Origin of the sequence: Acinetobacter legionensis (assembly GCF_048551735.1) — a bacterium.
Lineage (GTDB): Bacteria > Pseudomonadota > Gammaproteobacteria > Pseudomonadales > Moraxellaceae > Acinetobacter.
The window spans coordinates 1-92,208 of record NZ_JBIMBV010000020.1 but is presented as its reverse complement, the minus strand read 5'-3'; the positions used below and the strand labels follow the sequence as shown (position 1 = coordinate 92,208).

Below are 92,208 nucleotides of genomic sequence, written 5' to 3'. Positions count from 1 at the left end.
CAATTGCAGCAGTTAAAGTTGTTTTACCATGGTCGACGTGACCAATTGTACCCACGTTTACGTGTGGCTTATTACGTTCAAACTTAGCCTTAGCCATTTGCCCTTCCTCGTTTATGTCGAACACGAGTTAAACAACTCAGCATCGACAATCGTCTAAAAAACTAGACACCTAATACTTGAAAAGCAGACTAATAAGCCTGCTTTTGAGAAACTGGTGTAGAATAATCTACCAAATTGTATCTGGAGCTCTTATCGAGATTTGAACTCGAGACCTCTCCCTTACCAAGGGAGTGCTCTACCACTGAGCTATAAGAGCATCATCTTCGATGGAGCGGGAGACGAGGGTCGAACTCGCGACATGTAGCTTGGAAGGCTACCGCTCTACCAACTGAGCTACTCCCGCTTAATGTTGGTAATTAACCACTTATCGAAGTAATGGTGGTGAGAGAAGGATTCGAACCTTCGAAACTTTCGTGGCAGAGTTACAGTCTGCTCCCTTTGACCGCTCGGGAATCTCACCTTTACACTTACTTTCAGTGTTGTTCTTCAACATTATAACACAAAACCTTAAGATGGTGCCGGCACACGGATTCGAACTGTGGACCTACTGATTACAAGTCAGTTGCTCTACCAACTGAGCTATGCCGGCGTTTCTTAGTGTTTCGTACGTTTCGTATCGGAACGGTGTGCAGTTTAGCAAAACTCAGAATCCTTGCAAGTGTTTTTTGCAAAAAAAACCTCAAAAACTCATAAAATCAATCCGTTTGACGATAATTCAACCGCTTTGATCACTGCGCGAGCTTTTATTTGGGTTTCATTCCACTCTGATTCAGGATTTGAATCGACAACCAAGCCTGCGCCAGCCTGTACATAGACCTTATTTTCACGAATAACACAAGTTCTGATCGCAATCGACATGTCCATTTCACCATGCCAACCCAAATAACCCACTGCACCACCAAAAATTCCACGTTTTACTGGCTCAACTTCGTCAATAATTTCCATTGCACGAATTTTTGGCGCACCTGAAAGCGTCCCTGCTGGAAAAGTTGCCTTAAAAACATCCAAAGCATCGACATCATCCAGGACTTCACCTTGTACATTGGAAACAATATGCATGACATGTGAATAACGTTCGATCACCATTTGATCAGTCACTTGCACTTTACCGATTTTCGAGACACGCCCCACATCATTACGACCTAAATCAATCAGCATTAAATGTTCCGCAATCTCTTTTTCATCGGAAAGTAAATCTTTTTCAAGTGCCAAATCTTCTTCTTTGGTTTTTCCTCGTGGACGTGTACCTGCAAGCGGACGTACAGTCGCGATCCCATTTTCCAGTCGAGAAAGAATTTCCGGTGAAGATCCGACGATATGGAACGGCTTTTGATCTAAAAGGGTCTGCCCTTGTACCAAAAATAAATACGGTGATGGATTGAGATGTCGTAATGCACGATAAACCTGTAAGGGCTCACCATCAAAATCCGACACCATACGATGCCCAGGGACAACCTGCATTACATCACCAGCACGAATGTATTCTTTAACTTTCTCGATCGACTCAAGGAATTTGTCGTGTCCAGTCAGTGACTCAAAATGTGGAGCGCTATGTTTTTTGGCAACCAAGCTAATTGGCATAGCCAATAATGCCTCAATCTCATCCAGCTGTTGCTGAGCCTTGGCATAAGCCTCTGTATCATTAACATCTGCATGCACAATTAAAAACAAAGTATCTTTTAAGTTATCAAACACAATGACGGTTTTAGATAACATCATCCATAAATCAGGTAGTCCAACTGGATCTGCCTCAGGCACATTCTTTAACCGTGGCTCAATATAGCGTACTGCATCATAACCAAAATAACCCACCAAGCCGCCGGTAAAATTAGGCAGTGCAGGTAAATCTTGTTGTGTGGGTACTTTAAACTGCGCTTGAAAATCGCGGATATATTGAAATGGATCTGCGCATGGCTGGGTATCTATCGAGCCATCTACCGATTTTATCGTGAGCTGTCCTGCATTACAGGAAAATACGATTGACTCACCCAGTCCAATAATTGAATATCTTGCCCAGTTTTCGCCACCTTCAACAGATTCAAAAAGATAAGCTTGTTGATGCTGTTTTAAACGTGCAAATACAGATAATGGCGTATCCGTATCGGCTAAGCGTTGGCGATATACGGGGATAAGGTTATAACCCTCTGATTTTAATTGTTCAAACTGCGCTAAGGTTGTCATCAGGAATTCTCTCTATTTTCGATAATACTAAGTTTGGATGTCTCTGCATTTCACTTAGTGACGCCATCGAAAAGTGCGTTTGCTATTCATTCCTCTTCCCTTTTTTTCGCAACAATTTAAATATACAGGTATTAAGCCAAAAGCTCTGTTAAATCATCCACTACTTGTTGTGGCTGACAGAGTTGAATATCTTCACCATGATTATAACCATAGCTGACCACAATACAATCAACCTCTGCACGGCGTGCAGCCTCCACATCATTACTTGAATCGCCGATCATCAAGGTTTTGTTAGTTGATGACTGATAAGTTTCAACACAATACAATAATGGTTTTGGATGTGGTTTACGCACTTCAAAACGATCACCACCTATTACATCGAGAAAATAGTGATCCATTTGCAAGTCTTCTAGAATTTTTCGTGCGGGTTGTTCTGGTTTATTGGTCACACAAATCAATTTCTTATTGTTTTTAATTCCCCATTCTAAAAATTCTAAAATTCCAGAAAATGGCTTGGTATTGACACAAGGCTCTGCATTGTAAATTTCCAAGAATGTATCCAAAAGCTGTTGATGCAGTACAGGATCCACTTCACCTTTTAAATACTTCAATGTACTTTCACAAAATAATGAAGTGCCTTTACCAATCCAAACCCGAACCTGTTGTTCAGTGATGTGGGGTAAGTTCAAACGCGCTAGACTTAAATTCATGGCACGATATAAATCAAATGCTGAATCAACCAAGGTCCCATCCAAATCAAATAAAATCAGTTCGCGTTGGTCTAGCTTTGCCACATTCATGATTTACACCTAAATCGAGTTTTAAATTTAAAAACGAAAATACAAAAAACAAAGGCATGCGATTGCATGCCTTGAGTGTAGCGCATTTGCAAATTATTTGAACAATAGCCATGCAATAATTGCCAAAATGATCAAAATCACCAGTGTTGCCAAACCTAACTTTGCATTTTTCTGGGTTTCAACATGTTCGTCTGCCACAAATTCAGGTGCTTTGACCTGCTCTACTTTGAGCTGTGTAGCCGCATGAATATCCACACCTTCTGGAATTGGGGCAGGTTTAGGGATTGCTACACCAGAGGGCATACCTTCACGGTTGATTTGAACACTGCTATCTCGTTCTGAAAGCTCAGGCATACCCTGTTCATTCATCTGATCTGCCACTGTACGTTCTACGGGGGTAGCTGGTTTGATTTCAGCAGTCGCCACAGCCTCTGCTGGTTGTTGAACTGGCGTTTCTAGTGAAGCTACAACGGGTTGAACTTCATCCTCATGCGCTGCATGTTCAGTTTGCAGAACAACAGGTTTTACCGGTGCAAGTACATTAAATTTAACACTGGCAAATTGAACAATATCACCATCCATCAACAGTTTATCTTGATCGATACGGATATCATTCACAAATGTACCATTAGATGACTTTAGATCTTGAACCCAAAGCGCATCTTCTTTTAATAAAAATGCAGCATGGCGACGTGAAATTTCCGCAGCTTGTAATAACAGGTCTGCATCTTGATGGCGACCAACTAGCATATCACGATCGATCGTGACTTCCTGCCCTTCTAACTCACCTGTAATTGCTTGTAATTTCCAAGTCATGATTATCTTCCCATTCTAATTCAAGTCTATCTTAGCATGACATTTCTACAGTACTAAATCAGCGCAAAACCAAGCTTTATTTTGTTCATGCCACAACAGAACACACCACAATACTTTAACAAACTATTTTAAATATCAAATAAAGCAAGTGATTAGAAGCACTTGTTACGCGAAGCCCACAATGCTACTGCTTACGGATATCATTTGGTTCTTCTGCAACGGGTGTAGTCACAGCATTACCTTGTACTGCACTTGTCTTGGCTCCTGTAGGCACCTTTTGATACTGACTTGAAGGTTGTGCTGTCGGTTGCGGTTGTACCAGCTTAGGTTGCGAACTTGGTGTCGAGCTAAACGGCAATCGTTGCTGAAAAACATCATCAACATTGGCAGGGAGCTTAGCAAAATTACCATCTTTATCCATCGCCAATTGCAGGCTATACAGCTGATCATAACGTTGTTGAGATATACGGCGTATATCGGCACCCCCACCCACGATGGTTGGATGGATAAACACAAGTAAATTCCGCTTTATGTTCGACTTTGCATCCGATCTAAATAACCGGCCTAAGCCTGGGATATCACCTAACAATGGCACAGACTGACGACCAAGAACAGTATCATCAGAAATCAAGCCACCTAACACCACGGTTTGCCCATGATCTGCGGTTACAGTAGTTTTGATTGAACGCTTGCTGGTCACTAAATCTTGAGCTTGCCCTTTACTTGACTTAACGCCTGAGACTTCTTGTTCAACTTCTAAACGAATCGAACCGCCCTCTCCAATATGCGGAATTACCTTTAACGTCACCCCCACATCCTTACGCTCAATTGAGGTATATGGATTGACGGTGCCACCTGTCCCAGTACTGACTGAGCCAGTAACAAATGGAACATTTTCACCGACGACAATATATGCTTCTTCATTGTCCATGGTAAGAATAGATGGTGTAGACAAGAGGTTGGATTTTGTACGCTCTTTTAAAGCCTGAATCATCGCACCATATAATCTGCGTGAACCGTCTGCACCTTCTTTATAATCCCCAACAATAAGTGAAGTTCCTGCACCGAGTGCACCTAAACTAGAAGCACCACCTGTTAAATAACCTGCAGCCAATTTTGATAAACTCGTACCCAAATTATCAAAATTAATTAAACCCACACCACTACTTAAATCACCCATTGCCCATTGCACACCAAGCTGATCTGCATCATTGCCTTGTATTTCAATAATCGTCGCTTCAATCAAAACTTGTTGACGACGTACATCAAGCTGTTGGATGGCAGCCTCTATTTCGCGCATCAGTTGTGGCTCAGCTTTAACCACCAGCGCATTTTGAGCGCCATCTGCAATAATGCTCACACCATTGGCATTAAAACTGGTGATGTTATTTTGATTATTGTTATTTGAGTTGCTGTTTAAATTAATTGCTGGTGTTGAAATACTACTTCCAGTGCTTGAGCCGGTATTCGATGATGAATTGTTATTATTGTTAAAACTGTTGCTATTACTGTTGTTAGAACTACTATTAGAAGAATTATTTGAACTAGAATTGACTGCCTGACCAGTCACCAAACCTTGCAAAATCTCAGATAAATTCTTTGCACTAGCATATTTTAATTTAAAGACTTTAAGCCCACCTAAACGATCAGCAGACGGGACATCCAACATTTCAATCATGTTGCGGATACGTTTACGTGTACCTGTATCCCCTTTAATCAAAATACGGTTGGTTCGCGCATCAGCGATAATACGAACCCGAGCCCCAGCAAAATCTTTGGATGCACCTGTCGAACTCATTGCATCCAATTGCTTAATGATTTCTTCAGCTTGACTCTGTTGTAAAGGAACAGCTTCAATATCATTTTGCCCAGTACCATCCAAGTTCCGAACAATGGTTTCAAGTTGATAAATATTTGCTGCACGATCTGACACAATTAACGCATTGGTGCCCTGTATTGCTGCCAAATGCGCAAATTGTGGCATTAATGGACGTAATGCTGGGATCAAATCATTGGGGTTGGTATTTTCCAACCAAATCACACGTGTCACAACCTGATCTCCACGTGCATTATTCCGTGGATCATAAGGTACACCAGAATTTTTGACATTACTGTCTGGTACCAAACGAATGGTATTCCCCGATGGAATAGCCACTACACCATTGACATTCAGCACCCCTAAAAATAGGTCATAAACTTCATTTTTATTTAGAGGTTTATTTGAAATAACCGTGACATTGCCACGTACACGGGGATCGACCGCAAAATTTTTGCCCGTAATATCTGCAACTTCATTGATAAAAGCAGTGAGATCAGCATCGCGTAAGTTAATTTTCCACGTCTGTGCATGTGTTGCTGTACTAACTGCACCCAGCATTGGTGCCGCTGCAACTAAAGCCCAAAGTGGTCGATTGTGATTCAAAAAAGCCATAACTTATTATCTTTCCTAATTTTATTTGTAGTCCTAGCCACTTACAAACTTTGCTGAATGGTCATCACCTGATCACCACGCTTAATTTCAATTTTTACTTTGCCATCCCGCTTTGCTTGTTCTAGCAGCTGAACATCACTCTGTCCTTGACCAACTGATTGTCCATTGAGCGAAAGAATGCGATCTCCAGATCTTAATCCCAGTTTATTTCGGAGCGCTGCGGGGGTTTGATCTGTTACTTCATAGCCTTGACCGCCACTTGCGTTAACACCCATGTTCTTTAGGTATTCGTCCCGATTTTCATTCATCCTATCAATCGCTTGCCCCAAAGCATTTTGGCTTGAGTTTTGTGGTTGCGATGGTGCAGGAGTACTTGCTGGCGGGCTAGTATTTTGATCTGTTGATTGCCCTGGCATAGGCTGATACAAACTATCCAGCCCTGTAAAACGCAACTCTTTACTGTTATTTCCACTTTGACTTAAAACAATATGATCCCAATATACTTCGGATAACTGGTAACTAGTACCCTCGATTGTGTCACCGACCGCATAACGATCTGCTGTTTCTTTAACTTTAATTACTGCGGATGAAAACCGTGCTGGATAACTGACGACTACACCTTGTAAGACCATCGGAATACTGTCATCCGCTGTCGTACTAGATCCAACTTCCTCAAATAATGAAAAGCTTGAAATATTTGGAACTTGAACTTGTTGTGAGCCTAGATTCACTTGCTCGGGTTGCATGACTTGTGGTGGCGCAACCACCCACCAAAAAATCGAGGCCAGTTTCCAACACAATGCTAAAATTAAAAGAAATAAAACAACAGGTGCAAGATGCTCTGTTTTTTTCCAAGAAATATTTTCAAACTGTTCTTTTATATTCATCAGAAACCACCTTGAATGAGCGGTTGTCTTGAACTAATTACAAAACTATCCAAACCTGCCTTTCCATCGTAGGAAGGCACATTGAGCAACATCCGTTGTGTTAACTGCACATCTAACATCATGGTTGGATCTAAACTGATATTGGCCATTTTCTGACTACGTTGATCTTGTATATCAAAAATCAGTTTACCCGCCTCATCTTTAACTTGCGCTTTTAAAGATGGGATATTCATTTGATCTTGACGTTGTCCAAAAGTATACCGAAGCTCACCCCCTCCCCAATGCATTTGTCCGTCAACATCACTAAATCCAGTATCTTTTTTAAAACGCAGGCTTGTATCTGAAATTTGAATTGCATTTGCAGGCCACTGCCAATTTGCAATATTCTTTAAAGTTTCTGGTGCAATCTGACCTTGCATCTGATTAATTATTATTTTTTTACCAATACCATAGCCCACTATCCCATTCAGTTGGGTCTGCCCACTGTGTACTTCAATATTTGCACCCACACGTAATAATATCAGATCCCACGGGCGTGTCCTCCACGAAACGGAACCCCGTAAATTACCTTTATGCCAATCTGCTTGTCCTTGCCAAATATTTCCACTCACATTTTGTAAGGTTTGATTGTTCTTATAAAATTTAGAAATCAGCCATGTTGCAGGGACTTGTAAAAGTACAAAAATTAAAAAAGCGACCACTCCAGTAATCCACCACGTGATCTGTTTTGATTTTTTATTCATTCATCTTTACCATCATTCATTTATTCTTCCATGCAAGATGATGCCCTCTTGTTTGTACATTATGCATAATTTTTGCATAACGCCAATTCACTCGTATAAAAAAACCAAGCAGATTTGCTTGGTTCTTTAAGTTTAAGGCCTTTGAATGACACTTAGATGAAGATTAGATCAAGAAATCTTCTAATTTTGCACCTTTTTCAATTTCTGCAACCAACCAGCGTGGCTGTTTACCACGTCCAGTCCAAGTTTCAGAAGTGTCTTTTTTATTGCGATAACGCGGCTCAACCGCTTTACGCGTTGTCTTTTTGCGCTTTTGTGCGCCGTATTCAATAAACTGCTCTAAAGTTAAACCAGCAGATTGCGCAATTTCAATAATTTTATTATAAGCGTCTTCAACGGCTTGATCTTTTTTAGTTTCAATTAAAGCTTCTGCTTCAGCTGTTAGCTTTCTTAACTCTTCTACCGATAAATTACTAATATCAGGCATCATTAACTCTCCACGTAAATTTCTTAATACTTATTTAAAATAACTTCATGGCAATAGTATTTTCATTTATTCCAATAAGCAATACATATATTCCTCAATAAACACATAAAACAACAAAAACATTATTATAATTACATCAAAAGGCTTATTTCTAACAGTAAAATAAACCTGATAAGAAAGAATATGTTTTCTTATGTTTTAAATATAATGATGATAATTGAGACATTTTTATGTGTTTGCAAAATCATTATGCACAGTCGCTTCTAAATCAATTATAACTTTTCGCAACTGTTGAGGAATTAGTGCTTTTTTCATTTCTACTTTATCGACAAAAACAATAACTGCCTCTCCGTCAGCAACAATCTGCTGTTGTTGCTCACTGAATAATACATAATGCATGCGTATTGCACTATTTCTCATTTCTTCTACCCGCGCACCAATATGTAGCACATCGGGATAAAATACTGGTTTTAAATATTTACATTGACTTGAAGCAACAACAGTTAAAACATCTTGGTCAAATACATTCAAACGATCGAAATATTCGATACGTGCACTTTCAATATAGCGATAATACAGCACATTATTTACATGACCAAAAGCATCCATATCCCCCCATGCAACCTTTTGTTCATAAACGATAGGGAATTTTATCAGTGGATTCATTGTAGATTCTCAAATTTTAAATTGAATATAATTGCTGTCTTTTTCAAAAATTGAATTCAATTGTTGAATTAATTCATCATTTCCATTTAAAGTAGATTTGATTCGTAAATAATTCATTAGAATATCATTTGGATATAATAACAAAAGCTGATCAGCTTCGTATTCACGATGCGTCGCAATATATATATGCCATTTAGCAAAGCAAAAAACAGGAATGTTCATATACTTAGATTCAAGATTTATAATCTGTTGCTCTAAATACTCATAATCTGGATTTTGTCTCAACAACTGTTGTTGAAACCATAAATGAAAGACATCTTGGTCAAATTTTTCATTAAGTATTTGAATCACTAACTGCTGTTGTTGCTGAGCAAGTTCAGGTAATCGAGTAATAATTTTCAACCAAAGCACTTTTGTGTCATAAGGCATTTGATCAAGTTGTGACTCTATCTCTAAAAACTTTTGTTGTAATAGTTCAATATCTTCAAAACTTGCTTGGTCATAACAACCTAAAAGCTGTATTAACCATTGCTGTTTAGTTGCAGTTTCTAATTGCCCAAATTGAGTCGAATGTAAATATTGCCAAGGATATTGTATGGCAAACTGTCCCCATAATTTTTGCACACATAATTTATAACTTTCTGAAAGCTGATTTAGCCATGGCGAAAGTTCATGTCGATTTAAAAACTCTAGATGTGTTAAAGCTTGTTGACTGTCTTGTTGCGCTAAATAAATTTCGATACGTAAAATTTCCGCCAACTCAAAAGCGGACGGAGAACTATTTTCTAAAGCTTTCAGGGCTTCACTATAGTGAAGTTGTTTGAATAATAGTCGAGATTGAACAATGGGCTTTAATAAACCAGATTGATCAAAAATAGTTTGTATAACTTGCTCTTGCTCATCCTCACCATCCAACAACCACAATACACCAAACTGTTCAAATGGATGCAATGTAGTAAAATTTAGTACTTGTTCTAATTTTCTCTTTTCTCTACGGATATAACGGTTGAGGAAATACCACACCACATGCATCAAAAAACTGATACCAACACCAACAAATGTCAAGAACCATAAATTGGTTTGTATTTGAATATTGTGCCATAACACATAAACATAACCCGCCCCTGCGGTATAACTCAACACACTTAAAACAGCTAGAATAATGAGACTAATAAAGGCATAGATCAGGAAAATATGTTTCATCGATCTACCCCAAGACAGCCAAGCTATTGAGTTTAGGGATCGGGGGTTGCGAGGTCTGCTTAATTTTTAATATTTTTTGCTTAAGCTTCTGACTAGCAGCGTCAGGTAAAATATCCAATTGTTGAATCATTTGATTCAGCATCTCTTGGTATTCAGCAATTTGCCCTTTCACTAACAACTGCTGAGCAAGCAATAATCTCAATTGAACTTCTTTTAAAATAAATTTACGGTTTGCCAATACTGGAGAATTTGTTTCAACAATATCAATTTGAAACCATTTTTCCCAAAAATATTGCGACTGATCTTGCTCTGGTTTCAATTGATTATTTCTTAGCTCGGATATTAATGCTTGATCAACTTGTTTAAGTAAAGTCTCTAGTTGATCTCGCTGGGCATTTCGTTCAATCACAAAATGTTGAATGCTTTGTATATCTTGCACAATGGTTTGATGTAAGCTTTGTTTTACCGCATCCGCCAACGCATACTGATCTAAGGACTGATTTAATTGAGTAAGATGCTCAAGCGCGTAAACAAACTGTTGTTGTTGCATCGCAAATTGCACCAAGTCTAACTGTTGTTTAACCACCACACTTGGATGAATACCAGAAATTGAAGTATTTACAGAGGTGGTTTTATTTGCTACCTCTTGAGTGGGTTCATCTGTTTGTCGTTTTACCGCCACCAGTTGATCATTCAAACTGGCATTCTTTTGTTCACTTTTATGTAGCGTTTGTTGAATATCATTGAGCTGTTGTGAAACATGATAGAAGTTATAACTCAATTTAATGAGCCATCCTAAAGCGATCAACAATAAGACATAAATAAACTTCTTCATAACTTCCTTTGCAACTGCACTATGGTTTGTAGAATGGTTTCTGGCTCTAAATTTAAAATTTTAGTGCTGTTCAAACACGTCTGGGTTGCATTTTTATCATGTCTTAATAATTGATACAAACGCTCACCCAGAACCAAATAATGACAAGCACTCACGATCTCTTGATGATCACGGGTTAAAACAAGCCAATTGTTCCAACTGGCTTCACTGCTAATACAACTCCAATAGGGTGGTTCAAACTGGTCAACCCTAGCCACAAAATCTAAAAATCGCTGATGTGTTTCTGGAGGACATGCTCGGTCATATAAGACAAAGTTTAAAACATCAATATGACGGTCTTGACATTGTTGCATCATAAACTGCCGACCGCCTTCACCACGCCAAAAAGCTATTTTCTTTAGATCTTTTAAAGTATTGAATAGGGGCAAGCTCAACATTCCTTCAGATGTTTCCACCATAGGGACATGACTTTCTACACCGTAGTCTGAAAGTCGTTGCGCAGTTTTTTTGCCCACAGCAATCCACTGAATATGTTTGATCTGTAAAAGAGATAGGCCCGATTGCTGAAGATATTGCATACCCACTTGAACAGCAGTTGGACTGACTACAACAATAATTTGAGTTGATAAAAGTTGTAAATAAAGTTGTTGTAATATGTTGTTATAGGGACGTGGGGTCAATTCCAATAATGGAAGATCAACCACGTCAAAACCTGATTGGCGCAGACATTCAGTTAATGGCTGAGCACGATCAATCGGGCGAGTATTAATAAACAACATTAAAGCCTAGAAACTAAGCTTGATAAAGTGCTTTGAGTATTTCCCCAGCACCTTGTTCAAGTAGGTTTTGTGCAAGTTGCACACCTAACTGCTCTGCTTGATCTGGTGTGCCACTGACTTGACTACATAACAATGTTTTGCCGTCCGCACTACCAACCCGACCTTGTAAGGACAACAATTGATCGTTTAACGTAGCAAAGCCTGCGATAGGCACTTGGCAACCGCCTTCGAGATAAGCATTAAAAGCTCGTTCAGCACGTACACATGCATTGGTTTCACCATGCATTAAAGGCATGATTAAATCCAAAATTTCTTGATCATCTGAGCGACACTCTAAGCCCAGTGCACCTTGACCCACAGCAGGTAAACTAATCTCTGGTGCAAGTGTGTGACGAATACGATCTGAGAGCGCTAATCGTTTCAAGCCAGCACTGGCAAGGATAATTGCATCATATTGCCCCGCATCCAGCTTGGATAAGCGTGTTCCAACATTGCCACGTAAATCAATCACATTTAAATCAGGACGCTGTTTTAAAAGCTGACATTTACGGCGTAAGCTCGATGTGCCAAGTGTTGCGCCTTGTGGTAAATCTTCAAACTTTTCATAATGATTGGAAACAAAAGCATCAAAAGGATCTTCACGCTCACAAATTACTGCAAGCACTAAACCTTCAGGTAATTGCATGGGTACATCTTTCATTGAATGAACGGCTAAATCTGCACGACCATCCATTAAAGCTGCTTCTAATTCTTTGACAAATAAACCTTTCCCCCCTATTTTGGCTAAAGGTGTATCCAAAATTTTGTCACCTTGGGTTACAAACGTCACCAACTCTACTTTTACATGTGCGTGTAATTGCTCTAAACGATCACGAATATGCTCAGCCTGCCACATTGCAAGTGGGCTCTGGCGCGTTGCTATTTTCAAGGTTTTCATCATTTCAGCTTTGCCAAACTTTTAAACACTCTAAACTTACCCTGCAATCTCAAAAATGCAAGCGAATTATCAAAATGATTTAATGTTCGTATCTAACTATAAATTCTGCATTCGTTCTCGTAGCAAAGGTAAGTGTCGACGGCTGACGGCCAAACGTTCTTCTAATTCACGGCATCGTGCTTGGTACTGTCCAGAGGACACCATCTCCAACCCGTCTAAATAATCTAGTGAAATTAGAGCATTACGATGAATACGAATAAATAGGTTTGCAAACTCTGTTTCTAAATCTTTAAGCGTTTCATCAATAAGTACACTGCCATTTTTGTGACGTACAGTGACATATTTTTGATCTGCTAAAAAATAGTAAATATTTTCAACAGGAATGAGCTCCAAACCCCGATAGGTTTTTGCAGCAATTTGCTGCCTTTGCACTTTTTCGTCCATGAGTTCTTTTTTTTCTAAGTTAGTTAATTGAGCTTGGGTCAGTTTAGTAACACCCTCCAAAACCGTTTCCAATTCGTCCTTGGCAATGGGTTTTAATAAATATCCTTGGGCTTGAGATTGAATGGCTTGCAAAGCATGTTCATCAAATGCCGTACAAAATACAATTGCGGGCATAGGATTAAAGTGTGCTAAATGCTGCGCACAGCTTAAACCATCCATTTCTGGCATCTGAATATCGAGCAACACAACATCTGGCTCAAACTGCTGAACCATTTCTAATGCCTGTTTACCATGTTGCGCTGTTGCAATAACTTGATGCCCAAGTTGCGACACCAATCGTGATAAGCGGTCCACTGCAAGCGGTTCATCATCACAAATCAGGATGTCCATTGCTCCTCCTTACCAAAATACATCATATTTATTTTAATGAATTTCCCAATCATCTATTTTTATACTGATATTGAATTACCATTGTAAATAATCCATTCCCTGCATAATTTCGAAAATAAACAGAATCGCCAAAATGTGCTTTTAAACGCTGTTTTACATTTTCTAAAGCAATTCCATGCCCTTCTCGCACTTTTATTCTATCTTGTAAAAATGGGTTGGTAATGACTATGTTGACTTGATTTTGCAATATTTCAACCAGTATCCCGATCTTGGCATCGATAATCTTTTTCTCTACCCCGTGAAAAATACTATTTTCAATTAAAGGCTGTAAGGTTAATAAGGGAATTTTGACCTGATCTAATAACAAAGGTTGTTGGATATTCCATTCTACATTTAAACGATCACCTAAACGAATCTGCTCTATTGCAATGTATTGTTGAGATAATTGTATTTCTTCTTTTAGGCTGACCAACTTTAACTCTTGAAAACTTGCTCTAAACAATTTAGATAAATCTATCAGCATTTGTTCAGCTTTATCAGGATCAATTGCAATTAAACTCACCACACTATTTAAACTATTGAATAAAAAATGGGGATGAATTCGGGCTTGCATGGCCTGAATACGCGCATTGAGTTCACTATTTTGCTGTAATACAGCTTGTTCGCGTATATACAGGTAACGTAAACAAAATGCGCCCAGCAATACCCCATAACTGACATGCAAAATAAGATTATGTGAAATGTCAGTTATGGAAATATTTTGTAAAGAAAAATGCGTTCCCCAATAATGAATAATATTTAAAACCAGCGTTGTGCACAGCACAATCACCTGTAAAAGTATAAAACTGAATATTGAAATAGATAAATAGGTATACTGCGATAGCCTTTTTTCAAATACATCCTGAAAAGCCGCAAAAGCCAATAATACCCAATTAATATATAAAATATATTCTAAAACATGCCAAAGGTTTAAATTGCCCCATGATTGTGCTTCTGCCAGGGCTAATAAAAAAGCCAACACATTACTAGAGATAAACAATTCGAATAAATACTTACGATGGCCCATTTTGCTAAAAAAATAAGACTGATAAAAACCACGCCCAGATTTTATTGACGAATGATTGCGCTTTACTTCGGCAAGTGAGGCTGAATTTGTTATACTGCGTTTAGTTCTACTGCTTTTTTTCCTACTGAGCCGATATGACCACATCTTCTAATTCCTCTAATCCGTCACAAGCCCAAACTTCAGGCATGTGGGGCGGTCGTTTCTCTGAAGCTACTGATGCTTTTGTTGCTGAATTTACTGCATCGGTTCAATTTGACCAACGTTTTTATAAACAAGATATTGCCGGATCTATCGCACATGCGACTATGTTAGCAAAAGTTGGTGTCCTTACAGAACAAGAACGTGATGACATTATCAATGGTTTAAACACAATTAAAACTGAAATTGAAGCAGGTCAATTTGAATGGCGCATTGATTTAGAAGATGTGCACATGAATATCGAATCTCGTTTAACTCAACGTATCGGGATTGCAGGTAAAAAATTGCATACTGGTCGTAGCCGTAATGACCAAGTTGCCACAGACATCCGTTTATATGTTCGTGACGAAATTGATGCGATTTTAACTTTACTGGAAAAATTACAAAAAGGCATCTTGGGCTTAGCAGCGAAGAATACTGACACTATCATGCCTGGCTTTACCCATTTACAGACTGCACAACCTGTGACTTTTGGTCATCATTTGATGGCGTGGTTTGAAATGTTGGTGCGTGACTCTGAGCGTTTAATTGACTGCCGTAAACGTGTCAACCGTATGCCTTTAGGTTCAGCTGCGCTTGCTGGAACAACGTATCCTATTGATCGTGCTTATACTGCGGAATTGTTAAACTTTGAAGCCGTTGCTGAAAATTCTTTAGATGCGGTATCTGATCGTGACTTTGCGATTGAATTCAATGCTGCTGCATCTTTAATCATGATGCATTTATCACGTATGTCAGAAGAAATGATTCTTTGGACTTCTGCACAATTTAAGTTTGTGAATATTCCTGACCGCTTCTGTACTGGCTCATCTATCATGCCACAAAAGAAAAACCCAGATGTTCCTGAACTGATTCGTGGTAAAACTGGCCGTGTCTATGGCGACTTAATGAGCCTGCTCACCCTCATGAAAGGTCAACCTTTGGCCTATAACAAAGACAACCAAGAAGACAAAGAGCCTTTGTTTGATGCCATTGATACAGTGCGCGGTTCATTGATGGCTTTTGCAGATATGATTCCTGCACTTGTACCGAATATTGAAATCATGCGTGAAGCGGCTTTACGTGGTTTCTCTACTGCAACAGACTTGGCTGATTACCTTGTAAAAAATGGCGTTGCTTTCCGTGATGCACATGAAATCGTAGGTAAAGCCGTGGCGTTAGGTGTGCAAGAATCGAAAGATCTTTCTGAGTTAAGCCTTGAGCAATTACAACAATTCTCAGATTTAATTCAAGCAGATGTGTTTGAAAAAGCATTAACCCTTGAAGCATCTGTCAATGCGCGTAATCATATTGGTGGTACTGCGCCGGCACAGGTTGCTACTGCAATTGAACGCGCTTATATCCGTTTAGAAAAACTTTATGCATAAGGAGTTTTGATATGACTCGACAAGTATTTTGCCGTAAATATCAAAAAGAGTTAGAAGGTTTAGACTTTGCACCCTTTCCAGGTCCAAAGGGTCAAGTGTTATTTGACACAGTTTCTAAACAAGCTTGGCAAGAATGGTTAAAACACCAAACCACGTTAATCAATGAAAAACGTTTAAACGTGTTTGAACCAGATGCAAAAAAGTTTTTAGAAGAACAGCGTGAAAAATTTTTGGATAATGATCAATCACTGGAAATGGCGGAAGGCTTAAAGCCTGAGTAATAACCAAAGCCTCACAAGGCAAAAATCCTAAAGTGATGTGCATCTTATGCCCATCTAAAAAATCCCCGTCAGGGGATTTTTTTATTGCTTCATCGTACAAGATGACGCGATCACATGAGCTTATAAATTTAATCGTATGTAACGTGGGCTCGACCTTATTACACCTTTAACTTATTGAAAAAAATAATCTTGCCGGAGTCTTGCTGAGCTTTCATCCAATTTCTGGATCAGCCTGCGGCTCGCCCTACTTTTGTTTCGATATGAGGAGCTAAGCTCCGCAAGGGTAACCATCGTGCGCAGCTACATCGCTGCTCACCGCAAAACTCGTCGACCACCAGCAACGCATTCAATGAATCGCAGAAACAACTCTTTATCAATGAAGTCCTGCCTCAGACAGTTGCGAATGACGTTTCAGAGTATCATATTTCATCAAGAGTTTTATATTGAACTCAGGTTATGTATTGTTGGTATATCTCCATGCATAAAAAAAGGAGTCTTGGAGACTCCTATAAACTTTAAATACTTCAGTGGGTACATGCTGTGCAATCAATATACAGAGATGTTATTGCGTAATATTGACCAAAGATACCGAAAATACTGACCAATCACGACAAATTATAATTTTTACAGCACACATCCCGTTCGTTTAACTCAATTTTCAAACTGATCAGAAAACACAATGTCGCTCACCAAACAACATCCAAACTAAGCTACAGAATCGTTCAGCTTATCTGTATTTTCTTCAACCAATAGTGGTTTTTTCTCTACCCATTTGGCTGGAAAATATTTTTCTATGCTGGATGATAACCAGTTTGCGATTGGCTGAGGCAATTTCACACCTAAAGGATTCTGTTCTTGCAAATCCGCAGAAGAAATCACCCGTGTCCCCATCAGGTAATCAAACCAAGGCTTGGTGACACACCAGTTCGCATCTTGATTCGAGTTCATGTGGTGATCATAATGCCAAGGAATTTTCTTCATCGCCCACTCAGGCTCTAAATGTGCACGGCGATGGATATAATAATAATTACATGCACTATAAATAGATGCCGCAACCATTCCTTTCGAAATTGGGTAGAAAATCAAACTTGCCGCACCAGCGACGACCGCCAAAGAAACGATTTCATTCTTGGTTCGCCAATTTGAAATCCCTTCTACATAGCCATCATCATGAAAATCCTGTTTACGAACTTCACGATGGTGTTCCCAATGTGATTTCATACTGCGTGGCACTGGACTAAAACGTGGTTTTCCTGGGCGATGTTGACCATGTAAAATATAGTTATGCGCAACCCATTCAAAACCATTTGCGACGACCAATCCAACTAAAAAACCTTTTAACATATTTAATCCCTCTTGCTTATTGTGAATATAAAACATGCTGGGAAATAGGTATTGACATCAAAAAGTGTTTTCATTGACAAATTACGACAAATTAAAATAGTATCGACCAATCCACTTGAATCCACTCAGCGGCGCTTGTTTGTCTTATTTAAACTCGATTAAAATAGTATGATGCTTAAACTACAGCTGACGTAGATCACACAATAACAAGATGTGTAAATGATGCAATTAAAGGACTATGCTGGCTCCGTATATGGGGGGCTTGGACAATTACTCTATACTTTTAGTGAAGCTAAAGGTCTAAAGATTTCATCCAAATTACAACAGGTTCAAAATGTTGAACGCTTTGAATATACCGTTTGGCGTGAGATTTTGGATGACATACAAGCGCAAGTACAAAGCCCAGCGTTGGGTCTAGACATCTCTAAGTATGTACAACCCAAACATATTGGTATCATTGCCTATATTGCACAATCTTGTGACACCCTTGGCGAGGCGCTCACTCGCTACCATGATTTTCATCGATTGATTTATGATGGAAGCCCCCTGAAAGTGGAATATTATGATGAACAGCACATCTCGGTACGCTGGGAAAATCTACCCACCCATTTAACCACTCAAATTACTGATGAAATTGCGATGGCTGTATTGATTCAGTTTTTAAGACAATTTATATCAGATGACATCAGTCTCTATCAGGTTAATTTTATTCATCATCAACCTAAAAATGGAATGGTGTATCAAGCGTTCTTTAAGTGTCCTGTGCTCTTTCAACAAGAAAAGGTCGAACTGATTTTTCCCATTAGCGCACTCGCGATTTCCTTTAAACGCAGTGATCAAACTCTGCAAAAACTACTGATGCAGCAAGCGCAAGCTTTACTTGCAAGCTTGCCCAATGCCACCCAACTAGATGAGCGCTTACAACAAAGTATTTTATTGGGATTACAAAAAAATAATTATCAGATTGAAACCATTGCTAAACAACTGAATATGTCGATACGTCAGTTACAGCGTCATCTACAAAGTCAAAATACCACCTACCAACAACGTGTTCAGGATGTCCGTCAATTATTAGCCTTTCAGTATTTACAAGATCCACATTTAGGTCTACATGAAATCGCCCTGCTTCTCAGCTACTCAGAACAAAGTGCTTTCCAACGTGCTTTTAAACAATGGACAGGCTTAACACCACAACAATGGCGGATTCAGCACCGAGAATTTAAGTAATTGTGTATTAAATTTATAGCTAAAAACAGCATATTCCTCCATTCTCACGATTAGCCTCTTAAAGTTAAGATTTTGTAAAATATAATTTTTTAAAATAAAAATCAGAACATTCACCGATATTGATATGAATATTTTTTATTTGTGATTTTATTTTCATATTTTTAGACTATTATCTTTATAGAGAAAATAAAAGTTGTACCCACTCCAAGGTTATCAACTATTTAAAAATAGCCACATAACCCATTCCGTTCAAAAAAATAATTTAGGAATCAATATGAATAAATATCTCGCAGAATTTATCGGAACCTTTTGGCTGGTGTTTGGAGGATGTGGTAGCGCAATATTTGCCGCTGCTTTTCCAGAACTGGGCATCGGTTTTGCTGGTGTCGCACTGGCATTCGGTTTAACCGTACTCACAGGCGCTTTTGCTTTAGGGCATATCTCAGGCGGGCATTTTAACCCTGCGGTAAGTGTGGGCTTATGGGTAGGTGGTCGTTTTAATGCCAAAGACTTAGCGCCTTATATTATTGCTCAAGTCATCGGTGGTATTTTGGCCGCATTTGTTTTGTATTTAATCGTACAAGGTCAGGCGGGATTCACGGGAACTGGCGGATTCGCCAGCAATGGTTTTGGTGATTTATCCCCTGGAAAATATTCTTTAGTCTCTGCTTTATTGATTGAAATCGTATTAACCGCCTTTTTCTTAATTGTTATTCTCGGTTCAACAGACAAACGTGCACCTGCTGGCTTTGCTCCGATTGCCATCGGTTTAGCACTTACTTTGATTCACTTAATTAGTATCCCTGTCACCAATACTTCAGTTAATCCAGCCCGTAGTACCGCTGTGGCTTTATTTGCTGAAACAGCAGCACTGAGTCAATTATGGTTATTCTGGGTAGCACCAATTGTCGGTGCAATCATTGGGGCACTGATTTATAAGGTTGTGGGTAATGAGCCTCAATCCTAAATAGATTTTCAATGTAAAAAAATCCTGCTTCGGCAGGTTTTTTTACTTATAAGCGAATGACTTAGAAAGCAATTGATTAGAAAATCATTTAAAAATAAGGATAGTCTTTAAAGAAATGGATTTTCTATTTCGCCTTCACTTTGATGCGCGAGCTGTTCTGGTAGATCACTTTGCTTCTCTAAACTTGCCACCACATCATTGAGATAGCTTTGTAAAAGCTTAGCCGCTTTTAAGCCAGCTTGATCTTTGGTGATCTGTAAATTGCCATAAATACTGACACAGTCAATTTGATTTTCTAAGGTTAAATCATGAATTGAATGTGATTCGGTGCCATTCTCAAACGGTTTAAACATTTTTAATTTTCTCAATTTTTTTCGATCTTATTCACAGTATAAATAGATTCTCAAAAGATACTGCACCATCGGCGCGGATTTATTTCAAAATTTGTAAAATATATTGCAACAGCGCTTCAACCAATTGTTTCACCAAGGCATCTTTGGTTTCAGGATCGACTTTCGGCAATTGCATATCCGATGTAGTTGTTGAACTACTTTTGGGTTGGAACTGCTTTTGCAGTGCGCTGATTTTATCCTGACTGACCTCTTCTGCACATTGGCTTTCCGCATCCCAATGTGAGTACTCAATTTCTTTATTGACCTTGACCTGTTTTGCGTTCAAAGGCAATTTATACGTATTGCGCTTTTGTTCTTCAGTCAGTTGTGGAAATAAATTCATTCCCAACTGTTCTTCTAAATAGCATACGCTGACCACTTTAACCTGAAGTGAATCATTATTTGGCGCATAGTACGCACCAATGATCCCGTGTTTAGGCAAGTAAATCGCTTTATAGATCGCGGTCGGAACAATTACGCCCTTTCCAATGGTTTTTAGTTTTTTCCCAGAAAACACTGGGCCAGTGACCACATAAACATCTTTCTTTTGCTTGGTGACAATCGCGCGGGTTGCTTCTTCTAACTCACGCCAAACTTGTTGGTTGTTTTTAGCGGCTTGCGGCACCATATTGGCCAAAGAAAAGCTGTCGAACTGTGATTCTTTATTGGGCATATCGGCATTGGGTGACATATGACCACGATCATATCCTGAACCACGATAATCCGATAATAATGCACGATGTGTAGCGTTTACACGTGGCTCTTCGTGGAAATTATCTTCACGTTTAATCTTTTGACTTAAGCGCTGTGGCGATAAATATTCTGCTGTCCATAACGGCGTTTTTGAAATCCCCGAATACATCACATTAAACCCATTAAAACATAAGGGATAACTGTTTTTCTTTAAACTTTCTTTGATTAGAACAGGTGGTTGCTCTCGATAGAACTGATTTAAACACACAGAGTTATTGGTACTACTTTGGGTAAACGGCAGTAACTGAAAAATTTTCTCTTGGCCAAACGCAATCGCAAAACTTCCAGTAGCAACAACACCCAAAACCATTTTAACTACTGAATTTTTCAACAAAGGCTTCCTAAACAAGGTTAAATAAACAATCCACTCAAAACCGATAAAAATTAAGTTTTTGAATTTAAATAGCTTAACAAGTCAATAAACTGAAAGATATTGTGTCGATCTTCAACCGAGTAAAGCTTCTACGATTTGTGCTTAACTAAACAACATTCCATGTAACAATTTATTGTTACTTTCACAAAAAATGCTAGAAAATCAAATATCTTACAAATGCTTTATCGCACTTGTGATCATGATTATGTCATGTTGCGCAGTGTTGTTCGACAGCCTTGCGACACAATTTGTCGTATAGGATCGTTTTATGCGGATGTCTCATGATTTGCTGGGGAGAATTGAATGATAAAAGCATTCAAACTGAGCATTCTAAAGGGTTTGATACTGTCTCAGTGCAATATCAACCTATTTACTTTTAGAAGACCAAGAACACAAATGATAAAGGTCTTACTTGCTGAGTTAGAGAAGAAGTCGTTGCTAAAAAATAAAGTGAATCAATGTAATACACCAACCCATAAAATCCATGAGCAAAAAAAAAGCCAGAATGACTTCTGGCTTTTGATTGATATGAATTTAGATTTCGATCTGGCTGCCCATTTCCACCACACGGTTTGGCGGGATTTGATAGAAATCACTCACTGGACTGGTATTACGTTGCATCGAAATAAACAGTTTTTCACGCCATGGCGCCATTCCATCACCCACGGTATGAATCAAACGATCACGTGAGATGAAGAAGCTGATATGCATCATGTCAAATTCAACTTCAAGCTGCTTATAAGCCAACTCAAGCGCGTTTGGAATATCAGGTTGATCCTTAAAGCCATAGTAAACAAAAACCCGTTGGAAGCGCTTATCTAACACTTCAACACGGATTCTTTCTTGGTCTGGTACATAAGGAACATCACGGGTAATCACCGTCACCATAATATTGCGTTCATGCAGGACTTTATTGTGCTTGATATTGTGCAACATCGCATGTGGGACAATATTTGGGTTACCAGTTAAGAATACCGCTTGACCGGGTACAAACTGAGTTTCATCACTCAAGCTGACACTTTTAATAAAGAGATCCAACGGCAAGGCATCTTTTTCCAAACGGTTAAAGACAATTTCTCGCCCGGTTTTCCACGTCATCAGAATAGTAAATACGATTGCACCGATCAGGATCGGAACCCATCCACCTGAAATGATTTTTAATGAGGTTGACCCAATAAAAATACTATCAATCACTAAGAATGGGATCGCGAATAATGCCACTTTCCACTTTGGCCAACGCCAAAAGCCATATGCCAGTATTGAAATCAAAATCGTATCGCATAGCATGGTCATGGTGACTGCTACACCATAAGCATTGGCAAGATTGGCACTGTTTTGGAAAATCACAATCAACAAAAGAATCGAGACATAGAGTATCCAGTTGATAAAGGGTAAATAAATCTGACCTTGTTCCACATCAGAAGTGTGATGCACGGTTAATCTTGGCAAATAGCGTAGCTGAATGGCTTGGTTTGCCATTGAAAACACACCAGTAATCACCGCTTGTGAGGCAATCACCGCTGCCGCTGTAGCTAAGGCAATCATGGGGTATAAGCCCCACTCAGGTACAAGCAAATAGAATGGGTTTTCAATCGCACTTGGATTACGCAGTAATAACGCACCTTGCCCTGCATAATTTAATAGCAGACAAGGTAAGACAATGATAAACCAGCCTAAACGAATCGGTAGCCGTCCAAAATGCCCCATATCTGCATAGAGTGCTTCCCCCCCCGTAACCGTCAAAATCACCGCACCCATAGTTAAAAAGGCCACAAAGGGTTGGTGAAAAATAAAGTTCAGCGCCCAATGTGGACTGAGCATGCTTAAGACATAGGGAGTTTGGCTAATACTATGAATACCGATTAAACCGATAGAGGCAAACCAAGTTAAGGTGATTGGACCAAAAAACTTACCCATGGTTCCCGTACCATGTCTTTGTACCAGAAACAGTGCGGTAAGAATGCCGATTGCCAAAGGCATCAACCATTTATTAAACATAGGCGTGGCAATACTCAGCCCTTCAATGGCTGAAAGTACTGAAATTGCTGGGGTAATAATGCCATCACCAAAAAACAGTGATGCACCAATAAAGCCCAAGGCAATTAAATAGATTTTGCGATTATCTGCGATACGATTAGAGCGTAAGTTCAGCGCCAGCAAGGACATGATACCACCCTCACCATTGTTATCTGCTCGCATGATAATGGTGACGTATTTAAAGCTGATGGTGAGCATCATGCACCAGAAAATCAGTGACAAGATCCCAAGCACGGTCGCTTCGGTGATGGCAATGTGTGCAGTCAGAAAACATTGGCGTAGGGCGTACAAGGGACTGGTTCCGATGTCTCCAAATACCACCCCTAATGCTGCGAGTGTGATCGCAGGTAACGCGGCTTTTTTTGCAGTACTTTGCATAGATTCGTCTTCAAAAATTTAGACACTATTTTTGCGCAATCATATCACTGTGAAATTTTTTTTGCTCTAAATCAATTGTTGCTTGGCAGAAATCTTTTTTTTGGTTATTATCCCACGCCTTGGTGAAGTGTCCGAGTGGCTTAAGGAGCACGCCTGGAAAGTGTGTATACGTTTATAGCGTATCGAGGGTTCGAATCCCTCTTTCACCGCCAAATTAAATTCTTATGAACTCTCATAAGGTCTTAAAAAGCTTAAATCTAAAGGATTTAGGCTTTTTTTACATCTCATACAATCTACTTGATCTATTGAAAGCTTGATATAGTTGGGGGTATAACTGGGGGGTATAATCTTTCACCCTTAAAATTATACCCCCAATTCTGCGGAATCATTACCATGCTTACAGATGCTCAAGTCAGAAAAATAAAGCCCTCAGAAAAGAAAACCAAATACGCTGATGAAAAAGGCATGTATCTAGAAGTCACTCCTTCTGGAGGAATGCATTGGCGCATGAAGTTTCGTTTAAATGGAAAAGAGAATATCTTCAGTATTGGTACCTATCCTGAGACGACACTCGCCCAAGCTCGCCGCGCCAGAGATGAAGCTCGATTGAAATTGAAAGATGGGATTAGCCCCAACGAAGCGAAAAAGCAAAAAAATTACAAGCAGATGAAAATACACTTTTTAAAACACTTACTATTGAATGGATGGAAGATCGTAAAGCCGTCATAAAAGAAACCACTTACTTACGAGATATGTCTGTATTTGAAAAAGATATCTTCCCTGCTTTAGGTCACATGCCAATTGATCAAATTAAAGGTAAAGATGTACTTGCCTGTGCTAAAAAAATTGAGGCTCGTGGTGCTCAGGAAATGGCAAAACGTTCAATTCCTTTAGCTGGACGTATTTTCCGTTTTGCAATCCGTAAAGGACTGATTGAGAATGACCCAACTCCACATCTTCAAGAAGCTCTAAAGCCTCGTAAAGTGAAGCATATGGCTCGACTGGTATTTCTGAGTTTCCACCTTTCCTAGAACGCATGGATCATTATCACGGCAACATATTAGTCAAGACAGCATTACAATTCATGACCTTAACCTTTGTGAGGACAGCTGAACTCATAAACATGGAATGGGATGAACTTGATTTTGAAAATAAGTTATGGCGCATTCCAGCTTATAAAATGAAAATGGCTCTTCCCCACATTGTTCCTTTATCTCGACAAGCTATTATACTAATCGAAGGCCTAAAACCACTTACAGGTAACAAACAATTTGTTTTTTATAATCACAGCACTGCTAAACCTCTAAGCAATAATGCTCTCTTAAGTGCAATACGGACTATGGGTTATACAGTTAAAATGACTGGACATGGTTTTCGTAGGCTTGCGTCTACAACATTATATGAGCAAGGCTATATGCATGATGCCATTGAAATACAATTAGCGCACACAGTTGGCAATGTCGTTTCTCAGGCATATAACCATGCTCAACATCTAGAATACAGAACAAAAATGATGCAGGAATGGTCTGATTTTATTGATAGCTTGAGGAATAAAAATGTATCTTTACCTAAAAATAGGAGAGCTTAATTTTCACAGTCATTGGGTATAAAAGTTTTATGTTTTCAAAATATACTTTTGCTTCGAGCTTATCTGGAATTGTATGTTTGATCTGATCAACTTCTACCACAGGATTTAAGTAATTCTTCTAGAATGTCATTCGATGAGCTAACCCACCCATTACATCAACTCAGCCGAGGTATGTTCATCTTACTTCATTACTTAAATCAAACTTTGTACTTGAGCGGTGTCTTGATCACTTTCTCTAGAATCACGGATTGCATCTAAAATCATCTGCAAAATGAATTTTGCAAATGGTAAAGAATCAGTACGATCCTTAGTCGCTTGCAACTCTTCGTAATAGACTTTTTAATTTTGAAAGATCAGGCTTTTAACTGAGATTTTTGAAAAGATTGGATTCCATCTACTTAAAATCAATATTTGCTATAATCTTCCCATTCAACCATTACCGTCTGCAAATGGATGAATAAACTCATAATAGAATATTGAAATTCGAATGAGTGGATGCACATCACTGTAATTCAACCAATCAAGTTGATCAAACGTAAGTATTCAGTGAATCCCTTCTTGAACTCAAGTAGGATTCCATTTATATGGTAGTAATTCTTCAATGTTTTTGATTTTATATGTTGGTAACCTTGTAAGGACATCAGTTAAATAAACATAAGGATAAAACCCATTGAGTTTAGCCGACTGAATTAAGGTCATGATGTTCGTTACCGGTTATCCACTACGAAATAAATGAGCCAACACATGAGCTGTAGCAAAACTAGAATGTCCTGCTTCGCAATAAGGAATGTTGGTTTGTTTAAATTGCAAATTATATTTCATAGAAAAACCCTATAAGTTGTGTCCAACTTATAGGGTTGAGTTCATATTTTATGAGATATTGATATTTAACTATGCTCTAGTCTTATAGCGTCTCCAATTATCTTATTTATGGCTTGCTGCTTAAGTTCAATTTTCATATCAATTTCATTTTGCTCATCGAGCTGTAATTTGATTTTTTGAACGATTTCAGCTTGTTTTCTTTCATCCCAATCTGGCATTGGAAAATTTTGGATTTGACTTGGGAAAATATTGGTATTGTTACCAAGTCCCTTCTTGTGTGTGTAGACTAAATATTGAAAAAAATCGCTACACATATAGTAATATGCACACAAAGGATCAAAACCAGTAAAGCTTATACGTTGTGTGAAGTCTGCAAAAATTCCATTGATATCTTTATCTTCAATTAATGCAACTTTTCCAATTGTTCCTTCACCTGAACGTGCCAAAAGTATATCGCCTTTTTTCACTATTTTATTTAGGTTGCTGTTTGCATAACTATTAGAAACCTTTTTACAGTCTTCAGGTTCAAAAGCCCAAGATTTAATATTTGACATAGCGATATAGAAATATTCTCCATCTTCATCATAATCACTTGGAGAAACGCTTTTACCTAAAACAATAGGTTCAGATATAAAGTTTTTAATTCGCTTATTGGTTTTGCTTTCTAAAAATGATTGCATATAAGCCCCAGCTTTATTATGAAAGCGAATACCCATTCGACAATCAATATTGTTCGCAAATTTCAAAATACTTGATGTATAAGCTTTCTCATTTTTTATGCTTTCAAACTTTTCCCAATTAAATTCCAATGTTTCACCAAAAACTTGATTGATAATTTTTGATGTATCTAATTTTGAAAAAATAAGGTCCTCTATTTCATTTTCAATACTCTCAATTTTACTTAAAATACACTTTTGCTCTTGTATGTCAAAATATGGAATTTTAATTAGAGATAAATGGTCTGCATTTAAACCTGGCTGTCCCTTTTTTCGATATGCCAAGTCTTTGACCTGAAATTGAATAAACTCATCTCTTAGCAAGTAAAAAAGGAATTTTTGTAAATATGTTTCATTGCTACGCACAATATAAACATGTTCATTTACCATTACTTCATCAATAGGAAATTTGACTCTTATAAAACAGCATTTACCTGTTAATGCACCATCTTTACAAATAAGAATATCATCTTGATTAACCTTACCTTTATCAGTAGATCTGTAATAGGCTAAAGGTACAACTGGCATATTTTTTAAATCAACTCTTCCATTTTTGCCAATTTGCTCACCACCAAGACTAATTGCAACTGGTTCATCTTCTAAGTAAACAATTCCTCCTTTAGGCCTACTACCCGACTCAAAAAAAGATAAACAGCCAAGTAGTTTCACTAACTTTCTAGAAGTCTTTGGTGACTCCTTTGAAAAACAAAGACGAATATTAGCGTTATTTGAAAGTTCAGAAAGTTTTACTGTTGATTTAATCACTCCCAAACCACCTCTTTTCTAAAGTTGTCTAAGATAGTAAGTAATTGTGTTGTGCGGAGTACAATATCATCGCTTTTATAACGTGCAAGCACACCATTTTTGAAATAGCTAATAAGCTCTGCATCAGTTCTTTCAACAAACTCTGCTTTCAACTTATCATTTTGATAATATTTCTGAAACACACACAAAATTTGTTTTTTTTCAGCTTTCATCTCTTCAATTCTTATGATTTGCGTCCCAATATCTGCATTGAGTTTTTCAGCTTTCTTTTTCAATGTTTCAGTTTCTTTGTCATCAATTTTTTTATTGACAACTTCCAATTCTGTTTGAAGTTCAAATAATTGCTCTGTTAAAGCCTTTAACTCTCGATCATAACTTCCCAAGATTTCTGCTGTATCTATTGTATTAGGAGCGTACTCAATATCATAAAGATCATTAGGCATTGGATTTTCACCCCGTTTAGTACGCTTATAGCCCACATTTTCTGCTTCTGCCATGAAAATATCATAGTCTAATTCTTTAGCTACTTCACCAAATACCCACCAAGCATTGTAAAACCCAAATACATTCGTTTCTTTTTCGTATTTTGAAAGACTATCAATTTCTTCACTATATTTACTTAATAATTCCTTTGGATTAAGTGTTTCATCTTCAGGTGTAATGTAGTCTTTCAAGAAGCGGTGGATGTTATCTTTAATGTAACTTAAATCTTCTTTATTAATAATTTCAATAGCTTCTTTATCTTCATTTTCTAAAAGCTGATTTAAATCAGTAGACAGCTCTTTAACCCAAGCAAACTTTTTGTTGAGTTTCAAATTTTTGACAAAATAATCATGATAACGTATTACACGAGTTTTAAGTCTTGCCCATTCTTTACCGTATTTATCCCAAAGGTCGTTCCACTCCTCAACCTGTTTCCTTGTTTTTTTCTGGGCAAATAAAATACTCGTTTTAGTAGAAGTATAAGGCTCAAAAGTAATCTGTGGCAAACTAACAATAGCTTTAATATTAAAATACTTGAATAAAAATAGACGAATATATTTATTTTCAGTTGTATCAAAAACACTTTCGGGTAATACAACGCCTAAACGCCCTCCCTCTTTTAAAAGCTGATAATATCGTTCAATAAATAGATTTTCAGAGTTCTTTTTATCACCAAAAATAAAAGAATTTTTGACTTCTCTTTGGGTTTGGGTATCCAAGTCAACACTAAAAGGCGGATTACTTATAGCAACATCAAATTTTGCATTTACTTCTTTATCATTGTAAAGCGTTTCTGGTGTTGCTGTTTCTAAATAGTTAGGAGAGGTTTCTTTTACATAAAAACGGAAAGGCAATAAACCATCTTGTACAAAAATATTGGTTGAACCATCCCCATGCAGAATCATATTCACTTTGGAGGCTGTTCCCAAGTCAAAGTTAATCTCTGAACCATATAAATAATTTCTTGCCCACTTATTTTCTTGATAATCGGGTTTAAATAATTCTTCAAAACGCCATTTTACATCTTTACTAGTTCTTACTTTATCAACTTGTTTATATTTTACTTCTTTAGTTATTAGCTTCATTGCTTCAACCAAATAAGTCCCACTTCCTGCCGATGGATCAATGATATGAGGCAATTCTCTATTGAAGTTTAATCGATCAATAGCCAACTTATCTAGCTGTAAGGCATAAAGTAAGAAATTAACAATTGGGGTAGGTGTAAAAAACTGCCCTTTGTTTTGCTTAAAACCATCTCTTGTTATACTTTCAAAAAAATCACCTAAAATATCTTTTCCATCTAAAGAACTACGTCCCTCCAAAAATGAAAAGTTCTCTAAAGACTGGACAGTATAGATAAGCTTATTTAATGGAAACTTATTTCTATTAATAACATTATCGTCATCAATTTTTTGTTGTTCAGAAACATTAAGCTGTTGTTTTAAAGCTCTTTTATAAAGATGATTTATACGACTATAAACTTTTTCAGAAGCTTCAACATGATTTCCATATTGATAAATCTGAAAGTCATATTCTTGTCCATCTTCTTTCTCATATTCATCTTGGACTTTTGCAAGAATAATATTTACCAATGAATAGAAAATCTCACTATCGTTTGTTCCACCACCACCCCAAAGAACATTATGTAGATTTCTACCTAAACCCTCAATTTGTTCTCGATTGATTTTAGTCCTTAAATCGTTCTTTTCGCTTCCTTTGATTAATGGTTGCTTTTTAGGTTCTCCATAACCAGCCGTTATTTCAGTTCCAATAGAAATAAATCCATCATTTTCCCAATCGGTGTAGTTTTGGTATTTCTCAAAGTCAATGATGATTGCTTTATCCAATATACCATCGTCTTGAAAGTCAACTGTATAATAAACTAAATATTTTACTTTGTTTTTAAAGTCTTTTTCTTCCGCTGATGCCAATGAAAATAGCTGGCCTTCTATTTCTTCTTTGTCTTTCTCAAACTTGTCAGGTGATTTGGTTTCAATGAAAAAAAATGGGTTGCCTGTGTCATCTTTCACAAGAATGTCAATACGTGGCGTGAGTTTACTATGTCCAGCTTTGACAGAATATTCTTTTTCAATTTCAATATATTCAGGTTTATAGTCCAATACATTCACTAAGCGATCAATCAGAAATGCCCTTACGATTTCTTCATCACCTGTCAAAGATTTTAAGACTCTGTTCTGCTTTATTTTTTCGGAATACTGAACAGTCGCTTTATCAATATTGATTCTGGCAACGCTATTTTTTTGTTTACGTAATGACTGTTCAATTAACTCTATCCAAGGCTTCATCGTATATAATATCTAAATTAAATGGTAAATAGGGCTTCTGTAAAATTTCATGTTTTCACAGTCGTATTTTAGCATATACTCCACATGTATCTAAAATGCCATTGTAAATTAAAAATTTTTAATCATTCCTCAACTCCAATTACGAATAAAAAATTAATTTGAAAAATGAGTGAGAGTGTAAACTATCAATTACGTTACCATACCAAATGTATCACTTTAGTTTTTATATTTTAATGGATTCATATTACTTAATGATAATAAAGAATTTTTCAAAAATTTAAAAAATCTTATATTACAATAAAATGAAGCAAAACGTTTATCCTGCTTGCTTCATTAGTTACTGTTCAAATTCAATAAAAAATTAATTTTGATTCACCGCCCTCACACTTTCTTGCAGTCCCTTCTGCACATCCTGCAGAAAACCTGCCCCCTGATTCGGCTTAGGCTTTGTTTTATATCTTGTAGTGGTTATCGACTGTGCTTGTTCATCGCCTCTTTCCTGTTTTTCCTCACTATAAAACTCCTCCACCAAATCCAGCCCCTCCTCTGAATCCACCTCAAATCGTGCATTACCATAACCCTGCCGTGCCATTTGATCTAAAGCCGTTTGATTAAAACCACACAACTTACTTTTCTGGTCAATCTCCTTCGCTGTTTGAATCGCCTCTTGTAAATGAACACCATCACGTAAAGTCAAATCCACGTAATACACAGGGGTTCGGTTGCTGTTCTTGGACATAATTGAGAAAACATGCTGCACATCCGACTGCTCCACCAATAACTGCACCGACCACATAGACCATCGGACGTTGCCCTTTGATCAGGCGTGCACCTGAAATACCCATCGCTGCATAATTGACGATATATTGCATCAGGCTCTGCAAAGGATATTTTAGAAGATAATCCTGATCCTAAGTACTTATGTTCTGAATTCTTCACAACCAAAGTTAAGAAAGCACTTCACGGTAATTTAGATAGAATTCATGGTTACCGTCTTACCGACTATCGAGGTGGAAATGCTCTGCATTCTTGGGAATTGGATTTGAAAGGTGCATGCTCTGCTGATGAAATAGAGTTTATGAATGCCTTACTTCTTAATCGCCGTAGAAGTATTTTTGGAACTCATAAAGATGGAAAATCACTAACCAAAGAGCAAATCCTTACTTTCTATAATGCTAATAAGTTTAGTACCGTAACAGAATTACTGATTGAAAAAGGTTACCTACAAATCACACATGAAGGTTATAAACCTGTATGTGGAAATATGTCATTTGAAGTATTTAAATTTCTTGATCCAAATAGCGTAAGCATTACACTCACCGCATCTGATAGTAATCGACTTGGAATTTACCATAACGGTCAATTACGCCGAGTTACTCCAAGAGAATGTGCTCGTCTTCAAGGCTATCCTGATTCTTATAAACTAATCAACGATCAAGCCGTCTATAAGCAGATGGGAAATGGTGTTTCAGTACCTGTGGTTAAAGCCGTAGCTTTAGATTTTTTCAAATCTAATAGTATTTTTAAATAGTTCTATCAGACTCAATTTTAATGATGGTATAAATGACAGCACATTTACATACATGAAATTTCGTGTATTTAGATGTTAAACCTGATGGACTCTTTCACCGCCATTTTTTATTCTTACAATATCTATCATGTCTTTTAAAACTTAAATGGTTTAGGCTTTTTTTTATAATATCATTCGATCAATCCTAAGGGTATTATTCTCACCATTCTTAGATAAAATACAGTTTAAGATGGCTTTGTTGCACAAACCTATCTCTAAAGGCTTATTCAGCAATATAATTCTTAGATGAATAAGCCTGCCCCTAAAACCTATCATACAACCAATTGGCCTTCCTATAATCGAGCCTTAATTAACCGAGGCAATATTTCCATTTGGTTTAATCCAAAGACTGAGTGGTATGCTCAGCCACAAGGCAAGCAAGGTCGAAATCAAACCTACTCCAATACAGCTATTCAATGCTGCTTAATGATCAAATCTCTATTTCGACTTTCTTTACCTATGGTCACAGGCTTTGTTCAGAGCCTCATTAGACTCAGTGGGTTAGATTGGATAGCTCCGGATTATTCTACCCTCTGTAGAAGACAAAAGCATATTGATATTGCGATTAGCTACCAAAAAAGTAGCGATGGGCTACATCTACTCGTGGATTCCACAGGTTTGAAGTTTTTAGGTGAGGGTGAATGGAAACGTAAGAAACATCAGCCTGAATATCGTCGTCAATGGCGTAAACTGCATATCGGTATAGATGCTAAAATCCTGCAAATAAGGGCTGTTCAGTTAACGACGAACAATGTCAGTGATTCGCAAGTACTTGGGGATTTACTTGATCAAATTCCACCAGATGAGCGAATTGACTCTGTTTATACCGACGGAGCTTATGACACTAAATGCTGCCGACAAATCATTTTAGATCGAGATGCACATGCGGTCATTCCACCAAGGAAGAATGCGAAGCCTTGGAAAGATCAAACGCTGAGGTCTATGCAGAGAAATGAACTGCTGAAAACAGTCGAATGCCTAGGAAGAGGCATTTGGAAAAAGTGGTCTGGTTATCACCGTCGAAGTTTGGTGGAAACCAAGATGCATTGCATCAAATTATTAGGTGATAAATTAACATCAAGGAGTTTCCCTAGTCAGGTGAACGAGATTCATGCACGCATATCAGTCTTAAATAAATTCACAGAATTAGGTCGCCCTCATACCCAAGTTGTCACTTAAATTTGGCTCACTTAGGGTAGTTCTGCCTTTTAAGCCTTTAGGCAACAAAGCCATTTAAACCTACAACAATTCACTCCTATGTTTTTCTGACAAACAACTCTCTTGATAATCCATTATTTTAGAATTTCCTTCTAAAAACAATTTTATTTTTTTATAATCTAAATCCTTATTAATGTTTAATGAATAATAACTACCATCAACAAACCCAACCCAGTTTATACTGTACCCCTCGATTTCTTTTAAAATTTTCTGCACAATTATAGGATCATAATTAAAGAAGACGATTCTTATAGTAGAGTTCTCTGATGTCTCTAATAAATCCTCAAAATATAGTTGTTCATCATCTAACTTTTCTACTAAAAGAATATCACCTAAAGCCAAATTAGGTGCATACAAAGGAATATTTTCAATAACATATTTATCCAAACCAATCTTACGACCAAATACAATCTCTTTAGATAAAATATTATCCACATTATAATAAGGGACTATAATTTTTTCTACATCCATCTAATTAGACTCAATTAATTTAAAAATCCATTAAAAACAAAACCGATAAAATAAACATTTTACTCTAGAATATTTATTCTATTAAAATTGAACACCATTTCAAATAATAATTATCAGCAACTTCATTCAGGAACCGACTTGTAAATTATACAAATCGGTTTCTATTTATCTAACACCTCAACTATAAGTTTTGGACTGTGTTGAAAGCATAGAACTTGTCATACCGATTGGCGTTACGGATATGCTGGTCGGTTTCTATTTGTATAGCGCCCAACTACTCATCGCAAACAGCTTTTGATAAAAACACTCCACTAAACCTCAGCACAATAGAACTGATAATAGATCAATATAAAAACTCTTTGTTTCAAGCTATAACATTGTTTAATGCTTTTCAGCTTATCTGAACTTGAGCGCTAACATGATCGCCAGCTTGAGCGGTAACATGATCGCTCGGAGTAGCGCTGGAAATTCTATAAGATAACCAAACCCTCTATTTAACCATAACACTCTAGCCGAAATAAAAAACAATCCTTTATCTCGTCTCAGTTGGCATCACAACATCCGCAGACTGACATACCTCTTGCCATTTTAGCTTAAAATCATTAATCGCTTTTTGTCGGGTTAAAGGTATCTGATAAATCGGTACACTCTTTGCATCGTCAATCATACCTTTTAACAATACCTGTTCTTTTGCAGACAATGCTTCAGGATTAAAATCAACATCATCCAACGATAAACCGTTTTGACGTAACTGCATTAACATTTCGGAGGTCTGTTCAAGTAACTGACATTCTTTAGGAGCTTCAGCATGTGCGACAGAAACCAATAATAATAAAATACTGAATCGTTTCATTCTCAATTGTTCTAGTTTTTACTTAACTTAGTTATACGATATTTGAGCTATTTTTTGAAGCAAATAGATACATATCCACTCAACTAAAAAGACAATTGACTATTTCAATTCAAACTTTCTTGAATTAGTATCAAGTGAAAAGAACTTCTAGCACGATTCAAAGGAGGTGAAATACAAAATAAAAATCATATAGATGTAACGTTCTCTTAAGATAATCATGATGCGGTACTTATTAGCGATTCAAACAAGTTAAAAGCATAAAACTGCTATTCGGGAGTGACAATGAATAACAGCGCCAATTATGTAAGACAAGTCAAAAATGCTAAACGTGGTGGATACACCCCAACTATTGCCAAAGATGTAAATAAGCATAAAATTCAGAAAGCTATCCAATTGATTGAGCAATGGAGAAAACTCGCAAACGAATTGAAACCCCAAATGCAAATAGATATGGCAATCACCCTAGAAGAATGCGCACAAGATCTGGATCATATTTTAAGGAGAAAATAAGTCTATATTTCAAAACTGATAAAGATTTATTGATTTAACCCCAAATACTCAAGGCTTACTCCTCCGTAAGCCTTTTTAGTTGGAAGCTTAAAGCGATTACTAACCGTTGCTCTAGCTATCTTTGCTTTTTTGTCTACCTGCAAGTTAAAAGCGATAAAATCCTTTGCTCTCTAAAAATCTAAGCATTCATAGCACACGACATTATCAACTTCAAATCAATACTCGATCGCTAAGACTATAAATATTAAAGATTATTCAATTGTTTATTTTTTAGCTTGCAATCTTATAAATATTCTGTAAAATTCTCGCCACGTTGCCGGCATAGCTCAGTTGGTAGAGCAACTGACTTGTAATCAGTAGGTCCACAGTTCGAATCCGTGTGCCGGCACCATTTTTACTTAGCCTCGCTTTTTTAGTGAGGCTTTGTTGTTTTTGGCTTAGGCATTTTCTTATAATTTTTGATCTGCTTGATCTCATCACAAATAATAAAAATTATGTTTTGACCGCGCTGAGCTGTATATATCGAACGATTCCCTCTTCAAATAACCTTTGACAAAGTTTTGCGGTCATTTGTATTTTGAGCTGATCTAACCCTCCTTGCTCTGTTTTCGCTCTTGTCTCAATATATTGACTAAAGCCAGCCAATACTGCTGTGGATATATCTTCAAGCGCGATTTGTTCAAGATCATGCTGTTGCAGTGCATGATTGATTTGTGTCGCGGTCATCAGTGATTTTAAATCAACATCAGCGGCTTTAAGTAACCATCTGTATTTCATTTTTTGTTTTGAATTTAAAACTGTGTCTGAAAGCATCAACGTATGAAAACCCAAACGACCTTTTGAATTTAAAATTGGAACAACTGAATTTAAAAATAAGTTTAAATCGCTGTGGTAAGCCGCATCAATACACAACACCACATCAAAAGGTGGCGTCAATAAAAGCGCATTTAAATTTAAAAAAGATTGGCAGTGAATCGCCCTAATCTGCGGGAGTTGTTTTTGAATTTTATCGACACACTGTTGTTGTAACTCAACCGCTTCTAAATCTTGAATTTGGTAGTGTTCTAACCAGTATTTTAAACTGGCACCTTGACCACAACCTAGGTCTAGTACCCGATCATGTTGTTTAAGCTGTACCGCTTGTGCAAGACGTTCAGCAAGTTGCTGACAGGCTTGAGGGTAAGAGGATGTAGCCTCATCCCAATACCCTAAGTTGGTCCAAGCACATTCAGCGTCATCTCCTAGCATTTTTGCATCGATTGCATATTTATGTTTTGGAAGTTTTTGCTGAATCGCTTGAAGCCATTTCATTTTAAATCATTCACTTATTCAGTTATGAATTCATTAAACTTTATATGAATTCACTGGGTTTTAATAGCCAAGTTGGGGAGCCACCTCAACTTTAGGTTTTAATCCTACAAATGGCAATGGTGCACCAAAAATTTCTGCGATATGCATTGCAGAAGTTACCGCAGATTCAAGAATTGGCAAACCATCACATGACCATGAACCACAATAGAATACTTTGCGGTTGGCGACTTTATGACGCGCTTGCAACTCGATGTTTAAAGCCACTGTTTCAGAATCCACCACAGCACGGGTTAAAGTCACTGTAGAAATAACTTTCTTCGGATCGATGCTGGTCACAGGACGCCAGGTTTGGAACACTGGAGATTTACCCACCAAACTTGGTTCAATCGAGTTCAGCCAAACTGTGAATTGTTGTTTGGTAAATTTGCGATCCATCATATAGCTCAATACAGCCCAATCTTTACGATTTGGTGGCATCACGGATGCATCGGTATGCATAACCAACTCGCCTTGTTCAAACTTAAATTTTTGCAATAAAGCGATATCATCAGCAAATTGTTGTTTATTTAAAAAGTTTTCTAATTTATTGGTCGGTGTTGCTACTACCACACGGTCAAATTGAAATTGCTCACCTTGTGCATTTTCAACCAGAACAACGTTACCCTGTTCCTCAACTTTGGTAATTTCAGAACCACTGTGAATATCGATATCTTCAATCAATTTATCGACAAAAGCAGGCGTTCCACCGTGTAAACGCAATAAAGCATCACCATCAGTTAATTGCTTTAAAAAGATTAAGAGTGGTTTTGCAGGCCATTCACCGATGGTTTTAGGATCACAAGTACAAATGGTATAAAGCACAGGCATCACCGCACCATGCCAAAATACTTCTTCAATGTCATGGTGATTGATAAAATCAGCAAGGGTAATGTCTTGGTTTTTAGATTTAAAAAACTGAGAGATTGCTGTTTTAAGCTGCAACATCCCTTTCACTAAACGCCAACCATACTGTTTAAGCCCTTTACGGTTATTGATAATGGGAAAATTACCAATACGGGTACGTGATGTGGTTAACCAAGTTTCAGTTTTATCTTCAAATAACCAGCTACACGCCATAAAGGTACGCACTGGAAAGGTTTTTATGCCGAGGTGTGTTGCAAGGCTCAGGGTGTTTTTCCATAAATGCTGATTCATCACGCGCAAAGGTGCATCAATTAAACCACCTTCAAACTCAATGCTATGACTATCCATACCACGACCAGGTAATGCTTCGAAGATGGTAATGTTATGACCTGCATCTTTAAGAATTCTTGCGGTGGCCAGGCCAGCCATACCACTACCAATCACTGCAATATCCAAAGTTATTATCCGTGCGTAACCATTTTTTTTATTATGAGCTATAGCCGATTAAATCGCGGTATTAAAAAGTTCCAGTTTTAACTTTTTTTGTTGGAAATTTTTTAGGAAAAATCTCCGCCCACCGTGTTTATTCAATTTTAGTCGTTTTACGCCAGAACTTTCTGCCATACACTGCTTATACTTGATTGATATTTATATATATAAAAAAATACTGTTAAAAACATATAGATAATTTAACTTTTTATTAAAAAAACATTTACAAATACCAATTTATTAATTATTATTTACACCATAAAAATGATAAACAATTCACATTTACAATAAAAACAAATAATTATGACAACAGACAATAAAAGAAACTACAGCATAAAAGGATCTCTATAGTGTGGAATAGAGATCCTTTTTTTTACTTTGAATTTGCTTTTTAAGTAAATCACTTGCACGACGTGTAAAATAGCTGCATTCAAAAAAGCCAAGGTACAGTGGATACAAATTAACCAAATGAAATATATTGTGCTTTACTTCACATTTTTAATTAATTATGATGTACAAATAACAAAATAATTAATCAAAACAAGACATACTCATCTAAAGAAAAAACTACAGCGTAAGAGAGCTTCTGTTCAATAAGAGCAAAGCTCTTTTCTTTTTTTAAATTTCTAATCTTTTGGTTCTAAAAATTTTAAATATAAAAAAAGCGGATTTTAAAATCCGCTTTTTGACTTCTATCGATATTTCATACATGGCTGAGCTTATAGACTTGAGACGTGAAAGGTATCCGTTATACAAATACCGTTCATCAGTACCAACTAAGCTTCCGCTACAATTTCACCAAATTTGCCATTATTGAAATCGTTAAACGCTTGCACGATTTCTTCTTTGCTATTCATTACAAATGGACCATAGCCTTGGATTGGCTCATTCAATGGTTTACCTGTAAGCACCAAAAACTTAGCATCTTGCACCGCTTCAAGTTGAATTGCTGCATCACCATCTTTTTCAAACATGACAATCGAGCTATCGAGCACCTTTTGTGTACCATTGAGCAGCATTTCACCTTCTAGTACAACCACCAAAGTATTGTGGTCAACTGGCACATGAATAATTTGCTCATGACTCGCTTTAAGCTGACCATCCCAAACATTGACAGGGCTAAAGGTTGAAGCAGCACCTTGTTGTTCAGCATATTTCCCAGCAACCACACGTAAGTGGCCTGCATCATCATCAAAATGAATCACAGGAATATCTTGCGCAGAAATTGCTTGATACTTAGGTTGGGTCATTTTATCTGCCGCAGGTAAATTCACCCAAAGCTGAACCATTTCAAAGATTCCCCCTTTTTCAGTGAATTCATGTGAATGGAATTCTTCATGAACCAATCCTGCGCCCGCAGTCATCCATTGCACATCACCTGTTTTAATGGTTCCACCACCACCATGTGAGTCTTTATGGGTAACTTCACCTTGGTAGGCAATCGTTACTGTTTCAAAGCCACGATGTGGATGTGAACCTACACCGTGCTGTTCATGGCTAGGTGCAAATGTATAAGGCGCTGCATAATCCAATAATAAAAAAGGACTAATCGCTTGACCTAAACGATCATAAGAAAACAAATTTTTTACAGGAAAGCCATCACCAACCCAATGCATATTTTGATTGCGGTATACACCAATAATTCTTTTCATCTCAATACTCCTATCTCTAGGCTTTAATATGAATCCATTTTAAGTTTTTTAAAGTGATCAATACAGCAATCTACCAATACGCTGAATCCCAAATATAGGATATTCAACAGCCAAGGCTCAGCGTAGTTTTTAATCAATAATCTTATTTATGAGATTATTAATCTCAGTTTATAGGCTTAATTATCATGATTAAGCCACGTAACATGAAATCCATGCAAAATAATTTGTTTTGTATTTAAGCACAATTTAAATTTTAGTGACTTCAAGGATATAAAAAATGGGAAAACCTTACGTTCGTTTAAACAAAGATGATGCTGCGGTATTGTTAGTCGATCATCAAACTGGATTACTTTCTTTAGTCCGTGACATTGACCCAGATAAGTTTAAAAATAATGTTCTGGCACTGGCTGCTGCAGCTCAATATTTTAACCTTCCAACCATTTTGACCACCAGTTTTGAAGATGGTCCCAATGGTCCACTGGTACCCGAGTTAAAAGCACTTTTTCCAGATGCACCATATATCGCTCGCCCTGGTCAAATCAATGCTTGGGACAATGAAGACTTTGTCAAAGCAGTAAAAGCAACAGGCAAAAAACAACTGATTATCGCAGGTGTTGTCACCGAGGTTTGTGTTGCATTTCCGGCACTTTCTGCCCTAGAAGAAGATTTTGAGGTCTTTGTCATCACCGATGCTTCTGGAACATTTAACCCGCTGACACGTGACTCAGCTTGGGATCGTATGAGCAATGCAGGCGCGCAATTAATGACTTGGTTTGGTGCCTCTTGTGAGCTGCATCGTGATTGGCGTAATGATATTGAAGGTTTAGGTACGCTATTTGGTAACCATATCCCTGACTATCGTAACCTGATCAATAGCTACACTCAAAATACTTCTCAGAAATAAGACAATGATTTAAGCGAGAAATGTAATCTTTTGCATTTCTTGCTTTTATTTGTACAAATTTTAAAATATTTTCCTATTAATGATACTATTTAATCATCAACACACTTGAGATGAAGCTGTGCACTCTTTTGATGACTACTATTATTTCTATCTGGTGGTAAAGCATGGTGGATTTAGTGCTGCCAGTGAAGCCAGTAATATCACCAAGTCTAAACTGAGCCGACGTATTCTGGATTTAGAAGCTAAATTTAATGTGACCTTGATTCAACGCTCAACCCGACATTTTAAAGTCACACCACTCGGACAAGAGTTTTTTGAGGAATGTGCAAAGATTATTGAACAAGCCGATAATGCTCAGAATGTCTTATTAAAACAAGAAATTGAATTACAGGGACTGATTAAAATTAGTTGCCCACCGGTGATGATGGAACATCAAATTCGACCAATTCTAAATCAGTTTTTAAAAAAATATCCTAAAGTTCGGGTTGAATTGGCACTCACCAGTCGACGTATCGATGTGCTGCATGATGATATTGATTTGGCCATTCGTACTAATTTTTCAAGCAATGAAGACTCCAGTATTATCGTTAGAGATGTAATTAAAACCACGCACTGTTTAGTGATTAGTCCTGAACTTTTAGGCGATCGTGAAATCCAACATGTTACAGAACTTTGTGAATTTCCAACCATTGTATTAGGTACAGATAAACAGCACTATCATTGGCATTTACATCATATTCAGCAACGAGAAGAAATCGATATTCCATTACAGCCTCGAGTCAAAAGTAATGACTTAATGGGTGCGTATTATGCAGTACTCGATGGCTTAGGTATTGCCGATCTTCCCTATTTAACGGTAGAACGAGACATTGCTTCAGGGCGTTTAATCCATCTGTTACCAGAGTGGTGTTCCAATATTGGTGTTGTACAGTTGGTTTATGCATCTCGCAAAGGTCAACGCTTAGTCATGGAAAAATTGATTGAAGATTTAGTCGATGGTATTCGTGCCTATGCACCTAAACACGATGGTTATATTTTATAAAGCCAAGCGAACAATAAAAAAACCAGAAGTTTAACTTCTGGTTTTTCAATTCTAACCCTATGCAATGATTAGATTTTACCGATCAAATCAATTGAAGGTGCAAGTGTTGCATCGCCTTCTTTCCATTTTGCAGGACATACTTCACCTGGGTGGGCATGCACATATTGTGCTGCTTTCACTTTACGCAGTAATTCTTGTGCATCACGTCCAATGCCACCGGCATTGATTTCAATAATTTGAATTTTACCTTCAGGATCAATTACGAAAGTGCCACGATCTGCAAGGCCTTCAGCTTCAATCAACACTTCAAAGTTTTTTGCCAAAGCCCAAGTTGGATCACCCACCATTGGATATTGAATCTTTTTGATTTCATCTGAGTTGTCATGCCATGCTTTATGGGTAAAGTGTGTATCGGTAGAAACTGAGTAAATTTCTACACCCATTTTTTGGAATTCAGCATAGTTATCTGCTAGATCGCCTAACTCTGTTGGGCAGACAAAAGTAAAGTCAGCAGGATAGAAAAATACCACAGACCATTTACCCAAGAAGTCTTTTTCAGACACTTCGATAAATTCACCATTTTTATATGCAGTTGCGTTAAATGCTTTAACTTCAGTATTGATCAAACTCATTTGGTCTTTCTCCAATAGATTTCAGGGATTGCTTATCTGTGGAATCACTATACGAAAAATTATTAAATCGGTAAAACTGGAGTTTTTAATAAAAATAATCGGTTTTATAGATTTATTTTTCCAATCTGTTGGCTTGGTTTGATTGAAAATATTATTTCAAACTTTGCTTGACCTTTCGCCTTTTACTCTATAGATTTTCTTTTTGAGTGGACTTTAAAAAATGACGTTCTCAATTCTTTTGGAGCAATTCCAAAACCTTCCTTTTGGTACAGATGCTTTTAAACAACTGAAAATAAACTGCGAATCTCAAATTGCTCATTCTGAGGCTGATTTTGAGAAAACGGCGATTTTTATGATTTATGGTTTTGCCAAAAACTATGTCTTACTTTATGAAGACCAAGCCATTACTGCTGAATTTGCGGCAAAAGCAAAAAACCAATTGCTAGGCTATATGCAGCAACTCGACACAGCAATCCAGACTCAAAATAGTGCAACAATTCTTAATCACTTAGATCAAGTCACAGCGCACTATATGCAAAGCTCACGAATTTTTTAATCACAGTATCCGTAATTCAACAAGCTTGGTTATTCAGCCTTGTTGTTGCTGATATACGCTTTCTAAACTGCACCAAGCCGCATGTGCCAATGCTGCTTGGTAAACTTTTGGCGTGGCTTTCACTTTACCTGACAACCATGCCCGACAATAACTTTCTGTCGATCCAACCATAAATGACAATAATAATTCATGGGGAATGTTCTTGATCACCCCATAATCGGGTTGTTGCTTCATCCAAGCCAATAAGTGTTGATTACGTAAATGATTCTGCTGTTTTAGCTGATCCCGCTGAATACTTTTAGAAATACTAAAATTGGCAGCATATAAAAATCTTGCAAAATCTGGATAATCCATGACCCAATCTATATAGCTTGCTGTCATCACTTGAATACCCTGCTGTAGACTTTGTGCAGACAATAATGCTTGATCACGGCGTTCCGCTTGGTCTTCTATGGCTAAAATATACAGGGCTGCCACTAAACCTTCTTTATTTTTAAAATGGTGGTAAATCGCCCCCACACTGGTTTGTGCACGTTCACGGATCATTTCTATTGTTGTTGTTTCAATCCCATGTTCTAAAAAACAAGCTAATGCTTCCGTTAAAATCACCCGTTTTAATTCTGCACGGCGCCCACTATAACGACGTTCCAACAAACTTTGATTATTCATCTACAGCCTTTGATTTTATTTAAGCATTTTCTATATGACATTTTACGCGATTCAAATCGTCTGTCGAGCCAACAACAGAATTTAATTCTGTATTAGAATAATATTCTGTAAACTAAATAATATTCTGTAAACTAAATAAGGAATACAACAATGAGCCAAACCCTAAAACTGTGGAATAGATTTAAAAATAAGCCTGCTGGCAAATGGACATTTTCAAAATTATTGTGCTTAAAAGCACCTTATTTCAGCAGTATCTCACCTGTTTTTGAACGACTTGAAGCGAACTATGCTGAAATTAAAATCAAAAAACACCGTGCTGTTCTCAATCATATTGGTACAGTCCATGCTATTGCCATGTGTAATATGGCTGAACTTGCTGGCGGAACCATGACTGATGTAACCGTGCCTTCCTCGCATCGTTGGATTCCCAAAGGGATGACGGTTGAATATTTAAAGAAGGCTGAAACTGATTTAATTGCGATTGCCACGCCTGTTGAAAGCAATTTTCAGTGGAATCAAGGTAGTGATTATTTGGTCAATGTGGAGGTTAAAAACATGCACAATGATCTGGTATTTAAAGCTGTGATTACCATGTGGGTTTCAGCAAAAAAGTGATTGTCTAAAACCAAATCATGAGGTTCATAAAAAAACCCTTTGTTTTCACAAAGGGTTTTTGATCAAGCTTGACCGTTTTATCAATTAAAACGGTAAGTCATCATCTAAATCCGCAGGGGCAGCAGTAGGTGCTGATGGTGTAGCTGCAGGTTTAGGCGATTGAAAACCTTGATTTACGTTGTTTCCGCCATTGCCATAGCCACCTTGTGGATTGGCATTGCCGTAACCACCACCTTGATTACCTTGATTCGCATAACCGCCACCACCTTGGTTGTTGTTAAAACCACCTTGCTGGTTGTTATTGAAACGTGGTTGGTTATAACCACCATTGTCAGCAGCAGCGCCTTCACCTTGTTGACGGTTGTTGTCAAGCATCTGCATTTGTTCGCCACGAATTTCAGTGGTATAGCGCTCTTGACCATTTTGATCCGTCCACTGACGGGTACGTAAAGAACCTTCAATATAAACTTTTGAACCTTTACGTAAATACTGCTGTGCAATCTCACCTAAACGGTTGTGCAATACAATACGATGCCATTCCGTTTGTTCTTTTCTTTCACCGGAATTTTTGTCTGTCCAAGATTCACTTGTCGCAATTGAAAATTGAGTGAGAGAACCCCCATTTGGGAAAGTTTTAGTCTCAGGATCACGACCTAAAGTACCAACTAAAATAACTTTATTTACACCACGCATTAGATGTTATCTTCCTATTCGATTCTATGTTTTACTTTATAAGAGTTATGTTTAAATGGCTACCTCTTTCCCAAACAACTGCGTTAAATGTTGTCGCGCAGCATCATCAATTTGCTGTTTATCAACTTTTATATACGCAACTTGCTGGTCAGACATAACCACAACTTCCTCAATACCACGAATTGACAACAACTGAGAAGTCCAATTATCGGTTTGTTTATCCTCAGGCAATCGTAATACGATTGATGTTAAATATCGTGGTTGAGCTAGCCCAAAACTAATGAGCAACCAAAGTATAGCAATAGCTGATAAGACACTCCAACCCATTGTTGTATTATTGAGCAAAATTAATTGCCCACCAAGTGTCCCACCAAAAAAAGCCCCTAAAAATTGAGCACTTGCATTGACGCCCATCGCTGTTGCTTTGGATTGAATCGGCGCTGCTTTAGACAGCCATGATGGGAGTAATGCTTCCATGACATTAAAGGCAATAAAGAACAATCCAAGGCCTAACAACAAGACATATTTGGATTCATAACCAAAAATCAGAATGACTAATCCTGCTATAATTCCCGCAATTGCCGTTAGAAAAATGCTGCGCATTTTACGGTATTTTTCAGCCAGAATAATGCTCGGAAATGCAAAGAACAGACTGATGACCAACAAAGGCAAGTAAACAATGCCATGTTGCGCCAAAGGGATCCCAGCAAAATTGATCAATTGAGAAGGCACATAAACAAACATTGCGGTAAGCAATAAGTGCAACGCAAAAACTGAAACATGCAGACGATTCAGATCGCCCATTTTTAAGACTTGTTTGAGCTGATGCAGATAACCTTGTTTAAAGTTTTTATGATGACGGGTGGTTTTAGGCACCATAAACAACATGAGAATTGCCAATAACCCCATAATTGTTGTTACCCAGAATAGCCCTGAAATCCCCACCAAACTGGTGAGCCAAGGTCCTAAACTAAAAGCCACAACAAAAGACAAACCGATACTCATGCCCATCACAGCCATGGCTTTGGTTCGATTCTCTTCACGGGTGACATCAGCCAGCAAAGCCATAACAACCGCAGATACAGCGCCAGCTCCAGCAATCGCACGGCCAATAATGACCCCATAAATGGTTTCAGACATTGCCGCAACAGCACCACCCAAAGCAAACAGCAGTAAGCCAAAAATAATCAAAGGTTTACGACTAAAACGATCTGCCCATAAGCTAAAAGGAATTTGCAGAAGTGCTTGGCTGAGGCCATAGACACCGACCGCTAAACCGATCAAAGCAGGTGTTGCATACTGATAGGACTGACCAACCACCGCAAACACAGGGATAATCATGAACAACCCCAACATGCGTAAAGCAAAAATACTACTTAATGCAAAGGTCGAGCGGCGTTCTAAAGGATTCATCATATCTACTGGCTTATCAAAACTGGCGAGCTAATTATCAAACACATCATCGCATATTGTGGCAACTTTGTGGAAACATTGAGCATAAAAAAGAGCACTGTTAAAGTGCTCTTGTATTGTAATCTCTTTTCTTAAAAAAGGATTAACTCTGTTGTTCAATTCGCTTGTTATATTGAATTGATGCAATGACTGCCCAAACAATAAATGCAACACCAATCAAACCAGTGACTACTTCAGGTACATGTAAACCTGTACCACTTGCAATCATGATAAATGCCAAAGCGCCAATGGCATAATGCGCACCATGCTCAAGGTAGATATAGGCATCAAGTGTACCTTTATCGACCAAGTAGATTGTCATTGAACGAACAAACATCGCACCAATAGCTAAACCGAGCATAATAATGACAACATCAGAGGTAATCGCAAATGCACCGATTACGCCGTCAAAACTAAACGATGCATCTAAGACTTCTAGGTAAATAAAGCCACCAATACCAGCTTTGATGACACCTGTAGGTGCACCATTGGCATCATGACCCACAGCATTGCCGTCTTCATCTACTTCTGGCTCGCCACCTAGTAGATGACTGAGTACTTGTACACCGATATAAATCACGATGCCCCAAATACCTGCCATTGTGACCACAAGGCGTTTCGCTTCATCTACATTTGCAGCCATAATCAGCAATGCAACTAGAGCAAGGAATACCGACATTGCGGGTACATTGGCTAAGTTGGCTAAACGCTTTTCAATCCATTTAAACCAATGGGTATCTTTACCTTCATCCAAGAAAAAGTTTAAAAATACCAACAACAAGAATGAACCACCAAAAGCGGCGATTTCAGCATGATGTGCCAATAATTTTTCTGAGTATTGAATTGGATCATTTAATGCCATTTTCACAACATCAAACATGCCCATATCCGCTGTGACTGCAACAATCACAACCGGAAATACCAGTCGCATACCAAACACAGCAATCAAAATACCAACGGTTAAAAAGATCATTTTCCAGAAATGATCCCAATTACGCAGTACAGATGCATTTACAACAGCATTGTCAAAAGACAGAGACACTTCCATAACAGCAAGAATTGCCGTAATGGTCAGTGCAGAGAGCATGGCTTGCACGCCTGCATTTGGACCATGGGTAAAGCCCCAATATGCAGAGATTGCCAAACACACGATCGTAAAAAATATTGAGAAACCAAAATGTTTCATCATGGGAATTCGACCTACGGAGAATAGTTTTTGAATCAGAAAACTGAAATAAAAATCGCGTTTTTAATGCGCACATTATGACGACTTTTTCACATTTATCCAAAGTTCTTTGTCATATTTTTATGCAAATACAATCGAATTTTCTGCATTCAAATACCTAAAGCAATTTAGAGTTGCTATAGTCTTGCAAACTGAAATCATTTTATAACTTGAATCACTGCATAGGAAAACGGCATGTCTTTTTCTCAAGACGTTTGGCAACGTAATCTTGCTTTATATAACAAAACTTTAGCGCTTCCATTTAACCAAGAACTTGCGACAGGCTCATTAAACAAGGAAGCTTTTTGTCATTATGTGATTCAGGATGCGCATTATCTGGTGGCATATGGTCGTGCATTGGCTGTCTGTGGTGCAAAAGCATTTGATGCTGACGATATCATCCAATTTACCCAAGGTGCGAAAGAAGCGATTGTGGTTGAACGTAGCCTACACGATGGATTTATGAAAGATTTTGGGATTAGCAAAGCTGACTTTGAGAATACCCCCCTTACCCTTGCCTGCCATCACTACACGACTTTTTTAACTGCGACGGCTTGGTCTGAAAGCTATCCTGTGGTTTTGGCTTCGTTACTGCCTTGCTTCTGGATTTATGCAGAAGTTGGTAAAGATATTGTGAGTAAATCTATTGCCAATAATCCATATCAAGCATGGATCGATACCTATTCGGGTGAAGAGTTTAACCAAGCAGTTAAAAATGTTTTAGCAACGATTGACCGTATTGCAGAACATTGCGATGCAGATACCCTTGAGAAAATGCATAAAGCCTATACCAAAGGTGCTGAATTAGAATGGCTGTTCTGGGATAGCGCTTATCATCAAAGACAATGGTTAGGCTTAGATTAGTAATACAATTTTATTGAAAATTGATGATGTTATATAAAGATGAATAATTCATCTACTTTATGTGTCTTATCTACAACTATCCCTTATAAAACTGAGGGATAGCCTCAATAAAAAGAGTGCCAAAGCACTCTTCACTCGCAACAGAATACACTAAAATGCTATTTTAAGTTAATCTGATAAATTGCTGTACTGCCACTGACTTCATTGCCCACTATCAACATAGGCTTTGCATTTGGTGAATCTTTGGCAGAGACAAACGTCAGCCCTTCAGGACCTAAATCACTTTTCTCAATCAGAATCTGCTTGCCATCCTTGTTTAAGATTGGCTGACCTTTGGCATCTTTATAAACCTGATCCTGTTTAAAAGTACGATTATTAAAATACTGTATAAACACAGGCTTTTCTGGATTGCTAATATCGTATACCATTATCCCACTTTGGCGCTCTAAGCCTATAAAGGCAAAGGTTTTTTTGCCAATCGTACCCAGCGCTAAACCTTCAGGCTCAGGCCCTTTATTGTCACTTCGGTCATCAAAAGCCACCGCTTCATGATCACTATTAAAATAATTTGGAAATAGCTCAGCAACTTTACGCTCAAACTCACTGCCTGAATCCCAAACTAACTTGCCTTGTGCATCCCATATACTGAAAGAACGCGCGCCATAGCTATAAAGTTTGCTATAGGTCAATAATCCATTGGCATCCAATTTTGGTGAGCCATCCGTGTTGGTTTGATAACCCATATTCCAAGCAATGTTTAAACGTCCTAATTGTGTATCATCACGGCACATGCTTGGATCAGTCGCTGTTGCACCACAATAGGCAAAAACCGTTGCATCTAGTTTGGCACCTTTTACACCTGTTGCAAGATTGACTAAGTGTGCGGGATAATCACCTTTGTTATTGAAACCTTTGACATTAAACAGATGTTTCATTCGAATTGCTTCAACAAAACCTTGGCTTTGATCTCCTGCATAGTACGCTTTTGAGTCTTTTAGCCATTCACGTGAATCACCTTCATTGGCGGTGACTAAATAACTCGCCCCATTGGCTTGATAATGGGCAATTGAATCAGGTTGATACATCCCCACCAAACCTGGCCAAGTTTGGATGTTAATTTTTCCATCTTTATCACTGACATCTAGTGCATTGTGAGCAAGCCCATGATCTTTATAACCTAATGGAAAAATATCAGTCACTTTTTTAGCAACGATATCAATTTTGGCAATGGCATTATTTTCTTGTAAGGTCACCCAAGCGGTTTTCCCATCATTGCTGATGGTGATGTATTCAGGCTCTAGATCTTGAGCCACCGTCGCTTTAGGACCAAAAATGCGTACACCCGATTTAATCAAATCGGCTTTTTTATCATTAAACGCTTTAAAATCGGCAAGGCTAGCGGTTGGTCGTTGAATATTGCTAATATCAATAATGCTGATTGAACCTTCAGGATCGATACTATAGTCATCATTCGGTTCCGCCTCATTTGCCACCAAAACAGTTTTACCATCTGGACTAAATGTCAGCATATCAGGTAAAGCACCAACTTCGACTTGACTAATCAATTTCAAATCTTTGGCATTAAAAAAAGCCACAATACCTTTATCTGTTTTTTGTTTGGCTTGAACAGCAAGTGCCACAATGCCATTTCTAATCGCAACTGAATTTACTTCAGAATCAGCTAAAGCTTCACGAGCCGAAAGCTCACCAATATGCACAGGCGTTTCTGGTTTAGACACATCTAACACATCAACCAAACCCTTTTTAGCATTGACCACAAATACCCGTTTTGTTGTTGCATCATATGCGGGAATCTCTGCTGCACTTTCAGCAAAAATACCCGTTTCATAACGCCCCAGTAAGCTTAAATTAATGCTTTCAGGTGTGCTTTCTTCAACCGTTGGCGCTGTTGTTTTATGATCATCATTACATGCCACTAAACCCACAGAAAGCATTGCTAAACACAATGCTGAAACTTTTATGTTCATAAACAGCCCATTTTTTGTTTAATTTGGCTTAATGTATCCATCACGGGTGTAAGTTCCATGACAAGCAGATTACAGTTTTATGGCAATTTCTTGAACATTCAATTGGATATTGCGCCTGATTCAATATAAAGCAACGATTTCATACAGATTTAGTCAGATGATTGTTTTAAAATATTCACAAAATGGGATTATTTAAGTTCTATGACGACTACGCCATCGCACAGTAAACTCCAACCTAAATTCTATTTATTGGTTTTTTTAGTTTCGATCGGCTTTTTCATGCAAGGCTTAGATACCACGATTATCAATACCGCTTTGCCTGCGATGGCAGAAAGCCTGCAAGAAAATCCATTAAAAATGCATGGCATCGTGATTAGCTATGTCTTGGCAGTTGCTGCATGTATTCCTTTAAGTGGTTGGTTGGCAGATCGCTTTGGGGTACGAAATATCTTTTTTGCAGCGATCGTGATTTTTACCGCTGCCTCATTGGGCTGTGCACTGTCCAATGACTTCAATCTGCTTATTGTATTTCGAGTTATTCAAGGTATCGGTGGCGCATTACTGGTTCCAGTCGGGCGACTCGCCATGTTAAAAATCATCCCTCGTGAGCAGTTTCTTTCTGCAATGAGTTTGATGAGCTTAGCAGGCTTACTCGGTCCATTAATGGGCCCGATCTTAGGCGGTTGGTTGGTCGAATATGCGTCTTGGCACTGGATTTTTCTGATTAATTTACCCATCGGTATTTTAGGCACTTTTGTCACCTTTAAAGCCATGCCCAATGTGACTGAAGCATCGGTAAAATCCTTTGATTTCAGTGGCTTTATCCTATTGGCAATCGCAATGGTGGGAATGGCTTTAGGGATTGAAAATATTGCTAGCAATGAAATCTCCAGAAGCCTGAGCTTAAGCTTACTTTTCGCAGGGATAATCTCAGCATTGGTCTATGCCTATCATGCCCATACCCATAAAAATGCATTGTTTCGTAGTCGACTGTTTAAAAATAAAATCTATACCATCGGTGTACTCGGTAATTTCTTTGCGCGCTTTGGTGGAAATGCGGTTCCTTTTATTTTGCCACTGATGCTTCAAGTCGCCTTTAAAATGGAACCTTTTATGACTGGGGTAATGATGACCCCAATTGTACTTGGTTCATTATTTTCTAAACCCATCATTCGCCCGATTCTACAACGTACTGGTTATCGTCCATTTCTACTGGTCAATACCTTATTGATCGGTGCATGTATTGCCAGTTTTGCCTTACATACAGCGGATACCCCGACATGGTTAGGTGTAGTGCATTTCTTTATTTTTGGCGTACTCAACTCATTACAGTTTGTGACCATGAATACCCTTACACTTAAAGATCTCCCGCAACAGGATGCCAGTAGTGGGAATAGCTTTTTATCAATGATTATGATGTTATCAATGAGTATTGGGATTGCTTTGGCAGGTACTTTACTCAATGCATTTACAGGCTATTTTAGTGAAGCGCATATTACACAAGCATTTCACTATACCCTGATTTGCTTAGGTGCGATTAACATCATTACGGCGTTGATATTCTTTCAAATTCCCAAAGATGCGCAAATTTAAGTGTTGCAATTTTTATTCAGCCATCGTTTTTTAGAACCAAAGCACGTTAAACTGATCCATCTGGATATTTAGAAAAACCATGTCAAAATACGCTGCGAAAAAACACAAACAGCAAAAAATCACTCGCAATAGCTCAGTTTTAGCGATCGCACTTTTCTGCTGCGTCATACTCGGCACTTTGTTTTTTGTTCATAATAATGCTGCCTTGGCTGAAGCCTATCCGATTAAAGGTTTCGATGTTTCACATCATCAAGGTGATATTGATTGGAAAAAAATCTCTCCGCAGCACTATCAGTTTGTCTATCTCAAAGCCACTGAAGGTGGCGATTATCAAGATGATAAATTTCAGCAGTATTGGTTAGAAGCACGTGAACGTGGTATGCGCGTGGGGGCTTATCACTTCTTTCGTTTATGTCGTGATGGTGACATTCAAGCACAGAATTTTATTAAAACGGTGCCAAATAAAAGTAATGCCTTGCCCCCTGTGATGGACTTGGAATATGACAGCAGTTGTATAAACACCTATACCAAAGAACAATTAATCAAACACATCAAAAGTATGCATGATCAATTGCAAAAGCATTACGGTAAACAACCGATTTTTTATACCTCTAAAATCTTTTACAACATGGTACTCACAGGTGAGTTTAAAGATACACCGATTTGGATTCGTGAATATAAAGATAAGCCTGATTTAAAAGACCAACGTGCATGGACATTTTGGCAACAGAGCAACCAAGGTAAAATTCAAGGCATCGAAAAAAATGTCGATTTAAATGTGTTTTATGGTGATGCAGAACAGTGGCAGCAATTTTTACAGAAAAATAAGTTGAATTAAGTGCAATCAAAATCTTTCATGACATAAGCTGTCGCATATTCTTTACAAAATTCAAATTCATCAATAGAAACAAATCAAGATCGGTTAGAATAATTACACAGCGTTTCAACACTGTGTAATTCATGAGAAAAATCATCCATATTGACATGGATGCATTCTATGCATCTGTAGAGCTACTCGACCGTCCTGAATTAAAGCACTTGCCTGTAGTGATTTCATCACATCATCCTCGGGCTGTGATTGCTGCTGCATCCTACCCAGCGCGTCAGTTTGGGTTACGTTCTGCCATGTCGATGTCACAGGCAAAAAAACGTTGTCCTCAGGTCTATGTGATTGAACCGAATTTTGAAAAATATCGTGATGTTTCTGTAAAAATTCATGAAATTTTTCAAAAATACACTGCGCTTATCGAACCTTTATCTTTAGATGAAGCTTATTTAGATGTCACTGAAAATTTACAAAATATTCCCAGTGCAACTGAAGTGGCGGAACGAATTCGAGCCGATATTTTTCAACAAACAGGGCTTACGGCTTCAGCAGGTGTGGCACCGAATAAATTTCTTGCCAAAATTGCCTCGGATTGGAATAAACCCAATGGCATTTGCATCATTAAACCGACCCAAGTTCAACATTTTATCCATGATTTACCCCTGAAAAAAATTCCCGGTGTTGGTAAGGTCACTCAGGAAAAACTGAAAAGCTTAAACTTAGAGACTTTGGGTGATTTGCAAAAAATTGAAGAAAATATACTGATCCATCATTTTGGCAAATATGGCAGACAGTTATTTTTATATGCCCAAGGTATTGATGATCGTCCAGTACAAGCCGAACGACAACGTCAGCAAATTTCTAAAGAAACCACATTTGATGATGATCTCAGCCTTGAACAGTGTTCAATCTATTGGGACAATTTAATTGAACGTGTTTGGCTCAGTTTAGAAAAAAAACACATGCAGGCTCGTGGTGTCACCGTGAAGTTAAAACTCAAGAATTTTCAAGTTTTACAGCACAGTAAAAGTTTTAAAACCGCACTTCAATCACAGCAAGAAATGGTTCAAGTCATTCAAATATTATTAAGCGAAATGCAAATTCCTGAGCATTTTCAATTCCGTTTAATCGGAGTCGGTTTGTATCAACTGACAGATCAGCAAGATGAAGCACAATTATCATTATGGTAAACACAAATGAAAAAGACATGTGCCGCATCAGCTTAAATCTTTTACTTTATATCAGAAATAAAATCTTGAATTAATCTAGCCACTTGATGGGCGTGTACATTGGCCAAATCATGTTGACCTTGTTCAATGACATGCAATCTAGAATGCTGGATTTTTTCATGTAAATATTTACCCACACCCACAGGGCTAATGGGATCTGCATCCCCCCACAGCAACAGGACTGGGCACTCTATTTTATATAATAAATCATCTAGATGGGATTGATGCTCGACAAACCAATTGGGTACTGCAAATGTTTGCTGGTAATCCCCCCGCCAATTGGCAACCTGAAAAGGACTTAAATCAATTCCACCAGAGCTTGCAACCAAAACCAAAGCGTTGATCAATTCAGGTTTTTGTAATGCAGCTTGAACTGCAAAAACACCTCCCATAGATTGAGCAATTACAATGCTGGGTTGTTGAATTTGGTGGAGAATATAACTCTGCAAATCGTCAAAACTATGAATATGCGGATGCTCTGGATGCCCAGCAAAACTTGGATAGGCCATCACTGTTTTTTGATGATCGGCTGAAAGCTGCTGTATAACAGGTTGCCAAAACGCTGTACTTCCCGATGCACCTGGTAAAAAAATTAAATGCATTCACCCATCCCCTTGATATACAAAATTTAATCATCACTCTTTAGTTTAGCGCGTTGAAAAGCAGGACGCTGCTGAATTCGTTCAGCATAGGCAGCCAGTCGAGGGGTTTTATTTTTAGTTCGTTGTTGCATGGCAATCACGGGAAAACTCATTTGAATGTCGGCAAAAGAAAACTCACCTGCGGCATAGTCATGTTGACTAAAATAATCTTCCAAAAAGGCTGCATGTTCTTTTAAACGAGGATTGCTAAAGCCACCACGGACACCTTCTGAAATTTTCTTTGCAATAGGACGAATTAAAAAAGGAACATGTTTTGGCATATTGGTCATCACCAATGTCATAACAAGATAAGGCATTAAAGAACCTTCGGCATAATGCATCCAGTAGTTATATTGCATTAAGTCTTTAGGATTCTGAGGCTTAAACTGATTTTTTGTATCATAGGTCGCCTGAAGATAATCTAAAATCACAGCAGACTCTGCAATGGTCAGGTCACCATCGGTCAATACAGGTGACTTTCCAAGCGGATGAACTGCTTTTAACTCAGGGGGTGCAGCAAAAGTAGGTAAGCGTTTATAGTACTTAATCTGATATTCAAGCCCTAGCTCCTCTAAAGCCCAAATAATACGGAGTGAACGAGATTGATCAAGGTGATGTAATGTAATCATTGTATTGCCTCAGTTTTTATTCTTCGACTATAAATTGATCTCAACTTTTCAACAATTCTATTACTGTATTTAAATCATTTTTTTATCAACTTTGTTTATACTCTAGCTTCAATATTGGTTATTCTGAGAATAAAAATGAAGTCACTTACCCCATTAATTTTCTTCTTTATTTGTTCAAATCTATATGCATATCAACCCAAGCTTATGTTACTGGGAGCTCTTGAGAATAAGGGAGAGTCCTTTATTGATGTAAATGCACATCAAAAAATTCGTGATTCGTTTAAGCAAGCTGTTATCTATGAAAAATATGCCCATCCTATAAAAGATGAGCAAGGTGTAACATATCAATCTGTTATTAAACAACTTATTGTGGATTGCACAGGAAAAACTATCGCCATTCGGGGCGCTGATTACTTTATAGGAAAAACCTCAAACAGCACATTAGTGAAAAAATTTGATGACATTACGTTGAGCCATGATGGTGAAACGGGGGCAGCTTTTTATTCCTTTGACGACTTAGAGTTTAAAGCGTTGAATCAAAATAAATTTTATAACAAGATTTATGTAAACACCTGTAAATAATCAATAAAAAATTGCATAATCTTACTGATAGAAAAAAAGATATTTTGTTTTTATACAAAATATCTTTTACATAGCCGTTTTTTAGATAATCGTGGTATTGATTTCCACACTACGCAATAAAGTCTTGGTCACTGGGGTTTTTTGGCAAATGTCTAACACTTTTTGATGCACCGCTTCAGACAACGGAGTCGCAAAAGACAAGCGACGCTCGACCCATTCTTTCCCCTCTTTATTGGCATTAAAATCAGCTTCAACTGTAAACTCACCCAAATCAAGCCCTTTGTGTTGAGCATACATACGCAAAGTAATCATGGTACAAGAAATTAAACCTGAACAAATAAAATCATAAGGCGCTAAGCCCTTGTCTTGCCCACCGAATGATTCTGGTTTGTCGGTAATCAGTTGATGTTTTCCACTCACCACCTCACCTGACCATGGTTCTGGATAGGTTTTTACCTTTGCATTTGCAATAATTGCCATTTTATTTTCCTTTAATCTTTAAATTTTTAGTGAATGCCAGTTTAAATAAAATTTGTAAACGCAACACTTGCGCTAAAGGCTGGTCAAATACACCTTTAACGCAAATTATTTAGTTTGAATCCATATTACAATGCACAATGCAGCACATCACTTCGATGCTCGCATCTTGTCTGGGAATGCTGGTGCTTCTAAACGTGGACCATCATAATCAGGGATCGTTCCAAAACGGGCATCCTGATTTGCCCATTGTTCTGTTGCTGTTTTTAGTTCTTCCTGTGTTCTGCCCACAAGATTCCACCACAGTAAAATAGGCGACTCAAAAGGTTCACCACCTATCAACAGTAAACGCGAGCCTTTTGGTAGTTCAACCTCAATCTGAGAAATTCCAGGTTCAATCACTACCATATTGTCACTATTTAAATCATGACCATTGACGGTTGCTTCACCTTCTAATGCCATAAATCCATATTCAAAATGAGGATTCAGTGGAATACGTGTCTTGGTTGATTCTTTTGCAAAAAAATCGATCCCCACTAATTCTGTATGCACTTTGACAGGAGATTTGATATTCATGAATTCACCGACTAAAACTGTAAATTCAATATGATCCTGCTCGACAACTGGTAATTCTGGATAATGATCAAACTGCGGTGCCATATTGATCTTATCATCAGGCAATGCAATCCAAAGCTGTGCAGCATGCATTCTGGTTTCAGTATCGGGAGCAACTTCTGTATGGGAAATTCCATAACCCGCAGTCATCAGATTCACTTGTTTAGGACGAATCAATTGTTTAGAGCCGATGCTGTCTGTATGCATCATCGTCCCTTCGATCATCCAAGTGAAAGTCTGTAATCCAATATGTGGATGCGGTCCGACATCCAATCCATCTCCCTGAGGAAATACCACTGGGCCAGCGTGATCTAAAAAGCACCATGCGCCAATCATGCGTTTTTGACGGCTTGGTAATGCACGTTTAATGACGGTGCCTTTGCCTATTTCTGCTGAACGAATTGGAAAATCTTGAATAAACTGATTCACGTATTTTTCACAATCGTCAGAGTTAGAAATCTCGGTATAGTTGGTATTGGTCATGTTGTTATCCTAAATTTGTCCATCAGCTCAGGACGTTATTTTAACTTCTACAATTTCATTTTATTTAGCTTATCGGTTTTATATACATTGGCCTATAGCTATCTTAATACGCTGAATACTATCAATAGGACAATAATAGTTTGGTTTTTGTTATGCATTTTCTGATCACAAAATTTGGAAACAATACTTTACCAAATTGAATATTCACGTTGGAATGTTTATAGACTCGTAGTCGCACCATGACATGTTCAAGTCTTGATCGAATTAAGCAGAAGGTGGTGGATTAAGATCCACAAATAATCCTGTGAAACGGCGAACCAGAGGTAAAAAAATTAATACTGTGGGAAAGGCAATCATCCATGAAAATAGCCAGACGCTAAACCATTTTGTAAAAAATCCATCAAACCAACCTACATTCTTCCATAAGTTAATCATGGAAATGGTGGCACTCATTAAAGCTGAAAGTATGAATGGCATAATCCACGCGGCATATTTTGCTGGTAATTTAGGAATTCCAGCAAAAATCATGGCAGGTTTATGTTGATGGTCTCTATTCTCGATCTTGGTTTCTGGTTTTAAATCACGCATTTTTCTTGACGTTCTGCTTTAAGTTTTTCATAAATTGTTTAACTGCTGGTTCAAAGTCTTGAAATAGCACATGATCGCGATGGGTAATTATAACTTCTAAAAAGAGTTTTAGTCCTACAGCAAATGCTTTGGTGGTTTCTTCATCAAAAAAATCAGCAGCTTTTAAGCGCTCTACAATTTGGAAAATATCATCGTGATTACCCACATTAAATTCGATATTTTCATCATAAGTTGATGGATGACCTTGCGCATCTGCAAGATGTTGAACAGTCACATGATATTGATGTTGTTTCATAAGATTTCTCTAACTTGTTAAATATTCGCCGTTGTTTAATGAAGGGTCTGTTGACAATTCGTCTACGTTTGCGACTAGGTGTGTTTTTTAAACGATACTAGGCGCGAGATACGAAATTTAGTCATTCTAAATGATGAGAAACGTCGTTTCGCAAGGTAACGACGTAGCGGCAAAAAACACGCTAGTCCCCTGCTGCGCCTTGCGCTGCAAACAAAGCAGTGCTTTGTTCTTGCTCAGGGTTGTGGCTAAAATTATCTCAGCCTTCGTTATAAAACTCGAAAATAGTCTCACTATTCTCTTCGTTTCATGCTTTACGACGTATACGTCTCATGCTCAATTTTAACCTACAACGCAAGCCATTTATGAAATGGCAACAGACCCTCATGTGGTACTAAATTTAATATCCAAAACATCAATATCAAACGCTTGAAAAACCTGCTCCACTGAGGCGATTAAAGACGCTTTATTGATCTGGGTCAGGTCGGCACATTGGATATTGAGTGACTCCACTTCGGATAAATAAGGTAAAGCATACTTAACTTCATCTCTACCGTGCAGATTTTGAGTAATCAAACCGACTTTCTCTAGATCGCTCACCACTCGATATATAGTGGATAAACTGATCTGCTTATTTTGTACATATAACTGCTGATAAATCTGCTTTGCTGTCAGTTGTGCTTTTTGATCCAACAGTGCTTTGAATACAATCACTCTTGCTTGGGTCACTTTTAAATTTGCCTGACGCAGTTTTTGTTGTATCTCACTACTCATGTCTCACCTAAACCTTCTATTGCCCTGTTATTGCATTGTTATAAACGCCCAATTTCTACTGCGGCTTGATCAATTTTTTCAGCGACTTGTCTAACTTGCTCGGCATCAAAATCTTTACCCTTAAGCTTTAAGCGCAATGATGTTTTTAAGTTTTCCATCGCACGATGAATATCCAAATATTGGTCATTTTCATGAATTTCGCGTCGAGTTTCCAAACGCTCTAATAAGTGTTTGATATGCGCGTGCTGCTCTTTTAAATGTAATTTTCCAGCATCTGTAATGTGATATTGCTTACGATCACCTTCTGTATTTTCAGCATGTAGAAAGCCAATTTCTTCAAGATAGGTCAGAGTTGGATAGATCGTGCCCGAACTTGGAGTATAGCCGCCACCGACTAGATCACTGATGGCTTTAATAATTTCATAACCATGTTTTGGCTGTTGCTGTATCAAATGTAAAACCAAAAGCTTCATTTTACCTGATTCAAACAACCGACCTCGTCGTCCACCATAACCTCGTTCGGTATGCTGTTCACGATGCTCAAAGTCATTTTGTGAATGAATATGTCGCTCTAATTTCATCTTTATTTTTCTCAAATTGATCAATTTATAATTATTAAGATATATCTTAATAAGTCTTAATACAACATTATATTACAGAATAAATTTTAATATTTTGATAAATAAGCAATTAAATTATTTTAAATCGATTTATCTTAAAAATTTAAGATATAAAAAGACAGGTAAAGTCTTTCAATAGCATCTATTGGCTATTTTCATTGTTGTTCCGGATTGCTTAAAGCTTTAGCCAATTTCTCGTTTTTATGCTTTTTGACAGTAAACTTTTAATTTTCAGATCTTTAGTCTTGACATGGCGTTTAATTTACATACAATGCGATTTGTAACAAAAAATTAATATTTTTATAACAAAAGGGTCACACAATGTTTAAGAAAACTTTATTTGCTGCATTACTTGCTACTTCTTTTGGGTCTGCACATGCATACCAAGCTGAAATTGGTGGTTCACTCGGCATTGTTGATCCAGATAAAGGGGATACATCTACTGCTTTTGCTATTGATGGAACATATTATTTTAACCCTGTTCAAGTTAAAAACAACCCATTAAACGAAGCGGCCTTTCTAGATCGCGCAAGCAACGTAAGTGCTGGGATTAGCTATATCGATTATGATGCCTACGATGTAACAGCATATGGTGTTGGTATTGAATATTTTGTTCCAAATACCGATTTTTATGCAAGTGCTGCTATTGGGCGCTCAACAGCTAAGGCCGATCATGTAGATGATTTAGATACGACAACTTACTCTGCTGAAGTCGGTTACTTGCCAATCCCAGGTCTTTTGGTTGCTGTTGGTTTAGCAGGCTATGATAATGATTTTAATGATGATATAGATCCAACTATCCGCGCTAAATATGTCACTCAAGTGGGTCGCTATGATATGAATTTTGAAGGCGATGCAAAATTTGGTGATATCGATGATTACAGCGTAGGTACAGATTTATATCTAGATAAAACCTTCAGTGTCGGATTGGCTTATTCAGGTAGCCGTGCTGATGGTAATGATGAAGACAGCTTTACAATTCGTGCAAAAAAATTCTTTACTCAACAAATCAGCTTAGAAGGTTCTGTTGATTTTGAAGATGATGATAATGTTTACGGTCTTCGCGCTGCTTACCGCTTCTAATTATTGATAAACTTTAAAAAACCGCTCTTGTATAAGCGGTTTTTTATCTCTAAATTTACTGCTCTAAATGCAGCATTCTTAACTGTAAACTCACATTGCCATTAAATTGATTTTTATCCAATTCATAAACAATACGTACCCTATCTTGCATGGGATCAAAATTGAATTTATCACGTACATTAAAGGCAATCGCATCAATCGGTTGGCCATTTTCCAAAGCTAAACGCAATTTCAGATGCACTTCTTTTAACCAACGATAATCGATGACTTTAAAACGCCCTTCAAATACCGGTGCAGGAAACTTTTGCCCCCACGGTCCTAATTGCGCCAAAGTCTCTACAGTTTGCAGTTGAAATGCTTGAGCAGGTAATTCACCATCCGTCCACAACACCGCTTGGAATAGTGCATCATCTGATTGAGCAACCAACTCAGTAAAACGTTGTTTAAATTCTTCAAAATGTTGCTTTTGAATGGTCAAACCCGCTGCTGCTGCATGCCCACCAAAATGACTAATCAAATCAGGATATTGCTCGGCAACCTTTTCAATACTGTCTCGAATATGAATACCATCAATTGAACGTGCGGAACCTTTGATATGAATTCCATCTTTATCTGCCGCAAATACAATACTGGGACGATGAAATTGCTCTTTTAAACGTCCTGCTACAATACCAATCACACCTTGATGCCAATGCTCTTCAAACATAACCAGCGCTGCGGGTAAATGGTCTTGATCAAGCTGTAGATTTTCCAACTCTGCCAAAGCCTCTTGTTTGATCTCCGATTCAACTTGACGGCGTTCTAAGTTTAAATCATTGAGTTGGCGTGCCAAAGTGTGAGCTGATTGAATATCGGTTGCCAAAAGACATTCAATACCTATGTCCATGGTTTCCATACGCCCTGCGGCATTAAGACGCGGGCCTAACACAAAACCTAAATCAGATGCTTTTAACTCAGCAGGATCACGCGCGGCAATATCTAATAAGGCACTGATTCCAGCACGACATTGATTTTGCTGAATTCTTTTAACACCAGCATCCACTAAGATACGATTATTATGATCTAGACTAGCAACATCAGCATAGGTACCTAAAGCAACTAAATCCAAATATTGTGGCATTTTTGCGGCAGATTTACCCAATTTTGCCCGATAGCTACTTAACTTTGCTAATAGGTAAAATGCGACTCCGACACCTGCTAAAGCCTTGCTCGGAAATTCGCAGCCTAACTGATTGGGATTGACAACCGCTTCAGCCTGAGGGGGCTCTTTTGTGGTCAAATGATGATCAGTAATGATCACCTGCATCCCATGTGATTGTGCTTGTGCTACACCGGCATGACTGGAAATTCCATTGTCGACTGTAATTAATAGATCAGGCTGATATCTTTCAAAAGCCAAATCAGCAATTTTAGGGGTTAAGCCATAACCATACTTAAAACGATCTGGAACGAGGTATTCAACATTGGCGGCCATTTCTCGTAAAGCCAAGATCATCAGTGCGGTACTGGTTGCACCATCGGCATCATAATCACCCACAATCACTATTTTTTTGTGTTGGTCTAAGGCCTGATCAATAATTTGAATGGCTTGTTCTAGACCTTTCATTTCTGGTGCAAGTAAATATTTAAGTTTCAAATCTAATTCTTGTTCAGATTGCACACCTCGACGGGCCAAAATTTCAGCAATAAAGGGTAACACGCCCTGAAAATTTTCAGGGCGTGTAATCAAAGGTCGTTGTTTAATTTGTAATTTTTGCATTTATGGCATCAAACGTTGTATTGTCCAAGATCCAGCGACTTTTTCATAAGTGAGGCGATCATGTAAGCGATTTGGGCGACCTTGCCAGAATTCATAATACGTCGGCTCTAAACGATAGCCTCCCCAAAATTCTGGTTTAGCCAATTCATTTTTTTCAGCCACTTGCTCATACAACGCTTGAAAACGCTGTTGTAAACGTTCCCGACTTTCAATCACGCCACTTTGTGGTGTGCTGATATGCGCTGCAATTTGGCTATCACGAGGACGTTTATGATAATAATCAGTAGACTCTTGTTCAGATATTTTCTGAACTTGACCACCCACACGGACTTGTCGCTCAAGCTCAGGCCAATAGAATAGCAATTCTGCATAAGGATTTTCAGCTAAATCTAAGCCTTTTTGACTGTCATAATTGGTATAAAAATCATAACCAGCCTCCGTAGCACCACGTAATAACACGGTACGTACATGTGGTCGCCCTTGTGCATTTGCGGTTGCCAACGACATTGCATAAGGTTCATGTAGTTTTGCTTCTAAAGCCAAATTAAACCAATTGAGAAACTGCTCATGAGGATGAGCATCGACCTGCTCCTCATGTAGTTCACCTTTTTGATAAGTCAGACGAAGCTCACTTAAGTCTTTAATTACATCACGCATGAAGCAAAACCTTCTACAGACGATACAATATTTTAAGCTGCATTTTGACGAACAGCATCTGCTAAATGATTTGCCAAATCAGTTACTTCTTGCAGATTATCACCTTCCACCATAACACGAATGATCGGCTCCGTCCCTGACTTACGAATTAAAATTCGTCCACGTCCTTTAAGTGCAGCTTCTACTTTATCAAACTCTGCAACCAATGCCGGTACTGCAAAGGGGTCAAACATTTGTTCAAGTCGTACATTGACTAATACATTAGGTAAAGTTTTAAAATCTGCTATCAATTCATCTAAAGATTTATTCTGCTCAACCAATACAGTTAAGACTTGGAGGGCTGCAATGATTGCATCACCAGTTGTACTCTTATCTAAAGTCAGAATATGACCAGATGGCTCACCACCAATCACCCAGTTATTTTCTTCTAAATTTTGTAATACATAGCGATCACCAACTTTAGCACGTACAAAAGGAACTTTGGCTTTTTCAAGTGCTAACTCTAATGCCATATTACTCATGACTGTACCCACGATACCTGCTGGTTTTTGCGACGCTTGTGTCGCTAAAATATACAGGATATGGTCGCCATCAACCAAGTTACCAAAACGATCGACCAAAACCACCCGATCAGCATCACCATCAAAAGCAATGCCTAAATCAGCTTGATGCTCAATCACTGCTTTTTGTAAATTTTCAGGATGTGTCGAACCGCAATCCTTATTGATATTTAAACCATCTGGCTCATTAAAAAGTGCAATAACTTTCGCACCTAATTCACGAAATACTGCTGGGCCTACGCTATAGGCTGCACCATTGGCACAATCCACCACAATTTTTAAATGACGCAAGTTGAAATGATAGGGGAATGTCGATTTACAAAATTCGATATAACGACCATTGGCATCTTTAACACGGACACTCTTACCTAGGTTTGCTGTGTCTTCAATAACAATATCATTCTCAAGCTCTCGATTAATCGCATCTTGAATGGTATCTGGAAGCTTTTTCCCTTCATCTGAGAAGAATTTAATGCCGTTATCAAAATAAGGGTTATGCGAAGCAGAAATCACGATACCTAAATTTGCATGCAATGCACGGGTTAAATGAGCAATTGCAGGGGTCGGTAGTGGCCCAAGCAAGTGTACATAAACACCAGCTGCATTGAGGCCCGCCTGTAAGGCTGCTTCAAGAATATAACCAGACAAACGCGTATCTTTACCTAACACCACAATCGGCTTTGATTTAGGGCTAATTTGCTTTAATACTTTTCCTGCTGCAAATCCGAGTTTAAGTGCAAATTCTGGGGTAATTGGGAGTTCACCAAATTTTCCACGAATCCCGTCTGTTCCAAAATAACTCATTTTTTACCCACTTATTATGTGTTGTATAACAATCAATTTTTAACTTTTACTACTTTACACCAAAATAAAAAAGCCGTCATAAACTGACGGCTTTTTCCAATCAAAATATTACAAAAGATTAACCTACACGATAGTTCGGCGCTTCTTTAGTAATCGTTACATCATGCACATGTGACTCTTGCATACCTGCGGCAGTAATTTTCACAAATTTTGCATTTTGGCGTAAGTCTTCAATCGTAGCAGAACCCGTATAGCCCATAGATGAACGTAAACCACCCATCATTTGATGTACGATATTGCCCATTGGACCTTTGTACGGTACGCGACCTTCAATACCTTCAGGTACCAACTTCTCAGCGCCCGCTTTTGAGTCTTGGAAATAACGATCTGCAGAACCCGTCGCACCCGCCATTGCACCCAAAGAACCCATACCACGGTATGCTTTGTAATAGCGACCTTGGAAAAATTCAACTTCACCTGGCGCTTCTTCAGTACCTGCCATGAGTGAACCCACCATAATCGTACTTGCACCAGCACCAATCGCTTTCGCCATATCCCCAGAAAAACGGATACCGCCATCAGCAATTAATGGAATTTGATCTTTCAATGCATTAGCAACACTATCAATTGCAGAGATTTGTGGCATACCAATACCAGCAACAATACGTGTAGTACAGATTGAACCAGGACCAATACCCACTTTAACGGCATCTGCACCAGCATCAAGTAACGCCAAAGCAGCATCACCCGTTGCAATATTACCGCCAATGACTTGAACTTGAGGGAAGTTTGCTTTTACCCAACGGACACGCTCAATTACACCCGCAGAATGACCATGTGCAGTATCTACAACAATTGCATCGACCCCGGCTTCAACCAAAGCTTCAACACGGCTTGGAGTTTCAGCACCCGTACCCACCGCTGCACCAACACGTAAACGACCTAACTCATCTTTACAGCTGTTTGGATAAGATTCCGCTTTACGGAAATCTGTAACAGTAATTAAGCCTTTTAATGCATTGCTTTCATCAACCACCAATACTTTTTCAATACGGTGTTTTTGCAATAATGCTTGAATATTTTCTTTAGATTCATTTTCACGAACAGTCACAAGACGATCTTGTCCTGTCATGATATTGCTTACTGGTTGTTCCAAATTCGTTACAAAACGAGTATCTCGGCCAGTCACAATTCCAACCACTTTGCCATCTTTAACGACAGGTACACCACTGATATTGTTGGCTTGCGTAATTGCCATCAAATCACGAATTGTGGTTTCAGGTGTCACGGTAATCGGATCTTTCACCATTCCCGCTTCGAATTTTTTTACACGGCGAACTTCTGCAGCTTGTGCAGAAATATCCATGTTTTTATGTAAAATACCAATACCACCGTTTTGCGCCATTGCAATCGCCATACGTGACTCAGTCACAGTATCCATTGCTGCTGAAACCATAGGGATGTTCAGTTGAATGCCGCGTGTGAGGCGTGTCTTTAGAGAGACATCTTTTGGGAGGATAGTAGAATAGGCAGGGAGTAATAAGACATCATCGAAGGTTAGCGCTTCTTGAACGATGGTCAACATAACAGTCTCGCTGGTAATTTCCGTGAGCTATTATATACAAATTTCCGTTCAATTTTCATTTTTTATTACGTGGATTTCTTTTATTCTCAGTCTCACTTTATTTTTCAGTATCTTATTGAAATAAAAATAGGCTTTGAATATAAGATTTTAGTGGATTTAACACTGCAGCAAAGTGTCGACTTACAGTCTCTGCTTTTAAAGTAACAGCTAGGCTTTCATCAAAAACCCTACTGAACATATGATTATATTGAGTAGCGCAGTCAAGATAGCTTAAATCCAAAAAGCTTGCCCCATTTGATGATGCTTTTTCAACAGGATGGACTATATATTTGTCCATATTCAAGCGCAGCTGTATGGGAGGAGCTCGACAGTATTTAACAGCGCAACAGCTGACTTTTACACTGGTTGATTATTCAGATTAATCCACTCTTTACCACGTAGAATACTGAATATAAACATTCTTCTATCCTAAATTTTTCCACTTAAGTTTTAACATACCTGATCAAAGTCTTCATCATTGCTGGGGGTAGCAACCTCGATTTCGATCAGCGGAATCAAACCATAGCCTTGTCTTGCTTTTGCACATTGAGAATCACCAGCATGTACCTGTTTGCATGAAGAACTCCGTTGTTCATACATACTACAGCTGACTTGCTGTCCAATCTCACCTTTTAATGCCACACAACGCGGTTGCTTTTGATTGGTGCCCTGCATACAAGAATACACTGCTGTCAAAGGTTCGACATAATCTGCTGGCATGGCTTCTCCTTCTGCCCAATAAAATGAGACTCGGAAAAAGGCGCAACACGCCCCGCAACTTAAGCACGCATCCTGTGCTGATATTTGTGACAACATTTTTTTAAGATTCTCGTTATCAATTTAAAATTTTGGCAAGAAAATCCTAAAAAAAGTCGCACTCAAACTCAATATATTTTTTGAATTTTTTATTGCGGACAGGTAAACACGGACTCATCCATCAAATCGACACCACATTGTAAATTTTCGATCCAGTCTAAAAACTGATGAATCATCTCTTTACCAATAAACGGCTTACCATGTTGTGGCACAATCATTTCAATATCCATTTGACGTACCATTTTCACCCATAAACGGATCACCCGATTGGTACACATATAGCGCTGATGAAAACCATGCATGGTTGGAATGTGCATTGCAAAATCTTCAATTGGTTTCGATGCATCATCAACAATCGATGCCCCCATATCACCTGAGAATAAAATTTTTGAAATTGGATCGTAAAACTGGAAATTTCCAACGGAATGTAGGAAATGCGCAGGAACTACGATAATGCGCGTTTCTCCCAATGGAATAGAGCCTCCTTGGTCAGGCAATTCGATCAGACGCTCTAACCAGCCCCCTTTCATACGATCACTCATAAATGCGGAATTTAAATGAGGTAAAAAGCGTGCCCATAATTTAGATGCGACCACTTTGGCATCGGTATAGACCAACCAACGTGGCATAGAAGTAATGATGTCGGGGTCTTGGTGAGATGCCATGACATAGTCTAGATTTTGTAATCGGGTGTATTTATTAAGCTCCATGGTCAGTGGCACATAGGTCAAATCACCGCCCGGATCTAATACTGCTGCACGTTCATTATTTAAAATAAGAAACTGATTGGCTTGTACACCTTCACCTTTCACCAAACTGGTAAAACTTATACATTTATGAGTGCCATTATCAAACAAAACTTGCGATGTGGTGCGATCTAAAGCCATACCAGAAACCCCAAAACCTTTTTTAAAATAAATCTTTAGTTATCCCATACAACATATAAGGTTTTCTTCAAAGTTACAATAAATCTACAACCTAAGTTTAAAGATTATTTGTGTCATCATTCTCAAAATAGTAAAAAACCCAAAATTAAGTTGGGTTTTCAGCTTTAAAAATAGATGACTTTATTGATGTTCAATCAGCTTGGAGAATTGAGCTTAAAAAAAGTAATGCTGAACTAAAGCCGCGACACCAATAATAAAGAAGATTGCAGCTCCAATTTTATGAATCAACGCAATAGGTAATTTATCCGCCAATTTATTGCCAATAAATACAGCAGGTGCATTGACCAACATAATCCCCAATGTGGTCCCTAGGGTTACCCAACCGATGCTGTCAAAGCGTGCAGCAAGTGCCACTGTGGCGATTTGAGTTTTATCGCCAATTTCCGCAAGGAAGAATAATACAAAGGTTGCACCAAAGACCCCATATTTTTGCCATTTATTAATACTTTCAGATTCATCATCCAATTCATCTGGAATCAGCATCCACCCAGCCATACCAATAAAGCCAAGTGATACAATCCAAAGTAAAACTGTCGGGCTAAGGACCGTGGTAATCCACTGACCAAGCACAGCCGATACACCATGATTGACAATAGTTGCCAATAAAATTGCAATTAAAATCGGAATAGGTTTACGAAAACGTGCAGCAAGAAGTAATGCGAGTAGTTGTGTTTTATCGCCCATTTCGGATAAAGCGACAACCACTAAAGAGATGAGGAAGGCATTTAACATTTCAAAGTCTCTGGCTAGCAATATTTACCGATGACTTATCCCTCCTGCTAGCCAATATGAATAGTTGCCTATTCAACGCGGAGTGATAAATCAAAGGTCTTGCCAACAAAAGATAGCTGAGTAAACACCTTCAGCTAAATTGGTTCTTTGCTATGATGACCATACTCTGTTGAGTAATTATGTTGATCATCACCCATTTATCATCTCGCAGATGACAAACAGCGGCTACTCCCCAATGAAGTACAGCTATTCTACAACGCTTTATCGATCATTTTCAATTTTTAAAAATTAAAAAATTTAAGGCTCAAATAAACTTCAAAAAATATCGTACCGAAGCATTTTTAATGCCCGCATAGAATAAATTCAATTTCGTTCCTCACTAATTTTGAACCCTAGATGGTTATCCTAATTGTGGGGCGACATGAATGTCGCCGTTGGGCGGGGGTACAGGACGTACCCCCGCCCAACATGAGCAAAAACAAAGCATAGCTTTGTTTGCAGCGCAAGGTTTGACATCCCCCCTACCAAAAGTGAAGCATCGCCTACGCAATAGTATTTAAACTTTGAATGTAAGGTGTGGCATTGCACGCTTTTTTATAATCAGATAATTTGTTTTTCATATAATTGATTTAATAAAAAATATTAATTAAGAGAAATTATATTCTTGTGCCTGAGTTTTTTGACAGATTGACGATATTGAATGATAACTTTAAAGCAGGTTCGAAAATTATTGATAAAACAAAATTAAATGCATAAAAAAACCTCGCCTAAAGCGAGGTCTTCTATGATTTAAAACTTAAAGCAAGATGTTACGAATATCTGATAACAACTTGGTCAATTTATTGGTAAATCGCGCAGCATCTGCACCATTAATCACACGATGGTCATAAGACAATGACAATGGCAACATCAGTTTTGGATCAAAGCCTGAGCCATTCCATACTGGTTGCATCGTTGCAGGTGAAATACCCAAAATCGCAACTTGAGGCCAGTTCACCAATGGTGTAAATGCAGTACCGCCAATTGAACCTAGGCTGGTAATGGTAAAGTTTGCACCTTGTAAGTCCTTCGGAGAAAGTTTCTTATCACGTGCTTTCTTACTCAGCTCTCCCAATTCAATGGCAATTTGCTTAATCGATTTTTGATCAGGATTACGCAATACTGGAACAGTTAAACCATCTGGTGTCGCCACAGCGATGCCCATATGAATTTCTTTACGCAATACCACAGACTTTTGATCATCTGCCAAGTGACCCGCGAAATAAGGCTCTTCTTTGAGTAGGAACGCCACCGATTTTGCAATAAAGGCAAGGATCGTTAAGCTAATACCATCTTGCTTAAATTTCCCTTTTAACTCACCGCGCCAAGCTTCTAGCTCAGTAATATCGGCTAAATCAAATTGTGTCACTTGTGGAATAAAATTGTTTAATGACAATTGCGGTACAGACACTTGCTGTAAACGCGTCATTGGCGCAATTTCACTACCACCAAATGCACTGAAATCTGGTAATGCAGGCAAACCTGAAGCGACTGGCGCAGCAGATGTTTGAGCTGCTGCTTGTGGAGCAGTCAATTTGGCTTTAACAAAAGCAAAAACATCATCCTTCATCACACGTTCATGAGGGCCAGAGGCCTCGACTTGTGATAAAACCACACCCAGTTCACGCGCAAGCTTACGCACAGCAGGACCAGCGTAAACTTTAGCATTTTCAGCTTGTTGCGCTTTAGATAACTTTTCAGTACCCGCTTGAGCAACTGCTACTTCAGCTTTTGGCGCTGATGTTGCCGTTTTTGCGACTGGTGTTGATGCAGTTTGTACTGCTTGAGCAGCTGGCTTTTCTTGTGGTGCTGGTGCAGTTTGACCTTGTGCTTCAATCGTCACCAAAGCAGTGCCCTGACTCACAGACTGATTCAATTCCACATGGATCGCCGTCACCGTACCTGCAACCGTACTTGGCACTTCTACAGAGGCTTTATCTGACTCCGCAACGCAAAGGCTTTGGTCTTTTTCAACTTGATCGCCTACGCTCACCAAGATTTCAGAAATTGTTGCCTTATCTACACCAAGATCAGGAACAGCAACTTCAACTTTAGCCGATTGAGCTGGCGCTGATGCTTCTGGTGCAGCAGTTTGAGTCGGTGTTGCTGATGTTTGTTGAGGTGCTTCAGCAGGCGCTGCCGATGAAGTCGTTGCAGCGCCTACAGTTTTCACTGTAATCAGCACCACACCTTCTTTAACATTATCGCCTTCTTTGACCACAACACTTTCAACCGTGCCGGCAACGGTACTTGGAACTTCAACCGTTGCTTTATCCGATTCCACTACAACGATACTGTCATCTACCGCAATTTCGTCGCCCACTTTAACCAGAACTTCGCCGACCAAAGCTTTTTCAACACCAATATCTGGCACTTGAACTTCAACTGTTTGAGATGAAGCTGTCGCAGATGCAGCAGGCGCCACAGATTCAACTTTAGTTTCTACAGCAGGTTCAGTTTTTGCAGCTTCTTGAGCAGGCTGTGCGGGTGTTTCTGTCTCTGTTGCATCCGCAGATTCAACTTCGATCAATACAGCACCTTCTGAAACTTCATCACCTTCCGTAACGGCAATACTTTTAACCACACCTGCTGAAGTGCTTGGCACTTCAACAGAGGCTTTGTCTGACTCAAGTAGAACGATACTGTCATCAACAGCGATGGTATCCCCTACTTTCACCAAGATTTCTGCAACAGTGGCCTTATCAACGCCAATATCAGGAGTTTTAACTTGCATCATTATTTCTCCTCTGTCACTTCAGTATAAGCAGCAACTTCTTGTACAGACGGATGCGCTTGCGGTAACCATGCAACTGGACGATCAACATCAAGTTCAAATGAAGAGATTGCATCTTTGACTAATCGTGGATCAACTTCACCTTCATCTGCAAGTTTTTTCAATGTTGCAACCACAATATGTGCTGCATCTACACCAAAGTAACTACGTAAATTACTGCGTGTATCTGAACGGCCATAACCATCTGTACCTAAAGTTACGTATGGACGGCTATCTGGAAGGTAAGCACGGATCTGTTCGCTATACGCACGCATATGATCTGTTGCTGAAACAACAATACCATCCGTGTCACGTAATTGCTGAGAAACCCAAGACTCTTTACCATCTTCAAGTGGATGCAGGCGATTGTATTCTTCAACAGCCATACCATCACGTGCCAACTCATTGAAGCTTGTTACACTCCATACATTGGAATGGATTTGGTATTCATCACGTAAAATTTGCCCAGCTTTAATCACTTCACGCAGAATCACGCCTGAACCCAATAACTGAACTGTGGCTTTTTCATCTTTATTGAACAAGTACATACCACGTTTGATGCCTTCTTCAGCACCTTCAGGCAATGCCGGTTGATCATAATTTTCATTCATGAGAGTCAAGTAGTAGAACACACGTTCCTGATTCACATACATACGTTGTAAACCATCATGCACAATCACGGCTAACTCATAACCAAAGCAAGGATCATAAGCTACACAGTTTGGAATCGTACCTGCCAAGATATGAGAATGACCATCTTGGTGTTGTAAACCTTCACCATTTAATGTTGTACGACCAGCTGTTGCACCACACAAGAAGCCTTGTGCCTGAGAGTCACCTGCTGCCCATGCAATATCCCCAATACGTTGGAAACCAAACATTGAGTAATACATATACATCGGAATCATTGGTAAGTTATTGGTTGAATAACTGGTACCCAATGCTGACCAAGCGCTCATTGCACCTGCTTCATTGATCCCTTCTTGCAACATGTGACCATCTTTTGCTTCACGATAGTTCATGAGCTGTTCTTGGTCTTCTGGGGTATAGTTTTGTCCATGCGCAGCATAGATACCCAACTGACGGAACATACCTTCTAAACCGAAAGTACGTGCTTCATCAGGTACGATAGGCACAACACGGTCTTTAATGGCTTTTTCTTTTAACAAAGCTGCAATCAAGCGCACCATAACCATCGTAGTTGATTGCTCTTTACCACCACTGCCTTTAAGTACACCATCAAATACTGAAATCTCAGGAATCGCCAATACTTCGCTGTCTTTACGACGTGCAGGCAAATAACCACCTAAAGCTTCACGACGTGCTTTCATATATTTCAATTCAGGTGAGTTTTCACCTGGACGATAAAATGGAAGCTCTTCGAGTTGCTCATCAGAGAATGGTAAATTAAAACGGTCACGTACATATTTCAATGAGTCGTGTTGCATTTTCTTGATTTGGTGGGTTTTGTTGACAGCTTCAATTTCGTCAGACAAACCATAACCTTTCACTGTTTTCGCCAAGATTACAGTCGGTTGACCATTGCTGGTCATTGCTGCGGCATACGCAGCATATACTTTGTATGGGTCATGACCACCGCGATTCAGATTATCAATATCTTCATCGCTTAAGCCTTTTACCAACTCTGCGGCTTCAGGGTATTTACCAAAGAATTTTTCACGGGTATAAGCACCACCTTTTACTTGGTAGCGTTGGTATTCACCATCTAGCGTTTCATCCATACGGGCTTTCAAAGCACCTGATGTATCTTTGTCAAGCAAAGGATCCCAATGACGACCCCATACGACTTTAATCACACGCCAACCTGCACCACGGAATAGTGACTCCAGCTCTTGGATAATTTTACCATTACCACGAACAGGACCATCTAGACGCTGTAAGTTACAGTTCACTACCCAGATTAAATTGTCTAATTTTTCACGACCTGCAAGCGAGATTGCACCTAAGCTTTCTGGTTCATCCATTTCACCATCGCCAAGATACGCCCAAACCTTACGGTTCTCTTCTTTAATCAAACCACGATTCATCAAGTATTTTTGAATATGTGCTTGATAAATTGACATGATTGGACCAAGGCCCATCGATACGGTTGGAAACTGCCAATAATCAGGCATTAAGTAAGGATGCGGGTAACTTGAAAGTCCCTGACCACCCACTTCACGACGGAAATTACTCAACTGATCTTCGGTCAAACGACCTTCTAAAAATGAACGTGCGTAAATACCTGGTGCACAATGACCTTGGTAATAGATCATATCGCCCCCAAAGCTATCGCTATTGGCACGGAAGAAATGATTAAAACCGACATCATATAGGGTCGCTGAAGACGCGAAACTTGCCAAGTGACCACCTAAGTCATCACCTGTTTTATTGGCACGTAAAACCATTGCCAAAGCATTCCAACGAATTAATGCTCTAATACGACGCTCCATATCTTGGTCGCCTGGCATCGCTGGAGATTCTTCTACTGGAATGGTATTTAAATAAGGGGTATTTAGACGCTGAATAGGTACATGCTTCGAAATTGCTTGTTGATATAATTTTTCTAATAAAAACGCAGCACGATCAGTGCCCATATGCTGGAGCACTGAATCAAAGGCATCTTGCCATTCTTGTGTTTCCTGAGCGTCGCTATCACCATAATACGCCATTTCCCACTTACTCCTTGAATAGTTTTCTATATATTATATGTATCATGTTTTGGGCATGTTAAGTTATCGTTACAGCCAAATGCAGATTGTGAGGATTATTTAGCAACTAAATAGTTGTTGACTAATTGACACTTAAAATAACAAAAAACCGCCAATAAAGGCGGTTTTTTATACAAAATATTTTTTATTTGATGATAGTCTGAATACAGTATTTAATTCATCGCGACTACGAATTCAACCATGCATACAGAGCATCAGTCATACCTTCAACAATGAAAGGGTTAAGGTTATGGTAACATTGCTAAGTAAGAAGATGGATTTTTACGTTGACCATCTTTCACTACTTCATAATGTAAATGTGGACCAGTACAACGACCAGTACAACCCACGTTGGCAATATGTTCACCTGCCTTAACTTGATCACCTACACGTGCAATTAGACGTGAAGCGTGTGCATAACGCGTGATATAGCCATTGCCATGGTTGATTTCTACATATTGACCATAACCCGTACCCCAACCAGACTTGGTGACAATACCAGGACCTGTTGCATAAATTGGTGTACCACTTGGCGCTGAAAGATCTAAACCAGAATGATGTTCGGCACGACCACCCATTGTGCGACCACCGAAGTCAGAGCTTACGCGCTTCATATCCGGCAGAGGATGAGTGACTAACCAAGAATATGGAGAGTTTGCAGTATAACGAGAAGCAGAGTTTGAGCTAGAACCGTATTTTTTAGCGATACTTGCATTGTTTAACTCGATTGGTACATCTTTGCTACGCAAAGTAATATTCATCTTTGCTGAAGCAGGAAGATCTAAATCATCTGGATTGTAAGAGCCTTGTGATAAAGTCTTTGATAATTGTTCTAAACGATCTGGTGATTGAACCAAGTCTGCAAATGCAGCAGTTGCAGCGGAAGCTGCTAAAGTAAAAGCCAATAAAATACGTCGCGTATGCATAAAAACCTCTTTAACTGTTCTTAGTCAAGTTTCTTGAGTGATCTCATCCTTGATATCTATCAAAATGAACGCTTAAGATAGGACATAAATATGTAGGAACCATGTATGTCTGAACCAAAAAACGTCTTTCAACCAACAAGACAACACTTAAAAACAGGAAACTTATCGTTTCTTACAAAGCAAGTTGCCGAATGGCAAAAACTTACTAAATTAATTCAACCGCTACTCCCTCAACCTGAGGATTGGCGAGTTGTCTGTTATCAATACGGTATTTTGACCATCACCGGTGAAAATCAAGCCATGATTAGTCAACTCGGTTATCTTCAAAAACAGTATATTTCTCAATTATCACAAATCAACGAACTTCGTGATTTACAAAAACTGCAAGTTCGTTTACGTATTCAAAACAGCAATACTGAAACACCCCTACAATCCCATAAAACTGTAAGAAGCATACAACCTGCAACATCTGAAATGTTACAAAATGCCGCTAGTTTTGTGAGCGACCCTAAGCTTAGCCAAGCTTTACTACGTTTGGCAAGCAATAAAAAGTAAACTGATTAGATTAAATTAAGGTTAAAACTGATCAAAATATGATAAATATCACACTTTTCATTGTTACATTATAACACAATGCCTAAAAGACAAAGACTTATGTCACGTTGACAAAATGAATTGGGCACAGCTTCTCGTCATCAAATGTTACAATTTCATAGCTGCTTGGATCGCTTTTAACATTGCGTAAAAGCTGATTGTTAAGTGCATGACCCGATTTATAGCCATCGAATTTGGCAATGATTTGATGCCCAAGTAGGTACAAATCACCCACAGCATCCAAAATTTTATGGCGAACAAACTCATCGGCAAAACGTAGACCTTCTTCATTGACTACGCCAGTATCATCTAAACCGACAGCATTATCTAAACTTGCACCTAGCGCCAGATTATTGGCTTTTAAATAATCTAAATCTTTCATGAAACCAAAAGTACGTGCACCACTCACTTCATAAACAAAAGTTTCTGTAGAAAAATCAATGGTTGCTGACTGATATTCTTTTGCAAAGGCTGGGTGATCAAAGTCAATGGTAAAATTAATTTGAAAACCATCGTGTGGGGTAAAAATCGCGCGTTTATCTTCAATCAATGCTTCAACAGGTTTGAGAATCCGAATAAATTTTTTCGGTGCATCCTGTTCGACTAATTCACCCTGCATAAGTAAATATATGAATGGGCCTGCACTACCGTCCATAATCGGTATTTCAGAAGCAGATACTTCTATAATCAGGTTATCTATACCTAAACCTGCAATTGCACTGGTCACATGTTCAATGGTTCCAACTTTAGTTTCATGGCTGACCAAATTAGAACACATGAATGCTTCTTGAATTAGCATTGCATCTGCTGGAAGATCTACAGGTGGATTTAAATCGATACGGCGAAATACAATACCCCCGTCCGCCACATGTGGCAAAAAGTTAATCATGACTTTTTGTCCGCTATGTAGTCCGATGCCACTCGCTTTAACGACTCGCTTCAGGGTACGTTGTTTCAACATGCTAATTCGGTCTTCATTCTCAAATCCGCTATACGTTAGCACATTTAGCCATTGATAAAAAACAAAAAAGGTAATGAATCTCACTACCTTTTTCGTTAATCTTAATTATTTTTAATAATTATCAATTATTTACGCTGTTGATTTTTCAAATAATCTTGAATACTCATTGGCGTAGAACGACCACTTGAACTTGGTGCTGCAACAGGTGCACCGTCTTCTTGACGTTTATTAATCGCCGGAACATCATCTTCATCAACAACAGTGCTGTGGCTGGCTTGTTGGCTATATGACTGCGCAACGTTACTGATATGGGTTCTACGTTTTGCTTCAGTGGCATCACTGGCATTACGTGTTAAACCTGTTGCAATCACAGTGACACGAATTTCATCGCGCGCATCTGGATCAAATACAGTACCAAAGAACACTTCACCTTCTTCAAGGTCAACAATCTGGTTCACAACATCTGTAATCACTTCGGTTTCACGTAAAGTCACATCAGCGCCGCCAGTGATGTTAATCAACACTCCTTTAGCATTCATGATATTTACATTATCCAATAACGGACTACGGATCGCCAACCGTGCAGCTTCTTCAGCACGGTCTGGACCGCTACTCTTGCCTTCACCCATCATCGCATAACCACGTGTACTCATCGCAGTTTTCAAGTCAGCAAAGTCAAGGTTAATGTGACCCGGACGAACAACTAGATCAAAAATACTACGTACTGCATTCAGCAATACGTCATCTGCTTTACGGTAAGCATCTTGCATAGAGATGTCACCATAAACGCTGAGTAAACGTTGGTTCGGTATAATAATTAAAGAATCAACATGTTGTTCTAATGCTTCAATGCCTTTTTCAGCCGAACGTTGACGACGACGACCTTCAAAGTTAAATGGCGTTGTCACCACACCCACAGTAAGAATGCCCATTTCTTGAGCAATCTCAGCAACAACTGGTGCAGCACCTGTACCTGTACCACCGCCCATTCCAGCAGTCACAAACACCATATCCGCACCTTCAAGGTGTTGACGGATTTGCTCACGACTTTCTTCAGCGGCAATTTGACCTACATCTGGATTGGCACCAGCACCCAAACCACGTGTGCTTTGCTCACCAAGTTGCATTTTGAAAGGAGCATTCATTCGATCAAGGGCTTGCTTGTCTGTATTTGCACAAACAAATTTCACACCTTTAATGTCAGATTGCACCATGTGTTGTACAGCATTACCACCGCCGCCACCAACACCAAACACAGTAAAACGGGCTTGACCGTTGTTATCGGTTTGTCCATCGTCTAAAAATTCAAATGAGGCCATGACCTTTAGATTTCCTAATATAATTTGGCAGTCACTTAAGCCCGTATACTGCCTTGATCTTCAATAATAAAAATTGTTTTTAGGATGCTGTTCATTGCAGAGCTTGTCAAGTATTGGACAGAACACTTACAACTTCCTAACAATATTCCCCAAAAAACCACACCTAAAAAATACCTTTTAATTTGTTATTTAAGGCATTCCAACCACTCACAATCCGATCAAAGAATGGTCTTCCACCTTGAACTTCAGGCTCATCAATCGCCTCTTGCATGTCACTTTGACTAAACAATAGTAGCCCTGCTGCCGTAGCATACATTGAACGACGTAAAGATGGTAAATTCTGATCATCGGTCACCACTTGTAATGGTGGATTGCCTAAGTGTGCAGAGATACCCAACATACGACGAGCCAATGTCACCATGCCTTCAATCTGACAAACTTCACCTGTCAGTACTACACCATGATACAAACTTTGTAGTGCACTACGTTGTTCTAATTCGTATCGGACTTTACTTAAGATATCTTCATAGCGTGCGATAATAATTTCAGTCAACTCAATACGACTAATGGTTTGTGGGCCATCAATTGCCTCAAACTGAATCATATGATCTGGTTTGACTTGATGAATATCGACACAACCATGCAGTAACTTAATCCGTTCAGCTTCTTCAGTTGTGGTTTGCAGCACAGTTGCAATATCACGTGTGACATTTTCACCACCACATTGAATGGTATGGGCTAATGCCAAATGCCCTTCAATATAGACCGCAATATTGGTCGTTCCAGCACCGATATCGAGCAAACAAACGCCATATTCCTTTTCATCTTTAAGCAAACTACCTTCTGCAGTTGCTAAACAAGACACCACCATTTTTTCAACCGAAATATTGGCACCTTTCATTGCACGATCCAAGTTCTGCATGGTACTGATTGGCATCATCATCAATTGATAATGGGCTGTCATACTATTGGCAGATAAATTGATTGGGTTCTGCACCCACTCACTCGAATCATCCAGCTCAAAACCTAAAGGTACTGCACTTGCTAAGTAATGATCGGCTGTCATATGGCTGGCTTTAGCAAGCTCTAATGCACGCACCATTTCAGTTGTAGTAATGGTATGTTCTGAATTTGAAATCGGTGTACGACCAATCGCATAATGGCTTTGTAATTCGGTGCTTGGAATTGAAACCCAAGCTGAATGAATACGACACTCAGCCATATCTTCAGCTTCTTGAACGGCTTGTTTAATTGCATTTGTGACTTTATCAAGGCTCACAATTTTGCCTTTATTCATTCCTTTATTGCGTGCGCTTGCCATGCCAATAACCTGAATATTATCAGGGGCATGTACTTTACCAATCAGTACTGAAACTTTATGTGTCCCAATGTCAATTGCAACAACTGAGGGAACAGCTTCATTCATCACTTTGCTACCATTATCTTCATTGTTTATGTTTGGCTATATGCCTCTTTTTCAAGCCACGTATTATGGCTGTGCAACCATCCCACCTGCAACGCTTATGTCATTACTGGTTACAACAAACTGACCATTCACAATCTTTGGCGAAATAGAATTTCTCCATTGAATTGCCAAACCATTTCGATAGCGCAAATCAATTGCGGATATATTCGACCAAGGTGGTTGCAAATCTGTTTGAGCCAAGTGACTTAAACGTTGTAGCTTACTCATGGTCTGATCTTGATCTACAATCACCCGTAGCCCTGAATCAAACTGCATAAACCAAGTCATACGTTCAGTAAGATAAAGCTCTTTTAACCGTAAATTGACTGGGTGAAATAATTGATTAATTTCATTATAGCGACGCATCATGACTTTGGATTGGCTGAGTGGCCCATGAAGCAATGGCAGGTTTGAATAATTCTTCGCCACCGCTTCTGAGTAGACATCTCCAGCATCACTGAGTAATCGCCCGGTTCCCCAACGTGCGATTGCATGACGTGGCATAATTCGCACGCGAATACCATTTGGCCATGCTCGAGAAACCACGACACGATCCACCCATGATACTTCAAGTGCTTTATCTCGAATCTGTTCTAAATCCGAGGTGAAATAATTATTCTTAACAACAGGTGACAAATGTTGTGTAATCGCTTGTGACTCTACCGATGAGGTAGTACCTACCACTTGAAGGGTGGCTACCCGAGCATCAGTAATCACTTTATACAGACCATAGATTCCTGCAAATAACACAGCCATAGCAATAACCATAAGCAACCAGCTTCCCACGTTGAGAAGCTTTTCCTGACGTGTTGGCGGCCTATCGTGTATTGATGTAATTGCCGCACGTTTGCGACGCATCGAAGCAGGAAGTTGAGCCATAAACTTAGTGTGCTTGTTCCGTGAGTGTTTGCGCTAAAATCGCAACACACAGTTCATCAAAACTATAACCTACAGCTTTTGCAGCTTTAGGAACAAGCGAGTGACTGGTCATACCTGGTACAGTATTTACTTCTAATAACCAGAAATTACCTTGTTCATCTAACATCGCATCAATCCGCCCCCAACCACTAGCACCAACTGCTTGGAAAGCGCGTAAACACAATTCCTGTAAGTTCTTTTCTTCTGACTCACTTAAACCACATGGAATACCATATTCCACGTCATTACGGTTATATTTTGCTTCATAGTCATAAAATGCAACATCAGCAGGTGGTTGCAAACGAATGACTGGCAGTGGCAAACCATTAAGGAAAGAAATAGTATATTCCCGCCCCGTGATCCATTTTTCCGCCATCACAACTGCATCATGTATTGTGGCTTTTTCAATTGCAGCAGTAAGATCTTCAGCTTTTTCAACCTTACTCATACCTACACTAGAACCTTCATGTACAGGCTTAATGATTAGCGGTAAACCAAGGCTTTCAATCACTTCATTTAAATCAGAATCTTTAGAAATAATACGATAGGGTGCCGTCGGTAAATCTGAACCTTGCCAAATTTGTTTGGTTTTAACTTTGTCCATCCCAATAGCGGAGCCCTGAACACCTGTACCTGTATACGGTACATTCATCCATTCTAATACGCCTTGGATTTGACCATCTTCACCACCACGACCATGCAACACAATAAATGCACGATCATAACCTACAAGTTCCGTCACACTACGCTCTTGTGGATCAAAGCCTTCCGCATTCACCCCCGAACGTAATAATGCTTCTAAAACAGCTTTACCACTATCTAATGACACCATACGCTCAGCAGATTTCCCACCAAGCAACACCGCTACTTTGCCGAATTTAGAAGCATTTGACACGTTTAAATCCTTAAACTTATAAGTTAGTCAATTTAATTTCTAGGCTTTATTTAAATCCAAGTTTAAACAAAACCAAATCAATTATTTTAAATACAGTTGATTTTGAGCCAATTCTACAGAAATTGCTCCCACGTTACCCGCACCTTGTGTTAATAACAAGTCATTCGCTTGTAACACTTTTTGTATCGCGTTCTGTAAATTACCTTCCACTGGATCAATCAAAATCGGTTCAACTTCCCCACGCAAACGAATACTCCTCGCTAAAGAACGACTATCTGCACCAACAATCGGTTTCTCACCTGCAGGATATACTTCTAACAATAATAATTGATCGACTTGTGACAACACATCTACAAAATCATCAAAACAGTCACGAGTACGACTATAACGGTGTGGCTGAAACATCATTACTAAACGGCGATCTGGATGGCTGGCACGTGCAGCTTTAATGGTTGCTTCAACTTCTTTCGGGTGATGGCCATAATCATCAACCAGTTTTACAGTACCTTCATCCAATTCAAACTCACCTTGAACTTGGAAACGACGACCTACACCACTAAAGCTTTCTAAGGCACGTGCAATCGCAGCATCAGACACACCTTCATCCGTTGCAATACCAATCGCAGCCAATGCGTTTAGAATATTATGTAACCCTGGAAGATTGATAGTTAAACGTAATGGCTCACGACCTTTACGTAATACGGTAAAGCTTGACTGCATACCGACTTGTTCAACATCAATTGCTCGAATGTCATTGTCTTCATTAAAACCATAGGTCAATACTGGACGACCAATACGTGGCATGATTTCACGAATATTGGCATCATCACCACAGACTACAGCCAAGCCATAGAACGGCATTTTCTGTAAGAACTTAATAAAGGTGTCTTTGAGTACATCAAAACTACCCCCATAGGTATCCATATGATCTGCATCAATATTGGTGACAATGGCCGCCATAGGCTCTAGATGTAAGAATGACGCATCTGATTCGTCTGCTTCAGCGACAATAAAACGACTGGCACCCAAAGCTGCGTTAACACCCGTACGATTTAACAGACCACCGATCACATAAGTTGGATCCATGTTTTCTTCTGCCAGCATGCAGGTCACTAAACTGGTTGTCGTGGTTTTACCATGGGTTCCTGCAACAGCGATACCATGACGGTAACGCATCAATTCACCCAACATTTCTGCACGACGAACTACCGGTATACGGTTTTCAATTGCTGCTTTTACTTCTAAATTTTCAGGGTCGATTGCAGTAGAGACAACCAGTACATTTGCACCTTTAATATTGTCTGCAGTATGTCCAATAAAAACTTTAATTCCATTTTCTTCAAGTTGAGCCGTCGTTTTTGATGCCTTAATGTCAGAACCAGAAACCTTATAGCCTTGGTTTTTCAATACTTCTGCAATACCACACATTCCAGCACCACCGACACCCACAAAATGGATATGTTTAATACGGCGCATCTCTGGAATTTTAATTAGGTTTTTTGCTTTATCAGCAGGGCTTGTTGGAGACATAATCAACTCTAACTTACAAATCTTGAATTAAACCAACCACACGTTGTGTTGCATCTGGTTGAGCTTGTTGACGAGCTTTTACCGCCATTTCCATTAATAATTGGCGGTTCATCAACGGTGTTAATAAATCCTTTAATGAATCTGGAGTCATGCTCTGCTGCGGACAGATTTTCGCAGCACCTGTTTTCTCCAAAAATCTTGCATTGGCAGTTTGGTGATCATCTACCGCACTTGGTAATGGCACAAATACAGCCGCCACACCAGCAGTCGCCACTTCAGTGACCGTCAATGCACCTGCACGACAAATAATTAAATCTGCGTTGCTATAGGCCAATGCCATATCTTCAATAAATGGCTGAACTTCAACCTGTATATTTTCAGGTGCATCCGCATATAAAGCCTGTGTGATCTCTTGCTTGTTTTGCCCACATTGATGAAACACTTTTAATGGAACATCAAATTGTTTTAAGGCTTGAGGGACACACTCATTCAAGGCTTGCGCACCCAAAGAACCACCAACAATTAAAATATGTAAGGGTTCAGTCGCATTTTCGCGTTCTTTATAACGAAAAGAAGGATTATAAATTGCAGTAATTTCTGCCCGTACAGGATTACCTGTCGTCACAATTTTTTCACTTTTCGGAAAAGTATCTGGAAAAGCCTCGCAGACCTTTTTAGCAATTCTTGAAAGTTGAGTATTGGTAAAGCCTGCCACTGCATTTTGTTCGTGAATAATTACAGGAATACCCAACAAACGCGCAGCCAAACCGCCTGGCCCCGCAACATAACCGCCAAAACCAGCCACTGCATCAACATTGAGCTGTTTCATATAGCGCATCGCGCTCAAAGTTGCTTTTAAAATCTTAAATGGTGCAGCTAATTTACGTACAATTCCATTGCCACGTACACCTTGAATATCAATTTGATAGATTGGAATATCATGTTGTTTTAAAAGTCGATTTTCCATACCTGTCGGAGTCGCCAACCAAGACACTTGGCTGCCTTGCTGTTGCAATTCTTTTGCAACTGCCAGTGCAGGGAATACATGTCCACCTGTACCTGCCGCCATCATCATGATGTGTTTAGGTGTGCTTTGCTGGGGTTCGGTCACGGTCTAATTCTTCAATGCAAAAATAAATATTAACGAATGTCTTAAACAACCAATTGTAATCACAATCCGCTATGGGGAAAAGTTTATTTACTTTTTTTCACCAAGCCTTTCATTGTTTTTTTCTACTGATTTGAAAGTTTAAACTACTTTTATCATTAATCTGTTAAAAAAAGTGGAATTAAACGTTATTTTTTTATATTTCTCGATGATTTATCATTTTTATAGCCAATCGACAGCAAAAAATAGAGCCATGCACGACTCTATTTTTTAGTTGAGATTTAGAATGCAGTATCCCAGCTTAAATTAAGCTGAGTGACCTGCTTCTAGCACATCAAACAAATCATCTGCAATTGAAGTACCAAATTGATCATCAATTTCGCGAATACAGGTTGGACTGGTGACATTGATTTCAGTGACATAATTTCCAATCACATCTAATCCGACAAAAACCAAGCCTTTTGCTTTTAAGAATGGTCCAACTTTGGCTGCGATGGCTTTGTCATTTTCAGTCAATGGACGAGCTTCACCCAAACCGCCCGCTGCCAAATTCCCTCGCACCTCACCATTTTGAGGAATACGAGCCAAGCAATAAGGTACCGGCTCACCATTAATCATCAAAATACGTTTATCACCATCCACAATTTCAGGGATATAACGTTGTGCCATAATCGGTTGTGTGCCATTTTCAGTTAAAATTTCAATGGTTGAGCCAATATTGACGCCATCTTGATATAAACGGAAGATCCCCATTCCGCCCATACCATCTAGTGGCTTAACAATAACGTCACCATGTTCTTTTAGGAATTCACGAATCAAACTTTGTTGTGAGGTCACTAAAGTGGGTACTTGTAGCTCTGGGAATTGGGTCGCAAATAGTTTTTCATTACAATCACGCAAACTTTGTGGTTTGTTAATAATCCACACCCCTTCACGCTCTGCCTGTTCCAAAATATAAGTGGTATAAACAAAGTTCATGTCAAAAGGCGGATCTTTACGCATCAATACCACATCATAAGCTGCAAGTGACTCTTTGGCTTTTTCACCTAACTCATAATAGTGATCGTAATCTTGAAAAACCTGAAGCGGTGTAATCAAACCAAATGCTTTGCCCTGATCAATATACAAATCTTGTTGTAATGCATAGCCTAACTCATGCCCTCGACGTGCAGCCGCCCATAACATTGCCATTGTTGAGTCTTTTTTCAGGTTTACACTTTCGATGGGATCCATCACAACAAGTACGCGCATATTGATGCTCTTATAAAATTTTGGATTGAATGCAGTATAGCGGAGAATGTAGTGTACTTTTTCGAAATTTCGCTAAACTCTTAGCAATTATTGTGAATATGATGATCGAAATGCAACAAGCCATTGTGGAATTTCATTTGGGTGAGGAGCAACATTATGTGGCTGAACTTGCATGTGGGCATCAACAACATGTGCGTCATCTTCCTCCTTGGCAGAATCGTCCGTGGGTGTTGACAGAACAAGGACGACAGGAAAAAATAGGCATGTTTTTAGCGTGTAAAACGTGTGATCTTCAAAAAAATAGTTTATAAGTTGAATTAGTTTCTATTCGTCAATAAAAAGAGTTATTCAATGTCGAATCAACCTGACTCAGAGATTAAAAATTACTATAACAAACTTGCGCATGACTACGATAACAACCGTTTTAACAACAGTTACGGGCAATATTTAGACCAACAAGAGCGGGTTTTTCTCAAGCGTATTCTAAGTAAAACAGCACCTACATATTGTATGGATATTGGTTGTGGTACAGGTCGTTTACTCGATTATGCAGATTACGGTGTAGATTTCAGCCCTGAAATGCTGAAAGTCGCAAAAGAAAAATATCCACATAAAATCTTGCTTGAAGGGACTCTGACTGAAATTCCAATCGAAAATTACCAGCTTGAGGTGATTTATAGCTTCCATGTGATCATGCATCAAGACCATGCAACCACAGAACAGTTTCTGAATGAGGCGCATCAAAAATTAAGACCCAATGGCAAGCTTATTTTTGATTTCCCCTCCGCCAAACGTCGACAAGCTGTAAAGCATCAACAACAAAGCTGGCATGCTGCTCATCAAATGACATTGGTAGAGATTGAAAAGCTGCTTGGCACTCAATGGAAGCTGGTTGAAAGTCAGGGCTTTTTATTTTTCCCTATCCATCGTATTCCAACGATTTTACGCCCACTGTTTAGAAGCCTAGACAGCTTGATGTGCAATTCATTTTTAAAAGAATATGCATCATACTTGGTTGTCGTTTTAGAAAAACAACCGTCAGTAAACAATTAGAATAAGCAGGTGGAATATGCGGCAATATTTACCCAAATCATGGAAACTGCTTTATCAGTTATTACGCAGGTATTGTCGTGAACACCTTTTCTCGAAGCTACAGTTTGCCTTAAAACATCAAACACTGTGGCAATCAGACCAACAAATTTCAACCCAACAAAGCATCAATATAAATCGTTATTTTGAAAATAAAACCTATAACATTGATCTCGCGATTCAGAGCATAAATGGCTTGGTTATTGAGCCAAATCAAATCTTTTCATTTTGGCATTTGGTAAAAGCTCCGACTTTTAATAATGGCTACAAAACAGGACGTAATCTGGTCAATGGAAAAATTGCAGAAGATCTGGGTGGTGGAATCTGCCAAATTTCTTGTTTGCTCTATATCAATGCGCTAAAAGCGGGTTTAACTATCACGGAACGACATTCACATTCGATTGATATTTATCAGGAACATGAGCGCTTTACACCTTTAGGTAGTGATGCAACTGTGGTGTATGGCTATAAGGACTTACAGTTTCAAAATTGTTTAGATCAGCCACTACAAATTCAAGTTTTCAGACAGCATGACCAACTTGTCGCCAACTTGGTTGCTCAGCAGTATTTAAAGGAATACGCACTCAAATTTATTGTTGAAACGACTAAAACCCATCGGATTGTCAGTACTTTACAAGATCAAAAAGAGATTGAGCAAAGTATCTACTTGCTTAATTCTCATACTGATTAAGCTTATTTTTCTTGAAATTGTTGCTGGCTATTTTCTATCAAGTATTGATGCGCAGTACGTGGATCACGCGGTAAGGCGAGTTTGACACGACAGCCCAACTCGATATCATCTTTTTCAAACACAATGATTTCAGCATCTAGCTCGATCGGGCGACCAATTTCAAAATCGGTTTGGTCTAAACTTTCTCCCAACAAGTCTGCATACTTCTTTTCTAAGTGCCCAATGGTTAAATCTTGAATCATGACTTTAATTGAGTATTGCTGTCTCGAACATTCAGGTTCACGTTGAATACGTGATTTTTTGATATAACTGCTCTCAGATGCTCTTAACATCAACTCATTGATTAATTTTTTCTGGGCGTGCACATTGATATTTAAAACCAGCTCAAACTGTCCTAAACCTTTCCATTGAAATGGATATTGCCGAAAAAACATATCCCGCTCAAATTGGTAACGTTGCCAACGTCGTTGGTCGATATGTTTGACCAGCATAATGCCAAGTACAGCAACCACGACGATTATCAATAGAATGAACATTTAAAATGGCACCTAATCCTTTATAGTCCATAAAAATAAGGAGCTTATGCTCCTTATCTTATCCTTTTTTTTTACTTATATACCATATTTCACACGGTAAGCTTCCATTTTTGCTAAAGCATCTTGCTCACCTTTGGCATCAAGATAATCCATTAAGTCTTTCATGGTAATTAAAGCATGTACTGGAATCTCAAGTTCTTGTTGAACTTCTTGGATGGCAGACAGTTGACCTTGCCCTTTTTCTTGACGATCTAGCGCAACCAATACGCCTGCAATTGTCGCACCTGCATTTTTAAGAATTGTGACAACTTCACGAATTGCAGTACCCGCTGTAATCACGTCATCAATAATCCAGACTTTTTTGCCTTCTACTGAAGCACCGACCAACACGCCACCTTCGCCATGGTCTTTGGCTTCTTTGCGGTTAAACCCCCAAGGCACACTTACATCATGTACTTGTGACAAAGCCACAGCTGTTGCTGCAACAAAAGGAATTCCTTTATATGCAGGTCCAAAGATCACTTCAACGTTGTTACATTGTGTTAATTTATCTGCATAACCTTGAGCTAAAAGCGATAATGCTTCACCATCGTTGAGTAAACCTGCATTAAAAAAATAAGGGCTTACACGGCCTGATTTTAAAGTAAACTCACCAAATTTAAGCACACCACGTGATAATGCGAGTTCGATAAAAGCTTGCGGGTTAAACTGAGCTGGCGTTGACATGAGGTGCTCCAAAATTCATACATTGAGGTTATGACTGCGAATGATACCAAAGAGTAGCTATCCAAGTGATCAAAAAATTTTAAGAGTTGTCTCAATTAACGTAAATGGCTTACGTTCATCCGTCACAAAAGGCTTACTTGAATGGATGGAAAAGTCAGATGCAGACGTGATTTGTATCCAAGAAAGTCGTATTACGCATGAACAGTGGACAGATAAATTTAAACCTGACGGTTGGTTTACCCATCTGTTTCCTGCGGAAAAATCAGGCTATGCAGGTACTGCGATTTACAGTCGCTTGCCATTTAAATCGATCCAAAATGGTCTGGGTTTTGAACTCGCCGATAGCCAAGGTCGTTTTATTAGTGCAGAATTTGATGTCGGTTTAGCCAAACCTGTGCACATCTGCTCACTATATTTACCTTCAGGTTCATCAGGTGATGAAGCACAAGCCCGTAAAGATCACTTCTTAGAAGAATATCGAAAAATTTTAAAACAATGGCGTGATGAAGATAAGTCGATCATTGTATGTGGCGATTATAATATTGTGCATAAACGAATCGATATTAAAAACTGGTCAGGCAACCAAAAATCTTCAGGTTGCTTACCGCATGAGCGTGCTTGGCTAGATCATATTTATGATGAACTCGGCTATGTCGATACATTTCGTGAAGTGCGTAAAGAAGCTGAAGTATATTCTTGGTGGTCTAATCGTGGACAAGCGCGTGCTAAAAATGTCGGTTGGCGAATTGATTATCAAGCATGCTCACCAGACTGGAAAGATCGTACAGTCAATGCCTGGGTCTACAAAGATGAATGGTATAGCGACCATGCCCCTGTGATTATTGATTATCAAATTTAAATAGAAAATTGCTCAGTTTTTAAATAAGAATTGAGCAATTTTGTGAACAACTGTTCACTGATTATAGGGTAATAACTTACAAATTTTGTCGTGTTATCTTATATTTTCTTCATATCAACAAGCGCATTATACACGCACGGCACAGGGACATTGTCAGGATGACAGCAAAAGGATAGGACGCCGTAGGAAGAAAAGGAAATAAGTATTTTGAATATTTATTTTCCAAGGATGTGACATTGGACGTTGTAATGAGACCCGCATAATCAGGATGATTAGATGCGGGTTTTCTCTTTTTTAATTTCCTTTAGTCTCATTTTTTTTATTTTTTAGACTTAAATCATTTAATCAGCCAGTCTACTTGCTCGCTTAAATAAAATATTAAGCACAAATTGTTAAATTCTGATGACAACAATCATACCTTTTAAATATTTTTATCTATTCTTATACTGTATATATTGGCAATTTTGCTACTCTTTCTGTTAAATCAAACAATTGAATATTAGGTTAAGACATGTTGAAAATTTATGGAATCAAAAATTGTAACTCCATGAAAAGAGCTTTTGATTTACTGACTGAACTTGGCTTGAGTTACGAGTTTCATGATTATAAAAAACAAGGTATAGATGCAGAAACCGTTAAACAATGGCTCGATCATATTGGGCAAGATCTTGTGCTCAATAAAAAAGGCACAACGTGGAAAAAACTCAGTGAACAAGAACAACAACTGGCTTTGTCAAGTGAACAAGCACTCATCCAAGCGCTTACCACACATACCAGTCTAATCAAACGCCCTATGATTAATCAAAATGGCCAATATGTGGTTGGTTTTGATGAGGATAAAATTAAGGCTTTAAAACTTACAGCATAAAAATAATCGACCAATAAAAAGCCTGATCAATAGATCAGGCTTTTTATTGTGGTGAATCAATATACTTAGTTTGCACGTACCCAAGTTTGATTGCGGCCTAAAGCAGAAATACCCATATAACCACGTAACTTTAACTGATTACCAGCAAGCTCACCTTTGAGTTTATAGGTTTTGCCATTTTTAGGATCTAGAATCGTACCATTATCATAGCTTTTTCCACCGACATTTTTTAAACCAGTGACAATCGTTACACCTTTCAATGATTTATTGTGGTATGCACCCTCACATTTAGTACAAGAGTTTTCTTCACCTGGCGTTAAAACACTTTGAATTGCAGCCGTCAATGTTCCATTTTTTTGTTCAGTGAACTTTACAATTGCTTTTGGCTGCTTAGTTGTATCATCAATTGTTTTCCAAACAGTTCCATTCAGTGGATCTGCAGCATTTGCAAGAACTGTTGCTGATAATAAGCCTAATGCAAGTACAATTTTTTTCATTGTTTTGTTTTCCCTAGTCTAATTGACACTTTATAGTATTAAAAATTTACACCAATTTAGCAATTCTTGAATGTGACTATATAGTGTACCCTTGTAACAAGTGTTGGTGAATCAACAAAAATAAAGTCACAAATTTAACAATATGGAAGGAACATGAAGATTAACTCAGCTCTGAAACAATACATTACAGAATCTATTCTTAAATCTAGCTTCAAATTTCCAAGTCGTTTCAATCTTCCGCCCACAACTGCACGTTTCGGAATAGAACAACTTTCACGCGTTTTTCCGCAGCGTAAAGATGTGCAGATCCGTTCTTTACGCATTGCAGGGATTCGGGCAGAAGAAATTAAACCTCAAGCGCATACAACCCAAATGATTTTTCATATCCATGGTGGAGCGTTTTTTGTAGGCTCAATTAAAACCCATCGAGCTTTTTTATCTGAAGTTGCTACACGCACTCAGATGCAAGTTTTACATGTAGATTATCCGCTCGCACCGGAAAGTAAGTTTCCTGAAGCAGGTGATGCGATTTATGATATTTATCAACAACTTTTAGATCAAGGTGTGCAACCTAAGGACATCATTGTTTCAGGTGATTCTTGCGGTGCAAATTTGGCTTTAGCACTTGCATTACGAATTAAGGAAGAAAATAAACAACAACTTCCTAGCGCTTTAATTCTTATGTCCCCCTTCTTAGACCTAACTTTAACAGGTGAGTCTTTACGTTATAATCAGAAGCATGATGCTTTGCTTTCTATCGAAGCACTTGAGTCTGGTATTGACTTTTACGTACCGAAAAACTTGGACCGCTCCCTACCTCCTCTTTCGCCTATTTTCGGAGATTTTGAAGGACTGCCGCCAACTTTAGTGCAAATCGGCTCTAAAGAAATTCTTTTATCTGATGCTCAACGTTTTGAAAAAAAAGCCAAAGCTGCTGGGGTGAAAGTCAATTACAAGTTGTACACGGGAATGTGGCATAATTTCCAAATGTTTAGTCCATGGTTTGATGAGGCAAAACAATCTTTAGCAGATATTGCTGAATTCGCTCATAAAATCGACTGCGACTAACCTCGATATTTACTCAATGATGAACAACAGATCATTTAACAAACCAAACTGTTGTTCATTTTTAAAGATAAAATAATCAATTTAAACAAATCGTATATTTATTCAAATAATCGCATATCCGTCATTCGAACTATATGTATTGTCTGATCATTTTTATCGGGTTTTACAAATTCTAATATATTCTTAAACTATACTACAAAGTTAATCACATTTTTCAAAATTATGTATATATCCTTCAAGTATTTACTTAAACTTTAATTTGAGTTCAAGCCAATAAATTGCTACATTTAAGGCATCATACAATAAAAATCCAAGTACGGAATGGATTCGATTATGCGTAATAAAATTTATTCTGAAAAACGACGTAAAATTCATTCATTGTTCAATCAAGTATTGAAACACTCATTTATTGCCAAATTAATACATAAAAACCAATTGATTAATAATCTAGAAATTGATCCATATACGGGTATTTATAACCAATTTGCAATTAACACTTATTTAAAAGAGTTACATCCACAAAGCGAATCTAATTTTGGTATCGTTTTGCTCAGTGTTGATAATTTGTGTGAAATCAAAAATAAATACAACATTAAAATTGCTCATAAGGCTTTAGCAGGCAGAGTAAAACTTGAAGTGCGACATAAACCACCTAATTAATTTAAAGGGTTTATGGAGTATATAAAATTGTCATACCATCATCTTAACTTTGAA

At 38.5% G+C, this 92,208-nt stretch carries 88 protein-coding genes, 6 tRNA genes, 4 pseudogenes and 1 riboswitch; of the genes and pseudogenes, 29 read left to right on the top strand and 69 right to left on the bottom strand.

What is annotated here, in order from left to right:
- The 19 genes from ACG9ZL_RS17060 to ACG9ZL_RS16970 form a co-directional block, all read right to left on the bottom strand.
- Positions 1-97, bottom strand: a 97-nt coding sequence (locus tag ACG9ZL_RS17060; protein WP_079393000.1) for a GTP-binding protein, incomplete at its 3' end; no start/stop codon positions are given.
- 144 nt (positions 98-241) lie between these two features.
- A tRNA-Thr gene (locus tag ACG9ZL_RS17055) sits at positions 242-316 on the bottom strand.
- An 11-nt stretch (positions 317-327) separates the two neighbouring features.
- Positions 328-403 (bottom strand) — tRNA-Gly (locus ACG9ZL_RS17050).
- A 33-nt stretch (positions 404-436) separates the two neighbouring features.
- A tRNA-Tyr gene (locus ACG9ZL_RS17045) sits at positions 437-520 on the bottom strand.
- A 53-nt stretch (positions 521-573) separates the two neighbouring features.
- Positions 574-649: transfer RNA gene (locus tag ACG9ZL_RS17040), tRNA-Thr, on the bottom strand.
- A gap of 98 nt (positions 650-747) precedes the next feature.
- Positions 748-2,241: an anthranilate synthase component I gene (gene trpE / locus ACG9ZL_RS17035; protein WP_419360881.1), complete on the bottom strand. Its 1,494-nt coding sequence runs from the start codon at positions 2,239-2,241 to the stop codon at positions 748-750.
- Positions 2,242-2,372: 131 nt separating this feature from the next.
- The gene (locus tag ACG9ZL_RS17030; protein WP_419360880.1) at positions 2,373-3,041 is read right to left on the bottom strand and encodes an HAD-IA family hydrolase; all 669 of its coding nucleotides are present in this window, start codon (positions 3,039-3,041) and stop codon (positions 2,373-2,375) included.
- A 93-nt stretch (positions 3,042-3,134) separates the two neighbouring features.
- Positions 3,135-3,857: an FHA domain-containing protein gene (locus ACG9ZL_RS17025; RefSeq protein WP_419360878.1), complete on the bottom strand. Its 723-nt coding sequence runs from the start codon at positions 3,855-3,857 to the stop codon at positions 3,135-3,137.
- A 184-nt stretch (positions 3,858-4,041) separates the two neighbouring features.
- A complete protein-coding gene (gspD, locus tag ACG9ZL_RS17020) occupies positions 4,042-6,288 on the bottom strand; it encodes a type II secretion system secretin GspD (RefSeq protein WP_419360876.1) in 2,247 nt (748 codons plus the stop codon).
- A 41-nt stretch (positions 6,289-6,329) separates the two neighbouring features.
- Positions 6,330-7,175 carry a type II secretion system protein N gene (locus ACG9ZL_RS17015; protein WP_336952384.1) on the bottom strand — a complete coding sequence of 282 codons (846 nt, stop codon included), beginning with the start codon at positions 7,173-7,175 and terminating at the stop codon, positions 6,330-6,332.
- Positions 7,175-7,918 (bottom strand): type II secretion system protein N, encoded by a 744-nt coding sequence (gspN, locus tag ACG9ZL_RS17010; protein ID WP_419360874.1) that lies wholly within the window; start codon positions 7,916-7,918, stop codon positions 7,175-7,177. Before gspN ends, ACG9ZL_RS17015 begins: the two co-directional genes overlap by 1 nt.
- Positions 7,919-8,081: 163 nt before the next feature.
- Positions 8,082-8,408, bottom strand: coding sequence for an H-NS histone family protein (locus ACG9ZL_RS17005; RefSeq protein ID WP_336952386.1), 327 nt, complete (start codon positions 8,406-8,408; stop codon positions 8,082-8,084).
- A 225-nt stretch (positions 8,409-8,633) separates the two neighbouring features.
- Positions 8,634-9,071 carry an acyl-CoA thioesterase gene (locus ACG9ZL_RS17000; protein WP_419326981.1) on the bottom strand — a complete coding sequence of 146 codons (438 nt, stop codon included), beginning with the start codon at positions 9,069-9,071 and terminating at the stop codon, positions 8,634-8,636.
- Between the two features lie 9 nt (positions 9,072-9,080).
- Positions 9,081-10,274 carry a YfgM family protein gene (locus ACG9ZL_RS16995; protein ID WP_419360872.1) on the bottom strand — a complete coding sequence of 398 codons (1,194 nt, stop codon included), beginning with the start codon at positions 10,272-10,274 and terminating at the stop codon, positions 9,081-9,083.
- Between the two features lie 4 nt (positions 10,275-10,278).
- A complete protein-coding gene (locus ACG9ZL_RS16990) occupies positions 10,279-11,109 on the bottom strand; it encodes a hypothetical protein (protein WP_419360871.1) in 831 nt (276 codons plus the stop codon).
- On the bottom strand, positions 11,106-11,888 hold the full coding sequence (locus tag ACG9ZL_RS16985) for a uroporphyrinogen-III synthase (protein ID WP_419360869.1): 783 nt from the start codon (positions 11,886-11,888) through the stop codon (positions 11,106-11,108). The genes ACG9ZL_RS16990 and ACG9ZL_RS16985 overlap by 4 nt, the downstream gene beginning before the upstream one ends.
- Positions 11,889-11,901: 13 nt before the next feature.
- A complete protein-coding gene (hemC, locus tag ACG9ZL_RS16980; protein WP_419360886.1) occupies positions 11,902-12,825 on the bottom strand; it encodes a hydroxymethylbilane synthase in 924 nt (307 codons plus the stop codon).
- Positions 12,826-12,921: 96 nt separating this feature from the next.
- Positions 12,922-13,659 (bottom strand): LytR/AlgR family response regulator transcription factor, encoded by a 738-nt coding sequence (locus tag ACG9ZL_RS16975; protein ID WP_419360867.1) that lies wholly within the window; start codon positions 13,657-13,659, stop codon positions 12,922-12,924.
- A gap of 49 nt (positions 13,660-13,708) precedes the next feature.
- Entirely contained in the window at positions 13,709-14,869 is a 1,161-nt protein-coding gene (locus tag ACG9ZL_RS16970) for a sensor histidine kinase (protein WP_419326978.1), read from the bottom strand.
- Between ACG9ZL_RS16970 and argH the strand changes: the two genes are divergently transcribed.
- Positions 14,860-16,290, top strand: coding sequence for an argininosuccinate lyase (gene argH, locus ACG9ZL_RS16965; RefSeq protein WP_419326977.1), 1,431 nt, complete (start codon positions 14,860-14,862; stop codon positions 16,288-16,290). The genes ACG9ZL_RS16970 and argH overlap by 10 nt on opposite strands.
- 11 nt (positions 16,291-16,301) lie before the next feature.
- A complete protein-coding gene (locus ACG9ZL_RS16960) occupies positions 16,302-16,571 on the top strand; it encodes an oxidative damage protection protein (RefSeq protein WP_004818487.1) in 270 nt (89 codons plus the stop codon).
- 705 nt (positions 16,572-17,276) lie between these two features.
- Here ACG9ZL_RS16960 and ACG9ZL_RS16955 read toward each other — a convergent pair.
- Complete coding sequence (locus ACG9ZL_RS16955) at positions 17,277-17,915, bottom strand: sterol desaturase family protein (protein ID WP_336952394.1); 639 nt, start codon at positions 17,913-17,915, stop codon at positions 17,277-17,279.
- 219 nt (positions 17,916-18,134) lie between these two features.
- Here ACG9ZL_RS16955 and ACG9ZL_RS16950 point away from each other — a divergent pair, with 219 nt between their 5' ends.
- Positions 18,135-19,142 (top strand): AraC family transcriptional regulator, encoded by a 1,008-nt coding sequence (locus ACG9ZL_RS16950; RefSeq protein WP_419360865.1) that lies wholly within the window; start codon positions 18,135-18,137, stop codon positions 19,140-19,142.
- Positions 19,143-19,416: 274 nt separating this feature from the next.
- A complete protein-coding gene (gene aqpZ, locus ACG9ZL_RS16945; protein ID WP_004718527.1) occupies positions 19,417-20,109 on the top strand; it encodes an aquaporin Z in 693 nt (230 codons plus the stop codon).
- Positions 20,110-20,216: 107 nt separating this feature from the next.
- Here aqpZ and ACG9ZL_RS16940 read toward each other — a convergent pair whose 3' ends face one another.
- The 3 genes from ACG9ZL_RS16940 to ACG9ZL_RS16930 form a co-directional block, all read right to left on the bottom strand.
- Positions 20,217-20,462, bottom strand: a complete 246-nt coding sequence (locus tag ACG9ZL_RS16940; RefSeq protein WP_419360863.1) for a hypothetical protein — start codon at positions 20,460-20,462, stop codon at positions 20,217-20,219.
- Between the two features lie 79 nt (positions 20,463-20,541).
- Positions 20,542-21,564 (bottom strand): DNA/RNA non-specific endonuclease, encoded by a 1,023-nt coding sequence (locus ACG9ZL_RS16935; protein WP_419360884.1) that lies wholly within the window; start codon positions 21,562-21,564, stop codon positions 20,542-20,544.
- A gap of 597 nt (positions 21,565-22,161) precedes the next feature.
- A complete protein-coding gene (locus tag ACG9ZL_RS16930) occupies positions 22,162-24,042 on the bottom strand; it encodes a potassium transporter Kup (protein ID WP_004718533.1) in 1,881 nt (626 codons plus the stop codon).
- A gap of 121 nt (positions 24,043-24,163) precedes the next feature.
- Here ACG9ZL_RS16930 and ACG9ZL_RS16925 point away from each other — a divergent pair.
- Positions 24,164-24,254 (top strand) — tRNA-Ser (locus tag ACG9ZL_RS16925).
- Between the two features lie 181 nt (positions 24,255-24,435).
- Positions 24,436-25,630, top strand: a pseudogene (locus tag ACG9ZL_RS16920) (tyrosine-type recombinase/integrase).
- Here the strand turns inward: ACG9ZL_RS16920 and ACG9ZL_RS16915 are convergent.
- The 6 genes and pseudogenes from ACG9ZL_RS16915 to ACG9ZL_RS16890 all read right to left on the bottom strand — a co-directional run.
- A pseudogene (locus tag ACG9ZL_RS16915) lies at positions 25,611-26,170 on the bottom strand (Fic family protein); the annotation flags it as partial. The pseudogenes ACG9ZL_RS16920 and ACG9ZL_RS16915 overlap by 20 nt on opposite strands.
- 24 nt (positions 26,171-26,194) lie before the next feature.
- Positions 26,195-26,335: pseudogene (locus tag ACG9ZL_RS16910) on the bottom strand (transposase domain-containing protein); the annotation flags it as partial.
- Between the two features lie 182 nt (positions 26,336-26,517).
- Positions 26,518-27,933 carry a restriction endonuclease subunit S gene (locus ACG9ZL_RS16905; RefSeq protein WP_419360861.1) on the bottom strand — a complete coding sequence of 472 codons (1,416 nt, stop codon included), beginning with the start codon at positions 27,931-27,933 and terminating at the stop codon, positions 26,518-26,520.
- Positions 27,930-30,722, bottom strand: coding sequence for an N-6 DNA methylase (locus ACG9ZL_RS16900; protein WP_419360859.1), 2,793 nt, complete (start codon positions 30,720-30,722; stop codon positions 27,930-27,932). The genes ACG9ZL_RS16905 and ACG9ZL_RS16900 overlap by 4 nt, the downstream gene beginning before the upstream one ends.
- Positions 30,723-31,083: 361 nt before the next feature.
- Positions 31,084-31,449 (bottom strand): annotated as a pseudogene (locus tag ACG9ZL_RS16895) (recombination directionality factor); the annotation flags it as partial.
- The gene (locus ACG9ZL_RS16890) at positions 31,406-31,594 is read right to left on the bottom strand and encodes a hypothetical protein (protein WP_419360858.1); all 189 of its coding nucleotides are present in this window, start codon (positions 31,592-31,594) and stop codon (positions 31,406-31,408) included. The pseudogene ACG9ZL_RS16895 and the gene ACG9ZL_RS16890, both read right to left, overlap by 44 nt.
- Here ACG9ZL_RS16890 and ACG9ZL_RS16885 point away from each other — a divergent pair.
- A complete protein-coding gene (locus ACG9ZL_RS16885) occupies positions 31,588-32,253 on the top strand; it encodes a DNA cytosine methyltransferase (RefSeq protein WP_419360882.1) in 666 nt (221 codons plus the stop codon). The two genes, ACG9ZL_RS16890 and ACG9ZL_RS16885, sit on opposite strands and share 7 nt — an antisense overlap.
- Before the next feature lie 285 nt (positions 32,254-32,538).
- On the top strand, positions 32,539-33,471 hold the full coding sequence (locus ACG9ZL_RS16880; RefSeq protein WP_419360856.1) for an IS5 family transposase: 933 nt from the start codon (positions 32,539-32,541) through the stop codon (positions 33,469-33,471).
- A 60-nt stretch (positions 33,472-33,531) separates the two neighbouring features.
- On the opposite strand, the gene ACG9ZL_RS16875 is transcribed toward ACG9ZL_RS16880, so the two are convergent.
- Positions 33,532-33,981, bottom strand: coding sequence for a DUF4265 domain-containing protein (locus ACG9ZL_RS16875; RefSeq protein ID WP_419360854.1), 450 nt, complete (start codon positions 33,979-33,981; stop codon positions 33,532-33,534).
- Positions 33,982-34,513: 532 nt separating this feature from the next.
- Entirely contained in the window at positions 34,514-34,834 is a 321-nt protein-coding gene (locus tag ACG9ZL_RS16870; protein ID WP_151956723.1) for a hypothetical protein, read from the bottom strand.
- Positions 34,835-35,116: 282 nt separating this feature from the next.
- On the opposite strand from ACG9ZL_RS16870, the gene ACG9ZL_RS16865 reads away from it, so the two are divergent.
- Complete coding sequence (locus ACG9ZL_RS16865; RefSeq protein WP_004718547.1) at positions 35,117-35,344, top strand: hypothetical protein; 228 nt, start codon at positions 35,117-35,119, stop codon at positions 35,342-35,344.
- Positions 35,345-35,659: 315 nt separating this feature from the next.
- Positions 35,660-35,735, top strand: a tRNA-Thr gene (locus ACG9ZL_RS16860).
- Positions 35,736-35,836: 101 nt separating this feature from the next.
- On the opposite strand, the gene ACG9ZL_RS16855 is transcribed toward ACG9ZL_RS16860, so the two are convergent.
- From ACG9ZL_RS16855 to ACG9ZL_RS16845, 3 genes are all read right to left on the bottom strand, one after another.
- Positions 35,837-36,655 carry an SAM-dependent methyltransferase gene (locus ACG9ZL_RS16855; protein ID WP_419360850.1) on the bottom strand — a complete coding sequence of 273 codons (819 nt, stop codon included), beginning with the start codon at positions 36,653-36,655 and terminating at the stop codon, positions 35,837-35,839.
- Positions 36,656-36,715: 60 nt separating this feature from the next.
- Positions 36,716-38,014, bottom strand: coding sequence for an FAD-dependent oxidoreductase (locus ACG9ZL_RS16850; RefSeq protein WP_336952407.1), 1,299 nt, complete (start codon positions 38,012-38,014; stop codon positions 36,716-36,718).
- 809 nt (positions 38,015-38,823) lie between these two features.
- Positions 38,824-39,699 (bottom strand): pirin family protein, encoded by an 876-nt coding sequence (locus ACG9ZL_RS16845; RefSeq protein ID WP_419360849.1) that lies wholly within the window; start codon positions 39,697-39,699, stop codon positions 38,824-38,826.
- Positions 39,700-39,976: 277 nt separating this feature from the next.
- Between ACG9ZL_RS16845 and ycaC the strand changes: the two genes are divergently transcribed.
- Both ycaC and ACG9ZL_RS16835 read left to right on the top strand, forming a co-directional pair.
- Positions 39,977-40,603 (top strand): isochorismate family cysteine hydrolase YcaC, encoded by a 627-nt coding sequence (gene ycaC / locus ACG9ZL_RS16840; RefSeq protein ID WP_004818434.1) that lies wholly within the window; start codon positions 39,977-39,979, stop codon positions 40,601-40,603.
- Positions 40,604-40,721: 118 nt separating this feature from the next.
- Complete coding sequence (locus ACG9ZL_RS16835; protein ID WP_004718559.1) at positions 40,722-41,645, top strand: LysR substrate-binding domain-containing protein; 924 nt, start codon at positions 40,722-40,724, stop codon at positions 41,643-41,645.
- A gap of 68 nt (positions 41,646-41,713) precedes the next feature.
- Here ACG9ZL_RS16835 and ahpC read toward each other — a convergent pair whose 3' ends face one another.
- Positions 41,714-42,277, bottom strand: a complete 564-nt coding sequence (ahpC, locus tag ACG9ZL_RS16830; protein ID WP_004718560.1) for an alkyl hydroperoxide reductase subunit C — start codon at positions 42,275-42,277, stop codon at positions 41,714-41,716.
- 220 nt (positions 42,278-42,497) lie between these two features.
- Between ahpC and ACG9ZL_RS16825 the strand changes: the two genes are divergently transcribed.
- Positions 42,498-42,833: a hypothetical protein gene (locus ACG9ZL_RS16825; RefSeq protein ID WP_336952409.1), complete on the top strand. Its 336-nt coding sequence runs from the start codon at positions 42,498-42,500 to the stop codon at positions 42,831-42,833.
- A gap of 33 nt (positions 42,834-42,866) precedes the next feature.
- Here the strand turns inward: ACG9ZL_RS16825 and ACG9ZL_RS16820 are convergent, their stop codons facing one another.
- A complete protein-coding gene (locus ACG9ZL_RS16820; protein WP_419326959.1) occupies positions 42,867-43,502 on the bottom strand; it encodes a TetR/AcrR family transcriptional regulator in 636 nt (211 codons plus the stop codon).
- Between the two features lie 150 nt (positions 43,503-43,652).
- Here ACG9ZL_RS16820 and ACG9ZL_RS16815 point away from each other — a divergent pair, with 150 nt between their 5' ends.
- Positions 43,653-44,117, top strand: coding sequence for a hotdog fold domain-containing protein (locus ACG9ZL_RS16815; RefSeq protein ID WP_336952411.1), 465 nt, complete (start codon positions 43,653-43,655; stop codon positions 44,115-44,117).
- 84 nt (positions 44,118-44,201) lie between these two features.
- Here the strand turns inward: ACG9ZL_RS16815 and ssb are convergent, their stop codons facing one another.
- The 3 genes from ssb to ACG9ZL_RS16800 all read right to left on the bottom strand — a co-directional run bounded on the left by ssb (position 44,202) and on the right by ACG9ZL_RS16800 (position 47,448).
- A complete protein-coding gene (gene ssb / locus ACG9ZL_RS16810) occupies positions 44,202-44,810 on the bottom strand; it encodes a single-stranded DNA-binding protein (RefSeq protein ID WP_105713882.1) in 609 nt (202 codons plus the stop codon).
- A 51-nt stretch (positions 44,811-44,861) separates the two neighbouring features.
- Positions 44,862-46,226 (bottom strand): MFS transporter, encoded by a 1,365-nt coding sequence (locus tag ACG9ZL_RS16805; RefSeq protein WP_336952412.1) that lies wholly within the window; start codon positions 46,224-46,226, stop codon positions 44,862-44,864.
- Positions 46,227-46,365: 139 nt separating this feature from the next.
- On the bottom strand, positions 46,366-47,448 hold the full coding sequence (locus tag ACG9ZL_RS16800) for a DUF475 domain-containing protein (protein WP_171066888.1): 1,083 nt from the start codon (positions 47,446-47,448) through the stop codon (positions 46,366-46,368).
- A 234-nt stretch (positions 47,449-47,682) separates the two neighbouring features.
- Here ACG9ZL_RS16800 and tenA point away from each other — a divergent pair, with 234 nt between their 5' ends.
- Complete coding sequence (gene tenA / locus ACG9ZL_RS16795) at positions 47,683-48,351, top strand: thiaminase II (RefSeq protein ID WP_336952413.1); 669 nt, start codon at positions 47,683-47,685, stop codon at positions 48,349-48,351.
- 158 nt (positions 48,352-48,509) lie between these two features.
- Here the strand turns inward: tenA and ACG9ZL_RS16790 are convergent, their stop codons facing one another.
- On the bottom strand, positions 48,510-50,339 hold the full coding sequence (locus ACG9ZL_RS16790) for a choice-of-anchor I family protein (RefSeq protein ID WP_419360845.1): 1,830 nt from the start codon (positions 50,337-50,339) through the stop codon (positions 48,510-48,512).
- Positions 50,340-50,540: 201 nt separating this feature from the next.
- Between ACG9ZL_RS16790 and mdtD the strand changes: the two genes are divergently transcribed.
- The 3 genes from mdtD (at position 50,541) to dinB (ending at position 53,948) form a co-directional block, all read left to right on the top strand.
- Positions 50,541-51,932 carry a multidrug transporter subunit MdtD gene (gene mdtD, locus ACG9ZL_RS16785; protein ID WP_419326954.1) on the top strand — a complete coding sequence of 464 codons (1,392 nt, stop codon included), beginning with the start codon at positions 50,541-50,543 and terminating at the stop codon, positions 51,930-51,932.
- Between the two features lie 79 nt (positions 51,933-52,011).
- On the top strand, positions 52,012-52,770 hold the full coding sequence (locus tag ACG9ZL_RS16780; RefSeq protein ID WP_234623400.1) for a glycoside hydrolase family 25 protein: 759 nt from the start codon (positions 52,012-52,014) through the stop codon (positions 52,768-52,770).
- Positions 52,771-52,892: 122 nt separating this feature from the next.
- Complete coding sequence (gene dinB, locus ACG9ZL_RS16775; protein ID WP_419326953.1) at positions 52,893-53,948, top strand: DNA polymerase IV; 1,056 nt, start codon at positions 52,893-52,895, stop codon at positions 53,946-53,948.
- 41 nt (positions 53,949-53,989) lie between these two features.
- Here dinB and ACG9ZL_RS16770 read toward each other — a convergent pair whose 3' ends face one another.
- Both ACG9ZL_RS16770 and ACG9ZL_RS16765 read right to left on the bottom strand, forming a co-directional pair.
- Positions 53,990-54,589 (bottom strand): alpha/beta fold hydrolase, encoded by a 600-nt coding sequence (locus ACG9ZL_RS16770; protein WP_419360843.1) that lies wholly within the window; start codon positions 54,587-54,589, stop codon positions 53,990-53,992.
- 26 nt (positions 54,590-54,615) lie between these two features.
- Entirely contained in the window at positions 54,616-55,257 is a 642-nt protein-coding gene (locus ACG9ZL_RS16765; RefSeq protein WP_419360841.1) for a glutathione S-transferase family protein, read from the bottom strand.
- A 135-nt stretch (positions 55,258-55,392) separates the two neighbouring features.
- Between ACG9ZL_RS16765 and ACG9ZL_RS16760 the strand changes: the two genes are divergently transcribed.
- Positions 55,393-55,839 (top strand): surface-adhesin E family protein, encoded by a 447-nt coding sequence (locus ACG9ZL_RS16760; RefSeq protein ID WP_336952426.1) that lies wholly within the window; start codon positions 55,393-55,395, stop codon positions 55,837-55,839.
- 81 nt (positions 55,840-55,920) lie between these two features.
- Here the strand turns inward: ACG9ZL_RS16760 and ACG9ZL_RS16755 are convergent, their stop codons facing one another.
- The 6 genes from ACG9ZL_RS16755 to ACG9ZL_RS16730 all read right to left on the bottom strand — a co-directional run bounded on the left by ACG9ZL_RS16755 (position 55,921) and on the right by ACG9ZL_RS16730 (position 59,649).
- Positions 55,921-56,319 carry an OsmC family protein gene (locus tag ACG9ZL_RS16755; protein WP_336952428.1) on the bottom strand — a complete coding sequence of 133 codons (399 nt, stop codon included), beginning with the start codon at positions 56,317-56,319 and terminating at the stop codon, positions 55,921-55,923.
- A 147-nt stretch (positions 56,320-56,466) separates the two neighbouring features.
- Positions 56,467-57,414, bottom strand: coding sequence for a pirin family protein (locus tag ACG9ZL_RS16750; protein ID WP_419360839.1), 948 nt, complete (start codon positions 57,412-57,414; stop codon positions 56,467-56,469).
- Positions 57,415-57,678: 264 nt separating this feature from the next.
- Positions 57,679-58,002 carry a DUF2798 domain-containing protein gene (locus tag ACG9ZL_RS16745; RefSeq protein ID WP_419360837.1) on the bottom strand — a complete coding sequence of 108 codons (324 nt, stop codon included), beginning with the start codon at positions 58,000-58,002 and terminating at the stop codon, positions 57,679-57,681.
- On the bottom strand, positions 57,995-58,297 hold the full coding sequence (locus ACG9ZL_RS16740) for a DUF3861 domain-containing protein (RefSeq protein ID WP_336952432.1): 303 nt from the start codon (positions 58,295-58,297) through the stop codon (positions 57,995-57,997). The genes ACG9ZL_RS16745 and ACG9ZL_RS16740 overlap by 8 nt, the downstream gene beginning before the upstream one ends.
- A gap of 381 nt (positions 58,298-58,678) precedes the next feature.
- Positions 58,679-59,068, bottom strand: a complete 390-nt coding sequence (locus ACG9ZL_RS16735; RefSeq protein WP_336952434.1) for a Fur family transcriptional regulator — start codon at positions 59,066-59,068, stop codon at positions 58,679-58,681.
- Between the two features lie 38 nt (positions 59,069-59,106).
- Positions 59,107-59,649: a PadR family transcriptional regulator gene (locus ACG9ZL_RS16730; protein WP_336952436.1), complete on the bottom strand. Its 543-nt coding sequence runs from the start codon at positions 59,647-59,649 to the stop codon at positions 59,107-59,109.
- A 360-nt stretch (positions 59,650-60,009) separates the two neighbouring features.
- Between ACG9ZL_RS16730 and ACG9ZL_RS16725 the strand changes: the two genes are divergently transcribed.
- Entirely contained in the window at positions 60,010-60,771 is a 762-nt protein-coding gene (locus ACG9ZL_RS16725; protein ID WP_336952438.1) for a putative porin, read from the top strand.
- Between the two features lie 55 nt (positions 60,772-60,826).
- Here ACG9ZL_RS16725 and recJ read toward each other — a convergent pair whose 3' ends face one another.
- The 7 genes from recJ to ACG9ZL_RS16690 all read right to left on the bottom strand — a co-directional run bounded on the left by recJ (position 60,827) and on the right by ACG9ZL_RS16690 (position 68,670).
- Positions 60,827-62,530, bottom strand: coding sequence for a single-stranded-DNA-specific exonuclease RecJ (recJ, locus tag ACG9ZL_RS16720; RefSeq protein ID WP_419360835.1), 1,704 nt, complete (start codon positions 62,528-62,530; stop codon positions 60,827-60,829).
- The gene (gene pdxH, locus ACG9ZL_RS16715; protein WP_336952442.1) at positions 62,531-63,187 is read right to left on the bottom strand and encodes a pyridoxamine 5'-phosphate oxidase; all 657 of its coding nucleotides are present in this window, start codon (positions 63,185-63,187) and stop codon (positions 62,531-62,533) included.
- A 32-nt stretch (positions 63,188-63,219) separates the two neighbouring features.
- Positions 63,220-64,551 (bottom strand): phosphoglucosamine mutase, encoded by a 1,332-nt coding sequence (gene glmM, locus ACG9ZL_RS16710; RefSeq protein ID WP_419360833.1) that lies wholly within the window; start codon positions 64,549-64,551, stop codon positions 63,220-63,222.
- Between the two features lie 118 nt (positions 64,552-64,669).
- Positions 64,670-66,136, bottom strand: coding sequence for an IMP dehydrogenase (gene guaB / locus ACG9ZL_RS16705; protein ID WP_004718605.1), 1,467 nt, complete (start codon positions 66,134-66,136; stop codon positions 64,670-64,672).
- Positions 66,137-66,625: 489 nt separating this feature from the next.
- Entirely contained in the window at positions 66,626-66,991 is a 366-nt protein-coding gene (locus ACG9ZL_RS16700; RefSeq protein ID WP_336952445.1) for a YkgJ family cysteine cluster protein, read from the bottom strand.
- Between the two features lie 89 nt (positions 66,992-67,080).
- Entirely contained in the window at positions 67,081-67,878 is a 798-nt protein-coding gene (locus ACG9ZL_RS16695; RefSeq protein ID WP_004718609.1) for an oxygen-binding di-iron domain-containing protein, read from the bottom strand.
- Positions 67,879-68,091: 213 nt separating this feature from the next.
- Entirely contained in the window at positions 68,092-68,670 is a 579-nt protein-coding gene (locus ACG9ZL_RS16690; RefSeq protein ID WP_336952447.1) for a TMEM165/GDT1 family protein, read from the bottom strand.
- Positions 68,671-68,758: 88 nt separating this feature from the next.
- Positions 68,759-68,916: riboswitch (yybP-ykoY riboswitch) on the bottom strand.
- A gap of 179 nt (positions 68,917-69,095) precedes the next feature.
- Between ACG9ZL_RS16690 and ACG9ZL_RS16685 the strand changes: the two genes are divergently transcribed.
- The gene (locus ACG9ZL_RS16685; protein WP_419360832.1) at positions 69,096-69,230 is read left to right on the top strand and encodes a hypothetical protein; all 135 of its coding nucleotides are present in this window, start codon (positions 69,096-69,098) and stop codon (positions 69,228-69,230) included.
- Positions 69,231-69,466: 236 nt separating this feature from the next.
- On the opposite strand, the gene ACG9ZL_RS16680 is transcribed toward ACG9ZL_RS16685, so the two are convergent.
- The 3 genes from ACG9ZL_RS16680 to ACG9ZL_RS16670 all read right to left on the bottom strand — a co-directional run bounded on the left by ACG9ZL_RS16680 (position 69,467) and on the right by ACG9ZL_RS16670 (position 75,119).
- A complete protein-coding gene (locus ACG9ZL_RS16680; RefSeq protein WP_419360830.1) occupies positions 69,467-71,446 on the bottom strand; it encodes a 2-oxo acid dehydrogenase subunit E2 in 1,980 nt (659 codons plus the stop codon).
- Entirely contained in the window at positions 71,446-74,154 is a 2,709-nt protein-coding gene (gene aceE, locus ACG9ZL_RS16675; RefSeq protein ID WP_004818397.1) for a pyruvate dehydrogenase (acetyl-transferring), homodimeric type, read from the bottom strand. The genes ACG9ZL_RS16680 and aceE overlap by 1 nt, the downstream gene beginning before the upstream one ends.
- A gap of 287 nt (positions 74,155-74,441) precedes the next feature.
- Positions 74,442-75,119: a M23 family metallopeptidase gene (locus ACG9ZL_RS16670; protein WP_336952453.1), complete on the bottom strand. Its 678-nt coding sequence runs from the start codon at positions 75,117-75,119 to the stop codon at positions 74,442-74,444.
- Between the two features lie 105 nt (positions 75,120-75,224).
- On the opposite strand from ACG9ZL_RS16670, the gene ACG9ZL_RS16665 reads away from it, so the two are divergent.
- Positions 75,225-75,674: a DUF721 domain-containing protein gene (locus tag ACG9ZL_RS16665; RefSeq protein WP_336952455.1), complete on the top strand. Its 450-nt coding sequence runs from the start codon at positions 75,225-75,227 to the stop codon at positions 75,672-75,674.
- Between the two features lie 97 nt (positions 75,675-75,771).
- On the opposite strand, the gene lpxC is transcribed toward ACG9ZL_RS16665, so the two are convergent.
- The 8 genes from lpxC to gshB form a co-directional block, all read right to left on the bottom strand.
- The gene (gene lpxC / locus ACG9ZL_RS16660; protein ID WP_016539103.1) at positions 75,772-76,674 is read right to left on the bottom strand and encodes a UDP-3-O-acyl-N-acetylglucosamine deacetylase; all 903 of its coding nucleotides are present in this window, start codon (positions 76,672-76,674) and stop codon (positions 75,772-75,774) included.
- 125 nt (positions 76,675-76,799) lie between these two features.
- Positions 76,800-77,993 (bottom strand): cell division protein FtsZ, encoded by a 1,194-nt coding sequence (gene ftsZ / locus ACG9ZL_RS16655; RefSeq protein ID WP_336952457.1) that lies wholly within the window; start codon positions 77,991-77,993, stop codon positions 76,800-76,802.
- A gap of 163 nt (positions 77,994-78,156) precedes the next feature.
- Positions 78,157-79,419 (bottom strand): cell division protein FtsA, encoded by a 1,263-nt coding sequence (gene ftsA, locus ACG9ZL_RS16650; protein ID WP_419360828.1) that lies wholly within the window; start codon positions 79,417-79,419, stop codon positions 78,157-78,159.
- A 63-nt stretch (positions 79,420-79,482) separates the two neighbouring features.
- The gene (locus ACG9ZL_RS16645; protein WP_419360826.1) at positions 79,483-80,337 is read right to left on the bottom strand and encodes a cell division protein FtsQ/DivIB; all 855 of its coding nucleotides are present in this window, start codon (positions 80,335-80,337) and stop codon (positions 79,483-79,485) included.
- Positions 80,338-80,341: 4 nt separating this feature from the next.
- Positions 80,342-81,271, bottom strand: coding sequence for a D-alanine--D-alanine ligase (locus ACG9ZL_RS16640; protein ID WP_336952463.1), 930 nt, complete (start codon positions 81,269-81,271; stop codon positions 80,342-80,344).
- Positions 81,272-81,352: 81 nt separating this feature from the next.
- The gene (murC, locus tag ACG9ZL_RS16635; protein WP_336952465.1) at positions 81,353-82,801 is read right to left on the bottom strand and encodes a UDP-N-acetylmuramate--L-alanine ligase; all 1,449 of its coding nucleotides are present in this window, start codon (positions 82,799-82,801) and stop codon (positions 81,353-81,355) included.
- A 13-nt stretch (positions 82,802-82,814) separates the two neighbouring features.
- Entirely contained in the window at positions 82,815-83,912 is a 1,098-nt protein-coding gene (gene murG / locus ACG9ZL_RS16630) for an undecaprenyldiphospho-muramoylpentapeptide beta-N-acetylglucosaminyltransferase (protein ID WP_336952467.1), read from the bottom strand.
- A 303-nt stretch (positions 83,913-84,215) separates the two neighbouring features.
- Positions 84,216-85,160, bottom strand: coding sequence for a glutathione synthase (gene gshB, locus ACG9ZL_RS16625; RefSeq protein ID WP_419326941.1), 945 nt, complete (start codon positions 85,158-85,160; stop codon positions 84,216-84,218).
- A gap of 110 nt (positions 85,161-85,270) precedes the next feature.
- Here gshB and ACG9ZL_RS16620 point away from each other — a divergent pair, with 110 nt between their 5' ends.
- Genes ACG9ZL_RS16620 through ACG9ZL_RS16610 form a run of 3 tightly spaced genes read left to right on the top strand, consistent with a single transcriptional unit; the run spans position 85,271 to position 86,940 of the window.
- Positions 85,271-85,471: a DUF3565 domain-containing protein gene (locus tag ACG9ZL_RS16620; protein WP_336952596.1), complete on the top strand. Its 201-nt coding sequence runs from the start codon at positions 85,271-85,273 to the stop codon at positions 85,469-85,471.
- 40 nt (positions 85,472-85,511) lie between these two features.
- Positions 85,512-86,213: a class I SAM-dependent methyltransferase gene (locus ACG9ZL_RS16615; RefSeq protein WP_419360824.1), complete on the top strand. Its 702-nt coding sequence runs from the start codon at positions 85,512-85,514 to the stop codon at positions 86,211-86,213.
- 16 nt (positions 86,214-86,229) lie between these two features.
- Complete coding sequence (locus ACG9ZL_RS16610) at positions 86,230-86,940, top strand: VanW family protein (protein ID WP_419360822.1); 711 nt, start codon at positions 86,230-86,232, stop codon at positions 86,938-86,940.
- 2 nt (positions 86,941-86,942) lie between these two features.
- On the opposite strand, the gene ACG9ZL_RS16605 is transcribed toward ACG9ZL_RS16610, so the two are convergent.
- Positions 86,943-87,476 (bottom strand): hypothetical protein, encoded by a 534-nt coding sequence (locus ACG9ZL_RS16605; protein ID WP_336952475.1) that lies wholly within the window; start codon positions 87,474-87,476, stop codon positions 86,943-86,945.
- A gap of 75 nt (positions 87,477-87,551) precedes the next feature.
- The gene (gene pyrE / locus ACG9ZL_RS16600; protein WP_336952477.1) at positions 87,552-88,202 is read right to left on the bottom strand and encodes an orotate phosphoribosyltransferase; all 651 of its coding nucleotides are present in this window, start codon (positions 88,200-88,202) and stop codon (positions 87,552-87,554) included.
- A 40-nt stretch (positions 88,203-88,242) separates the two neighbouring features.
- On the opposite strand from pyrE, the gene ACG9ZL_RS16595 reads away from it, so the two are divergent.
- Positions 88,243-89,061 carry an exodeoxyribonuclease III gene (locus ACG9ZL_RS16595; RefSeq protein ID WP_336952479.1) on the top strand — a complete coding sequence of 273 codons (819 nt, stop codon included), beginning with the start codon at positions 88,243-88,245 and terminating at the stop codon, positions 89,059-89,061.
- 511 nt (positions 89,062-89,572) lie between these two features.
- A complete protein-coding gene (locus ACG9ZL_RS16590; protein WP_419360821.1) occupies positions 89,573-89,929 on the top strand; it encodes a Spx/MgsR family RNA polymerase-binding regulatory protein in 357 nt (118 codons plus the stop codon).
- 65 nt (positions 89,930-89,994) lie between these two features.
- Here the strand turns inward: ACG9ZL_RS16590 and ACG9ZL_RS16585 are convergent, their stop codons facing one another.
- Positions 89,995-90,426: a DUF2147 domain-containing protein gene (locus tag ACG9ZL_RS16585; RefSeq protein ID WP_336952482.1), complete on the bottom strand. Its 432-nt coding sequence runs from the start codon at positions 90,424-90,426 to the stop codon at positions 89,995-89,997.
- A gap of 153 nt (positions 90,427-90,579) precedes the next feature.
- Between ACG9ZL_RS16585 and ACG9ZL_RS16580 the strand changes: the two genes are divergently transcribed.
- Both ACG9ZL_RS16580 and ACG9ZL_RS16575 read left to right on the top strand, forming a co-directional pair.
- Positions 90,580-91,494 (top strand): alpha/beta hydrolase, encoded by a 915-nt coding sequence (locus ACG9ZL_RS16580; RefSeq protein ID WP_419360819.1) that lies wholly within the window; start codon positions 90,580-90,582, stop codon positions 91,492-91,494.
- 333 nt (positions 91,495-91,827) lie between these two features.
- Positions 91,828-92,154: a hypothetical protein gene (locus tag ACG9ZL_RS16575; RefSeq protein WP_419360817.1), complete on the top strand. Its 327-nt coding sequence runs from the start codon at positions 91,828-91,830 to the stop codon at positions 92,152-92,154.
- Positions 92,155-92,208: the final 54 nt, after the last annotated feature.

Bases quoted from the DNA above. Each gene is read 5' to 3' on its own strand.
- tenA (WP_336952413.1), top strand. From the start codon at position 47,683: ATGTCTTTTTCTCAAGACGTTTGGCAACGTAATCTTGCTTTATATAAC.
- ACG9ZL_RS16680 (WP_419360830.1), bottom strand. From the start codon at position 71,446: ATGATGCAAGTTAAAACTCCTGATATTGGCGTTGATAAGGCCACTGTT.
- ACG9ZL_RS16615 (WP_419360824.1), top strand. From the start codon at position 85,512: ATGTCGAATCAACCTGACTCAGAGATTAAAAATTACTATAACAAACTT.
- ACG9ZL_RS16970 (WP_419326978.1), bottom strand. From the start codon at position 14,869: ATGTGGTCATATCGGCTCAGTAGGAAAAAAAGCAGTAGAACTAAACGC.
- pyrE (WP_336952477.1), bottom strand. From the start codon at position 88,202: ATGTCAACGCCAGCTCAGTTTAACCCGCAAGCTTTTATCGAACTCGCA.
- ACG9ZL_RS16930 (WP_004718533.1), bottom strand. From the start codon at position 24,042: ATGCAAAGTACTGCAAAAAAAGCCGCGTTACCTGCGATCACACTCGCA.
- ACG9ZL_RS16690 (WP_336952447.1), bottom strand. From the start codon at position 68,670: ATGTTAAATGCCTTCCTCATCTCTTTAGTGGTTGTCGCTTTATCCGAA.
- ACG9ZL_RS16730 (WP_336952436.1), bottom strand. From the start codon at position 59,649: ATGAAATTAGAGCGACATATTCATTCACAAAATGACTTTGAGCATCGT.
- ACG9ZL_RS16695 (WP_004718609.1), bottom strand. From the start codon at position 67,878: ATGGCTTTAGATCGCACCACATCGCAAGTTTTGTTTGATAATGGCACT.
- gspD (WP_419360876.1), bottom strand. From the start codon at position 6,288: ATGGCTTTTTTGAATCACAATCGACCACTTTGGGCTTTAGTTGCAGCG.
- ACG9ZL_RS16645 (WP_419360826.1), bottom strand. From the start codon at position 80,337: ATGGCTCAACTTCCTGCTTCGATGCGTCGCAAACGTGCGGCAATTACA.
- ACG9ZL_RS16985 (WP_419360869.1), bottom strand. From the start codon at position 11,888: ATGTTGTTTATTAATACTCGCCCGATTGATCGTGCTCAGCCATTAACT.
- lpxC (WP_016539103.1), bottom strand. From the start codon at position 76,674: ATGTTGAAACAACGTACCCTGAAGCGAGTCGTTAAAGCGAGTGGCATC.
- ACG9ZL_RS16820 (WP_419326959.1), bottom strand. From the start codon at position 43,502: ATGAATAATCAAAGTTTGTTGGAACGTCGTTATAGTGGGCGCCGTGCA.
- ACG9ZL_RS17015 (WP_336952384.1), bottom strand. From the start codon at position 7,175: ATGAATATAAAAGAACAGTTTGAAAATATTTCTTGGAAAAAAACAGAG.
- ftsA (WP_419360828.1), bottom strand. From the start codon at position 79,419: ATGAATGAAGCTGTTCCCTCAGTTGTTGCAATTGACATTGGGACACAT.
- ACG9ZL_RS16890 (WP_419360858.1), bottom strand. From the start codon at position 31,594: ATGCAATATATCGTCAATTATGCAGCGATGGGTATTTCAGGTGCACGC.
- ACG9ZL_RS16580 (WP_419360819.1), top strand. From the start codon at position 90,580: ATGAAGATTAACTCAGCTCTGAAACAATACATTACAGAATCTATTCTT.
- dinB (WP_419326953.1), top strand. From the start codon at position 52,893: ATGAGAAAAATCATCCATATTGACATGGATGCATTCTATGCATCTGTA.
- ACG9ZL_RS16870 (WP_151956723.1), bottom strand. From the start codon at position 34,834: ATGAAACGATTCAGTATTTTATTATTATTGGTTTCTGTCGCACATGCT.
- ACG9ZL_RS16950 (WP_419360865.1), top strand. From the start codon at position 18,135: ATGATGCAATTAAAGGACTATGCTGGCTCCGTATATGGGGGGCTTGGA.
- ACG9ZL_RS16940 (WP_419360863.1), bottom strand. From the start codon at position 20,462: ATGTTTAAACCGTTTGAGAATGGCACCGAATCACATTCAATTCATGAT.
- ACG9ZL_RS16585 (WP_336952482.1), bottom strand. From the start codon at position 90,426: ATGAAAAAAATTGTACTTGCATTAGGCTTATTATCAGCAACAGTTCTT.
- ACG9ZL_RS16855 (WP_419360850.1), bottom strand. From the start codon at position 36,655: ATGAAATGGCTTCAAGCGATTCAGCAAAAACTTCCAAAACATAAATAT.
- ACG9ZL_RS16960 (WP_004818487.1), top strand. From the start codon at position 16,302: ATGACTCGACAAGTATTTTGCCGTAAATATCAAAAAGAGTTAGAAGGT.
- ACG9ZL_RS16740 (WP_336952432.1), bottom strand. From the start codon at position 58,297: ATGAAACAACATCAATATCATGTGACTGTTCAACATCTTGCAGATGCG.
- trpE (WP_419360881.1), bottom strand. From the start codon at position 2,241: ATGACAACCTTAGCGCAGTTTGAACAATTAAAATCAGAGGGTTATAAC.
- ACG9ZL_RS16770 (WP_419360843.1), bottom strand. From the start codon at position 54,589: ATGCATTTAATTTTTTTACCAGGTGCATCGGGAAGTACAGCGTTTTGG.
- ACG9ZL_RS16995 (WP_419360872.1), bottom strand. From the start codon at position 10,274: ATGAAACATATTTTCCTGATCTATGCCTTTATTAGTCTCATTATTCTA.
- gspN (WP_419360874.1), bottom strand. From the start codon at position 7,918: ATGAATAAAAAATCAAAACAGATCACGTGGTGGATTACTGGAGTGGTC.
- ACG9ZL_RS16955 (WP_336952394.1), bottom strand. From the start codon at position 17,915: ATGTTAAAAGGTTTTTTAGTTGGATTGGTCGTCGCAAATGGTTTTGAA.
- ACG9ZL_RS16935 (WP_419360884.1), bottom strand. From the start codon at position 21,564: ATGGTTTTGGGTGTTGTTGCTACTGGAAGTTTTGCGATTGCGTTTGGC.
- ACG9ZL_RS16990 (WP_419360871.1), bottom strand. From the start codon at position 11,109: ATGAAGAAGTTTATTTATGTCTTATTGTTGATCGCTTTAGGATGGCTC.
- ACG9ZL_RS16685 (WP_419360832.1), top strand. From the start codon at position 69,096: ATGTCGCCGTTGGGCGGGGGTACAGGACGTACCCCCGCCCAACATGAG.
- ahpC (WP_004718560.1), bottom strand. From the start codon at position 42,277: ATGAGTTTGATCAATACTGAAGTTAAAGCATTTAACGCAACTGCATAT.
- ACG9ZL_RS16815 (WP_336952411.1), top strand. From the start codon at position 43,653: ATGAGCCAAACCCTAAAACTGTGGAATAGATTTAAAAATAAGCCTGCT.
- ACG9ZL_RS17000 (WP_419326981.1), bottom strand. From the start codon at position 9,071: ATGAATCCACTGATAAAATTCCCTATCGTTTATGAACAAAAGGTTGCA.
- ACG9ZL_RS16865 (WP_004718547.1), top strand. From the start codon at position 35,117: ATGAATAACAGCGCCAATTATGTAAGACAAGTCAAAAATGCTAAACGT.
- ACG9ZL_RS17005 (WP_336952386.1), bottom strand. From the start codon at position 8,408: ATGATGCCTGATATTAGTAATTTATCGGTAGAAGAGTTAAGAAAGCTA.
- ACG9ZL_RS16825 (WP_336952409.1), top strand. From the start codon at position 42,498: ATGACGTTCTCAATTCTTTTGGAGCAATTCCAAAACCTTCCTTTTGGT.
- ACG9ZL_RS16735 (WP_336952434.1), bottom strand. From the start codon at position 59,068: ATGAGTAGTGAGATACAACAAAAACTGCGTCAGGCAAATTTAAAAGTG.
- ACG9ZL_RS16590 (WP_419360821.1), top strand. From the start codon at position 89,573: ATGTTGAAAATTTATGGAATCAAAAATTGTAACTCCATGAAAAGAGCT.
- ACG9ZL_RS16845 (WP_419360849.1), bottom strand. From the start codon at position 39,699: ATGAAAAGAATTATTGGTGTATACCGCAATCAAAATATGCATTGGGTT.
- ACG9ZL_RS16700 (WP_336952445.1), bottom strand. From the start codon at position 66,991: ATGTTGTCACAAATATCAGCACAGGATGCGTGCTTAAGTTGCGGGGCG.
- ACG9ZL_RS16875 (WP_419360854.1), bottom strand. From the start codon at position 33,981: ATGGATGTAGAAAAAATTATAGTCCCTTATTATAATGTGGATAATATT.
- ACG9ZL_RS16880 (WP_419360856.1), top strand. From the start codon at position 32,539: ATGAATAAGCCTGCCCCTAAAACCTATCATACAACCAATTGGCCTTCC.
- ACG9ZL_RS16605 (WP_336952475.1), bottom strand. From the start codon at position 87,476: ATGTTCATTCTATTGATAATCGTCGTGGTTGCTGTACTTGGCATTATG.
- mdtD (WP_419326954.1), top strand. From the start codon at position 50,541: ATGACGACTACGCCATCGCACAGTAAACTCCAACCTAAATTCTATTTA.
- ACG9ZL_RS16595 (WP_336952479.1), top strand. From the start codon at position 88,243: ATGATACCAAAGAGTAGCTATCCAAGTGATCAAAAAATTTTAAGAGTT.
- ACG9ZL_RS16745 (WP_419360837.1), bottom strand. From the start codon at position 58,002: ATGCGTGATTTAAAACCAGAAACCAAGATCGAGAATAGAGACCATCAA.
- ACG9ZL_RS16750 (WP_419360839.1), bottom strand. From the start codon at position 57,414: ATGACCAATACCAACTATACCGAGATTTCTAACTCTGACGATTGTGAA.
- ACG9ZL_RS16755 (WP_336952428.1), bottom strand. From the start codon at position 56,319: ATGGCAATTATTGCAAATGCAAAGGTAAAAACCTATCCAGAACCATGG.
- aqpZ (WP_004718527.1), top strand. From the start codon at position 19,417: ATGAATAAATATCTCGCAGAATTTATCGGAACCTTTTGGCTGGTGTTT.
- pdxH (WP_336952442.1), bottom strand. From the start codon at position 63,187: ATGCGTGATGTAATTAAAGACTTAAGTGAGCTTCGTCTGACTTATCAA.
- ACG9ZL_RS16760 (WP_336952426.1), top strand. From the start codon at position 55,393: ATGAAGTCACTTACCCCATTAATTTTCTTCTTTATTTGTTCAAATCTA.
- ftsZ (WP_336952457.1), bottom strand. From the start codon at position 77,993: ATGGCCTCATTTGAATTTTTAGACGATGGACAAACCGATAACAACGGT.
- ycaC (WP_004818434.1), top strand. From the start codon at position 39,977: ATGGGAAAACCTTACGTTCGTTTAAACAAAGATGATGCTGCGGTATTG.
- ACG9ZL_RS16780 (WP_234623400.1), top strand. From the start codon at position 52,012: ATGTCAAAATACGCTGCGAAAAAACACAAACAGCAAAAAATCACTCGC.
- gshB (WP_419326941.1), bottom strand. From the start codon at position 85,160: ATGCGCGTACTTGTTGTGATGGATCCCATCGAAAGTGTAAACCTGAAA.
- glmM (WP_419360833.1), bottom strand. From the start codon at position 64,551: ATGAGTTATTTTGGAACAGACGGGATTCGTGGAAAATTTGGTGAACTC.
- ACG9ZL_RS16900 (WP_419360859.1), bottom strand. From the start codon at position 30,722: ATGAAGCCTTGGATAGAGTTAATTGAACAGTCATTACGTAAACAAAAA.
- ACG9ZL_RS16765 (WP_419360841.1), bottom strand. From the start codon at position 55,257: ATGATTACATTACATCACCTTGATCAATCTCGTTCACTCCGTATTATT.
- ACG9ZL_RS16620 (WP_336952596.1), top strand. From the start codon at position 85,271: ATGCAACAAGCCATTGTGGAATTTCATTTGGGTGAGGAGCAACATTAT.
- ACG9ZL_RS16725 (WP_336952438.1), top strand. From the start codon at position 60,010: ATGTTTAAGAAAACTTTATTTGCTGCATTACTTGCTACTTCTTTTGGG.
- ssb (WP_105713882.1), bottom strand. From the start codon at position 44,810: ATGCGTGGTGTAAATAAAGTTATTTTAGTTGGTACTTTAGGTCGTGAT.
- ACG9ZL_RS17030 (WP_419360880.1), bottom strand. From the start codon at position 3,041: ATGAATGTGGCAAAGCTAGACCAACGCGAACTGATTTTATTTGATTTG.
- ACG9ZL_RS16670 (WP_336952453.1), bottom strand. From the start codon at position 75,119: ATGCATACGCGACGTATTTTATTGGCTTTTACTTTAGCAGCTTCCGCT.
- aceE (WP_004818397.1), bottom strand. From the start codon at position 74,154: ATGGCGTATTATGGTGATAGCGACGCTCAGGAAACACAAGAATGGCAA.
- ACG9ZL_RS16800 (WP_171066888.1), bottom strand. From the start codon at position 47,448: ATGAAACATTTTGGTTTCTCAATATTTTTTACGATCGTGTGTTTGGCA.
- ACG9ZL_RS16575 (WP_419360817.1), top strand. From the start codon at position 91,828: ATGCGTAATAAAATTTATTCTGAAAAACGACGTAAAATTCATTCATTG.
- ACG9ZL_RS16805 (WP_336952412.1), bottom strand. From the start codon at position 46,226: ATGATGAATCCTTTAGAACGCCGCTCGACCTTTGCATTAAGTAGTATT.
- argH (WP_419326977.1), top strand. From the start codon at position 14,860: ATGACCACATCTTCTAATTCCTCTAATCCGTCACAAGCCCAAACTTCA.
- guaB (WP_004718605.1), bottom strand. From the start codon at position 66,136: ATGTTGACCATCGTTCAAGAAGCGCTAACCTTCGATGATGTCTTATTA.
- ACG9ZL_RS16790 (WP_419360845.1), bottom strand. From the start codon at position 50,339: ATGAACATAAAAGTTTCAGCATTGTGTTTAGCAATGCTTTCTGTGGGT.
- ACG9ZL_RS16665 (WP_336952455.1), top strand. From the start codon at position 75,225: ATGTCTGAACCAAAAAACGTCTTTCAACCAACAAGACAACACTTAAAA.
- ACG9ZL_RS16975 (WP_419360867.1), bottom strand. From the start codon at position 13,659: ATGGACATCCTGATTTGTGATGATGAACCGCTTGCAGTGGACCGCTTA.
- murC (WP_336952465.1), bottom strand. From the start codon at position 82,801: ATGTCTCCAACAAGCCCTGCTGATAAAGCAAAAAACCTAATTAAAATT.
- ACG9ZL_RS16610 (WP_419360822.1), top strand. From the start codon at position 86,230: ATGCGGCAATATTTACCCAAATCATGGAAACTGCTTTATCAGTTATTA.
- recJ (WP_419360835.1), bottom strand. From the start codon at position 62,530: ATGCAAAAATTACAAATTAAACAACGACCTTTGATTACACGCCCTGAA.
- hemC (WP_419360886.1), bottom strand. From the start codon at position 12,825: ATGAAAACCTTGAAAATAGCAACGCGCCAGAGCCCACTTGCAATGTGG.
- ACG9ZL_RS17025 (WP_419360878.1), bottom strand. From the start codon at position 3,857: ATGACTTGGAAATTACAAGCAATTACAGGTGAGTTAGAAGGGCAGGAA.